Genomic DNA, 110,605 nt, shown 5'->3' with positions numbered 1-110,605 from the left:
ATCGACGGTTTTGTCCGGGCGTTCCGCGAGGCGGGTCTCGATGCGCCGGTGGAACTGATCGCCGAGGGCGACCTCTCGACCCATTTCGGCCGGAAGACGGTGATCGACTTCCTGCAGCTCGACGATGCCCCGACCGCTTTTGTCTGCATCAACGAATCCACAACGCTCGGCGTGCTCTCGGGACTTGGCAGCCTTGGCCGCCAGGTCGGCGTCGATGTCGACGTCATCGCCTATGACGACATCAATGTCAGCGCCTACTTCACGCCGCCGATCACCACCTTCTACCAGCCGATCGAGGTGCTCGGCCGCACGCTCGGACAGTTCCTGCTGCGCCGCATGGAGGGGGAGGACCCTGGGGCGTTGCGGCAGGTCTTCAGGCCGACGTTGATCGCGCGGCAGCCTGACAATCTCGGCGGCCGCCTGAGCCAAAGCTAATTATCCAAGGAGGAGAACCATGAAAAAACTGATGATTGCCCTGGCTGTAGCAGCCCTTGCTTCGAGCGTGTCTCACGCCGCCGATCTCGGCGGCAAACTGCTGAAGGTCGGCTCCGACACGACCTCGCCACCGATGGAGAGCATCGATCCGGCGACCGGACAGGTCGTCGGCTTCGATGTCGATGTGGTCAACGCCGTCTGCGCCAAGATCAACTGCCAGGCCGAATTCGTCACGACTGGCTGGGACGGCATCTTCGCAGCCCTCGACCAGGGCAGCTTCGACCTCGTCGCGTCGGGCGTCTCGATCACCGAGGAGCGCAAGAAGGCGATGGATTTCTCGGATCCCTACATCGTCAACAGCCAGGCGGTGCTGATGCGCGTTGAAGACCAGGGCATCACGCTCGACCGCTTCAAGGACGCCGGCAGAAAGCTTTCCGCCCAGGCGAACACGACAGATGCCCAGGTTGCCGAGGGTGTCGTCGGCAAGGAGAACGTCGCCGCCTACGATACCTTCAGCGCCGCGATCATCGCGCTCAAGAACAAGGACGTCGACGGCGTCGTCATCAACGGCGCCAATGCGGCCGCCTACGAACGCGAATTCGCCGGGGAGCTCGTCGTTGCGATCAAGGACCTTGAATCCGATCCGCTCGGTCTCGTCTTCCGCAAGGGCGACGAAAACGTTGCGGCCTTCAACGAGGGCCTGAAGATGATCAAGGACGACGGCACGCTCGACCAGCTCGTCAACAAATACTGGGGCCTCAAGTAAGCTCACAATGCCGATCGGACCCGGAGCGCGTGCTCGCACTCCGGGTCTTCCGTCTGTCTACTATGCCCCGGAGGAATGAATGTCGTTCCTGAGAAGCGTGCGTCCGAGCAATCTCATCATCCTGACCGCGCTGCCCTTCATCATCTATCTCTTCATTTCCTCCGGCGACTACCAACGCTCGCTGAGAGCGATCCTCGGTGTCGAAAACGGCTCGTCGGCCTTCGTGCCGGGCTTTCTGGCGCTGGCGATCGCGTTTGCGTCAGGGATCACTTTGCTCGTTTTCTCGCGCGCCAAGGCGCCGCGTCCGCGACTGGCCAATGTCGCAGCCGTGCTCAATCTTGCCGCGGCGGCCGTCCTCGTCATCGGCCACAACATCCATCCCTTCGTCGCATCCGTCGTTGCCAACGGTGTCGATCCGTTCAAGTCGACACTGATCGCCAAGGGCGTGACGCCACGGCAATTGACCGAGGCGGCCGATCTGATGGTGCGTGGCGTCGAAGCGTGGCTGTTCCCACTTTATTTCGCGGTTACCGTGATCGGCCTCGGCCTTTTCTTCCTGAGCAAACGTTCAGGCTCAGCGCCTGACGACCGGGTGCGGCGCCTTGCCCGCTGGATCCTCGGTATTGTCAACGGTGCGGGTCTGGTCTTCGTCTTCTTCTTCGCCCACATCGCATTTGCCGCGGGCGTCGCGACCACCATCCGTGCGGCGATAGCGGCCTACATCCTGGCAGCGCTGATGGGCCTTGTCTGGGTCGGGTTGCTGCAACTCAGATCGACGGTCAGGACCAGCCTCTACTTCGCCATTGCTACGCTGGTGCTGGCGCTGGCCGCCGGCTGGTTCCTGCTGCAGCCGCGCGATACCTACGTGCTCGCCGGCACGCTTGGGGGCAAGGTCGGCATCGTCACCAACACACCGGCGGGCCTGATCGGCGCCGTGCGTTTCGGCCAGTATGACGGCGCGCCGCAAGCGGAGACCCCGGTGCGCACCTTTGTCGGCCCAACCGAGGCGCTGGCCTCGATCGCCAAGGGCGAGGGCGTTTCGGCAGCACTGCTGCCGGCAGCCTCCGCGCCAGCCGACATGCCCGTGCTCTGGAAGACCGAAGCACTGAACGACCGCGATCGGGCAGCGGGTGTCACCGTTGCCGTGCTTGCCATCATTCTTGGCCTGCTGACCTTCGGCGGCTACCTGCATCAGCGCCACCCGCTGGCGATCGGTTCGGAATTCATCGTCGATACGATCCGCGGCATCCCCATGCTTGTGATCGTGCTCTATGTCGGCCTGCCCTTGAGCGGCGCGCTCAAGGATGCGACCCAAGGCGTGCTCGACCCGCCGAACCTGATGCGCGGCATCGTCGCGATGGCGCTTGCCTACTCGGCCTATCTCGCCGAAATCTTCCGCTCGGGCATCAACGCCATTCCGGTCGGCCAGGTCGAGGCGGCGCGCAGCATCGGCCTCAACCGCTGGCAGACGGCACGCCTCGTCGTTCTGCCGCAGGCCTTCCGCATCATCATTCCGCCGCTCGGCAATGAACTGATCGCGATCCTCAAGGACACGTCGCTGCTGTCGATCCTGTCGATCCGCGACATCACCCAGCGCATGCGCGAGTTCCAGTCGGCAAGCTTCCTGCCGTTCGCGCCCTATAACTCGGCGGCGATCTTCTACATCTTCCTGACGCTGGCTGCCGCCAGCCTCGTCAACATGATCGAGCGGAAATATGACATCAAGCACCGCTAGACATCGCACCGTGCTGATTACAGGCGCTTCCCGCGGGCTCGGGGCAGAACTGGCGCGGATCTATGCCGAGGACGGCTGGCGCGTTCTCGGCTGTGCGCGGGGGTCCATTCCGCGCACGGACGAAACGGATCGGTTTCACCTGGATGTCGCCGACCCCGCCTCGATCGAGGCTGTTGGACGGGCGCTTCAGGGCGTGGCGATCGACGTGCTGATCAACAATGCCGCCGCGCGCGGCGACACGGGCGGCCTTCCAACGCTTGAGACGGACGACTTTCTCACTGTCATGCGCGTCAACGCGCTGGCGCCGCTTCTGGTGACGCGGGCGCTTCTTGCCAGCCTTAAGGATGGAGAGCGTCGGGTCGTCGCCAACATCAGCAGCCGCGCCGGCTCACTCGCCGAGGGCACGCTCGACGACGACGACGGCGACTACGCTTATCGCTGCTCGAAGGCGGCGCTGAACATGGCGACGGTCAAGCTCGCCCAGGATCTGAAGGGCGACGGGATTTCGGTGCTGTCGCTGCATCCCGGCTGGGTGCAGACGGATATGGGTGGCAGCGATGCCGTCGTTTCGGTGGCAGCGAGCGCTGCCGGGCTGAAGGCGATCATCGACAGGGCAGATATGGCCGATAGCGGCAGTTTCCGCGCCTATGACGGGCGGCGGGTTTCGTGGTGACAGGACGGGCAGAGACAATGGCAGAGAGAGATTTGAGAACCGAGCAGGAATTGGCGACGATCCGCGCCTGGCTCAGCGACACCTACGGCATCGAGGCGAGCCTCTCGCCGCTGCCGGGCGAGCACGATCTCAACTACCGGGTCTCGGACGTTGACGGACAGGAATACCTGCTGAAGCTGCACGCGACCTGCGACGCCGACGAGCTCGACATGCAGGTGGCGGTGCTGGAACATCTTGCCGCCAAGGCATCCGATCTGTCGGTCTCACGCGCGTTTCGCGATCGCTCCGGCGCCGTCACCAGCAAGATCGAGCTTCGCGGCCCGCGCACGGCGCGGCTACTCTCATGGCTGCCGGGCGACATCTGGGCGAAGGCGCCGCTGCGCGACGCGGCGAGCGCCGAAAGCCTCGGACGGTTGCTGGCTGGTCTTGATCGCAGCCTCGAAGGCTTCACGCACGCTGGCACCAAGCGGCTCTATGCTTGGGACATCGGCCGGGCCGACATGCATCGCAAACACTTGGAACTGATCGACGGCCCGGACAAGCGCGCGGCGGTCGACGCGATCCTTGATCATTTCGCTTTGGCTGTCCTGCCTCGCCTTGCGACCTGCCCGATGCAGGTCATTCACAACGACGCCAACGACTACAATGTGCTGCTCGACGGCCAGGGCCAGGTCAGCGGCCTGCTCGACTTCGGCGACATGGTCGAGACCTGGCGCGTGATCGAAATCGCCGTCGCGTCGGCCTACGCGCTGATTGGATCCGCGGATCCGGTCGGGACCATTGCGGCACTCGCGGGAGCCTATCATCACGTCAATCCGCTGAGTGAAACCGAAGTCGAACTGGTCTTCGATCTCGTGCTCACACGCTACGCCGTCAGCATGTGCATGGCGGCCAAGCAGATCCGCGAGAACCCCGAGAATACCTACCTGCTCGTCAGCCAGGAGGATGTCTGGCGCGAACTGAAACGTCTCCGGAGCGAGAACCGGGCGATCGCCATTGCCCGCATCCGCGATGCCTGCGGTTTGGCGCCGCTTCCGCATGCGGCCGCGGTCGTCCGTTGGCTCGAGAAGAACGCGCACGATTTTGCGCCGATGGTACGTCCTGACGTCGCTAAGCCGAAGGTCGCTGTGTTCGACTTCTCCGCATCCGCCCCGGAGGCCGCGCGATGGGCGAGCCTCGATGCCGCAGAAGCCGAGGCGCGCATAGCCGCGCAGATCGGCAGCGAGCGTGCGGCCTTTGGCATCGGTCTTTATGGCGAAGACCGGGGCATCTATCAGGGTGAGGCTTACGAAACATCGGTGGAAGGCGCGCGTCGCTCGGTACATCTCGGCGTCGACATCTTCGCGCCGGCGCACGAGCCGGTTTCGGCACCCTTCTCCGGCAAGGTCGCCTTCATTCACGATGACGCCGTCCCCTACGGTTTCGGCCCGACCGTGCTGCTCGAGCATGAGATCGATGGTGGTGTCTGCTTCTGGACGCTCTACGGCCACCTGTCACGCGAAAGCGTCGCCAAGCTCTCCGTGGGGCAGGCGATCGCCAAGGGCGAGGTCTTCGCCGCCTTGGGCGCGGCCGAGGAAAATGGCAACTGGGCGCCGCATCTGCATTTCCAGATCGTCACCGATCACCTCGGCCTCGGCGGTCAGATGCATGGCGTCGGCGTGCGCGACCAGTGGCAGGTATGGCGCGAAGTGAGCCCGGATCCGAGCGTGGTGCTCGGTCTCTCCGTGCCAGTTTCGGTGATCGTGCCGCGCGGCAAGGAATTCCTTGTGCGTGAGCGCCATCGTCGCATCGGCCGGTCGCTCAGCATCGCCTATAGCGCTGCACCCCTGAAAATTGTCGGCGGCGAGGGCGCGCGCCTGATCGACGAGGAGGGCACACGCTGGCTCGACATGGTCAACAATGTCTGCCACGTCGGCCATTGCCATCCGCGCGTCGTTAGGGCGGCGCAAGCGCAGATGCAGCGGCTCAACACCAATTCGCGCTATCTGCACGATTCTCTGGTCGAGTACTCACGCCGGCTTGCCGAGCAGTTCCCGGAGCCCTTGAACGTCTGCTTCTTCGTCAATTCCGGCAGCGAAGCAAACGACCTCGCCATCCGCTTGGCGCGTGCCTATACCGGCAACCGCGACATCATCACCGTTGACCACGCCTATCACGGCCATCTGTCGAGCCTGATCGACGTCAGCCCCTACAAGTTCGCCGGCAAGGGCGGGGAAGGGCAGCAGGCGCATGTGAAGGTCGCCGAGATGCCCGACCTTTATCGCGGGCGTTACCGCTACGGTGATGAGCACGCGGGCAGGAAATATGCCGAGGACGTGCGTAACCAGGTGGCAGCACTTGCGGCCGATGGTCGTCGCCCTGCACTGTTCTTCAGCGAGGGCATTCTCGGAACCGGCGGGCAGTTGACACTGCCGGAAGGCTATCTCCGGGAAGCCTATGCACATGTGCGCGCGGCCGGTGGCCTCTGCCTTGCCGACGAGGTGCAGGTCGGTTTCGGCCGCGTCGGCAGTCATATGTGGGCGCACGAGCTGCAGGGCGTGGTGCCCGACATCGTCACCATGGGCAAGCCGATCGGTAACGGCCACCCGATGGCCGCCGTCGTCACCACAGAGGCGATCGCCGCCTCGTTTGCCAACGGCATGGAGTATTTCAACACCTTCGGCGGCAACCCGGTTTCGGCCGAAATCGGCCTTGCCGTGCTCGATGTCATCCGCGACGAGCGGCTGATGCATCATTGCCGGGTCGTCGGCGACCGGCTGATGGATGGCGCGCGGGCGCTCGCCAGCAAGCATGCGATCATTGGCGACGTCCGCGGCCACGGTCTCTTCAACGGCATCGAACTGGTGCGCGATCGCGAGACATTGGAGCCGGCAGCACGCGAACTCGATTTCGTCATCGCCGAGATGAAGCGGAAATATCGGATCCTGCTCAGCAGCGAGGGGCCGCACCACAATGTGCTGAAGGTTAAGCCTCCGGCGCCCTTCAGCGCCGAGGATTGCGACCGCTTCCTCAACGCGCTCGATGAAACGCTCGGACGTCTAAGCGTCTGAGACAAAAGACTAAAAACGGCCGCCCCGAGCGGCCGCTTTTTATTGCTTACGGCCCTCAACAGCAAAATCGGATCGACGCAATTTTCTGCTTTACAAGAAAGTTAAACGTTTTTATCGTGCATATAAACGTTTAACTAAGCGCATAGCTCGTGCCGGTGGCCTCTGCTAAGCGCTTGCCGGCAGGGAGGGCCCGTTGGCAGCGATCCGTATCGAAAATTTGCGCAAAGGCTTTGGTTCGCTCGAAGTCTTGAAGGGTATCAACCTCGATATCGCCGACGGCGAGTTCGTGTGCTTCCTCGGCCCGTCGGGTTGCGGCAAGAGCACGCTGCTTCGCTCCATTGCCGGGCTTGAGGATCTGGATGGCGGCTCCATCCGCCTCGGCGAGCGCGACATCACCGACGTCTCCTCGGCCAAGCGCGACATCGCCATGGTCTTCCAGAACTACGCACTCTATCCGCACATGAACGTGCGCAAGAACTTGTCCTTCGGCCTGGCGCTGAACGGCATGAAGCGCGACGAGATCGACCGCCGCGTCGACAATGCCGCCGACATCCTGCGCATCAAGGAGCTGCTTGCCCGCAAGCCGCGCCAGCTTTCCGGCGGTCAGCGCCAGCGCGTGGCGATCGGCCGCGCCATCGTGCGCGAGCCGAAGCTGTTCCTGCTCGACGAGCCGTTGTCGAACCTCGATGCCGGCTTGCGCGTCACCATGCGCGTCGAGCTTGCGGCACTGCATGAACGTCTCGGCGTGACGATGATCTACGTGACCCACGACCAGGTCGAGGCGATGACGCTGTCTGATCGTGTCGTGGTGCTCGACAAGGGCAAGGTCAGCCAGTTCGGTACGCCGCTCGAACTCTTCTACCAGCCGGCCAATCTGTTCGTTGCCGGCTTCATCGGTTCGCCGCGCATGAACTTCGTCACGACCGAAGTGACCGGGCAGGTCGATACATCGGTGACGCTCAACGGCGGCGGTCTCGCCCATCCGCTCAAGCTCGAGATGCTGGCCGCAGCCCCGATTGCCAAAGCCAAATCCGTCACGCTCGGCATTCGCCCCGACAAGATCGAGCTGGTCTCGGCCGAAGAAAGCCATCTCGTCGGCGACGTGCGCCTGGTCGAGCGGCTAGGCACCGAAAGCCACGTCCATATCAGCCTTGAGAACGGCGGCGACATGACCGCTGTCGTCCGCGGCACGCATCCGGTTTCCGCCCGCGAGCGCGTGCACCTGCGCCTGCCGGCAGAACATTGCCATCTGTTCGACGGCGACGGCCAGGCGGTCGCGCGCAGGCTCGATGCCGAGACGCAGGCGCTGATCAATCAGGAAAAGGCGCAGCGGGTCGCGTAACCCGAATGAGGAGGAGAAGCATGCTCAACAGGAAGTCCATCATCGGCTCGCTGATGGTTCTGGCAATGGCCGGAGCCGCCACGGCCCGCGCGGAAGAAGTGCTGCGTTTTGCAACCTGGGACACGGACGAAAGCCTGGCGATCCAGCAGGAAATCGCCAAGAAGTTCGAAGAAAAGCACCCGGGCGTGAAGGTCCAGGTCGAGCCCTATGCGGATGGTTACGATCAGAAGCTGATCGCCGCGTTCGGCGCCGGCAACCCGCCTGACGTTATGTATATGTGGAACTTCCCGCAATACTACACGTCGCTGAAGCCGCTGGACGATCTGATCGCCAAGGATGCGGCCGAGCTCAAGCCGGACGACTTTCCGAAGGGCCTGATGAACACTGTTCGTGTCGAGGGCAAGACCTACGGCATGCCGTCGGGCTTCACCACCCAGGTGGTGTTCTACAACAAGGACATGTTCGCCAAGGCCGGCGTCGAGGAGCCGAAGGACGGCTGGACCTGGGACGACCTGCGCGCCAAGGCGGCCAAGTTCCGCGACGAGCCGAACAAGGTCTATGGCTTCGCCGTCGACGCCAAGCCGGACCCCTATGACTTCGAACAGTTCCTCTGGTCGAACGGTACCAAATACATCTCCGACGACGGCAAAAAGATCGACGGCTACATGAACAGCGATGCGGCAGCGCAAGTGCTCGACATGTTCGCCGACATGGCCAAGAAGCAGGAAGCGATCACGCTGAACCTCGGCGACGACACAACCGGCAGCACGCTCTTTAAGGGCGGCAAGATCGCCATGTTCCAGAGCGCCATGTGGTCGAAGTCCGGCATCGATGCTTCAGGCATCAAGTATGGCGTCGCGTCGCTGCCGAAGTTCGGCGACAAGACCGCCCATTCGGCGCTCGGCGTCTCGGCGATCTCGATCGCCAAGGACGCGACCCATCCGGATCTCGCCTGGGAATTCGTCAAATTCTTCTCCTCACCCGAAGCTGTCGCCATGCGCGTCAACGACCTGCCGGTGCGCACCAGCGTTGCGGAAGAAAAGGGCATGACCAAGGACCCGATCTACAAGCCCTTTTTCGACATTCTCGCGACCTCGAACACCGAGACCCACGCGTTCCTGAAGAACGCCAACTGGGGCAAGGTCCAGGACAATCTCGCTCGCGCAATCGAGGCGACGATGATCGACCAGGGTAACGCCAAGCAGCATCTCGACGATGCGGTCAACCGCTCGAAGCGGCTGATGAAGTAAGAAAAGGGAGTACGGGGAGATGGATATGACCTATGCCGGTGCAGAGCCAAAGGTGGCAAGGCGCAAGCGCTCCGCCATCGCGCGCTATGCAGCGCCCTATCTGTTCATCTCCCCGTGGATCCTCGGGTTCCTGTTCTTCACGCTTGGTCCGCTCGTCTTCTCGCTGACGATGAGCTTCTACGACTGGCCGGTTGTCGGCGAGCGCAGCTTCGTCGGGCTCGAAAACTATCGTTCCATGCTGTTCGAGGACCCGCAGTTCTGGGAAAGCCTGTGGATCACGGTGAAGTTTGCGGCGATCTATGTGCCGTTCAACATCGTCATGTCGTTCCTTTTGGCGCTGATGCTGCATCACATCACCTTTGCCAGCGGCTTCTTCCGCACCGCCTTCTACCTGCCGAGCGTCATTTCCGGCGTCGCCCTGGTGACGATTTGGAGCTGGATCTACAGCAGGGAATACGGTCTTCTGAATTTCATGCTGTCCTTCGTCGGCATCGACGGACCGAACTGGCTCGGCGATCCGAACCTTGCGATCGTCGCAATCATCATCGCCAGCCTCTGGGGCCTCGGCGGCACCATGCTGATCTTGCTCACCGGCCTGAAAGCCATCCCGAAGGAACTCTACGAGGCGGCGACCGTCTCCGGCGTTCCCGGCTGGGCGCAGATGGTGTTCATCACCCTGCCGATGCTCGGTCCGATGCTGCTCTTCACTTTCATTACCTCGATCATCTCGGCCTTCCAGCAGCTGACGATCGCGCTTCTCTTGACCAAGGGCGGACCGCTCGGCTCCACCTATTTCTTCGCCATGTACATCTACGACAACGCCTTCAAGTACTTCGACATGGGCTACGCCGCCGCCGGCTCCTGGGTGATGTTCATCATCGTGCTCATGCTCAGCCTCGGCGTCATGCGCTGGTCGGCCGCCTGGGTCTATTACGAAGGCGAAGTTCGCCAGAACGATGGAGAGAACAATGCGTAAGACGCTGCTCTATTCCACGCTCATCCTGCTCTCGGCGCTGTTCATCGCGCCGTTCTACTGGACCTTCATGACGGCGATCAAAAGCTCCGCCGAGCTTTACCAGTTCCCGCCGGTCTTCTGGCCGTCCGAATGGCATTGGGAGAACTTTGCCGCCGCCTGGAACAAGCAGCCATTCGGCACCTACCTCACCAACTCACTGATCGTGGTGGTGCTGTCGACGATCGGCCAGCTGATCTCCTCGTCGCTGGTTGCCTATGGTTTTGCCCGCTTCCGCTTTCCCGGTCGCGATCCGCTGTTCATCCTGCTGCTGGCGACCATGATGATCCCTTGGGACGTGAAAATGATCCCGCTCTACATGGAGTTCAACCTGCTCGGCTGGATCAACACGCTGAAGCCGCTGATCGTGCCGGCCTACTTTGCCGACGCCTTTTTCGTCTTCCTGCTCCGGCAGTACATCATGACCGTGCCGATGGAGATCGACGAGGCCGCGCGCATGGATGGCGCCAACGCCTTCGACATCTACTGGCGCATCCATCTGCCGCTGATGATGCCGGCGCTGGTGCTGGTCGGCACCTTCCACTTCATGAACGCCTGGAACGACTATCTTGGCCCGTTGATCTTCCTCAACGACCAGTCGAAATACACGCTGACGCTCGGCCTCTCGATGTTCAAGGGATTGCACGAGGTGGACGTGACCTCGATCGCCGCGATCACCGTCATCCTCTGCCTGCCGCCACTCGCGCTGTTCTTCGTCGCCCAGCGCTACATCATGGATGGCGCGGTCGGATCGTCGGTGAAGGGATAACGGCATGCTGTTCGATATCGACTTCGTGCCCTTCAGCCGCAGAGGCCGGTTCCTGACGCTCTCGATGATGCGGGTGCCGGGCCGCGATGGCGAGCGCGCGCTTTATCTGCGCCATGTCGCCGGCGGCGACGAACGGCCGTCGCTCGGGCGTCTCTGCCGCGTCGAGTTTCTCGATGCTGATGGCGAGACCATGGCGCCTGTGCTCGTGCTTTCACCGGAGCGGCTCGACGCCCGCGTCGGCGAAGGAGAAGTCACCTTCGTCATCGGCGAAGGGGAAAGGCTGCACGTCGCCGGCAAGAAGGCGGGCGTCCGCTTCCATCTCGAAGGATCGCGCTACGACTACGTCTACCGCACGCCGAAGGGCGAGGATTGCCTGGTCGCCGCGGTCGAGAACGTCAAGTTCATCCCCCGGGCGATCGCTGGCGAGCTGAAGGTCACCGGTGCCTGGCAGCGCGATCATTCGGAAGACGTCTCCTTCGCCTTCTCCAGCGCGGGAGCCTTCGAGGGCAATGTCGATTTCTTCCGCACCGTGCCGCCAGTCGATCGGCCCGGGCGTTTCGCCGAGGCTCTTTCAGGCGCCGCGGCCGAATTCGCCGAATGGCACACACGCGGTCCCAAGGGCGTCGCAGGCCAGGACGAGGCGCATCGTCTCGCGAGCTATCTGCTCTGGGCTAACGGCGTGCCCGCCGGCGGTGCGCTGACGCGGCCGGCGATCTATATGTCCAAGAACCACATGATCAACATCTGGAGTTGGGATAACGCCTTTTCCGCCCTCGGCGTCGCCGCCTTCGACCCGGATCTCGCCTTCGACCAGTTCGCGGCGATCTTCGATCACCAGGATGCCTCCGGCCTGCTGCCTGACTATATCAACGACCGCGACGTGCTCTTCGCTTTTACCAAGCCGCCTGTGCACGGCTGGGCGGTATCGTTGATTTCGGCTGCCGACCCGTCTTTCCTCACGGCAGAGCGCAAGTCTTACCTGCGCGATGCCATCGGCCGCCAGGTCGACTACTGGCTGACTCATGGCCGCAAGGATGCGGCGAGCCTGCCGTCCTATTTCCACGGCAACGACAGCGGCTGGGACAACGCCACCTTCTTTGCCGAAGGCGGCCCGGTGATCTCGCCGGACCTGCCGGTTTTCCTGGTCCTCGCCTGCGAGACGCTCGCGAACCTGCTGGAGGAAGACGCGGAGCGTCAGGCGATGTGGCGCCGCAAGGCGGATGAGCTGCAGACCCTGCTGTTCGAACGTCTGTGGACCGGCGAGACTTTTGGCGCGCGGCTCGCCGCGGATCCGGAGCGGATCCTGCCGGGAGACAACCTCATCCAGTTCATGCCGCTGCTCTTGGGCGCGCGACTGGTGCCTGAGATGCGCGAGAAGCTCGTTGCAAGACTCGTTGCTGGCGGCTTCATCACCGAATGGGGACCGGCGACGGAGAGCCCGCTCAGTTCCTTCTACGAGGACGACGGCTATTGGCGCGGGCCGATCTGGGCGCCGACCACGCTTCTGCTCTGGGACGGTCTTCGCCGGCAAGGGCAGATTGAACTTGCGCATGAAGTCGCGGAAAAGTTCTGTTCACTTGCCAGCAAAAGCGGTATGGCCGAAAACTTCGATGCGCGCTCGGGGAGGGGGCTTCGCGATCGGGCATTCGCCTGGACATCCGCAGTCTATCTTCAGCTGGCGGCATCGCTCAGCCGACCCAAATCATCGTGATCTAGCAACCCGTGACGAGCCGAGACGCCATGCAGAGACCGACGATCAAGACCATCGCGCAGGAGACGGGGCTTTCCATCGCCACCGTGTCCAAGGCCCTGAAGCATTCGCCTCAGGTTCGCCCGGAAACGCGCGCGATCGTGATCGAGGCGGCGACACGCGTAGGCTACGAACTGAACATGCATGGCGTGCAGCTGCGCACCGGCAAGACCTATCAGGTCGCCGCAATCATGACGGCGCCGGGCCCGAAACAGAACGAATGGGAAGGCGTCGAATACGCCCAGCTCCTGAGCGGCATTTCCTGGGCGCTGGAAGACAGCCCCTATCGCGTTTCGCTCTATGCCGTTCGCAATTTCGAGGAAAGTCAGGCGGTCATCAAGCAGATCGTGTCGCTGAAGAAGGCCGACGGCATCATCATTTCGGGCACTCGCGCCGACGACCCGCGCATCCGCACCATGCAGGCGGCGGACTTTCCTTTCGTCACCTACGGCACCAGCATCCACAACGCGCCGCATGCCTATGTCGATGCCGACAACGAGCAGATGATCCGGGTGTCGATGGCGCGGCTGGTCGAGCGCGGCCATCGCCGTATCGCACTGCTCAACCCGCTCTCGGAATTGAGCTATGGCATCACCCGGCTCGAAGCTTACAAGCGTGCCCTTGAAGTCGCTGGCCTGCCCTACGATCCGGCCCTCGTTGCCCACGGCCGGCTGACGCCCGCCTTCGGCCGCGAAAACGTGCTGACGATGTCGGAGCTCAGCAATGCGCCGACCGCCTATATCTGCGCCAATGAAGCCTCGGCGCTCGGCGCCTTCTCCGGCTTTCACGAGCGCGGGCTAGTGCATGGGCGTGATGCGGTGATCAATGCCACCGACGACCTCAATGTCAGCCAGTATTTCGCGCCGCCGATCACCACCTATTACCTGCCGATCAGCGAACCGAGCAGCCTGCTCGGTGCCTATATCCTGAGGCGCATGGAGGGCGAGCCGCCGGAGGCGCTGCAGACGCTCCTGATGCCAAACCTCATCGAACGCTGCGACGATCGCTTGAACCCGAACCGTTGACGAACTTTTCGCCCGATTAGGGCGCCCTTTCATGTTCTTGAATATAAACGTTTATATTCAAGACGAGACAGACAAAACCCGAGGCTGGAACCAACCGGCCGAATGAAATGACGAAGGACCGGACCCCCGTGCACATGCCCCTGACGAGATCGAACCGCTTCAACGCCAAAGAGCAGCAGACCGACATGCTGGAACTCGGCGTCTGCTACTATCCAGAGCAGTGGCCGCGCGCGAAGTGGGAGGAGGACGCGCGCCGCATGGTCGAGCTCGGGCTTGCCTGGGTGCGCATCGGTGAATTCGCCTGGGCGAAGATCGAGCCGAGGTCGGGTGAGTTCCATTGGGAATGGCTGGACGAGGCGATCGAAGTGCTCGGCAATGCCGGCCTCAAGGTGATCCTCGGCACGCCGACCGCCGCCCCGCCGAAGTGGCTGATCGATCGCTATCCGGATATCCTGCCCGTCGACGTCAAGGGCGTGGTGCGCAAGTTCGGTGCCCGCCGTCACTACTGCTTTTCCAGCCGCCGCTACCGCATCGAAGCGGCGCGCATCTCGCAAGCCATGGCCGAGCGCTACGGCGATAATGCCTTCGTGCACGCCTGGCAGACGGATAACGAATATGGCGACCACGACACGATCTACAGCTATTCCGACGAGGCGCTGCGCGCCTTCCGCGAATGGCTGGCTGAGCGCTACGGCACGGTCGAGGAACTGAACCGGGCTTGGGGCACGGCATTCTGGGCAATGAACTATCTGAGCTTCGACGAGGTCGAACTTCCCAACAATCTTGTGGAAGAGCCGAGCCCGACTCATATCGTCGACTATATCCGCTTCTCCTCCGACCAGGTGAAGAGCTTCAACAAGGCGCAGGTCGATATCATCCGCAAACACTCGCCGGGCCGTCCGGTGACGCACAATTTCATGTCGCAAAATACCGATTTCGATCACTACAAGGTCGGCGAGGACATCGATATCGCGTCGTGGGACGTCTATCCGATGGGTGGACTGCTCAACGGCCGTCTCTCCTCCGAAGACAAGGGCCGTTACCTCCGCGTCGGCGATCCGGATCAGCCGGCCTTCAACCACGATCTCTACCGCGCCGTCGGCAACGGTCGCGTCTGGGTGATGGAGCAGCAGCCGGGTCCGGTGAACTGGGCTTCGCACAACCAGTCGCCGGCCGACGGCATGGTCCGGCTCTGGACCTGGCTCGCCTATGCCCATGGCGTCGACATGGTTTCCTATTTCCGCTGGCGCCAGGTGCCGTTTGCGCAGGAACAGTTCCATGCCGGACTGCTCTTGCCGAACAGCGAGGCGGACCAGGGATATCTCGAAGTTGCGCAGGTCGCCGAGGAGATGAAGCGGCTGCCGAAGGGCGAGCGCCGCGAGAAGGCCAAGCTCGCGATCCTGCTCGACTATAATTCGCGCTGGGCGACCCGGGCGCTGCCGCAGGGCCGCACCTATCTGGCGTCGCAGATCGCGCTCGACTGGTACTCGACCGTCGCTCGCTTCGGCGTCGACGTCGACATCATCGGCCAGCACTCGGATCTCGAGGGCTACCAGTTGGTGCTGGCGCCCGACCTCGTAATTCCGGATCAGGCGTTCGTTCAGAACCTAGCCGCTTCCGGCGCCAAGGTTCTGTTCGGACCGCGCAGTGGAAGCAAGACCGAGGATATGCACATTCCCGAAGGCTTGCCGCCAGGGCCGCTCGCCTCGCTGATCGACGTCAGCGTCGCGCGCGTCGAGTCGCTTCCGGAGTTTCATGCCGAGAGCGTGCTTTACGGCAACGAGACTTACCCGGCTGGCGTCTGGCGCGAGACGGTCAGGACCAGAGAGAGCGTGCTTGCGACCTTCGAGGGTGACTACCGCAATGGTGCCCCGGCGCTAGTCGGCAACGACAAGGCGCGGTATCTGGCAACCGCGGCACGCGGTGAATTCTTGAGCAAGGTGATCGGCGATGCGCTTGGTTGGGCTTCGGTCGAGGCGCTCGCAGATCTCGGCGATCTGCGCATCACCCGTCGCGGCAAGCTTACCTTCGCCTTCAACTACGGCAAGACGGCCGTCGACGTGCCGGCAGCGGCCGGTGCGACCTTCCATGTCGGCGGCCGCAGGCTCGATCCGGTCGACGTCGCGATCTGGACGGAGTGATAGGGAAGCGGGCAACAGACCCGCTTTCCAACCGATCTCGCTCGTCACGCCGTGCATAGATCCGGGTGCGCGGTGTGGCGACGATGGCCTGTTTTGGCGCGAGACTCATGTCCGGGTCGGCTTCGACCTGAGGATGCGATGAGTGGCAGCCAGCGCAGAGGAGAATGCTCGCTCCGACCGGACGTGGGTGGCGCGCCGATATCTGCTGCCTGAAAAACGGTGCCCAGAAAGCGAGCTGACTGCATCCGGATAGGCGAAAGATGAGAACGGATCTCCGGCAAGCCTTTGAAGACGCGGGTATATGAGACTGGCACAGGCTTTGCATTCCTGTCTTGTATGCAAGATAGAGCAGCACCGACGTTCCATAATCCGATCGAGAAGGCCATCGTCTCCGGCATCCTCTCGGGCCGCATAAAGCCCGGCACACGGCTCAGCGAGAACCAACTGGCCTCTCTCTTCGGCGTGTCGCGGACTCGTGTGCGCGAAGCGATGATGCGCCTCGAGACACGCTGCATCGTTCATGTCAGCCCGCGTAGAGGCTGGTTCGTCGCGGAACCGTCTGCCGAAGAGGCGACGATGGTCTACGGCGCGCGACGCGTCATCGAAGCTGGGCTGCTGCGCAGCATGCGGCGGCTGGCGGAGAGCGGCCGCGACAGGCTGCATGCCCACCTTGCCGAAGAGAAAGCGGCGATCGAAGCCGACGATCGCCAGCGCCTCACCTGCCTGATGGGCGATTTCCATATTCGTGTGGCCGAATTGGCGGATAACGCCGTTCTCATCGAGATCCTTCGCGATCTCACGGCCAGAACCATTCTGATCTCGATGCTCTATCAGTCGGATTTTCACGCCGTGCAATCCCACCTCGGGCATTGCCGCATCGTCGAAGCGATGGAGCAAGGGGATTTTTCGAAAGCAGCCGCGCTTTCCGTCGAGCACCTGGACGAGGTGGAGACCGGGCTGGACCTGACGCAACACCCCGATCCCCTGGCCGACCTCCGGCGGTCGCTCGCGCTTCCTCCCCAGACCGTGACCCCGCCGTCAAGGACGTCACGCAGCAAAACACCGCGAACCCAAAAAGGAGAATGACCCAATGCTCGCAAGACGACTGTTCATAGCCATGGCGGCGATGGCCGCCACCATCGGCTTCGGCTCGGTTTCCCACGCCGACGCGCTTGGCGATATCACGTCCCGCGGCACGCTTCGCGTTGCCGTTCCCCAGGATTTTCCGCCTTTTGGTAGCGTTGGCACGGACATGGCGCCAATGGGCTATGACGTCGACATGGCCAATCTGATCGGCGACAAGCTCGGCGTGAAGGTCGAGCTGGTACCGGTCACTAGCGCGAACCGGATTCCCTATCTGCAGACAAACAAGGTCGACCTGGTGATTTCGAGCCTCGGCAAAAATCCAGATCGGGAAAAGGTCATCGATTTCTCCGCCGCCTATGCCCCCTTCTTCAATGGCGTGTTCGCGCCCGCGGAACTCGGGGTCACCAAGCCGGAGGAACTTACAGGCAAGGTCGTAGGCGTCACGCGCGGCGCGGTCGAAGACCTGGAACTGACCAAGATCGTGCCGGCCGATACCGTCATCAAGCGTTATGAAGACAACAACGGCACCATCTCTGCCTTCCTGTCCGGGCAGGTCGAGGCGGTTGCAACCGGCAACGTGGTGGCCGCTGCCATTCTCGCCAAGAACCCACCGAAGCGTCCGGAGCTGAAGTTCCTTATCAAGAACTCGCCCTGCTATATCGGGCTCAGCAAGGAGCAACCCGCCCTTCTCGAAAAGGTCAATGGCATCATCGCCGCCGCCAAGGCCGACGGCTCGCTGAACGCCATTGCGCAGAAGTGGCTCGGCACCGACCTGCCGACAGATCTCTGATCAACCGTCGCCGCGCCGTCTCGCCGCAGTGCGGGACGGCGCCACTGGATGTTCGTCAAACCAGGGGTGCATCTTGAATTACCATTTCGAATTTGGCTGGCTGCTCGAATATTATCCTCAGATTGGCAAAGGGATAGGCATCACCGCTGAACTGATCGCGGTTGGCGCAGTCGCCGGTATTTCGCTCGGAATCTGCTGCGCCTGGGTGAGGGCGCTTGGTCCGGCCTGGCTAAAGCCGGTGGTCGCAGCCTATGTCGAGCTGATCCGCAACACGCCATTCCTGATCCAGCTTTTCTTCGTCTTCTTCGGCCTCCCATCGTTGGGCCTGCAGCTCAGCGAATTGCAAGCCGCCAATATCGCCATGATCGTCAATCTCGGGGCCTATAGTTGCGAGATTATTCGAGCCGGCATTCAGGCGACGCCAAGGGGCCAGTTTGAAGCTGGCGCCAGTCTCGCCATGACTCGCTTCGAGACCTTTCGACATGTCATTCTGGTGCCGTCGCTTCAGCGCATCTGGCCCGCCCTGTCATCCCAAGTGGTCATCGTCATGCTCGGCTCCGCCGTCGTGTCGCAGATCGCTGCCGAAGACCTGACCTTCGCCGCCAACTTCATCCAGTCGAGAACTTTCCGCGCATTCGAGGCTTACATCGTTTCCACGATCATCTACCTCGCGTTGGCGATCTTGCTTCGCCAAGCGCTGGCGATCATCGGCGGGTTCATTTTCCCACGGAGGACCGCGCGATGATCGAGTTCACCCTTTGGGATATATTGCGCAACCTGCTGCTCGCAACTCGCTGGACGGTCGTCCTTTCGCTCGTCTCTTTCCTGGGCGGTGGCATCGTCGGGCTCGCTTTGCTTTTCCTGCGCATCAGCAAACGCAAATCGCTGCGATCGCTCGCCAAATATTACATTGAGCTGTTTCAGGGCACGCCGCTCCTGATGCAGCTCTTCATCGCCTTCTTCGGGCTCGGCCTATTTGGCATCGACGTACCGGCCTGGCTTGCTGCAGGATTGGCGCTGGTCCTCTGGACCGCGGCCTTCCTGGGCGAAATCTGGCGCGGTTGTGTCGAGGCGGTCGCCAAGGGGCAATGGGAGGCCTCCGCCAGCCTCGGCATGGGCTGGCTGCAACAGATGCGTTACGTCATCCTGCCGCAGGCGATGAAAGTCGCCGTTCCGCCGACCGTCGGCTTTTCGGTGCAGGTCATAAAGGGTACCGCGCTGACCTCGATCATCGGCTTTGTCGAACTGTCGAAGGCCGGCACTGTCGTCACCAACGCCACCTTCCAGCCCTTCACCGTCTACGGCCTCGTGGCCCTCATCTATTTCGCGCTCTGCTGGCCCCTGTCGAAGAGCAGCCAGATCCTCGAAAGGAAGCTCAATGTCGCTCATCGAAATCACTGAAGTCCGCAAGAGTTATGGCGCGACGGAAGTGTTGAAAGGCATCAATCTTGATGTCGCGTCAGGCGAAGTCATTGCCATCATTGGCAAGAGCGGTTCGGGTAAATCGACGCTGCTTCGCTGTATCAATGGCCTTGAGACGATCAACAGAGGCTCGATTTCAGTTGCGGGTGCGCAGCTCCTGGACGACGAGGTGCATCTGAAGGCGCTGCGGTTGAAGGTCGGAATGATCTTTCAACAGTTCAATCTTTTTCCTCATCAGACGGTCGGTGGCAACGTTATGCTGTCGCAGACGGTCGTGAAAAAGACGCCGAAGCCAGAGGCGGAGGCGATCGCCCGCAAGATGCTGGAGCGCGTCGGCCTCGCACACAAGTTCGACGCCTATCCCGACGAGCTTTCAGGCGGGCAGCAGCAGCGCGTGGCAATTGCACGCGCGCTTGCCATGCAGCCGATCGCGCTGCTTTGTGACGAGATCACCTCGGCGCTGGACCCGGAGCTGGTCTCGGAAGTCCTGGCGGTTGTGCGCGAACTTGCCGCCGAGGGCATGACGCTGCTAATGGTGACGCATGAGATGAAATTCGCACGCGACGTCTGCTCGCGGGTCGTGTTCATGCATCAGGGCCGTGTCCACGAAGTCGGGCCGCCGGAAGAGGTTTTCGCCCGTCCGCAGACACCGGAACTGAAACAGTTTCTCGGCCTTCATTGAGAGGCCGAGCCAACCGGGGTCCCGCGTCGCAGCTTGGCGCGGCGGCTAGACGCGCTCCAATGCCACCGCGATCCCCTGGCCGACGCCAATGCACATGGTGGACAGCGAATAGCGCCCGCCGGTTTCGTGCAGCTCCAAGGCCGCCGTGCCGGTGATGCGCGCGCCGGACATGCCGAGCGGATGGCCGAGTGCGATGGCGCCGCCGTTGCGGTTGACGCGCGCATCGTCGTCGGCGATGCCGAGGTCGCGCAGCACGGCAAGGCCCTGCGACGCGAAGGCTTCGTTGAGTTCGATGACGTCGAACTGCGACTGCTTGAGGCCGAGGCGCGCCATCAGCTTCTTCGATGCGGGGGCCGGGCCCATGCCCATGATGCGCGGCGGTACGCCAGCGGTCGCGCCGCCCAGAATGCGAGCGATCGGCCGCAGCCCATATTTCTTAACTGCTGCTTCCGACGCGATGATCAGGGCGGTCGCGCCATCGTTGACGCCGGAGGCATTGCCGGCCGTCACCGTACCGCCTTCCTTCTTGAAAGGCGTGCCAAGCTTGGCGAGCGCCTCCATCGTCGTTGCGCGCGGGTGTTCGTCGCGGTCGACGACGACAGGCTCGCCCTTGCGCTGCGGGATCGTCACCGAGACGATCTCCTTTGCCAGCCGGCCATTGCCTTGAGCGGCAGCAGCCTTCGCCTGGCTGCGGACGGCAAAGGCGTCCTGGTCTTCGCGGCTAACGTGAAAATCCGCCGCGACGTTCTCGCCGGTCTCGGGCATGGAGTCGACGCCGTACTGCTTCTTCATGAGCGGGTTGACGAAACGCCAGCCGATCGTCGTGTCGTAGATCTCGGCGTTGCGCGAGAAGGCGGTATCCGCCTTCGGCATGACGAAGGGTGCGCGCGACATGCTCTCGACGCCGCCGGCGATCATCAACTCGGCTTCGCCCGACTTGATCGCCCGCGCTGCAGCGATCACCGCATCCATACCGGAACCGCAGAGCCGGTTGATCGTCGTGCCGGACACGCCGACCGGCAGGCCGGCGAGCAGCAACGACATGCGCGCGACGTTGCGGTTGTCCTCGCCCGCCTGGTTGGCGCAGCCAAAGATCACGTCATCGACCGCGTCCCAGTCGACATCGGTGTTGCGTTCGAGGAGTGCCTTGAGTGGGATCGCGCCGAGGTCGTCGGCTCGCACCGAGGAGAGTGAACCGCCGAAGCGGCCGATCGGGGTGCGGATGTAGTCGCAGATGAATGCCTCGGCCATTACGCAGCCTCCTTGTCGCCCTGATGCGCCTTCTTGGTGCGGGCATTGATGTCGCGAAGGGTTGTCAATTCCAGTTCCGTCGGCTCTGGCGTCTCGATCACATGCGCGGCGAACTTGATCGCCCAGCCGCAGTTCTCGACGATCTGCTCGCGGGTCACGCCCGGGTGGATCGAAACGACCGTCAGTTCTTTCGTCTCTGGATCCGGTTCCAGGATGCAAAGATCGGTGATGACGCGGGTCGGTCCCTTGGTCTTCATGCCCAGCCGCTCGCGCTGATCGCCGCCCTCGCCATGGCCCATGGAGGTGATGAACGGCAGCTTCTCGACGAAGCCGCGCTTCGACAGTGCCATGGTGATGAAGATGCGGCCGCAATTGGAAGCGATCTCCGGAGCGCCGCCGCCGCCGGGCAGCCGCACCTTCGGATGGTCATAGGGGCCGACGACCGTGGTATTGAGGTTGGCGAACCTGTCGATCTGGGCGCCGCCGAGGAAGCCGGTGGTGATGCGGCCGCCCTGCAGCCAGTAGCGGAACATCTCAGGCACCGAGACAGTGAAAAGTGCCGTGTCACAGAGTTCGCCGTCGCCGATCGAAAGCGGCAGCACGTCCGGCTTGGTTCCGACCGTACCGCTCTCGTAGATCAAGGTGATATCCGGCGCATGCGTCAGCCGCGCGACGTTGCAGGCGGCAGAAGGCGCGCCGATGCCGACAAAGCAGACATCGTCATTGGAGAGCGCCCGCGCGGCAGCGATGGTCATCATTTCGGTGGGGGTGAAGTCGCTCATTCTATCCTCCCTTTAGGCCGCTCTTGCCGGCTTGGTGCCGGCATGCTTGGCGAAGTCTTCCGGCTTGGCGTCGAGCACGTTTTCCTTGATCCATGCGGTGAAGCTGTCGCGGTCGCGGGCGATCTCGTCCCAGCCGATGTAGAAGGCGTTGGAACGCGGGTAGTAGCCGTGCGCATAGGATGGGAAGGCGCCGCCCGGGACTTGGGCAACTGATGTAACCGCCCAGCCCGGGAGCACGAGGGAGTTGGGAGATGGCGGGTTGAGTTCGTCGACGATCTCCTCGACCGTGACGATCGAGCGCTTGGCCGCGAGAACGGCTTCCTTCTGCACGCCGACGATGCCTTCGATCAGCACGTTGCCCTTCCTGTCGGCGCGCTGGGCGTGAATGATCGTCACATCAGGGCGGATCGCCGGCACGGCGGCGAGCACCTCGCCGGTGAAGGGGCAGGTGACCGACTTGATGTTGGGGTTCACTTTCGGCAGGTCGGCGCCGATGTAGCCGCGCAGCGTCGCGAAGGGCAGGTTGGCAGCACCCGCCTCATAGGCGTTGGCCATGGCCGCATGGGAATGTTCCTCGATCTCCAGCGGACGCGGCCACTGGTTTTCGACAGCATCACGGAAGCGGTGTAGCGAGCCGACGCCCGGATTGCCGCCCCAGGAGAACTTCATGCCACGCGCAGCACCGACGCCAATCAATTGGTCGTAGAGAATGTCAGGCGTCATGCGCACGAGATAGAGATCCTTGCGGCCCTGGCGGATCACCTCATGGCCCGCGGCATAGGGGATCAGGTGGGTGAAGCCTTCCATGGCGACGGTGTCGCCATCCCTGACATTGTCGCCGACGGCCTCTGCGAGCGAAACGATCTTCGCCATGTTTCCTCTCTTCGCTGCTGTTTGGTGCGCCTGCGGCCTGTCGGGCGGCGGGGCGGCTTGCTCTCTTCCGCATGCCAATAAGCGCCGATCGAACCGAACCGTCAAATATTTTGTGCGATATTTGACTTTTGTTCGTATATCGCACAAAATGCCGGCGGATAGATCGAGGGATGTCAGATGCGAGAAACGGATTTCGTCAGCGGCTTTGCGCGAGGGCTGACGGTGATCGAAGCCTTCGACGAGACCCGTCCGAAGCTGTCGATCGCCGAGGCGTCGAAGATCACGGGCCTTGACCGGGCGACCGTCAGACGGTCGCTTCTGACGCTCTCCGAGCTCGGCTATGCCGACTACGACGGCAAGTTCTTCGCGCTGACGCCAAAGATCCTGAGATTGGGCCATGCCTATCTCTCGGCGACGCCGCTGCCGACAATCATACAGCCCTACCTCGACCAGCTTTCGGATCGCGCCGGGCAGAGCGCGTCGGCCTCAGTGCTTGATGGTACCGAAATCGTCTATATTGCCCGGGCCTCGCAAAAGCGGGTGATGTCGATCAACCTGACGACTGGTTCGCGTCTACCGGCCTATTGCGCGTCGATGGGGCGGGTGTGGCTGGCGGCACTGCCGGAGCACGAGGCGCGCGAGATCCTGGCGCGTTCGAACCTGAAGGCGAACACGCCCCATACGAAAACCGATCCTGACGATTTGATCGCCGAGCTTCGTCGGGTGCGCGATCAGGGCTATGCCCTCATCGATCAGGAACTGGAACTTGGTCTCTGCTCCATCGCCGTTCCGCTCGAGAACGACCGCGGCCGGATCGTTGCGGCGCTGAACATCGGTGCGCCGGCCGCGCATGTGGCCGCAGCGGAGATGGCGGAGCGTTACCTGCCGCTGCTCAAGGAAACGCAAGCCGCGTTGCGCTTGGTCCTAAGATAGCAACTTCGCGCTCCTGCGCTTGACGTTCTGCAGCGGCGCCCTTCTTATTTCCGCTTGGCGAGTGAATTCGGGCCGGGAGTAAAGATTCATGACCGACGACACGCATCCGCCGGAAACCAAACTCACGACGACGAAGCGACGCTGGGCCGCAGACGGCAAGTTCCTGACCGGACGGATCGCCCGGCCGGAAGACGAACGCCTGCCGCCCGGCCAGCACCTGGTCAAGGATTGGCCGGTGCTCGACCTCGGCCAGCAGCCGATCATTCGGACGGAAAGCTGGCGGCTCGATGTTACCGGCCTTGTCGAGCATTCCTTGTCGCTCGGATGGGCGGCCTTCAAGGCGCTGCCACAAAGCGACAGGCTTTCTGACATGCACTGCGTCACCACCTGGTCGCGCTATGACAACCGCTGGCAGGGTGTCGCGACCCGCGACCTGCTGGATCATGTGATGCCGAAGCCCGAGGCCAGCCACGTCATGCTGACGAGCTATGACGGTTACACTGCCAACCTGCCGCTTGAAGACTTCGCCTCCGAGGACGCGATCCTGGCGACGGACTGGGAGGGGCAGCCGATCAGCCGCACCCATGGCGGACCGATGCGGCTCGTTGTTCCGCATCTCTATCTGTGGAAGAGCGCCAAGTGGCTGACGCGGATTGATTTTCGCGCGGGTGATGCCGCTGGGTTCTGGGAGAAGAATGGCTATCACATGCGTGGCGACCCGTGGCGCGAGGAGCGCTATTCGGACGACTGAGAGCCTGGCCCACCCTTACCTCAATGCTTGGGAGCCATGAGCGACTTCAGTCCTGCCAGCTGGTAGCGCCAGACGAGGTCGATCGCCGCCTGAAAGGACGGTCCGTCCTCATATTGGCCGAGCGTGTCGGCAATGGTGTCGATGGTTGGGGTAAGGCGCGCTCCAGCACGAAGGGCATCAGGGGCGACAGCGCTGCCTCGCCCTGTGTTTCGATCATGTATCGCCACGCAAGCCGGGTCATCTCGCGAAGGACGACGAGCCGCTGCTTGATCCAGAACGCCAGCAGGGCGCGCGCGTGCTCCGAGCCCCGGGCATCTGCCGTCAGTCGATGAATTGCTTCGGGACGTGTCAGGTTGCATCCTGCGGCTTCCCGCAATGCTCGTGTAATCCGCTCCCCCCAAAGTTCGGCAATAACGTTTTCAAACAAGGACGGTTGTCGATGCGGTTGGTCGTCTTGCCGATGTGGATGATGCTGTTCGGCGCGGGTTCGGGGCATGCCGACGACAAAGGGCTGTGGATTGCTGACGATCCGCAACGCACAGCACAGCACCTGTACGATCCCTGTCGTGATGGTCGGCTAAGTGACGGAAAGCCGCGCACTTGTGCCGAGATCAGGCGCATGTACGGCGGCACGAGGTGGGGCGATTGGCCGGATCCGGACCTTAGCCTGGATGCATGTTCGGACGGGCGCGTCAGCGATGGCCGCCCGCGCACATGCCGCGAGTTGCTGGAATGGATGGAGCGTAATTGATGATTTCAGAGCGCAGCTGCGCCCTTTCGAAGGCCAGGTATCTGCTAAAGCGAATACTGCGATATCTGTCCTGGCCTTTGGTGTTCTTCTCTGGACTGTTGGGTTCTTATTTTGCCTTCGCAAGCACCCACCCGATGATCGCCTTCGCGACGGTCTATGCCGCCGCGGTCTTTGTCCTGTTCCTTCTCGAACGCTACATCCCCTACGAGCGACGCTGGTTGTTGTCGGATGGCGAGACGGTAAACGACATCGGGCATACGCTGGCGACGAAGGGGTTGCTGCAACTGGCCGGGTTGATCGCCGCCGTCTTCCCCATGTACGCCGCCAACATTCTGCAGCCGCTTGCCGCGCTGAAGTTTGGATTGTGGCCCTCGGATTGGCCAATGGTGGTTCAGGTGGCGTTGGCAGTGGTGACAGCCGAACTGGGACTCTACTGGGCGCACCGCATTGCCCATGAAAAACTGTTCTTCTGGCGGTTCCACGCGCTGCACCACAGTGTCGTCCGGCTCTGGGTCATCAATACCGGCCGCTTCCACGTTGCCGATTCGCTCTTCAAGCTCGCGATGAGCCAGATCCCGCTCTATTGCCTCGGTGCGCCGCTCCACGTTTTCTGGTGGCTTGGGGCCGTTACGGCCTTCATGGGCATCCTCACCCATTGCAACGTCGATATGCGCACCGGCATTTTCGATCTCGTCTTCAGCACGCCGCGCCTTCATCGCTGGCATCATTCGAAAGACCTTCGCGAAGGCAACATGAACTACGGCGAGAACGTCGTGATCTGGGATTTGATCTTCAGGACCTACTACAACCCCAACCGTCCATCCTCGATTGATATCGGCATCAAGGGACAGATCGCACCGGGATTTCTAAAGCAACTGGCTCAGCCCTTCACCAAAGAAGGTGTCCGCCAAATTCTCGGCCGCCCAAGCCGAGGCTCGTGATGGCGAGGATGCCGTACCCGATCATCCGACCGGGTACGGCATTGAACGACTAGGAGGCAAAGGCCGGTTTGCGTGCGCCGATCCTTAAGACGTAGTAGATTGCCCCACCGATCGCGACGCCGAAAAACCAGCCGTAGGTCCCCCACCAGGCCGGCAGGATGTTCGTGAACGTCGGCAGGATCGACGAAAACATCGCCCCAATCGCAAAGGCGATGAAGGCGCTGCCGTGCCAGCCGCCCTGGAAGCGGAATTCGCCATTCTCGTGGTAAAGCGCCTCGACATCGAGCTGGCCCCTGCGGATGAGATAATAATCAACCATCATCACCCCGAAGATCGGCCCCATCGTCGAGCCGATGAAGTTGACGAAATGTGCCGCACCCGTTTCCCACGGCGCGAAGGGATAAAGGATGAGGGCAATCAGGGCGGCGATGTAGCCGCCGCGTTTGAAGTTGATCTGCCGCGGGAAGACATTGGCGAAGTCAAAGGCCGGGGACACGAAGTTTGCCACGACGTTGATGCCGAGGGTCGCGACCGCAAAGGTGAGCGCTGCGAGCAGAGCCAGGAACCAGCTGTCGAACTTCGCCGAAATCTGGTCCGGATGCAGCAGCACTTCGCCATAGACGGCAAAGGCCGCCGTCGTCGTCACGCCGGCGACCAGGCAGAAGGCGAGCAGGTTGATCGGCAGGCCCCAGAGATTGCCCTTGCGCAGCGTCTTGACATCCGTCGCGTAGCGCGAGAAGTCGCAGAAGTTCAGGTAGAGCGCGGCGAAATAGGTGATCCAGGTGGCAGCGACCGCCGCGAGTGCCGGGAAGGTGCCTGGTTCCCAGGGAACGCCCGCGTCCTTGGTCTTCTCGATGAGGACGTCGCGCGGGATTTCCGAGCCGAAGGAGAAGGTTCCCGATTTGACGACGAGATAGACGGCGAGGATCAGCATCATGACCCAGACCGCAGGGCCTGCCCAGTCCTGGAATTTGCGAACGGTCTCCATGCCGCGCTGGATGATCAGCAGCTGCAGCGACCAGACGACGACGTAGCAGATGACCTCAAGCGTCGAATGGCCGAGCATGTGGCTGTTCTGGTGGAAGACCAGCATGCCTTCGTTGCGGATGAGAAGGGCGACGATTGCGCCGGACGCGGCGGCCGTCTGTGCGCCGTACCAGAAGCAGGCGACGACCGCGCGTACGAGTGCCGGGACGTTGGCGCCGAACGTGCCGAAGGAGGCGCGCGCGAGCACGGGGAAGGGCACGCCGGTGCGCACGCCCGCATTTCCGACGAGGCTCATCAGGAAGAAGATCACCAGCGATCCGATGCCGATCGCGATGACGAAGTTCACGAAGCTGCCGCAGAGCAGAAACAGGCTTGCTGCGAGGTAATAGCCCCACAGGCTATGCACGTCGGATGTCCACACATTGAAGATGCTGAAAGCGCCCCACCGGCGTTCCTCGGCCGGTGCCAGATCCTCGTTATACAACGAGGGCGACGGATCGCGTACTGCCATGTCTTCCTCCGTATATCCTCCGGGTCCCCCTCGGACCCGAGTATTGATTCTGCTCCTGTTTTGAGTCGTTGCAAAAATCTTTTTGACCGTGGGAAGGCGAGCGGGCCTATGGCGACCAGCGGTGGGCCACGCGGCCCCTGCCAACGTCGATGAAGACGCTATCGCTGCGAGTGATTTTGTATATCCCGTTGACATATCCCGCAACCGATACCATCTTGGATATACGTAAAGCATATCCCGGAGATAGAGATGTCGGAGCAAGGCGCTGTTTTCCTCAGCAATCGTAGTCAGGCGATCCGGCTGCCGAAGGCCGTCGCGCTTCCAGAGGATGTCAAACGCGTCGATATCGTCGCGGTGGGGCGAACGCGGATCATTGCGCCCGCAGGCGAAGCCTGGGACAGTTGGTTCGATGGCGAGTCCGTAACGACCGATTTCATGACAGAGAGAGAGCAGCCGGCGCCACAGGAGCGCGAGGCTCTCTGATGCTGAAATATATGCTCGACACCAATATCTGTATTTTTACGGTGAAGAACCGGCCACAGCAGGTTCGCGAGGCGTTCAACAGGCACCACGGCCAACTGTGCATCAGCTCGATCAGTCTCATGGAGTTGATCTATGGCGCGGAAAGATCCGCCATGCCCGAGCGCAACCTTTCCGTCATAGAAGGCTTTTCTGCGCGTCTTGAGGTCCTCAACTACGATCAGGCAGCAGCGACCCATACAGGCCAGTTGCGCGCCGAACTCGCGCGCAGTGGGACGCCGATAGGCCCTTACGATCAATTGATTGCCGGTCACGCGCGATCGCAGGGCCTGATACTGGTGACAAACAACAGGCGGGAATTCGATCGTGTGCCCGGTCTCCGGGTCGAGGATTGGACGACCGCTCCTTAATCCCAGCGTCTATTGCGTCGGCGGTGCTTCTATGCGCCGAGCCTTTCCCGCTCAGCCATGCGCCAGGCGCGCGGTGTCATGCCCGTCTGGCGCAGGAAGAAGCGGGAGAAGTAGGCGGGATCGGCAAAGCCGAGGCGGAAGCTGATTTCCTGCACGCTGGCCCTGGTGAAAACGAGTTCGCGCCTCGCTTCGCCGATGAGCTTTCGCGAGATCATCTCGTGGGCGCTGAGCCCCATGATGATACGCGTTATCCGGTTCAGATGCGTCAGCGACAGGCCGAGTTCGCGGGCATAGGCGGCGGCCGGCCGATGCGAGCGGTGGTGCTGCTGCAAAAGAGCCTGGAAGCGCTGGACCCGCTGTTCGTTTTCGCTATCGGCTGTATCGTCTCGGCTGTCGCTTGCCTCGTCGAGACGTGCCGCCAGCGTCAGCACGGAGGTAAGGTAGGCATCCAGCAGGTCGGTGCGATTGCTGCGGTTGGTTTCCCATTCCCCGGCCAGACGCGTGAGGGTTGCTGCGACATAGGCCGCATCCTCGCGGCCATCGAGCCGGGTCAGATGCGGGGTCGCAAGAAAGGAGCCGAGACGACTGCGTTCCCCGGGAGTTGTCTTCAGATGCGACGCCAGGATGGTGAAGACGAAGCCGTCGATGTCGCGCGAGAAGCGGAAGCCGTGGCTGAGGGCTGGCGGAACGGTGATAACCATAGGCGGCTCGATCGTGTGCACCGCGTTGCCAAAGACCGCGTCGCCGGAGCCGCCGGCAATGTACAAGATCTGAAAGAAGCTTTCGTGGCGGTGCAGCCCGATCTCCCAGTGGTAGAGGCTGCTTCGTGACGGAATAGTCTCGCAATGCAGCCAGAAATCCGGCCGTTCGCCGGTCCGTTCGCCGTAAAGCTCATAGGTCGGAACCGTCTTCTTCATATCACGTTCCCTGAAGTCATGTTCGATTTGTGCAATTTCATGGCGGATTTGTCCATTGAGAGCGAAGCCCGCTCGGCGCAGATTTTGTCAAAAGACAATTCTGGAGGAGAGCATGCGAACCAAGGTCGTCATCATCGGGTCAGGCCCATCAGGGCTCTTGCTTGGGCAATTGCTGACGGAAGCCAGCATCGACAACGTCATTCTCGACCGCGTCAGCCAGGATTACATCCTTGGCCGCGTGCGCGCCGGCGTGCTTGAGGAAGGCACGGTCGGATTGATGGATCGCGCCAGGGCCGGCGCGCGGATGCACAAGGAGGGGCTGCCGCATGACGGTTTCTCGCTTGCCTTCGACGGCCGCGACCACCGCATCGATCTGTTGCATCTGACCGGCGGCAAGCGCGTCATGGTCTATGGCCAGACGGAACTGACGCGCGATCTGATGGAGCATCGCGAGCACTCCGGGGCGACGACGATCTATGAAGCTGCCAATGTCGAACCGCATGATTTCGACAGCCATCAACCCTACGTCACCTTTGAGAAGGATGGTGCGACCCGGCGTATCGATTGCGACTTCATCGCCGGCTGCGACGGCTTTCACGGTGTCAGCCGCAAGTCAGTTCCCGAAACGGCCCTGCACACCTTCGAAAAGGTCTATCCTTTCGGCTGGCTCGGCATCCTCGCCGACGTGCCGCCGGTCGATCACGAACTCATCTACGCCAACCATCCGCGTGGTTTCGCACTGTGCTCGATGCGCTCTCAGACGCGCAGCCGCTACTACATTCAATGCTCGCTGAACGAAAAGATCGAGGACTGGTCCGACGAGCGCTTCTGGGACGAGCTGCGCCGGCGGCTGCCGCAGCATCATGCCGAGGCGATGGTGACCGGACCGTCCTTCGAGAAGTCGATCGCGCCGCTCCGATCCTTCGTCGCCGAGCCGATGCGCTTCGGCCGGCTTTTCCTGGTCGGCGATGCCGCCCACATCGTGCCGCCAACCGGGGCGAAAGGGCTGAATCTTGCCGCCAGCGACGTGCACTATCTCTTCGAGGGACTGCTTGAACACTATCAGGATCGCTCGAATGCCGGCGTCGATGCCTATTCGGCACGGGCGCTCGCGCGTGTCTGGAAGGCGGTGCGTTTCTCCTGGTGGATGACGACGATGCTGCATCGTTTCCCGGATACCGGCGATTTCGACCAGCGCATCCAGGAGGCCGAACTCGACTACCTGACCCATTCGGTCGCCGCCGAGACGGCGCTGGCGGAGAACTATGTCGGGCTGCCGTTCTGACGCTTCGCCGCGCGGTCAGTTCCATTCATTCCGGAGCAGGCCGTAGATCGCCGTGTCCCATCTGACGTCACCGACCTTGGCCGACGACCGGCGCACACCTTCCTCGCGAAAGCCGAGGCTGCGGTAGGTGCGGATCGCCGCCTCGTTGAAGGTGTAGACGTTGAGCTCCAGCCGCTCGAAAGCGGGATCGGCGAAGAAGCGCTCGGTCACCTCACGGAGAAACGGCCGGGCGAGGCCGCGGCCGCGCATGCGCGGATTAATGGCAACCCGGCTGAGGCGGCCGACCCCGTTCTGCCAATCGAGCGCCACCTGCGCATGGCCGGCGAACTTGCCGTCGACCAGGCCGGCGAACATGGAGCGCGCGGGCTCGATAGCCGTTGTCTCTGCGAGCATCGCCTCGAGCTGTGCGGCCTCCAGTGGAAACGAGAGGCCGGGGCCGCCCCATTGCACTAGCGCTTCGAGGTTCGAAAACCAGTCGAGCATTTCGGGAATGTGCTTTTGGGAAAAGGCTTCAACGAGGAGGGGAGCGGTTGGCATGGGATCACCAGTCTGTCGGAACCCGCAATCTCGGTCGCTGGCCGGGGCTTGTAAAGCCGCGAATTCCCGGCATGCGCCCTCAGAGTTTGGTGGCGACGATGGTCGCTGCCTCGCGAATGGTCTGCATCAGGATCGAGAGAGCCAGTGACGGTGCCGCGTCGGCGCGCATGGTAAGGCCGACGGGCCCCCTCGTCTCGCTGGTGTCGATCGGCAGGATCGCGATCGTTCCGTCGTCGACGTCGCTGGCGACGACGCCGGCGGAGATGATCCAGATCGCGTCGCTCGCCCGGACGAAGGCGCGGCCGAAGGCATCGGACACGGTTTCGATCTGGTTCGGCAGGCTGGCGATGCCGTTGGTGATCAGGAAACGCTCGACGAAGGGGCGGATAATCGAGGCGCGCGTCGGCATCAGTACAGGGAAATCTGCGAGCCGCGCAAACGTGGAATGCGAGCCCGCAAGCAGCGGATGGCCGGCCCGGACGGCAAAGACAACCTGTTCGGAATAGAGGTGCTCGAAGGAGAAGCCGGCCATCTTCTCCGGTGCCGCAAGCCGCCCGACGACCAGATCGAGATCGCCGACGCGCAGCTGTTCGAGAAGGACAGCGTTTTCGCCGGTGACGATCTTGATGCGCGCGCCGGTATCCTCCTGGAGGAAAAGCGTCATGGCGTGCGGCATGATCCGGGTCGACACTGTCGGCAGCGCTCCGACCCGCACCGGTACACCGTCGCCGGCGCGTTCCTGCGACACGGAATCGAGCCCTTGCCGCAGCGCCGTCAGCGCTGCGCCGGCGTGGCGCAGGAAGACCTCGCCGTAACGTGTTATCTTGATACCGCGCCCATCGCGCTCGAAAACCGCGACGCCAAGTACCTCTTCCAGCTCGCGGATCGTCTTGGTCACGGCCGGCTGGCTGACATGCAGCAGCTCCGCCGCCTTCATCACGCTCTTCTGCCGGGAGACCTCGACAAAAGTCTGCAGATGGCGAAACTTAACCCGGGCGTCGACCATGGAATTCATAACCCTCAAGTTAATGAAATGCCATGAAATATCATTTTACCTAACCAGATTAAATATCCAATTTGGTGATGGAGGACAGAGCCCGTGCAGTTTGCCCGCATCAACGACATCACGATCCACTATCAGGTGATCGGCGCGACCGGCGACCGGCCGGTGCTGGTTTTTGCCAATTCGCTCGGCACGGATTTTCGCATCTGGCGCGACGTCGTCGTCCGGCTCGCCGGCGACTATGCCATCGTCCTCTATGACAAGCGCGGCCATGGCCTTTCCGATATCGGGCCGATCCCTTACGCGATCGAGGATCACGCCAACGACCTGGCCGGTCTGCTCGACATGCTCTCCGTCAAGCAGGCGATCGTCTGCGGCCTATCGGTCGGTGGGTTGATCGCGCAGTCGCTCTATCAGCGGCGGCCCGATCTCGTGCGTGCGCTGGTTCTTTGCGACACGGCGCACAAGATCGGCACCACCGAGATGTGGGCGGCACGTATCGCGGCCATCGAGGAACATGGCATTGAGGGGATCGCCGACGGCGTGCTTGAGCGCTGGTTCACGCCGGCCTTCCGCCGGCCGGAAAACACCGCCTATGCCGGCTATCGCAACATGCTGGTGCGCCAGCCGGTAACCGGCTACGTCGCCACCTGCGCCGCCATCCGCGATGCCGACTATACCGAGGCGGCTGCCCGCATCGCGGTGCCGACACTCTGCGTCGTCGGCGACCAGGACGGTTCGACGCCGCCCGATGTCGTGCTTGCGACCGCTCGTCTCATTCCCGGCGCGCGCTACGAAGTCATCCGCGACGCCGGCCACATTCCTTGCGTCGAAAACCCGGAGGCTTTGACCGCGGTGCTTCGCGCCTTCTTCGAAATCGCAATGCATGGAGACAAGCCGCATGAGTGACGCCTTCACGCCCTCGGACCGTTATCGCCAGGGCATGGCCACGCGCCGGGCCGTTCTGGGCGACAATCATGTGGACCGGACCCAGTCGGCTTCCACCGATTTCGATCGCCCGTTTCAGGATCTGATCACTGAGGCCGCTTGGGGCCACGTCTGGTCGCGGCCGACCTGGACGAAGCGGGAGCGTTCGATTGTGACGATCGCGCTGCTCGCAGCCCTTGGTCAGGATGACGAGGTGGCCATGCATGTGCGCGCGACCGTCAACACGGGCGCCAGCCGCGACGATATCTGCGAGGCGCTGCTGCATGTGGCGATCTATGCCGGCGTGCCGGCGGCCAATCACGCGATCAAGATCGCCAAGCAGGTCTTTGCCGAGATCGATGCCGGCAAGGCTGCCTGACGGGGGAAGATGATGACCGACAGAACGAACGGAAAGCCGGAGACGGGTGCCTTTTTCCCCCGCGACCGGCAATGGCATGCGCCGGCGCTGACGCCGGGCTACAAGACCTCGGTGCTGCGCTCACCACAGAAGGCATTGTTGTCGCTCGACGGCACGATCTCGGAAATCACCGGCCCTGTCTTCGGCCATTCTGTCATCGGCGAACTCGACAACGACCTGATCCACAATTTCGCGCGGGCAGGCGAAAGCGCCATTGGCGAGCGCATCATCGTGCACGGTCGGGTGCTCGACGAGCGCGGCCGCGCCGTGCCGGGCGCGCTGCTCGAATTCTGGCAGGCCAATGCCGGCGGCCGCTACCGCCATAAGAAGGAAAGCTACCTCGCGCCGCTCGACCCGAATTTCGGCGGTTGCGGCCGCACGATCACTGACGACGAGGGGTTCTATGCTTTCCGCACGATCAAGCCCGGCCCCTATCCCTGGCCGAACGGCGTCAACGACTGGCGGCCAGCCCACATCCATTTCTCGGTCTTCGGCCACGGATTTGCACAGCGCCTGATCACCCAGATGTACTTCGAGGGTGATCCGATGATCTGGAAGTGTCCGATCGTCAACACGATCCCGGATCGCCAGGCGATCGAGCAACTGATCGCGCCGCTCGACTGGGCAAACACGATCCCATTTGATGCGCGCGCCTACAAATTCGACATCGTACTGCGCGGTCGCCGCTCGACCCTGTTCGAGAACCGGCTGGAGGGCAACTGATGGTGCAGCAGCTGAACTACCTCAAGGAAACGCCGTCGCAGACGGCCGGCCCTTACGTGCACATCGGACTGACGCCAAACTTCTGCGGGATCGGCGGCGTTTATCAAGCCGACCTCGGATCGCACATGGTGAATGAGCAGACGAAAGGGCAGCGCATTACCATTACTGGCCGCGTGATCGACGGCGCCGGCGCGCCGCTCAGGGACGCGCTCGTCGAGATCTGGCAGGCGGATGCTGCCGGCCTCTACAATTCGCCGACCGAAATTCGTGGCTCCGCCGACGCGAACTTCTCCGGTTGGGGGCGTTGTGCGACCGGTGCCGAGGATGGTGTCTTCACGTTCGAAACGGTGAAGCCCGGGGTTGTACCTTACAGTAGTGACCGGCAGATGGCGCCACATATCAGCTTCTGGATCGTGGCGCGTGGCATCAATGTCGGCCTGCAGACGCGCATGTACTTTCCGGACGAGGCGGAAGCCAACGCCGTCGATCCGCTGCTTGCGCGGATTGAACATCGTCATCGCGTCGCGACGCTTGTCGCGACGGGAGCCGCGCCTAATTATATTTTCGACATTCACCTGCAGGGTGAGAAGGAAACGGTCTTCCTCGACATCTGAACAGGAATGTCACGCCTGGACATGGGGGCGATGATTGATGCCCCCATGCAGCAGGTGGCATTTCGTTCGGCAAGAAGAAACGGGGAAACCATGACCTATTCCGCCTTCGACCATCCTTATCTCTCCGGGCTTCTGGGTGATGAGGCGGTTGCCGCCGAGTTTTCGGCCTCCGCCGATATTCATGCGATGCTCGCCTTCGAGGCGGCGCTTGCGCGGGCGGAAGCCGTGCACGGCATCATCCCGCCGAGCGCTGCCGATCGGATCACCGAAGCCTGCCGCGCCTTTTCGCCCGATGTCATCGCACTGAAGCGCGCCATGGGCGTGGATGGCGTGGTCGTGCCGGAACTCGTCCGGCAATTGCGGGCGGCCGTCGGTGGCGAGGCGGCGGAATACGTACATTACGGTGCCACCAGCCAGGATGTGATCGACACCAGCCTGATGTTGCGGATGAAGGCGGTCGCCGAGCTTTTCGCCGTGCGCCTCGGCAATGTCGTCTCGGTGCTCGAAGAATGCGACAGCGAATGGGGGGATCGCGCGCTGATGGGGCGTACCCGCATGCAGGCGGCAATCCCGATCACCGTCTCCGACCGGTTGCGCAGCTGGATCGAGCCGCTGCTCGATCATATGGATCGGCTGGAGGCGATGGACCGTGATCTGTTCGCCGTGCAGTTCGGCGGCGCCGCGGGCACGCTCGATAAACTTGACGATCGAGCCGACGAAGTGCGCGCCACGCTCGCCGAAGAGCTCGGCCTTGCCGATTTTCCGCAATGGCACAGCCAGCGCTCGGAGGTCGCGGATTTTGCCAGCGCGCTGTCGCTGGTGACCGGCAGCCTCGGCAAATTCGGTCAGGATGTCGCGCTGATGGCGCAGCAAGGCGATGAGATCGAGCTTGCCGGCGGCGGTGGTTCCTCGGCGATGGCGCACAAGCAGAACCCTGTCGCGGCGGAGGTTCTGGTGTCCTTGGCGCGGTTCAACGCAACCCAGCTCTCCGGCATGCACCACGCGCTGGTACACGAGCAGGAGCGCTCCGGTGCCGCCTGGACGCTCGAATGGCTGATCATGCCGCAGATGGCCGGCGCGACGGCGGCCGCACTTCGCCTGGCGGCCGAGCTTGCGAGCAACATACGCCGGCTTGGCCGCGACTGAGCCCGCGGCAGCCGCGCGGTTCTTCAGCGGGCCGCACGCAACATCGAGCGATAGCGCACCTGGCTGTTCTTGAGGTGCTGGCGCATGGCGCTGCGTGCCTGTTCCTCGTCGCCATCCTGGATCGCGATGAGAATGGCCTCGTGTTCCGAGATTAATCGCGACAGTTCCGCCGCCGCCAGCACGGTTTCCTCGCCGCTTTCGGAAACCGCGCGGCGGGGAATGAGCGCGGTGCCCAGCATCTGCAGGAACTCGCAGAACCGCGGATTGTTGGTCGCCTGGGCGATCGCCAGGTGGAAATTGAAGTCGGCTTCCGCCGTGGGGCGGCCCTCGGCAGCACTTGCACAGAAGCTGTCGAAGGCTTCGACGATCTTTTCTTCCTGTGCCGGCGAGCGGCGCAGGGCGGCAAGGGCAGCGGCATCACCTTCGACGGCGGTCCTGAGTTCCAGCATTTCGATCAGCGAAGAGACGCGCGCGAGATCGACACCATGGAAAGGCAGCGGAGCCACTGGCGTGGGTTCCAGCACGAAAACGCCGATACCGTGTCTCGCTTCGACCAGCCCGCCGGAGCGTAGGGCCGCGATCGCTTCGCGCACGACCGTGCGGCTGACGCCGAACTCCTGGGTAAGCTGCGCCTCCGATGGCAGGCGATCGCCCGGCTTATAGTGTCCGCCGGCGATCTGTCCGCCAAGTGCGTCGGTCACCCTGGCCACCAGCGTCTTGCCTTGTGGCGTTGTGTTGTCGGGGGCGGTGACGTTGCTCATGGGCATGGCCGTTTCTGGGACTTGGTGTGAGTTTCTGGATACGCCATTGCCGATCAAGGGCGCAATCCATTGGCAAGGCGTAGGGCCTACTTCTAAAAGATCGGATCATCGACGAAGGCGCCGCCCTGATACCGCACGAGCGAATCGCCCGGGTCCGGCTTCGGGCTGCTTGCGGCAATCTTATCGCGGAAGACTTCGGCATTGTCCTTCGGTCGCCAGCCGAGCCATCCAATGTGCGAATTGTCCCACCAGCCGGCGTCGTTGGCAGACGCGCCCCAGACGACCGGGCAGCCGAGAACCGGGACGCGGAATACGGCTTCGATCAGGGATGCGAAGTCGTCATGCGAAAGCCAGGTGGAGAGCATGCGGTAGTTGATGGGCTCCGGCAGGCACGAGCCTATGCGGACCAGCGCCGTCTCTTGGCCGAACTTCTCGAAGTACATGCGGGCAAGTGCTTCGCCGAAGCACTTCGACACACCGTAGAGCCCGTCCGGCCGGTAGGGGGCATTCGGGCCGAGCCGCTCGTTTTGCGGATAGTAGCCGATCGTGTGGTTGGTGCTGGCGAACAGGATACGCGGCTTGTCGTTGGCGCGTGCAGCTTCGTAGAGGTTGTAGAGGCCGAGAATGTTGCCGTCGAGGATTTCGGAAAAGGTCCGTTCGACGGATATGCCTCCGAGATGCAGGATTGCATCGCAGCCGGCAACAAGGTCATGGACAGCGGCGGCATCGGCGAGGTCGCACTGAACGCATTCTTCGTTCTCGCCGGGTGGGTCGAGCGGCGAACGGTCGGAAAGTCGGATCACCTTTGCCATCGGGGCGAGCTTTTTGCGCATGACGCGGCCCAATTGGCCTGCTGCGCCGGTGATCAGAAGTCGTTCCATCGCCCATCTCCTTCATGTCGGCGGGTAGGGTCCCGTCGACCATCAGTCAATCACATCATACAATACCGGCTAACATATAATACATGTTCTCTGCAACTCGAATGGAGAGCTTGGTGCGTTTGAATACGCAGCTCGCTGGGGTTTGTGCTGCGTGGCAAGATGAAACGAGATTCGGTACCAAAGGCGCGGGGGCATTGAATTCCGAAGGTCATATGATAACTTGTATTATGACATATTGACATGTGTGTGATGACTTGCTTATTAGGGCGCGTCGAGTATTAGGGAGGAACCGCGCGAAATGACACCCGAGCAGATCAAGGCCGCTCTTGGTTCAGGCCTCCTTTCCTTCCCGGTTACGCATTTCGATGCCGAGGGTCGTTTCGCGCCGGAAAGCTACCGGGCGCATGTCGAGTGGCTGGCCGGCTATAAGGCGCCGGTGTTGTTCGCGGCAGGTGGCACCGGCGAATTCTTCTCGCTGAAGCCCGATGAAATTCCCGGCATCGTCGCCGCCGCCAAGGAGGTTGCCGGCGATACGGCGATCGTATCCGGCTGCGGTTATGGCACGGAGATGGCGGTCGATATTGCCCGGTCGGTCGAGCGGGTCGGTGCGGACGGTATTCTGCTTCTGCCGCACTACCTGATCGATGCGCCGCAGGAAGGGCTCTACGCCCATGTGAAGAAGATCTGCCAGTCGGTCGGCATCGGCGTCATGGTCTATAACCGCGATAACTCCGCTGATCGGCTTCAAGGATGGCACCGGTGATATCGGCCTCGTGCGCCAGGTCACCGCCAAGATGGGCGACCGGCTGATGTATCTCGGCGGCATGCCGACCGCCGAACTGTTTGCCGAGGCCTATCTCGGCGCTGGTTTCACCACCTATTCCTCGGCCGTCTTCAACTTCGTGCCGGGGCTTGCCAACGAGTTCTATGCGGCCCTTCGCCGCGGTGACCGCGCCACCTGCGAGCGTATCCTCAAGGATTTCTTCTATCCCTTCATGGCCATCCGCAACCGCGGCAAGGGCTACGCGGTTTCGGCAATCAAGGCGGGCGTGCGCCTGCAGGGGTTTGATGCCGGCCCGGTGCGCAGCCCGCTTACGGACCTCACGGATAAGGAAGTCGCCATGCTCGACGCGCTCATCGGCACCCACAAGCGCAAAGCGTGACGGGGGAGGGAGGAGAGTCATGAAGATCGTTGCCGTCCGCACGCATCTCCTCGAGCACCGGCTGGCCGTGCCCTTTGAAAGCGCCTCTGCGCGCTTCGACCGTCGCGCCCATGTGCTGGTCGAGATCGAATGCGACGACGGGACGGTCGGCTGGGGCGAATGCCTAGGGCCGGCGAGACCCAATGCGGCCGTGGTCGCGACCTATTCCCCCTGGCTTATCGGCCAGGACCCGCGCCAGACCGAAAAACTCTGGGCGATCCTCTACAATGCGCTGCGCGATCAGGGGCAGCGCGGTCTGGCGATCACGGCTCTCTCCGGCATCGACATTGCGCTCTGGGACATCAAGGGCAAACATTACGGTGCCTCGGTCTCCATGCTGCTCGGCGGCCGCTGGCGCGAGAGCGTGCGCGCCTATGCGACCGGCAGCTTCAAGCGCGACGGCGTCGACCGCGTCTCCGACAATGCCATGGAGATGGCAGAACACCGAGCGCAAGGGTTTCACGCCTGCAAGATCAAGATCGGCTTTAGCATCGACGAAGACCTGCGCGTCATCCGTGCCGTGCGCGAAGCGATCGGCGATGAAATGCGGCTGNGGGTTTCACGCCTGCAAGATCAAGATCGGCTTTAGCATCGACGAAGACCTGCGCGTCATCCGTGCCGTGCGCGAAGCGATCGGCGATGAAATGCGGCTGATGATCGATGCCAATCACGGCTACACCGTCACCGAGGCGATCCGCCTCGGCAAGGCGGCGGCGGACTACGATATCGACTGGTTCGAGGAGCCAGTGGTGCCGGAACAGCTTTCGGCCTATCGCGAGGTGMGWGCCGGGCAGCCCATCCCGGTTGCCGGCGGCGAGACCTGGCACACCCGTTACGGCATSTGGCCAGCGATCGAGAGCCGCGCCGTCGACATCCTGCAGCCGGATCTCTGCGGCTGCGGTGGGTTCTCCGAGATGGCGAAGATTGCAAGTCTTGCGACGTTGCATGGCGTTCGCATCGTGCCGCATGTCTGGGGTACCGGCGTGCATCTTGCCGCTGCGCTACAGTTCATGGCGGCGATGACGCCAGATCCGGTGCGGGTAAACCCGATNCGCATCGTGCCGCATGTCTGGGGTACCGGCGTGCATCTTGCCGCTGCGCTACAGTTCATGGCGGCGATGACGCCAGATCCGGTGCGGGTAAACCCGATMGAGCCGATCATGGAGTTCGACCGGACGGAGAATCCCTTCCGCCAGGCGGTGCTGAAGACSCCGATCGAAACCGTGAATGGTGTCGTTGCCATCCCGGACGCGCCCGGTCTCGGCATCGAGATCGATCGCGGTGCGCTCGCCCAGTTCAAGATGCCCGAGGCTTGAGATGATCGAGCGCACCCTCTCCGGCTGTCCTCCTGAACCCCGTCTGCCGAAGGGCACGGTCGATGCCCAAATGCACATGTATCTGCCGGGGTTTCCGTCGCTTCCCGGCGGTCCGCCTTTACCGGCTGAACCGTTGCCAGACGTCACGGCCTATCGCGGGGTCATGGATTGGCTCGGTATCGACAGGGTGATCATCACCCAGGGCAATGCCCACCAGCGGGACAACGCCAACACGCTTGCCTGTGTCGCCGCCATGAGGGATGCAGCACGTGCCGTCGTCGTCATCGACGAAACCACGTCCGATGCGGACATGCACGGGCTGAGCGCATCCGGCGCCGTCGGCGCACGCATCATGGATCTGCCCGGTGGCGCGGTGGGGCTCGACGCGCTGGAAGCGATCGACGCACGGGCACACGCGGCGGATTGGATGATCGCCGTGCAGTTCGATGGCAACAGGATACTTGACCACCTGCCGCGGCTGGAGCGCATCCGTTCGCGCTGGGTGCTCGATCACCACGGCAAATTCTTCGCCGGCGTCGACCCGGATGGGCCGGAGATTGCAGCACTTCTCAAACTGATCGACAGGGGCAATGTCTGGTTCAAGTTCGCGGGCGCCTACGAGAGTTCGCGAGCGGGATGGCCCTATGCAGACGTGGCCGCCTTTTCGCGCAGGATCGCGGACCATGCCCCGGAACGTATCATCTGGGGCTCGAACTGGCCGCACAACATGATCCGGAAAACGGAAGACTATCCCAATGACGCGCGGCTCGCCGAACTGGTCCTCGGCTGGCTTGCCAACGACCGGGCAAAGCATCTGGCCCTCGTTGAGAACCCGGAACACCTGTTCAAGCTGCCGGCCTTCGCGGCGGCGTGACTTCGACCCGCGGCCGGAGCCGGGAGGCTCCCTGTCGGGCCCAAGGACATGAGATTTCGCATGCCGGCCCGGACGGGCAGCAACTCGGCCTTGGGAGAGGCCGAAGCACGATTAGAGGAGGAGGAAAACATGAAGAAAATTGCAGGCATGCTTTGCGTCGCAATGGGGCTGGCGTTTGCCGGCACAGCGGTGCAGGCGCAGGAAATCACCTTGCGTTCGGCGGACATCCACCCGGACGGCTATCCGACGGTTGAGGCCGTGAAGTACATGGGGCAGCTGCTGTCCGAGCGCAGCAACGGCCGGATCAAGATCGAGGTCATGAACAACGGCGTGCTCGGTGGCGAGAAGGACACGATCGAGCAGACCCGCTTCGGCGTCATCGACATGAACCGGGTCAATGCGGCGCCCTTCAACAACCTCGTCAAGGAGACGATGGTCCTTGGCATGCCATTCCTGTTCCGCTCGACCGAGCACATGCACAAGACGGTCGACGGCCCGATCGGCGAGGAGGTTCTCGCCGCTTTCGAGCCGCACGGTCTGATCGGTCTCGCCTTCTACGATTCCGGCGCCCGTTCCTTCTACACGACCAAAAAGCCGATCGAGAAACTGGCCGATCTCAAGGGGCTGAAGATCCGCGTGCAGCAGTCTGATCTCTGGATCGCGATGATGCAGGCCTTCGGCGCCAACCCGACGCCGATGCCGATGGGCGAGGTTTACTCGTCGCTCGAGACCGGTGTCGTCGACGGTGCCGAGAACAATTGGCCGTCCTACGAATCCGCCCGTCATTTCGAGGTGGCCAAGAACTACTCGCTCACCGAACATTCTCTCAATCCGGAAATCCTGGTGATCTCCAAGATGAGCTGGGACAAGCTCTCCGCCGATGACCAGGGCCTGATCCGCCAGGCGGCGAAGGATTCCGTCGGCAAGATGCGCGAATTGTGGAGCGCGCGCGAAAAAGTCTCGGAAGAGAAGGTTCGCGCCGCCGGTGCAAACGTCATCAAGGTCAACAAGGAAGAGTTCGCCGCCGCCATGGGGCCGGTCTACGACCAGTTCGTCAGCGACCCGAAACTCAAGGACCTTCTCGAGCGGGTGAAGGCGGTCAAGTGACAGCAGACGGCGGGCCGGCTCCGAGAGTGGAGCCGGCCTTCGCAACTGTCCATTGGATCGCTTTTGCGGAGGAGGAAGAGACATGCGTCGTTTCATGCGGGCGATGCGCCCGGTTCTCGGAGCGCTAAGCCGCGCGTCGCTCTATATCGCCGGTACCGGCATGGTCGCCATGACGTTGATCGTCGGCTGGCAGGTCTTTGCCCGCTACATCTTGAACGACTCGCCAAGCTGGTCTGAACCCTTGGCCCTCCATCTCATGGCCTGGTTCATCATGCTCGGTGCCGCGGTGGGCGTGCGCGAAAGCGTGCATCTCGGGCTCGATGTCATCCGTCATGTGATGAAGCCTTCGGTGCAAATGGCCATGGACCTGATGAGCCTTGGTCTGATCGTCATCTTCGGCGCTTCCATGGCCTATTATGGCCTGCTTCTTTGCGTCGGCACTTGGACGGCCACCATTCCCGTTCTCGGCTGGCCGGGAGGGGTCGACTTTTTTCCGCTCATTGTCGGCGGTGTGATGATTGCCCTGTTTGCCGCCGAGCGTTTGATCGATCTGGTTCTGGGTGTCGATGTCGCCGCAGATGTCGTCGTGCAGGAGATGGCCTGAATGGCTTACACTATCCTCTTCGGGGTCTTCACCCTCTTGATGTTCATCGGCACGCCGATCGCGTTTTGCCTCGGCATCGCCTCGTTCGCCACCGTTCTCTATCTCGGCCTGCCGCCGGTGGTGGTGTTCCAGCAGTTGAATTCCGGCATGAACATCTTCGCCATGATGGCGATCCCGTTCTTCATCTTTGCCGGCGACCTGATGGTGCGCGGTGGCATTGCCAACCGGCTGATCCAGTTTGCCGCCGGCCTCGTCGGGCACCTTCGCGGTGGTCTCGGCCAGGTCAACATCGTCGCCTCGACACTCTTCGGCGGCATCTCCGGCTCGGCAGTGGCGGATGCCTCGGCGGTCGGCGGCCTGATGATCCCGCAAATGGCAAAGCGCGGCTATGACCGCGACTATGCCGTCAACGTCACGGTCAACGCGGCGATCATCGCGCTGATGGTGCCGCCGTCGCACAACATGATCCTTTATTCGATCGCGGCGGGCGGCAATGTCTCCGTCGCCGATCTCTTTACCGCCGGCATCATTCCCGGCCTGCTGCTTGCGCTTTCGCTGATGGTGACGGCCTATATCGTTGCAAGGCGCAGAGGCTATCCGGCCGAGCCGTTTCCGGGATTTTCCAAGGTCTTCTATTATCTGCTCGCCTCGTTCCCCGGTATCGTGCTGATCGGCATCATTTTCGGCGGCGTACGCTCCGGTGTCTTCACCGCCACCGAGAGCTCTTGCATCGCCGTGCTCTATGCTTTCCTCGTCGCCATGCTGGTTTACCGCGAGCTGGATTGGGCCGGCTTCGTCGAGGCGGTGATGGGGGCGGTGCGCACCACCGCGATGGTGCTTCTGGTCATCGGCATGGCGGCGTCCTTCGGCTGGCTGATGGCGTTCCTGCAGGTGCAGGCGCTGATGATCAGCGCGATCAGCGCGATCTCGGAAAACCCGATCATCGTGCTGCTTGTCATCAACATCATCCTGCTGTTCCTTGGCACCTTCATGGACATGGCGCCGATGGTGATCATCTGCACGCCGGTGCTCCTGCCGGTGGTGAAGGCCTTCGGCATTGATCCGGTGCATTTCGGTGTGGTGATGATCCTCAACGCCGGCATAGGGCTCAACACGCCACCGGTCGGTACGGTGCTCTTCGTCGGCTGTGCGGTCGGCGGGATTTCCATTCGCGAGGCGATGCGCACCATCTGGCCGTTCTTCGGCGCCAGCATCGCGGTGCTGATGGCGGTCACCTACATCCCGGCCCTGTCGCTCTGGCTACCGTCGGTCTTCAAGTGAGTTGACCATTCGTGGTCGTAATCGGGCTCGGCATTCCTGCCGGGCCCGATCCACTCTCACGATGGCTCGGCTAATCGTTCCTGTTGGCAGCGATGCATTGTCGCTCCAAGCGCTTCAGGAAAACGCCGATCTCCTTTGCCGCCTGCAGATCGCCCTTCCGTTCGGCGACCGCTCGGCCCTCGCGCCAGACCTGGATCGCCTCTTCGAACCGGGCGAGCTTGTGCAAGATGGCACCGCGCAGTTTCCACGCTGCCGAGTAATCCGGGTCGAAGGCGATCGCCCGCTCGACATGGGCAAGGGCGGTTTCGAGATCCGCCTCCTGAAGGCAGATACTGCCGAGCGTGAAGCGCAGCAGGGCGTCGTCCTTGCCGTCTTGTAAGAGCTTTTCGAGCACTTGCCGCATTGCTGGCGTTCCTCCTACACGATCGCCGATTCAGGCCGCAGGCTTGGTTGGGGCGAGGACCGCATGTCCTTTGCCCGGCGGCGCCGGCAACGATCTCGCCCTGTCGAGAGACTGATATCGCCGGCGGCTCCAGATCAAGGGGTCGGCATGGGTGGAAGTCTCGGTTGCGACAATTGTTCCGACGAACAGCGTGTGGTCCCCGACCTGCATCGAAGCGCTGAGCAGGCAGTCGAGCGCAGCGGCGGCCCCGAGAAGCCTTGGCCGTCCGCTCGGCCAGTCGGCCCAGATGCCGACGAGGTAACGCTTGGACGCTTCGATCTTGCCGGCGAAGGCATCCGCGATCAGTTCCTGCCCCTCAGCCAGCATGGCGAGCGAAAAGCCCTGTTCGGCGGCAATCAGCGCGGCGAGCGGACTGTCCGCCTTGATCGAAATGACGATCGACGGCGGGCTGGCGGAGAGCGAGAAAGTGGCGGTCACGGTCCGGCCGAGACTATCGGCACCCCTACCGGAGCTTGCCACGCAGACGGTGGCGGCGAGATGCGACAGGGTGTCGGCGAACTCCGGTTTCGACACGGCCAGGTCGGCGTGGGCGTCGATATCGACGGAGAGCGAATATATCTGGCGCATGGGTCTTGTTCCAACTGAGGTAGCCCGTGGCGGCGGGGAGACGCCACGGGGGTTTGCGAAAGCCCAGGCGCAGGCGGGGGCGAGAGGGCCGTCGCAAATTCTCTGACCATCCGATCCGCGAGCCGGTTCCGGCTCGCGGTGCTCATCGGCTGGTCAGGCGGACTTCAATTCCGCTTCGGCAAACTCGTAGTTGGCGAGCTTGTCGAGGAAGTTCGAGGTGTAGTCCGGTCGGCGGTTGCGGTAGTCGATGTAATAGGCATGTTCCCAGACATCGAGGCCAAGCAGGGCCTTGCCTTCGTTGGTTGCGACCGGATTGGAGCCGTTGGCGGTCTTCGTCACCTTGAGCTTGCCGTCAGGGCCGAGTACGAGCCAGGCCCAGCCGGAGCCGAACTGGCCGGTGGCGGCGGCCTTGAAGGCATCCTTGAAGCCTTGAACGCTGCCGAAGTCTTCGGTGATCACCGGAGGGCCCGCTCGAGACCCGCGAAGTCGTCGTGGCGCTCGGTCCTTGGGCCGACACGGTTACCCGCAAGCTCGGCTATCATTTCCCGCTCGCGGTCAAGCGCGGCTACCACATGCACTATGGCATGCAGGAGGGTGCTCAGCTCAACAACTGGGTGCTCGACGCCGAGAGGGGATACTTCCTGGCGCCGATGCTGCGCGGTGTGCGCCTCACCACCGGCGCTGAATTTGCCTGGCGCGACGCGCCGAAGACACCGGTGCAATTGACGCGCGCCGAGCGGGTGGCGCGCGAATTCTTCCCGCTCGCCGAACGCCGCGACGAAGAGCCGTGGATGGGTGCGCGCCCCTGCACACCGGACATGATGCCCGTCATCGGCAAGGCGCCGCGCCACGAGGGCCTGTGGTTGGCCTTCGGCCATGCGCATCACGGCATGACGCTTGGGCCGGTGACCGGACGGGCACTGGCGGAAGCGATGACCGGAGAAAAGACGGTCATCGATATCGCGCCATACCGCCCGGAGCGTTTCCTCGTCTAAAGCAAGTCCAGGAAAAGTGCGAAGCGGGTTTCTCCCGGAATTGCACCATTTCAAAGAAAACAAGCCAGGTGCGGGAGGCTGCCTGGCAATGTTTGAACAAGGCCGGAGTCATGCTTCCGGCCTTGTTTGTTTCTGACAAATCCGGCTCAGGCGTTGGTACCACCGTCAATGGTGAATTCGGCGCCGGTGACACTGCGGCCGTCGGGGCCTGCAAGCCAGGCGACGACACCTGCCACATCGCTTGCCTCGTTGAAGCGCGGGATCGCCATCAGCCCGCGTTGCGGACCGGCGAGCTCGCCATCGGCAGGGTTCATGTCCGTATCCGTCGAGCCGGGATGGACGATGTTGACGGTAATGCCCTTGGGTCCAAGGTCGCGCGCCACTGCCTTGGTGAAGCCGACGAGCGCACTCTTGCTCAGCACGTAAAGGCTCATGCCGGGCCATGGAACGCGTTGGGCGAGGTTGCTGCCGATCGAGATGACGCGTCCACCCTCGGGCATGTGCGCTGCTGCAGCACGCGTCGCAAGGAACACCGCCTTTACATTGACGTCCATCGTCCGGTCAAAGTCGTCCGCAGTCACCTCCGTCACCGTTCCGGCATCGAACACGCCGGCATTGTTGACGAGGATGTCGATGCGGCCGTGCTTCTCGGCAACCGCGCCGACAGCAGCCTCGACCGCGTCCGGATCGCGGTTGTCCGCCTGGATCGCCAGCGCCCTGCCGCCGCCCTTGGTGATCTCCGCTACCAGTGCCTCAGCCTTTGCCTTGGACTGGCTGTAGGTCACCGCGACGGCTGCGCCTTCATCCGCCAGGCGTTTTGCGATCGCCGCGCCGATGCCGCGGCTACCACCCGTCACCAGAGCCACCTTGTTTTTCAAACTCGTCACTGGTTTCTCCATATCTGTAGTGATCGATACATATATAAAGGGACGACTTGCCAGCCGCTGTCAAGCGATTTATGTATTGATCGATACAGAAAGGAATTACTCCCATGTCGAGCCGCGGCCGTCCACGCAATTTTTCCCGAGAGGAGGCGCTCGCCAGCGCCATGCGGCTCTTCTGGGACAAGGGCTACGACAACACGTCGCTAACCGATCTGACCCAGGCGATGGGGCTGAAACCGCCGAGCCTCTACGCGGCCTTCGGCAGCAAGGCACAGCTCTTCATCGAGGCGGTCGATCTCTATGGCCGGACGGACGGTGCCGGCATCTGGGATGAGCTGGAAACGGCTCCAACGGCCAAGGCGGCGGTACATGACCTTCTGAGGCGCACCGCCGAGAACTTCACCCGCGGCGGCGAACCGCGCGGCTGCATGGTCGTGCTTTCGGCGCCGCAGATGGCGGGCGGGGATCCGGAGGTCTGTGACGCGTTGAAGGTGCACCGGCTTGAAAAGCAGGTCGCACTGGAGCGGCGGTTCGAGCGTGGTGTCGCGGACGGCGATCTGCCTGAGGGCACGCCGTGCGCAGCAATCGCGGCCTATGTCGCCTCGCTCCAGCATGGAATGTCGATCGAGGCGCGCGATGGGGCAACACGGGAAACCTTGATGGCGATCGCCGACTGCGCCGCCGCCGGCTGGGACGCCATGGTCGCGGCATCGATCAAGCCGAACTGAGCGGCCGAACTGAGCGCTTGTCTTAAAGCGTCAATGGCCGGAGGGAGAGCCCTCCAGCCAAGGCCGTCGGTCAGCCGTTACTGTGCCGGCTGGGTCATGCCGGGAGTTGTGCCCGGCGTCGAGTTCGGGGTCGAACCCTGCGTTTCGGGCGTCGGGGTGCCTTGCTGCGGCGTCGCTTCGGGCGCCGGCTGGGTCGTCGTTTCACCAGAGGGCGCCGTGCTGCTATCGGCCGGCGGAGTAACCCGACCCGTCGTGCCTGGTGTCGCGGTACCCGGTGCCGTCGTGTCCGGAGTTGCCTGACCCGTTGCCGGCTGGTCCGTAGTCGGCGGCGGTGCCGCGGTATCGGCGGTATCCCGGCTCAGTTCAGCCGGCAGCCAGGCGATCAGCGCCAACACCAGACCGGCGAGCAGGATGATGACGATCGGCCAGTTGCTGCGCCCCGACCGGGCCGGAGGCACATCGCTCATCTGCGCTTGCGTCTGCGGCAGAGGCTGCCCTGTCACCGGATCGATCACCGGCTTTTCCTTGAACTCTTCGTGCTGGTTCATTGCGTTCATCCTTTTCTTGGCGTCCTCCTGGCCTCAGGCGACTGCTCCTGAACCTTCCGGGCAGCCGTAGGCAGCGGATTTCGCGCCGTCGCGAAGCGACAAGGGCGCCCGGAGGGCGCGTGGCGTAACCGTAAACGCGTGAAAATATGCAATGTTCCGGACGCTACAACCCAAGGGACGCTTGCGCGCTGCCGTCGGCTTTACATCTCCCTTCTCGGCTGCAAGAAATAGAGTGCGCACGGAGGATGGGCGGCATGACCGATACAGCGTTTGGCAAGGGCACTTTTGTCGGCCGCGTCTGGCGTCCCGATCTCGGCGGGCCGTCGCTTGTCACGATCCGCGACGGCGCTCTGTTCGACATCACCTCGAAGGCAACGCCGACGATGCGCGACCTGCTTGAGCTCCCGGATCCGGTCGCGCATGTGCGCTCCGTAGCCGGCGAGCGGCTTGCCTCGCTTGAAGAGTGTCTCGCGCGGAAAGCGGATGCATCGACCCTCCATCTCATCGCGCCCTCGGACCTGCAGGCAGTGAAGGCCTGTGGCGTCACCTTCGCGCGCTCGATGATCGAGCGCGTCATCGAGGAGAGGGCGGCGGGCGATGCGTCCCGCGCCGAAGCGATCCGCAGCCGCGTCACCGCCGTCATCGGTGACAGCCTGCGCAACCTGAAGCCCGGCTCGGCGGAAGCAGCCCGCGTCAAGGCAGCGCTCCAGGAGGAGGGCGTCTGGTCGCAATATCTGGAAGTGGGCATCGGCCCGGATGCCGAAGTCTTCACCAAGGCCCAGGTGCTCTCGGCGGTCGGCCCTGGTGCCGCTGTCGGTCTGCACCCTGCGTTTTCGAGCGCGCCTGGGATCTGGCCACCCTTGGGCGAAAGGCTTTTCCAGAAGAGGATATGGTTCCAGTGTTGGCCGGCATTGTTGAAGACCGGCGCCAGTTCCGCCTTGCCGTGGCTGAGACGAATGATCTCCTCGAGCGACAGGCCGGCAAGCGATGCGTCCTTCTCGACGAAGCCGTTCAGCGCCGTGACATAGGCTTGGTGGTGCTTGCCGTGGTGGAATTCGATCGTCTCGGCGCTCATGCCGTTTTCAGCGAGTGCTGCGGGTGCATAGGGAAGGGCGGGAAGTTCGAAGGCCATGATCAAACCTTTGCGGGCGGGACACTCTCGACGGATCACTTGTCTGCGAATGGATGAGAGTGTATTTAGCAAGACAATTCTTTGTAAATCTGCGCGCGGGAATATGTCAAGCGATCACTTGTTAAATCCGGAGCAAAGCAGCGGCCGCACGCCGGGAGAGCGCATTATGCTGGCGCTGAAGCTGCATGGCCCGCAAACGGCGGCGGCACTGGGCAAGCGTCTGACGATTACCGGCGAGGCCGTCCGGCAGCAGCTCGTCCGCCTTGCCGAGGATGGCTTCGTCCTATCGTGGTCGGAGGCGAAAGGCGTCGGTCGTCCGTCGCAATTCTGGGGGCTGACCGCACTTGGACACGCTGAGTTTCCCGACACGCATGCGGAGCTGACCGTCCAGCTGTTGAGGACGATCCGGCAGACGCTCGGCGAGGCGGCGATCGATCGGCTGATCGCGGCACGGGAGAACGAGACGCGGGAGAACTACAGCGCGGCGATGAGTGACAAGAAGAGCCTGCGCGAGCGGGTGGACGAACTGGTGCGGTTGCGATCTCAGGAAGGCTATATGGCGGCTTACGAGGATCCCGGTGACGGCACGCTGCTGTTCGTCGAGAACCATTGTCCGATTTGCGCCGCCGCGACGAGCTGCCAGGGGTTCTGTCGGGCGGAGTTGAGCGTGTTCCGCGCAGTGCTTGGCCCCGGGGTCGAGGTCGAGCGCGCCGAGCACATCCTCGCCGGCGCCCGCCGCTGCGCCTATGTCGTCAGGATGGTCGATCAAGCCGCCTGATCTGCCTTGGTAAAGGCTTGGCGCCGCGCCCGATTGAGTGCGAGCGAGGCGCCGGTGCTGATCCTGTCAGCGCGCGCCCATGCGCAGTGCGCCGTCGAGGCGGATGACTTCGCCATTTAGCATGCGGTTCTCGCAGATGTGCTGCACGAGGGCCGCAAACTCCTCGGGTTTGCCGAGGCGCTGCGGGAAGGGCACGCTCTTGCCGAGCGAATCCTGCACTTCCTGCGGCATGCCCGCCATCATCGGCGTTTCGAAGATGCCCGGTGCAATGGCGACGACACGGATGCCATAGCGTGCAAGCTCACGGGCGATCGGCAACGTCATCGAGACGACGCCGCCTTTGGATGCGGCATAGGCCGCCTGGCCGATCTGGCCGTCGAAGGCGGCAACCGATGCGGTGTTGACGATCACGCCCCGTTCGCCGTCCTCGCCGGGCTCTTCCCGCTGGATTGCTTCGGAGGCGAGCCGCAGCATGTTGAACGTACCGATGAGGTTGATGCCGACCGCGCGCGAAAAGCTTTCGAGGCGATGCGGGCCGTCGCGGCCGAGCACCTTTTCGCCCGGCGCGATGCCCGCACAGTTCACCAGTCCTTGGAGATGGCCGAAGCGATCCAGAGCTGCTGCAACGGCGGCGGCGCCATCCGCTTCGTTGGTGACATCCGTCTTCTGGAAGAGGGCGTTGCTGCCAAGTTCCTCGGCCATCTTCTGTCCGGCCTCGGCGTTGACGTCGGCAAGAACCACACGGGCACCCTCGCCATGCAGCCGCCGCGCGACGGCTGCGCCGAGGCCCGAACCGCCACCGGTCACGATAAAGACTTTTCCATCGATCAGCATCTGAGGCTCCTCCCGTACCGGATCGTGTCGTTCGTGCATGTTTCCTTTAATCGTGCCCGATCAAAGGGCAAAAACATGCAGCACGTCAAAGTGCTACAGCGACCTTAGCGCGTCTAACGAGACGCGCGGCGCTGTAGGACATGGACATAGCCTTGCCGAGGCATGAAGCCAAGGGTGGTGGGTGCGGCGATGCGTCCATTCCCGATCCGCGTCACCGCCTTCTTTCCGTAAACCGCTTTAGAAGTCCGCCACCAGATGCGGTTCGCGCTCGGGTCCAAAGCGGGGCTGGACGCCGAGGAAGGAACCGGCGCGACTGATGATCTCTCTGACGACGGGCGCCGCCGTGTGCGCTGCCTGACGGCCGCCTCTCTCGCCCGTCAGCGGCGCATCGACGATCGAAAGGACGATGTAGCGCGGGTTGTCCATGGGAAAGCCGGCGAGAAACGCGTTGAAATTGAGGTTTGTGGCGTATCGGCCGTTGATGACCTTGTCCGCTGTGCCCGTCTTTCCTCCGACATGGAAGCCGGGCACCTGGGCGTGGCGGCCGGAGCCCAGCTGGCCGTTGCGGTTGTAAAGGTAGCGCATGTCGGCGCTCGTCGTCGGCTGCAGGACTTGCTGAGCCTGTGCCTTCGCCGTCTCGGGGGATCGCGGAAGGAACGTCGGAGAGATCAGGGTGCCGCCGTTCAGCAGAGCGGCCGCGGCGACCGCGGTTTGCAGCGGCGTGGTCGCAACGCCGTGTCCGAAGGATATGGTCACCGAATTGATCTTCTTCCAGCTCCGGGGCTGCGTGGGCGTTGCGACACCCGGCAGCTCGGTCTCCATCCTGGAAAGAAGCCAAAGCCTGGTGAGAAAGGTCTGATGTCCCTCGATGCCAACCATATCGGCGACCGCGGCGGTTCCGATATTGGATGAATACTGAAAGACCTCGGGAATGGTGAGGGGGCGATACTTGCCGCGAAAATCCTTGATGGTGAAGCCGCCCATGCGGATGGGGCGCGATGCATCGACCACGGAGTTGAGGCTGATCTTGCCGGCGTCCAGTCCCATTGCCAGGGTGAAGCTTTTGAACGTCGAGCCCATCTCGAACGTCGCATTGCTCATCCGGTTGAACCAGCCCTTTTCGTATTCCTTGTCGATATTGCCATCCGGCAGCGTGCGCGAAGGCTGGTTCGGATCGTAGTCGGGCACCGAAGCCATCGCGATAACTTCTCCCGTCTCCACATCTAAGACCACGGCACCGGCGGCTTCCGCCTGGTAGTCGATCATGGCGCGCGCAACCGCTTCCCGAACGATGCTCTGAACGCGAAGGTCGATCGAGAGCTTGACCGGCTCGAGCGGGGTGTTGCCGGTCAATCCCGCCGCCCGGAGATCGGCAAGTCCTTGCTGATCGATGTAGCGCTCCATGCCCTGCAGGCCCTGATTGTCGACGTTGACATGCCCGAGGATATGCGAGGCCGTCGATCCGCCCGGATAAAAGCGCCGCTTTTCCGGCCGGAAGCCGATGCCGGGAATGCCGAGTGCCAATATGTCTGCCTGCTGGCGCGGCGTGAGCTGTCGCCGCAACCACTGGAAGGCGGTGCCGGATCGCAGCTTCCGGTGCGTATCGCGCCAGTCGAGATTGGGAATGACGGTCGCGAGCTTCTCGACGACTTCGTCCGCATCGACGATCGTTCGTGGTTCGGCATAGAGCGACACCATGTTGACGTCGGTCGCCAGCAGTTCTCCATGCCGATCGACGATGTCAGGGCGGGAGGCCACAGCGTGGTTGGTGTAGTTGATCCACGCCGTCTCGACAGGTCTTTCCAGTCCGTACTGGACCAGTCGCCCCATGATCACCAGAAAGATCACGGCAAAGCCGGCGATGATGATGCCAAGCCGTTGCCTTGCCTGCGTTCTCCGGCCCAAGGTGATGCCGACGACCGCTCCGCTTTTGCCACTGACGTTTCGTTTCAGGGAAAAATGTGCCCGGCTTTTCAGCCGGACGGCGAGAGAGATCAATGTCATTCCGAACGCATCCAGATCTAAGCCACCCGAAGCTATGGGATCGGTCTGCCAGCCGGCACACCGAAGAAGGCTCTCGGACGCGAATTAAAAGAGGATAGGCTTTGCCTGTGCGGCTAAAATTGTTCGGTATGTCCTAACAACCTATTAACTCTTGCGCGTTCTGGTTGTTGATCCACAGGCAATCGACGGAACCGCGTGGAGACCGGATCAATGCCGGAAGAAAAGGGCCTGCGCGTCTCTCCGGCGCGGAAGGCGCGAACTTGAAACTAGCGCTGCGCGATCGGCGATATATCGATGATCCTGATGCCGACGGCGTTGCTGGATTCGTCATAGACGATTTCCCCTCGGCCGATGACCATGCCGTTGACCTTGAGTTCGACCGGATCGCCGAAATCGCGGTCGAGATGGATCGTATCATCAGGGTGGAGTTTCGAAATCTGAGAGACCGTCAGCCTGGCGCGACCGATGACCGCCTCGATCGCGAGCGGGATGCCCTGGACCGCCCGTTCGCTCATCACCGAGCGGCTCTCGAGCGCAGGTCTCTCATCGAGCTCGACCAGTTCATCCTGTAGCTTCTTGTTAATCATTCTGCACCATCCAAAGCACTGATTCACGACTCTTTAACAAAGAGTTGCGCCAGTTCGCCCTGGGTGGCAACCGTGGCTAAATGGGGGTTCCTCCTGCCTCGCAAGCGAGCGTTAACAAACAGTTAACATCCACAACGCGCGGCCAGCAGAAGGCCTCAAAGCGTCACCGCGTTCCAGTTTCCGTCCCGTTTTTGGAAACCGATCATGCGACGGCCGTTCGGCAACTTGTCGCCGAGTCGCACGACATAGACGTAGCCCTCGTAAACCATCAGACCCTGATCACCGTTGCTGTAAAGGATCTCGAAGCTCGGCTGGTTCGGGGAAGCGCCTGCTCCTGTCGGAGCCCCTGACGGATCGATCGCCGCCACTTCCGAGGAAATGTTTTGGGGACCAACCAGATAGTATAGCGACGACGCAAGGGCGGCGGCGCAGAGGAGGGCGCCGACCAGCGATGGCACCAGGCGCAGCTTGAAACGTGTTGGCGTCGGCTGAGGTGTTGCAACACTCAAGTTCGTTATCCCGATTCGATCAAATACTGCTATCGGAACCGTTTTCGCGCGGCATTAAGCGGCAGCCATTACAGACAATGCTGTTGGTGGGCGGCCGGATCTGCTTTGCGGAAGCCGTTCCCCGCTTCAATCCAAAGAGGTCACGACCTCTCAGAATCAACAGCATGCCCATTCGCCGATATCAGGGACATATGGTCCCGGTCGTTTCCACACCTTTTGAGTGTCTGCAACATTGGCCCCACTTCGCCTTCAAGTAGGGCCGATGAGATGCCTTGTCCGGGGGATATGTCGACCGGCCTCCTCTAGGCTGCTTCGCGCTTGCCGGTTTGGAGAAGCCGTAACCATGGGGTCAGGTGGAAGACGCTCATGAAGATGTACATCACGGTCATCCCGCCGAACTGCAGTCCCTGCTCGCCGGCACATAACATCTGCCCGACGTCGGCGCCCCATGCGCCGGTCGAAATCGCCATGAGCGCGAAGGTCGGCGACGCTGCGAGGGCGAGCCCATCGGCCGCCCTCCGTGCTGCCGTCCGGTGGACCTCCCGCGCGCTCGCAGAGAGGCTCGCGCTCATCGCACCGAGCCCGCGTCCTGGTTTCGCATCGCTGCCTCGCCCGCGTCCGAGACCTCGACCCAGCGCCGATCGGGAGCGGCGCCTTCGACATAGCTGTCGTTCCAGTTCCACCACTTGTAGGTCGGCGTCTGGGGATAGCCTTCGGGAGAGTCCTCCCAGACTTCCTGTCGGCCGAGCGGGGTGATGTCGAGATAGTTCCAGGTGCCGCCCATCTGCTCGTCACCGCGGTTGTTGATGAAGTAGGTACGAAACAGCCGATCGCCGTCGCGGAAGAACACGTTGTGGCCGTGCCACTCGTCGACGCCGAAATCGAGGTCGAAGCTGTCGGTGATGGTATACCAGGGCATCGTCCAGCCCATGCGCGCCTTCAGCCTGGCAATATCGGCCTGCGGCGCCCGCGACGCGAAGACCAGAGTGGTGTCACGGGCGTTGAGATGGGCAAGGTGGGCAACCTGGTCGGCGACCATGGAGCAGCCGCGGCAGGCATGCTCGGGCCAGCCATAGACGCCCGGCTCGTAGAAGGCGCGGTAGACGATCAACTGATGCCGGCCGGCAAAGAGGTCAAGCAAGCTTTCCTTGCCCTCGGGGCCCTCGAAGACATATTCCTTCGTGACCGCCATCCACGGCATGCGCCGGCGCTCCGCAGCAAGCGCATCGCGAGCATGCGTGTGTGCTTTCTCCCTGACGAGCAGGTTCTGGCGTGCCTCTTCCCAGGCCTGTTGCGAGACCACCTGCGGCTTCTGCATGGCTGGCTGGTCGGTTGCCTGCCCATTCTCGACTGTCTTGGTCATGGCTTTCAATCTCCTCGTTTTAGACGAAGCCTGCGTCGCGCGGGCCGGAGCGCCGGGATGCAGGTTATCGTGCCGTCATCGAGGGTAGTTTGGCACCGCGGATCAAATGGCGGGAGTAACAACTGTGACGGTATTCATTCGGGCGGCGCGATGGGGGCGTGTGGGCCGGCGACCTTCCGCCCTAGAACCCGGCCAGCCGGATCTCGCCGGCGAAGAAATCGGCAAACGCCCTTACCTTCGGCAGCAGCAATCGATTGGTTGGATAGACGATATAGATGCCGCGCTCAGCAAGTTTGTGTTGCGGCAGAATCCGCACGAGCTTGCCTTGGGCGAGCAGCGGGTTGGCGATGAAGGATGGCAAGGCGCCGATACCGATGCCGGCCTGGACCATCTCGCTCAGCATCAGGCTGTTGTCGACGACGAAGCGTGCTGGCAGTTCGATGCTCGACCCGCCGTCGGGACCTTCCACGATCCAGCTTCCCGGCTGGTCGGCGAGCCGGTAGCTGAGGCAATCGTGGTTCTTGAGCTCGCTCACGCTTGCCGGCGTACCCCTGGCCGACAGATAGGCGGGCGCGGCGCAGATGATTTGTTCGACCTCGCCGAGCCGCTTGGCAATCAGTGATGAATCCGCAAGTGCTGCGCGCACGCGGATCGAGACATCGAACCCCTCCGAGACGACGTCGAGTACATGATCGTCGAGCGTCATGTCGACCTTCAACTGCGGATGCAGCGCCATGAAGCGGGCGAGCATCGGCGCAAGGACCGTCAGCCCGAAGGAGAGGGGGGCGTTGATCCGCAGCCGGCTATTGATCTCTCCGGCCTCGCCCGATGTCGAACGCTCCAACTGGTCGAGTTCGTCGAGGAGCCTGCAGCACTCGGCGAAATAACCACGCCCGGTCTCCGAGAGGCTCATGCGCCGGGTGGTGCGCAGAATGAGCACGGTGCCGAGGCGTTGCTCGAGTTGCCGGATCTGCTTGCTGATCGACGCATTCGATTGTCTGAGCTCTTCGGCCGCCCTGTTGAAGCTTTGAAGCTCGACGACGCGCCGAAACGCCCGCATGGCCGCCAGCAGATCCATAATTTCTCCAGAGTAAAATATCTATTCTCCATATCGCTGATTATTCGCGATGCCGCCAGCAATAAAGTGAGCTCAGCTTCCTGATGTTCAGGCAATGCAGAAAAAGGAGTTCACCATGTTCAACACCGCAACGTTCAGCCGCACAGTGGCGGTCTCTCTCGTGGCCGGATTGCTGGGGAGCGCGGCCTTCGCGCAGGAGGTCGGCAAGAGCCCCTGGGGGCCGAAGGACGAGATCGGGCGCCTCAACCTGATTACGCCCACCTCGCGCGCTGCGATCCTGTCGCGTATCGAGGGTGCCAAGTCCTACGACCTCGCGGTGGAGTATTTCATCGGCATGCCAAGCTGGGAGGCGGCCGGCGACCCGCCATACCAGATGTGGATGACACACACGCCGCACGGCACAACGGTTTCTGACCCGATGAAAGTCGGCAAGGAGATGAACCAGCACGTCAGTTACTCCGGTTCGGCCGTTTCGATGTACGCGCATATGGGCACGCATATCGATGCGCTGAACCACTTCGGCCTGAACGGCAAGATATGGAACGGTTATGCGGCAGCCGATCACCTGGGAGACCAGGGCTGGACCGTCACCGGCGCGGAGAAACTGCCGCCGATCGTTGCGCGCGGCGTCCTGATCGATGTCGCGGCGGCGAAGGGCATGCAGATGCTGCCGGAGAACTACCGCATCACCCGCAAGGACCTGCAGGAGGCGCTCGACAGCCAGGGCGTCAAGCTCCAGCAAGGCGACGTGGCGCTGATCCGCACGGGGCGCATGCAGCACTACGAAGACAAGTCCGCCTATATGAGCAACCCGCCCGGGCTGAGCATCGATGCGGCGAAGTTCCTGGTCGAAGACGGCGGCGCCATGGTCGTCGGTGCCGACAACCTGAGCTTCGAAGCGTTTCCGGCAGAAACCGAAAACAACTACATCCCGGTCCACACCTATCTACTGGCCCAACAGGGCGCGCCGATCATCGAGCTCATCAATCTCGAAGAGTTGTCGAAGGACCGGATTTACGAGTTCGCCTTTGTCGGCGCGTCGCTCAAGTTCCGCGGGGCCGATGCCGCACCGATCCGCCCCGTCGCCTTCCCGCTGCGCTAGTCTTTTCCTGAAAGCTCTTGCTTGAGAGGAAGAGCCAGCCGAACGATCAAACGACGAAGGCGCCGCGGCAACTCCGGGGCGCCTTCGCTCTGTCATCGGGCGATCTGAAAACGGGCCCTGTCTCACCGATTGGTAAACGCCCGCGCGCTTTCTGCGGTGCCACTAATCGATGGCGGCGGGTATCTCTGTTTCGGCGCGGCCGCGCAGCGGCTTTTCCGGCATCAGATGGAACATCGCGAGCGACAGCACCATCGCCGCGGTGCAAGCGGCGAAAATATAGGCGAATGGCAGTGCCGAGGCGGTCGTTGCACTGATTGCCTGAATGGCTTCACCACCCAGCGGCAGGCCATTGCCGAGCGCGATCGCCCCGAGGATCGCGACACCAAGGGCGCCGCCGAGCGATCGCACGAAGGTCAGGACGCCGGTTGCAACGCCGAGATGCGCCTGGTCGACGGCGTTTTGCACGGAAATGGTCGCGACCGGAAACGTCATGCCGGAGCCGAAGCCTGCGCCCGAGGTCAATAGCACCAGCACCGATAGGTTTGTTCGCCCGGCGAGAGCGGCGAGCGCCGCCAGGCAGAGGAAGCTGAGGATGCTGCCGACGAGCGCCATTCGCTTGTAGTGGACGAGGCGCGGTATCGTCCGCGCGCTGGTCGTTGCTCCGAATACGGTGCCGAGCAACAGGCCGAGCATGATCAGCCCCGAGCCACCGGCGGAGAGGCCATGGAACGACTGCGCGTAGACCGGCAGATAGACCGAAAGGCCGACATTGGCACCCTGCGCCAGAAACATCGCCAGGGTTCCATAACGCACGATCGGATTGCTGAGCACTTCGAGCGAAATCAGAGGCTCGGTCACGCGCCGGAGGCGCAAGGCGAACGCACCCCAGAGAAGCGCCGAACAGCCGAGCAAACCGGCGATCGCCGGCGAAATCCATGCATAGCGGCTGCCGCCCCAATTCAGCGCCAGCAGCAGAAGCGCAGTTGCGGCGACGAGCAATGTGGCACCTGCTCCATCGATCCGGTGCGCCCTGGTTATAACAGGCAGTTTCTTCAACGGATTGCTGATGATCGCCAGGGCCGCAAGGCCGAGCGGGATGTTGATCCAGAAAATCAATGACCAGTGGAGATGCTCGGCGAAGGTGCCACCCAGCAGCGGCCCGGCGATGCTTGCCACCGCCCATGTTCCGGATATCCAGGCGGCGTAGCGTGCGCGCTCGCGTGGAGGAACGAGGTCGCCGATCACCGTTTGCGAGAGGGCGAAGAGACCGCCGCCGCCCAGGCCCTGAACCGCACGGCCGATGATCAGCGTCAGCATGTTCGGCGCCAGCGCGCTTATCAGCGACCCCGCAAGGAAGATGATTACGGCAGCGAAGATCGTCGGCCGTCGCCCGTGAATATCGGAGATCTTGCCATAAAGAGGCGCCATGGCCGTCGCGGTCAGGAGATAGGCCGTCACGACCCAGGGCAGATAGTCGCTGTGTCCGAGGGCCTTGCCGATCGTAGGCATGGCGGGCGCCACGATCGTCTGGTCGAGTGCGGCCAGAAGCATCGCGAGAAGGACTCCCCCGATGATGACGTTCTTCTCCGGCTCCGAGAGAGAGGCCGCCGTCGCGGTCGTTTCATTCGGGTGACGTATCTCATTCATGCAGGTGGTCCGATGCAGTCATTTCCACTTTGACGAGAGGCATTCAGAAAGGCTGGACGCGCGATAGTCAACCGTCCCGGCGATCGGGACGTCCAAGCCCTTCGCTCCTTCCTGGGCCGGGGCAAGCTGGGCGGAAGCCGCCGAGCCGTGTTGTCGAACAGGTTCTGGTCGCCGGTCTAGGCACTCCGGTGCCGTGCCATCAGCTTGGCCTGAAGCACGACTACGACGAGCAGGAAGGCGCCGCGGATGACCGATTGCCAGTAGGCGGAGAGCGATATCCAGCCGAGACCGTTTTCGAAGTTCAGGATGTTGAACACCATGGCGAGCAGCAAAGCGCCGGCCAGCGTTGCTCCGACCGAGCCCGAACCGCCTGACAGCAGCGTGCCGCCGACGACGACGGAGGCGATGGCGAAGAGCTCCCAGCCCACGCCTTCGGTCGGTTGGCCCGCGCCGAACTGCGAGGCGAGGATGACGCCGGCAAGACCGGCGAGTGTGCCCGAGGCGAGATAGACGCCGGTGAGCGCGCGTTCGACTTTCAGGCCCATCAGGCCGGCCGTCGCCTCACCGTCGCCGATTGCCAGGATATGCCGGCCAATCGGCAGTTTTTCGAGCACGATCCAACCGAGGACATAGGCCGCAAGCGCGATCCAGGCGGGGATCGGGAAGCCGAGGAAGTCGTCCTGGCCGATCACGGTGAAGCCGGTGTCGTAGGAAACGGAAACCGACTGGTTGTTGGCCATCAGCAGGCCGGTGCCGTAGGCGGCCAGCATGGTCGCAAGCGTGGCGATGAAGGGCTGAATGCGCATCTTGGTGATGATGAAGCCGTTGAGCGCGCCGACGGCGAGACCGGCCGCCATGCCGCCCACAAGCCCGGCCGCCCAATGATAGGGCGAGAGCAGCGCCGCCACCACGCTCGCCATCGCCGCGGTGCCGCCGACCGAGAGATCGATGCCGCCGGTGATGATGACGAAGGCCATGCCAAGTGCAATCAGCGCGAACATCGAGTTGTAGCGAAGGAAACTCAGGATGTTGTAGGGCGACAGGAAGTTGTCGTAGCGCAGCGCCCCGAAAAGAATGAGGCCGGCAAGTGCGAGGATGACGCCGAGCCGGGCGAGGTCACTGGTGTTCTTGACCATGAAGAGGCGAAGGATCGGTTGCATCAGGGTCGCCTCTAGTGCCTGCCGGCGCGTTGCTGGATGAAGACGGCCGTGATGATCAGCCCGGCCTTGACGATGAGGGCGGCCGCGTCCGGCACGCCATTCGCAAGCAGCGTGTAGCGCACAAGCTGAATGACGAGGGCGCCGAGCACAGTACCGACGATATTGGCCCGCCCGCCGGTCAGCAGCGTGCCGCCGACGGCGACCGCAGCGATGGCATCGAGCTCCATGCCAAGGCCAACGAGGTTCGCGTCGCTTGCGGAATTGCGCGCAACCACGATCAGGCCGGCCACGCCGGCAAGCGCGCCGCTCAGCATGTAGACGAAGAGCTTGACGCGCTTCACCGGTATGCCGGCCAGGCGGGCTGCCTTCTCGTTGCCGCCGACGGCGATGATCTGCCGGCCGATGACGGTGTAGCGGATCATCGCCCAGGCGGCGGCGACAATGACGATCATCAGTAAGACCTGGGCCGGGATACCGGCGATCCGGCCGAGTGCGATGAACTGGAAGCCCGCGTTCTTGAAGACCTGCAGATTGCCGTTGGTCATCACCTGGGCGATGCCACGGCCGGCGATGAAAAGGACGAGGGTCGCGATGATCGGCTGGATCGAAAAGCGCGTGACGAGGAACCCGTTGAACAGGCCGAACAGGCCGGCGACCACGACCGGCAGAAGGAAGGCCAGCGCCACTGCGAACCCCATGCTTTCGACCTGCCAGAACTGGCCCATGAAGATCATTGGTGCCAGCGCCCCGGCTATCGCCATCAGCGAGCCGACGGAAAGGTCGATGCCGCCGGTGGCGATGACGAGCGTCATGCCGGTCGCGACGATGACGATGGTGGCGACCTGGGTCAGGTTCACGTTCAGCGTCTGCAAGGAGAGGAAGTTCGGCGTGACGGCAACGTTGAAGAGGATCAGCGCAAGGAAGGCGACGAAGGTGCCGTAGCGGCCGGCCAACGTCATTAACCGGCTGCCGGACGAAAGGGCTCCCGATGGCTGTGGGGCAGGGGTCTCGATCGTCGTCATGTCATTCTTCCTGGTGGGCCATGGCGGCAAGCAGCGCCGTCTCGCTCAAATCCTTGCGCGGCAAGGTCGCCACGGACATACCGTCGCTGAGCACCGTCACGCGGTCGGCGGCGGCGAGAAGTTCCTCGAGTTCGGAGGAGATCATCAGCACGCTCAACCCCTCGTCGGCGAGGCTGCGCAAGAGTTTCAGGATTTCCGACTTGGCGCCGATGTCGATGCCGCGCGTCGGTTCGTCGACGATCAGCACCCGCGGATCGGTGGCAAGCCAGCGGGCGAGCAGCACCTTTTGCTGGTTGCCGCCGGAAAGCTCCTTGATCGGCTGATCGGGGGAGGTGCACTTGACACCGAGGGCGCGGATATAGCGGCTGACGATCTCGTCCTGCCGCGCGCGGTCGACGATGCCTGCCTTCTTGAGCTTCGGCAGCAGGGCCAGCGTCATGTTCTCGCGGATGCTCATGTCGGGCACGATGCCGTCGATCTTGCGGTCTTCGGAAACGAGACCGATGCCGTCGGCGATGGCATCCGCCGGTTCGCGGTAGGTGCGATCCTGCCCTTGCATGCGGATCGCGCCGCGGTCCATCTTGTCGGCTCCGAAAATCAGGCGCGCCGTTTCTGTGCGGCCGGAGCCGAGCAGGCCTGCAAGGCCCGAGATCTCGCCCTCACGTACGGCAAGGCTGACGTCGCGCACGCGCACACCCGCGCCGGCCTTGTCGAGTTCGAGGCGGACGGGCCGTTCCAGCGCGATGTCTTCGGGCGCGATCGCCTGGAAGGCGGCAAGCTCCTTGCCGAGCATGTGACGCACCAGCGCCATTTTCGGCATGTCCGCCATCGGGCTTTTGGCCACGGTCTGCCCGTCGCGCATGATCGTCACGCGGTCACAGATTTCATAGAGTTCGTCGAGCCGGTGGCCGATGAAGATGACGGCGACGCCGGAGCGCTTTAGCGTGCGGATCGTCTCGAAGAGGATGGCGACCTCGCGCTCGTCGAGCGAGGAGGTCGGCTCGTCCATGATGACGAGGCGGGCGCTCTGTGTCACAGCACGAGCAATCGCCACCATCTGCCGTGTCGCGGCATCAAAATGTGCGACGGGACGGTCGACATCGATCGCAAGGTTGAAAGTCTTCAGCACGGCCTCGGCACCACGCCGCATGGCCGTATGGTCGATCATCCCGAAACGTTTCGGCTCGCGGGAGAGGTAGATGTTCTCCGCCACAGACCGCTGCGGAGCGAGATTGATTTCCTGGTAGATCGTCGCGATGCCGGCTGCCTGCGCCTTTGCCGGCATTGCGAAGTCGACATCGTGGCCGTCGAAAGTGATGCTGCCTTCGTCCCGGCGATAGACGCCAGTCAGGATCTTGATCAGCGTTGATTTGCCCGCGCCGTTCTGGCCGACGAGCGCCATGACCTCCGCCGCTTCGACTTCAAGCGAGGCGGACTTCAGCGCCGGCACTCCGGCGAATGCTTTGGAAATGCCCTGCATGGACAGAAGCATGGGTCTCCTCCCTATCTTCGCCATCCGCCGCCCCTCTGCATGTTTCCCTTAATCGTAGCCGATTAAGGGATAAAAACATGCAGCAATTCAAAGCGCTACAGCGACCTTTGCGCGTCCGATAAGACGCGCGGCGCTGTAGAGGGTGAGCGCTCTCAGCCTACACGTGAACCGGCCGAAGGTCATGCCTGGCACTGTCGCGGTCAAAAAACCGGCCGATGCGGTTGTTCCGATCGGCCGGCATAGGCTCGGGAGATGGTATCAATAGGCGTTGGCGAGTTCTGCGGCCGCATTGGAGGCGTCGTAGAACTTGTCGTCGTTGATGATCATCGGGTCGATTTTTTCGCCCTTGGCGTAACGCATCATTGTCTCGAAGGCCTTCGGCCCGAAGCGCGGGTTGCACTCGACGACCGCGGCGATCTTGCCATCGACAACCGCCTGCACGGCTTCCTTGCCGCCATCGATCGACAGAACGAGAACGTCCTTCCCGGGCACCTTGCCGGCTGCTTCGAGCGCGGCAATCGCGCCGATCGCCATCTCGTCATTATGGGCGTAGATCACGTCCGCATCGGGATGGGCCTGAAGCAGGGCTTCGGCCACCTGCCTTCCCTTGTCACGGGCGAAGTCGCCGGTCTGCGAAGCAACGATCTCAAAGCCGCCGGCCGCCTTGATCGCCTCGTCAAAGCCCTTCTTGCGGTCGTTGGCGGGCGACGACCCGGTCGTGCCTTCAAGTTCGATGATCTTCGATTTGCCGTTGGCGTTCTTCACCAGCCACTCGGCGACACGTTTGCCTTCCTCGACGAAGTTCGAGCCGATGAAGGTCAGATAGTCTTCGCCGGCCTTGGCAAGCGACGGATCGACGGAACGGTCGAGCAGGATCACAGGGATGCCAGCCTTCTTGGCGGCCATGACGGCGGGGATCAGCGGTTTTTCTTCGCGGGGCGCGAGGAAGATCACGTCGACGCCCTGCGCGATCATCGAGTTGACGTCGGCGACCTGTTTGGCGGCGGAGCCGGCGGCATCCGTGTAGACGAGCTGGAACCCGAGCTTCTCGGCCTCGGCCTTCATGCTGTTCGTCTGGGCGATGCGCCAGGGATTGTTGGATTCGGTCTGCGCGAAGCCGACCTTGTATTTGTCCTTCTGCTCAAGCTTCGGCACTTCGGCGATCGCGACACCCGCAAGGGCGAGCGCGCCGACGGCCGTTGCCGCAAGCATGAAGGTGCGACGGGAAATCGTGGTCATAATCGGGTTCTCCTCCCAGATTGGCCGGTGCTTCTCTACCGGACATGAGCGTTTTTGCGCTTCACATCGTCAAATCTTGCGCTAATAATATTAGCAGTCAAGGCAAAAAATTATGAGCACTTGCAATAGCCCGCGTGCAGTGCGATGCACGCTCGACTGCATGTTTCCTTTGATCGGAACCGAGGACAAAAACATGCAGCAATTCAAAGAGCTACAGCGACCTTTGCGCGTCTCATAGACGCGCGGCGCTGTAGGGTGGAGAGTACGCATGGCCAAGGGAAACGGGCGGAATCTGGATAAAAAGGGCGAAGGGCGCCCAACGATGACGGATGTCGCCAGGATAGCTGGTGTTTCCCAGTCAAGCGTCTCTCTGGTGCTCAATGAGATGTCGGGTTCGCGCATCTCCCAGGAAACGCAGCAGAAGGTGCGCGAGGCTGCTCATAAAATAGGTTATAAATTGCCGGCCACCCGCGGCGCGGTTGCAGCGGCCCCCGCCGTCGAAAAAGACACGATCGCCTTCATCGTCGACGAAATCTCGACCAGTCCGCACCCGGTCGTCAGCCTCGACGGCATCCGCGACTATGCCTTCGAGCAGGGCATGCTGGTGTCGGCGCATGTCACTCGCTCCAACCCGGAGCTCGAAGAGGCGGTGCTGCGCTCGGTGCTGAGAGATCCCTCGATCGCCGGCGTCATCTACGCGACGATCTTCACCCGCAAGGTTGCCGTGCCCAAGGCGCTGGCGCCGCTTCCGACCGTGCTTCTCAATTGCTACTGCGATCCGCGCCAACATGTGGCGGTCGTGCCGGGCGAGGTCGCCGGCGGTTTTGCCGCCACGGCGCATCTGACGGCGCTCGGTCACAAGCGCATCGGCTTCATCAATGGTGAAAGCTGGATGGACGCGGCCATGGACCGCCTGAAAGGCTATAAGCAGGCGCTCGCTTCCGCCGACATCGCCTTCGACGAGACGCTTGTGCGCGATGGCGACTGGCTGCCGCTACGCGGTTACGAGGCTGGGCTGGACCTGCTCTCCATGCCGAACCCGCCGACCGCTATCTTCTGCGGCAACGATCTTATGGCGATCGGCGCGATGGAGGCGGCACAGGAGAAGGGGCTTCGTGTACCCGTTGATCTCTCGGTCATGGGCTACGACGACCAGGAACTGGCGCGCTACACCCATCCGCCGCTCTCGACGCTGGTACTGCCCAACTACGAGATGGGACAGAGGGCCGCCGAGATCCTGATCGACATGGCGATCCACGGAAAACACATGCGTCCGATGACCATAAAGGTCGACGGGCCTTTGGTGGTTCGCGAAACCACCTCCGGTTGGCCCGTCCGGGCCGCGCAGGCAAAGCGATAGAGCGGCGCAACACTTTCGGGAAACAAGGACAGAGCGTCGTTAGTCGTCTGCTTGGTTGGCATAGGCGGCGATGTAGGCTTCCGTTAGCGCCTCTTCCAGCGGGCGACCCAATCGATAGGGAGAAAGCGTCTCGGGCCGCACGACGCCGTGCGGCAAGCGCGAGCAGGGTTCGGGTGCGCCCAGAACGGTGTGCACGGGAAGGCGCTCCGCATAAACAGGCAGATCGTAGTCCTCCTCATCGTCGGCGATACCCTTGGCCCTGATCTTTGCCGAGGCCCGTTCGATTTCCATGACGATGACAGCGGTCGCCTTGATCTCTTGAGCAGTGCTCTGGCGCAGCGTCGCGGTGCGGTCCGGAAAGAGCCGGTCCACCATCATCGTCAGGGCACGCAGTTTCTCCTCCTGGTCCTCGACCAGGCGGGCGGTTCCGAAAGCCATGACCGAGCGGTAATCGGCCGAATGGTTGAAGCCGGAGCGGGCAAGCACGAGGCTGTCGAGGTGTGTGACGGTCAGGCAGGCCGGCTCGCCCGCGGACAGGTTGCGCAGCATGCGGCTGGCGCTGCTGCCGTGCCAGTAGAGGTGCCGCCCTTCACGCCAGAAGAGCGTCGGTGTGCAGAAAGGTTGGCCGTCGATGACATAGGCGACGTGGGCGAGTGCCGCCGCGTCGAGCAGCCTGTGCACCGTCTCGTGGTCGTAGAAACCACGATCATGGCGGCGCTTGACGCGGTTGACCGTATCGACGGGGTAGGCGGGCGTGGAATGTTCGGTCACGGCTGGTTCCTTTCAGGCTTGCATCCTGAAGGTTCGCATGAGCAGACTGGTTTGAAATAGGTCCACTTTCGTTAGCTTCATGCCAACCACTTCTCTTCCAAGACAGGGATCGGCCTTCCCGCCGATCGAACTCGATCGCTCGATTCGCAACCAGGCGCTTCGGGTCCATAGTGGGTTACGTGCCGCCATCGTCGACGGCTTGCTGGCGCCCGGCTCCCGTCTGCCGTCGAGCCGCGAGCTGGCCGCCCAACTTGGCATAGGCCGCAATATGATTGTTGCGGCCTATGAGCATCTCGCGAGCGACGGGCTGATCGAGGCCCGCCACGGCTCGGGCACCTATGTCTCGTCCAGCCTGCCGACACCGCCATCCGTTGCCGCGGCGCCGGATATCCCGCTGGCCTTTGGCGGCCGGCCGCCCTTCGCTCTCGGCCAGACCCATGTGGAGCCGGCTTTTGTTGCACGGCTGGCTGCGGCCACCCGGCGCCATATCGCGGAGGCGAGCGTCGACGACCTTGCCTATGGCGACCCGCGCGGCAGCTTGCACTTGCGCCGACAGATCGCAGACTTCCTGGCCGTCAACCGAGGCATCCGCTGCGATCCAGGCTGTGTGGTGATCGTCAGTGGCACCCAGCACGGGCTGAGGCTCTGCGTCGACGCACTGCTTGCGCCCGGAGATTGGGCTTGGGTCGAAGAGCCCGGCTATGGCGTGTCGCGCTCGACACTCATGGCAGCAGGTGTGCGGCCTGTGCCGGTGCCGGTCGACGGGGCAGGGATCGATGTTGCAGCGGGTCTTGCGCGAAACCCTCTCGCCAGGGCTGCCTATGTCACCCCTTCGCACCAGTTTCCGACCGGCGTGAAAATGGCGATGGACCGACGTGCGGCGCTGATCGAATGGGCTGACGCGACCGGCGCCTGGATCTTCGAGGACGACTACGACAGCGAGTTCCGCTATTCGGGTCCACCACTGACGGCGCTGGCGGGGCTTGCGCCGGACCGTGTCGTCTATCTCGGAACCTTCGCCAAGACGCTGTTTCCGGGGTTGCGGCTGGGTTACCTGGTGCTGCCTCCAGAAGCATTGGAGCGGGTCCTCAAGCGGCGCGCCGCCTTCGACCGGTTCATGCCGGTTTTCCTGCAGAACGCCGTGGCCGATCTCCTGGCGGATGGTTCGGTCGCGTCCCATTTGCGCAAGAGCCAGAGGCGCTATCGTGTCGCCCGTGATCAACTGGCTGAAATTGTCAGCGTCACATCCCGGGCAACACTGTGCCCGGATGTTCCGGAGCAGGGCCTTCACATGATCGTCCGTCCGCGCGACGGGCTCGCGCCGGGCCTGTCGCAATTGATCCGGGCGGAAGCGAAAATCGACGCGGTTCTTCTATCCGAAACCTTCATGCAGCGAAGCGATGCCGAAGGCCTCATCCTCGGGTTCTCAGGATATGAAACCGGTGCGCTGCGGGCGGCAGCCACGCTCCTGGGAACCACCGCGCTCAAACTGGTCGACGGCTCTCGGTGGTGACCACCCCGCGCGACACCGTCAAATAGTGGGCAACACGGCTCTTACGTGGTCCGCAAGCGCCATCACCGCGGATGACGGGCGAGGCTCGGCAAATTCGAGCGCGATGCCGATCGTCGGGAGCTTCGGCAATCCGGCCGAAATGATGTGCAGATCGGAGGGAACGGCGGTTCGCGTCAGGACGCTGATCGCATGGCCGGATCGGGCAAATGCGATGAGACCGGCAAGGCTGTTGCTCGCAAAGGCGACGCGGTACCGGCGATTGACCGCCTCCATAGCGTCACAGGCTGCCCGGTAGTCGAGTGTCGTCGGGGCTGACAAGGCCAGGGGCAGAGCCACACGGTCGAGGATCTCCGGTTCTGCAGCCTTGCCGACCCACACGAAGTCTTCGGTACGAATGACCTCGCCGTTTGAAGCATCGGCTATTGAAACGAGCGCCAGGTCGATTTGCCGCCGCAGCAACATGGGGCGCAGTTCCGTGGTCGGTGCGCAGACCATACGCAATTCGACCTCCGGGTGCTGATCGAGAAAGCGCTCGATGATCCCGGGAAGGAAAGCGATCGAATAGTCTTCCGGACAGCCCAGGGTCACGGAGCCTTTGAGACCTTTGCCTTCCATCTCCGCCAGGATCTCATCGTGCCCGGCGAGAAGATGTTCGGCATGGGCCAGCAGCTTTTCGCCGGCCGCGGTCAGCCGCACGCCGGATCCGGTGCGATGGAAGAGCGCCTGCTCGAGAAAGTCCTCCAGCCGCTGCATTTGCATGCTGAGCGTCGATTGCGTTCGCCCGACCTGCTGGGAAGCAAGGCTGATTGAGCCCGTCCGCGCGATGACGGCGAAATTTCGAAGCAAGGCAAGATCGAGATTTCTCATGATATCAAAATATCCAATATCGGAGCGGAATACTATCAATTTGCCTGAGGAAGAAATGCCCGCTAGCCATTGAGAAAAGCCAACGAGGAGCAATCTGATGTCGCTGAACTCCGACCCTGCCTTCTGGGCCTCCGCCAACAAACACCTCACGCGCTATGGTCCCGGTTTCGAGGCGATCATCGTGGAGCGCGCGGAGGGAAGCTTCGTCTATGATGCGGACGGTCGCGCCGTTCTGGATTTCACCTCCGGACAGATGAGCGGTGTTCTCGGCCACACCCACCCTGACATCGTTGCGACCGTCGACCGGCAAATGCGGACGGTCGCCCATCTCTTCAGCGGCATGCTGTCGCGGCCCGTCGTCGAGCTCGCCACGCGCCTTGCCGCGCTTGCGCCGGGGCTCGACCGGGTTCAGCTTCTGACAACGGGCGCTGAGTCGAACGAGGCGGCCATTCGCATGGCGAAGCTGGTGACCGGCGGCCACGAGGTCGTCGCCTTCGCGCAGAGCTGGCACGGAATGACGGGGGCCGCCGCCTCGGCGACCTACAGCGCCGGCCGAAGGGGATACGGTCCTGCCGCTGCCGGCTCGTTCGTAATCCCGGCGCCGAACGCCTACCGGCCGCGGTTCACCCACCCGGATGGGAGCAATGATTGGCAGACGGAACTCGACGATGCCTTCTCGTTGATCGACCGGCAGTCGACGGGCAGCCTCGCGGCGTTCATCGCAGAACCGATCCTTTCGAGCGGAGGGATCCTCGAACTTCCGCCGGGCTACCTCGCCGCGCTCAAGCGCAAGTGCGAGGAACGGGGCATGCTGCTCATCCTCGATGAGGCCCAGACGGGAGTTGGCCGGACCGGGCATATGTTCGCCTTCCAGCGTGACGGCGTGACGCCCGACATTCTCACCTTGTCGAAGACATTGGGCGCCGGGCTGCCGCTTGCCGCCGTCATGACGACGGCGGAGATCGAGCAAAAGGCCCATGAGAGAGGCTTCCTCTTCTACACTACCCATGTGTCGGATCCGCTGCCAGCGGCAGTCGGCGTAACGGTGCTCGACGTGGTCGAACGTGATGGCTTGGTCGAACAGGCGATCGCGCGCGGCGAGCGGCTGCGCAAGGGTCTCCTGTCGCTACAACAAAGGTTCGAATGTGTCGGCGATATCAGGGGACGCGGCCTTCTCCTTGGGCTCGAAGTTGTCGCTGATCGGCAGACGAAGGCTCCGGGCTTCGATCTGGGTGCCAGGGTCATGGAGGAGGCGATGCGGCGCGGTCTCAGCATGAACATCGTCAAGCTTCCCGGGATGGGCGGCGTCTTTCGCATCGCTCCGCCACTGACGGTGTCGGACGGAGAGATCGATCTTGGGCTGGAGATCCTGTCGGCCTCCATCGACGCTGCCATGCGTGCTGGCTGAATGCGCGCGTGCGCAGATTTTGTTGGTCACCCCAAGATACCGTCTAACCCGCATCGGAAGCCTGGTGCGGGTTGGCCTGTCCCGCTGGCAGGTTGAGGCATGGCGCCAAAGCCATCGTGGATACGATCCTGTGGCCGAAAGGCGCGATCCCGCCATCCCGGTTTCGTTGACGTCGCGCGCATCGCCGTCAAATACGCTCTTGGCGGCTGGATCCGAACTCGCAGGAAACATAACTCCCCGATTATGATTTTGGCCCCATATTTCATTTTTACATCACCGTTTGGCATGGCAAGTTGACGCCTATCAAATCAACGGGGTTTGTGAGGACGATGCGGGTTCGGGAGCGATCGGCGTCGCAGGGAGGAAACATGAAACGGATGATTCTGGCTGCGATCGCGGCTTTGGCAATGAGCGGCGCGGCCTATGCCGACACGATCAAGATCGGTGTTGTCGGGCCATTCTCCGGTCCGTTCGCGCTTCAGGGCAAGAACTTCAAGGCCGGCATCGATGCCTATATGGCGCTGAACGGCAGCAAGGTCGGCGACGACGATATCGAGATCATCTATCGCGACGTGCCGCAGGCCGATCCGGCCCAGGCGAAGGCGCTGGCACAGGAACTGGTGGTCAAGGAAGGCGTGCAATATCTCGCCGGCTTCTACTTCACGCCGGACGCGATGGCGGTAACGCCGCTGCTCACCCAGGCGAATGTGCCGCTCGTCATCATGAATGCGGCAACCTCGGCGATCGTCACGAAGAGCCCGCTCGTCGTGCGCACCTCGTTCACCACATGGCAGACCTCGACGCCGATCGCCAAGGTCGCGAAGGACGCAGGCGTTTCCAAAGTGATCTCCGTCGTCAGCGATTACGGCCCGGGCGTCGATGCCGAGAACGCCTTCAAGGCGGGTTTCGAGGCGGCCGGCGGTCAGGTCGTCGAGGCGATCCGCATGCCGCTCGCGACCAATGATTTCTCGCCGATCATGCAGCGCATCAAGGATTCGGGCGCCGAGGGCGTGTTCGCCTTCCTGCCGTCCGGTCCGACGACGCTCGGTTTCGTCAAGGCCTTCAAGGAGAACGGCCTGAAGGACGGCGGCATCAAGTTCTTCGCCCCCGGCGACCTGACGCAGGAATCCGACCTGCCGGCACTAGGCGAAGCGGCGCTCGGCATCCAGACGACCTTCCACTACGCGGTTTCGCATGACTCGCCTGAGAACAAGGCCTTCGTCGAAGCAGCCGGCAAGGCGATCGGCAACCCGGCCGAACTCTCGTTCCCTTCGGTCGGTGCCTATGACGGCATGCACGTCATCTACAAGATGATCGAGGCGACCGGTGGCGAGCAGGATGCGGCCAAGGCAGTGGAGGCCGTAAAGGGTCTCTCCTGGACGAGCCCGCGCGGCCCCGTGACGATCGATCCGGAATCACGCCACATCACGCAAAACATCTACCTGCGCGAAGTCGCCAAGGCTGATGACGGCACCTACTACAACAAGGAAATCCAGACCTTCGAGAAGCAGGGCGACCCCGGTCTCGCTGCGCTGAAGTAGGCAGGTTGGCGCGGGCGCACAGCGCCCGCCGACACCGATGATGCGCTGATCGGCGGCGCCCATGAACGAAGCCATGTGCCCGCCCCGCGACGTCACAGTGCTGGCGCAGGAGTAGCGCTCCGCGCATATAATGCGCCCCGAATCCGGCGCAGCAAAAACTGGAAGAAAGGGCACGGATAGCCCCATGCAAACCGTCCTCAGCATTGCGATCGATGCCCTTGCCTATGGCATGGTGCTCTTCGTCATCTCCATCGGCCTTTCGGTGACCATGGGCCTGATGCGCGTGGTCAATCTTGCGCACGGCGCCTTTGCCATGATCGGTGGCTACATCGCCTCCTATGCGGCGCGCGATCTTGGCCTTGCCTATGGCTTTGCCGTGCTGCTTGCGATCTTCGGCACCATCGTCATTGCCGTGCCCATCGAACGACTGCTCTACCGGCGCATCTATGGCGCGCCGGAACTGACCCAGGTGCTGATGACCATCGGCATCACCTTCTGCATCATCGGCATCGCCAACTACGTCTTCGGCCCGACGTTGAAGACGGTGCCATTGCCGAGCGAATTGCAGGGATCGGTGGATCTCGGTTTCCGGGCGATCGCCACGCACCGCATCTTCGCAATCGTCTGCGGCCTCGCGGTTGCCGCCGGCCTCTGGTACGCGATCGAAAAGACCGCCTTTGGCGTGAAGCTGCGTGCCTCGGTCGACAATGCGGCGATGGCTGCCGCCCTCGGGGTGCGCACGGAGATCGTCTATGCCGTGAGCTTTGCGGTTGCCGTCGGGCTCGCCGCCTTCGGCGGCGTCGTCGGCGCCGAGTTGCTTCCGGTCGAGCCCTATTATGCGCTGCGCTACATGGTGACCTTCCTGGTCGTCGTCTCCGTCGGCGGTGCCGGGTCGATCCCGGGTGCGCTCGTCGCCTGCCTGCTGCTCGGCGCGATCGATACGACCGGTCGCTATCTCATGCCGGAATTCGGCGAGTTCTTCTTCTATCTGGCCGTGATCGCGATCATCTGCGTCTTTCCGCGCGGGCTCGCCGGGAGGGCCAAGGGATGACCATGACGACGACGAACGACATGATTGCCGCATCCCCAGCGCGCCGGCGTTTCGGCGGTGGAGACCTCATCGGCTTGGCGATCATCCTGCTGGTCGCGGTGATCGGCTATTTCCTCTTTCCCAACAATCTGGCGCTTCTGACCCGGATCATCGCCGCAGCACTTCTGGTGCTGTCGCTGGATCTCGTCACCGGCTATTGCGGCGTCGCGACGCTCGGGCACGCTGCCCTCTTCGGCGCCGGCGCCTATGCAGCGGGTATCGCTTCGGCGCATTACGGCATCAACGATCCGCTGGCGATGCTGGCCTTCGGCATCGTGGCCGGCGCGGTGGCTGGGCTCGTCTGCGGCGTCGTCATCCTGCGCGCTCACGGTCTTCCGCAATTGGTTTTGTCGATCGCGCTTATCCACCTTTTCCACGAGTTCGCCAACAAGGCATCGTCCTGGACCGGCGGTAGCGACGGCCTTTCCGGGATCGCGCCGACGGCGCTCCTCGGCCTCTATGAGTTCGACCTCTGGGGCCGCACGGCCTACGTCTTCGGCGTCGTGTTGCTCGCCATCGTCTTCTTGCTGTTGCGGCTGATCGTGCGTTCGCCCTTCGGCATGCTGTGCCGTGGCATCAAGGAAGATCCGGTCCGCATCCGCTCCATGGGCGCGTCGCCGAAGATCGCGCTGACGAAAATGTATGTCATATCCGGCGCCGTTGCCGGCGTCGGCGGCGCGCTGAACGCGATCTCAACCCAGGTCGTCGGCCTCGACAGCCTCTCCTTCAACATGTCGGCGGAGAGCCTCGTCATGCTCGTTCTCGGCGGCACCGGTTCGCTGTTCGGCGCACTCACCGGCACGGTCGTCTTCATGTTCTTCGAAGATGTTGTCTCGGCTGCCAATCCGTTCCATTGGCTGACGATGGTCGGGGCGCTGTTGATCGCCGTCGTGCTGTTCGCGCCGAAGGGCCTCTATGGCACCGCCGCCGCTCTCGTTGCCCGCCGCCGGGAGGCCAAATGATGCAGCCGATCTTCGAAGTCCGCAACTTGAAGCGCGCCTTCGGCGGGCTTGCAGTCACCAATGATGTCAGCCTCAGCATGGCGCCGGGAGACCGGGTGGCGCTGATCGGGCCGAACGGCGCCGGCAAGACGACGTTCGTCAATCTCGTTACCGGTAATCTTCGGCCTGACTCCGGCGAAGTGCGCATTGCCGGCGAGCCCGTGACCGGCGTCGACGCCATCGGCCGCGTGCGGCGAGGCCTTGTCCGCTCATTCCAGGTGACGCGGCTTTTTGCCGACATGACGCCAGCTGAGCACGTTGCGCTTGCCGTGCTTCAGCGCGACGGTCGTGCCGGCCGCCTCTTCGGCAATTTTCTCGGCATGCCCGATGTCATGGTCGAGGTCCAGGAACTTCTCGGCAAGCTCGGTCTCAAGGAACTGATGCACCGCAAGGTGAGCGAGATTGCCTACGGGCAGCAGCGTCTCCTGGAGCTTGCCGTTGCGCTGGCACTGAAGCCCAAGGTGTTGCTGCTCGATGAGCCCGCCGCCGGCGTGCCGCAAAGCGATACCGGCCGTATCGAGCAGGCCCTGGCCGATCTGCCAGCCGATCTCGCCGTGCTGATGATCGAGCACGACATGGATCTCGTCTTCCGCTTTGCCAAGCGCGTGATTGTTCTGGCTGCGGGCGCGATCATCTTTGACGGTTCGCCGTCCGACGTGACGAAGGATCCACGTGTGCGGGAAGCCTATCTGGGGAGCTATGCCAATGCCAGCCACGCCGCTTGAGGTGGAAAACCTGTCCGCGGGCTACGGTCCGACGCGCGTGCTCGAAGGCGTGTCCTTTGCCGTTCCGGCGGGCGCCCGCCTTGCCGTTCTTGGCCGCAATGGCATGGGCAAGACGACCCTGCTTGCGACGCTTGCCGGCCAGACGCGGCGCTATGACGGACGCATCCGCATGGGCGGTACCGATGTGACCGCGCTGCCGAGCGCCTCGCGCGCCATGCAGGGTCTTGGTTTCGTGCCGCAGGCGCGCTGCGTCTTCCCGACGCTGACCGTCGAGGAGAACCTGTTCGTCGGGCTCAAGAACCGTCCGAAGAGCGCCATCCAGGAAGCCTACGACATGTTTCCGCGGCTTCACGAGCGGCGAAGAAACCTCGGCAGCCAGCTTTCCGGCGGCGAGCAGCAGATGTTGTCGACGGCGCGCTCGATCCTCGGGCGGCCCTCGATCCTTCTGCTCGATGAACCGCTGGAGGGGCTGGCACCCGTCATCTGCGAGGAACTGATGAAGGCCTTTGCCGAACTGGCGAAGACCGGCGGCATGACCATCCTGCTGGTCGAACAACGGATCCAGAGCGCCCTCGACTTTGCCGATCAGGTGATCGTGCTCGAGCGCGGGCGCATCGCCTGGAGCGGAACGCCGGATGCGCTCGCCAAGGATCATGGCGCGGTTGAGCGGCTATTGGGGGTCGGCGGCCTTCATTGATCGTCCGACGCGAATCTTTCCTGGTTGAGCTTGTCCACGCCGCGGTGGTGCGGGCAGGCAAAAGCGATGTCGAAAACTTAACTAAAGTACCAGTTCCGGAAAGGTGAATTTAGCAACGACTCCTCTTGTAAAGGTTGTGCGCGCAATGGTTGCGAATTGCCCAAATGCGCTACGCCGGGCTGGACTTTACAAGGAGGGAAGTATGTTTGGTGGCATAGGTAAGGCGGTCAGCTCGATCGCAGTGACGAAGAAGATCCCGTTGCAGAGCATCAGCATGGCGCAGTTGAACGCCGTGAAGAATCTGCCAAGCGCCCTGACCGGCCGGAGCGGACTGCCGGGATTGGGTGGTCTCCTCTCCACGTTCTCAAGTGCGGATTTGTTGGCAAACAGGAACATCACGGCGAACCCTGCGCTGCGAGACGCTCTTCTGGCCCTGCAGAAGCAGGCAGGGAACGGAAACGCAAAGGCCGTTGCCAACGCATACTCGAAATTCTGACCGGCGCAAGGCAGCGCCGACGGGGCTCTCATGCGTCGGCGGCGTTGCCTGCTACACGGCGTCGCGCACCCTTTCCCAAGCGTTCATCAGGTGGCGGCCGAGCACCTCGGAAAGCTTTGCCTTGTTACGGGCTTCGAGCGCCACGACCATCTCCTCATGTTCTGAGACGGCCGCGGCCCATTTTTCCGGCCCCTCGTGGCCGATGAAGCGGATGCGCTTCAGCCGCGTCTGCAGAACGGCATGCATATCGGCCAGCGCAGCATTTGCTGCGAGCTGAACGATCGCCGAATGGATCTGCTGGTTGAGCTTGTAATACTGCAGCCGGTCGCCGGCCTTGTAGCGCTGGACCATCTCATCGTGCAGCGCGCGCACCTCGGCGATGCCGGCATCGCTTGCCGCCTCGCAGGCGAGCTTGCCGGCGAGTTCTTCCAGCGTCTGCAGGACCGTCAACATGTCGTGCACGTCCTTGGCGCTGAAGCGCTTGACGACGGCACCGCGGCTCGGAACGAGCTCCACCAGCCCTTCGCTTGCCAGATACTTGATGGCCTCGCGTAGCGGCGTGCGCGACACGCCCAGCTGTTCGCCAAGCTGACCTTCGTGCAGGCGGGTTCCGGGCAATAGATCGCCTTCAATGATCATATCGCGCAGGTGGCTGACCAGCGTGTCGTGCAGCGCCGTGCGCCTGATCGGACCAGGGCCGCCATCCGGCCGTCTCTCCAGAGATGTGATTTCGTTCATTGTTTTTCTTCTGCGTCTGGCGACAGGGCGTCGACCGTCTGTTCCCGTTCGCGCCGATTGAATCAGCGCTGTCTCATTAAAGCATGGAGATCGGCTCTTCCGTCGTCAACAGAAAATGCTGCATACAGAATACAAAAGACTTGATGCAGAATTTTGAATAACGTATGACAGCGATCGGAAGTATGAAGCGGAGGACATCTCACATGACGACCAACGGTGTTGCCGGTAACGGCGCGCGTCCTGTCATCGCGCTCGCCATGGGCGATCCGGCGGGTATCAGCCCGGAACTCACGGCAAAGCTGCTGGGGCTTTCCGATATCCGCGAAGCCGCGCACATCATCACCATCGGCGATCGCCGGATTCTGGATGAGGGCGCAAAGGCTGCAGGCGTTACGCTCGACCTCGAGCCTTCGACCCTCGAAGACCTCGACAAATCAGGAACGTCGCGTCACGTTTTCGTCGATCTCGCACACCTCGATCCTGCTGACGTGGTTCGCGGCGAGGCGACGCTCGCCGGCGGGACTTTCGCCACCCGGAACTTCCGCACGGCGCTCGAGTTGGCGCAGACGGGCAAGGCCGACGCCGTCTGCTTCACGCCGTTCAACAAGAAGGCCATGCGCTTTGCCTATCCGGGCTATGACGACGAGATCCGTTTCGTCGCAGACGTTCTCGGCTTCACCGGCAAGGTTCGCGAGTTCAACGTCCTCGAGAAGGTCTGGAATGCCCGCGTCACCTCGCACATTCCACTCAAGGACGTGGCTGACAACCTCTCGGTCGACGGTATCATCGCCGAGCTGGAGCTGACCCGGGCCTGCCTCACGGAGGCGGGTTATGAAGAGGCGAAGATCGCGGTTGCCGGTCTCAACCCGCACGCCGGCGACGGCGGCAGCTTCGGCATGGAAGAGATCGACATCATCGAACCGGCGGTCGAAAAGGCGAAGGCACTCGGCTTCAACGTCGAGGGACCTTTCCCGGCCGATACCGTTTTCGGTCGCGCGCTGAAGGAAGGCTACAACGCCGTCCTCACCATGTATCACGACCAGGGCCAGATCGCGATGAAGCTGATGGGCTTCGACAAGGGCGTGACCATGATGGGCGGCTTGCCTTTCGCGCTCTGCACGCCGGCCCACGGCACGGCCTACGACATCGCCGGCAAGGGCATTGCCGACGTCGGCGCCAGCCGCGAAGCGCTGCTGCTCGCCGTGCGCATGGCGAAGAAAAAGGCGGCTCTCAAGGCTGCCGCCTGATTTCGCACGCTTTCACGCAATAACGGCGCAGGAGGAGGTCTTGCGCCACAGAACCACAAAACGGGAGGACCCGACTTGAAGAATACCGTCTCCATCGCATGCATCATGGCAGCCGTCTTCGGCGTTGCTGCTCCGGCCGCAGCCTTCGAACCCGATCGCCCGGTTGAATTCGTCGTCACGGCAGGTCCCGGTGGCGGCACCGACATCTTCGCCCGCACGATCCAGGCGATCATCGGCAAGTACGAGCTGATGAAGGCTCCGGTCGTCGTTACCAACAAGGGCAGCGCCGGCGGCGCCGAAGGTTTCGTCTACACGGCGACCAACAAGGGCGACGCTTACAAACTCGCTTTCGGCACGAACAATGCCTACCTGCTGCCGGTTCGCGCCAAGGTGCCGTACAAGGCTGAAGACCTGACCCCGGTCGCGGCGCTCGCTTCCGACGAATTCGTTCTCTGGGTCAACGGCAAGGCCACCTACAACACGGCGGCCGACTTTGCGGCCAAGGCGAAGGAAGGCGGCCTGAAGATCGGCGGCAGTCAGTCCAAGGACGTCGACCAGATCCTCACCTCGATGATCAACGAGGTGACTGGTGCTACGATCAACTACATCCCGTTCAAGAGCGGCGGTGAAGCGGCCGTCCAGCTTGCCGGCGAACATCTCGACGCCAACGTCAACAACCCGAGCGAAAACCTCGGCCAGTGGCAGGCCGGCATGGTCAAGCCGCTCTGCGTCTTCAAGAGCGTCAAGCTTTCGAACGACGCCAAGGTCGCCGGTGACAAGGGCTGGAGCGATATTCCGACCTGCAAGGAATCGGGCATCGCCATCGACAACTACTCGATGCCGCGCACCGTCTGGCTGCCGGCCGGCGTTGACCAGGATGTGGTCAAGTTCTATGCGGACCTGATGCGCAAGGTTTCGGAAACGCCGGAATGGGCGAAGTACCTCGCCGACACCTCGCAGTCCCCCTCCTACATCGCTGGCGACGATTTCAAGGCCGCCATCGAGATGGACGGCGCTGCTGTCGGCGAAGTGCTGAAGCGCGAAGGCTGGCTCGCCAACTAAGGGCAGGACATTGAGGCGGGTGCCTTCGGGCACCCGTCATTCGCTTTGAAAGGTCACGATCATGAGCGAGAACGGTGCGAATGGGGTCTCCCGCTTCGCGGTTGAGCTTGGCGTTGCTGCGCTGACCGGCGCCTTTGGCGCGGCGGTCTGCTACGGGTCCCTCGATATCGGTGCGGGATGGACCGAATTCGGGCCGGAAGCCGGTTATTTTCCCTTCTATGTCGGCCTTCTGATCCTTCTCGGAAGCGCCGTGAATGCGATCCACGCTTTCGTCAAGCATCGCGGCACGGGTGAGATCTTCATCGACGGTCACCGTGCCAAGGTGGTCTCGTCGTTTCTGTTGCCGCTGATCGCCTTTGCCGGCGTTTCCGCCTGGCTCGGCCTCTATGTCGGCACGGCGCTCTACATCGCCGGCACGATGCTCTTCCAGGGGCGCTACAAATGGTGGATCGCGTTGCCGTCCGGCGTCGCCGTTTCGCTGTTCTTCTTCATCGTATTCGAGATCGGCTTCAAGGTTCCCCTGCTCAAGGGACCGGTCGAGGCCTGGTTCGGGATCTACTGATCCCGACCGCCCACGCTTTCCCGGGAGGAATGACATGGAAAATATCGGTCTTCTGATCGATGGCTTCGGCCACATCCTCAGCTGGAACCATATCCTGCTGATGATGGTCGGCGTCACGCTCGGCATTCTCGTCGGCGTGCTGCCGGGCCTCGGCGCGCCGAACGGCGTGTCGCTGCTGTTGCCGCTGACCTTCTCGATGGATCCGATCTCCGCCATCATCCTGCTCTCCTGCATGTACTGGGGCGCACTCTTCGGCGGGTCGACCACATCGATCCTCTTCAACATTCCCGGCGAACCTTCGTCGGTCGCGACGACCTTCGACGGCTATCCGATGGCGAAAGCCGGGCAGGCAAGCCGGGCGCTGACGCTCGCCTTCGTGTCTGCCGGCATCGGCGCGCTCGCCGGCGTCGTCATGATCACGCTGCTCTCCGGCTGGGTCGCGAACTTCGCGCTTCGCTTTTCGTCCCCGGAATATTTCGCGGTCTATTTCCTGGCCTTCGCCAGCTTCATTTCCATGGGTGCGCAATCGCCGTTCAAGACGCTCGTGTCGATGATGCTCGGCTTTGCGCTTGCCTCCGTCGGCATGGACACGATCTCCGGTGACCTGCGGCTTACCTTCGATATCCCGACCCTGATCAAGGGCGTCAGCTTCCTGATCGCCGTCATGGGCCTCTTCGGCATCGGCGAACTCTTGCTGACCACGGAAGAAGGCCTGCGATTCGAGGGCATCAAGGCGCGCGTCAAGCTCGTCGAGATCGGCCGCACGTTGATCGAGATCCCACGCTACTGGTTCACGATCCTGCGCTCGACGATCATCGGCATCTGGATGGGCATCACGCCTGCCGGCCCGACGGCGGCCTCTTTCATGAGCTACGGCGTTGCCCGTCGCTCGGCGCGCGACAAGTCGAAGTTCGGCAAGGGCGATCCGCGTGGCGTCGTGGCACCGGAAACCGCCGACCACTCCGCCGGTACCTCGGCGCTGCTGCCGATGCTGGCGCTCGGCGTTCCCGGCTCGGCAACGGCCGCCGTCATGATGGGCGGCCTGATGATCTGGGGTCTGACGCCCGGCCCGATGCTCTTTACCGAGCGGCCGGACTTCGTCTGGGGCCTGATTGCCTCGATGTATCTCGGCAACGTCGTCGCCGTGTTCCTGGTGATCGCCACCGTGCCGCTCTACGCCTCGATCCTGCGCGTGCCCTTTGCGATCATTGGCCCGATTATCGTCGCCGTCATCTTCTCCGGCGCCTACCAGGTGGCAAACTCGGTCTCCGACATCTTCCTGGTCATCGGCTTCGGCGTGCTCGGCTATGTCTTCAAGAAGCTCGAGTACCCGCTGGCGCCGCTGGTGCTTGCCATGGTGCTCGGCGACAAGGCCGAGGATGCCTTCCGCCAGTCGATGCTGCTTTCAGGCGGCACCCTCGATATCTTCTGGTCGAACCCGCTGGTTTCCTCTCTGATGGCGCTCGCTCTTGCACTCCTGCTGTCGCCGCTTGTCTTCGGGCTGATCGGCCTGGTTCGCAAGCGCAAGCATAATGCGGATGCCCCGCATGGTGACGGCAGCGCGGCGGCTTGACGGAGCCGCCGCACCCCCAACATCCAGAGACGACGAGGAAGGTCATGGCGAACACATCGCGCAAATGGACCCGTGAAACCTGGCCGATCGCGGCCGCCATGATCCAATATCCAAACGTGCTGGCCGACGGCAGTTCGGTGCAGGAGCAATCGGTCGAGCAATGGGCAGAAACGCTCGCCGATGTGGTCGATGCCGGCTTCACCGAACTCGACCCCACCGACAGCTGGATCCGGCTTGCTGACCTTTCGCCGGATCGGCTCGACAGCTTCGTCAAGCTCGCCCATGACCTCGGCCTCACCATGCCGGCGATCTCGACTGCGCGGCGCAGCGTGATCGACCCGGAGCATGGCGACGAGTATCTTGCCTACGGCCACCGGGTCATTGAAACAGCGGCCGCCATCGGTGCGGGCTCCGTTTCCTTCGGCTTTTTTGGCCCGCTGACTGACGCGCAGAAGAAGGCGCTGTGGTTCTGGACCGTCGATGGCGTCAAGAACCCCGACGAGCCCGCCACCTGGCAGAAGGCCGTTCAGCGTATTCGTGATCTTGGCCGTCATGCCGAGGAACTCGGCATCGAGCTGGCGCTCGAAATGTACGAGGATACCTATATCGGCTCGGCCGACAGTGCCGTGCGCTTCGTCACCGATGTCGGCTTGCCGAACGTCGGCATCAATGCCGATCTGGGCAACCTCGTTCGCCTGCACCGTCCGGTCGAGCACTGGCAGCAGATGATGGCCAAGGTTGCTCCCTTCGCGAAGTATTGGCACGTCAAGAACTACTACCGCACCGAGGACGAAACGTCGGGCCTGATCGTTACCCATCCTGCGCCGCTGGAGTTCGGTGTGATCAACTACCGCGCCGCGATCCGAATGGCGCTTGCCCACGGCTTCAACAGCCCGTTCCTCTGCGAACATTACGGCGGCGACGGCCTCTCCGTCAGCGCTGCCAACCGGGACTATCTGAGGCGCATTCTGCCTCGCGAATAAGGGAAGAGACGCGATGACCACAATCTTTGACGCACCGGAAGAGTTCGCCACGACCGCGCTTGCCGGCTTCAGTTCGATTTACGCGCGCAACGTCCGTCTCGTGAAGGGCGGTGTCGTTCGCTCGACCCAGGTGCCGAAGGGCAAGGTCGCTGTCGTCATCGGCGGCGGCTCCGGGCACTACCCCGCTTTTGCCGGCTATGTCGGCCCGGGCATGGCGGATGCCGCCGTTGCCGGCGATGTCTTCGCTTCTCCCTCGACCGCGGCCGTTGCCCGCGTCTGCCGCCAGGCCGATCAGGGCGGTGGCGTGCTGCTCGGTTTCGGCAACTACGCCGGTGACGTCCTGAACTTCGGCGTCGCTGCCGAGCGCCTGCGCGCTGAAGGCATCGACGTGCGCATCGTGCCGGTGACGGACGACGTTGCCAGCGCTTCCGCTGAAACGCCTTCCAAGCGCCGCGGTATTGCCGGCGACCTCGTGGTCTTCAAGATCGCGGGCGCTGCTGCCGAAGCCGGCCTTAACCTGGATCAGGTCGAGCGCGTCACTCGCCTTGCCAACGACCGCACCGTTTCTTTCGGCGTGGCCTTTGGCGGCTGTACGCTTCCGGGCGCCAAGGCACCGCTCTTTGCCGTGCCGAAGGGCGAGATGGCGCTTGGCCTCGGCATCCACGGCGAGCCGGGCATCTGCGAAGAAAAGATGGTTTCGGCGAGCGAGTTCGCCAAGCTTCTGGTCGGCAAGCTGCTGGCCGAACGCCCGGCGGATGTCCGCAAAGTTGCGCCTGTCCTGAACGGTCTCGGCTCGACGAAATACGAGGAACTCTTCGTGCTTTGGGTCGCGGTCGAGAAGGAACTGAAGGCGGCCGGCCTCGAGATCGTCGATCCCGAATGCGGCGAATTCGTCACCAGCCTGGACATGCAGGGCTGCTCGCTAACGCTGATGTGGCTGAACGATGAGCTTGAGACCTATTGGCGCGCGCCGTGCGATGCGCCGGTGCTGCGCAAGGGCGCGATCATCGCGGCCGAGCCCGCGACCGAAGAGATCAAGGTCGAGGACGGCCCGCAGATGTTTGCCCCCGCATCCGATGCTTCGAAGGAGAGCGGCAAGTGCATTGCCCGACTGATTGGCGAGATTGCCGAAGCGTTGAAGGAGGCGGAAGACGAACTCGGCCGTATCGACGCCTTCGCCGGTGATGGCGACCACGGTCAGGGCATGCGCCGCGGTTCCGCCGCAGCCGACGAGGCGGCAAAGACGGCGGTCGCGGCCGGCGCCGGCGCTGCAAGCGTCCTGGCAGCGGCGGGCGATGCCTGGGCGGATCGCGCCGGCGGCACGTCGGGTGCGATCTGGGGTCTGTTGCTGCGTTCGTGGAGCAATGCTTTCGACGACGAGACGGCGCCCTCGGACGCCACCATCGTCGATGGCGCACGCCGCGCCCTCGATGGCGTCACGCGCCTCGGCCGTGCACGCGTCGGCGACAAGACTCTCGTCGATGCGCTGGTGCCCTTTGTCGAAACCCTGGAGCGTGAGTTTGCCGCCGGCAAGCGTCTGATCGAGGCGTGGCAGGCTGCCGCCAAGGCCGCGACCGCCGCCGCAGAGGCGACTTCCAGCCTGACGCCGAAGCTTGGCCGCGCCCGTCCGCTCGCCGAAAAGAGCATCGGTCACCCCGACGCCGGCGCCGTCTCGCTGGCGTTGACGGCGCGAATTGCCGGCGGGTTCCTGCTGCAATCGGCGAAGGCCTGAGGCGCTCAACCTTCCGATCGGGTGGCCGCAGTGCCGCCCGTTCGTCTCTCTCTCTCTCTCTCTCTCTCTCTCTCTCTCTCTCTCTCTCTCTTTCCTTTCGCGCGCGCGAACCGCCCGTTTCTCGCCGAATTGCTCCCGTCGGTGCGGTTCTGGCTTCCGGGAGGGCGTGCCGATACCGTCGGCCGTGGCTTTTTCAACACAATCTCCGGTCATTGTTGGGAAAACCCCATCAATTTTCTCGGCTAACGAATATCTGCCACGGAATTGCCGGATCGCGGGCTATGGCTCGTCTTTCCTGCAGCGTGCGCTAAGTGCTTGAGTTCGTGTGCCGCCGGTTAACTGCCAATGATTTCTGAAGTTCCGAGAAGGAGACAAGAATGAAAAAGAGTTTTGCCGTGAAGGTGTCCGCAGCGTCTCTGGTTCTCGCTGGCGCGATGGCCGCAAACGCAGCCGATCTCGCGACAGTACAACCGCAACCGGAGCCGGACACCAGCAACGGCGTCAAGATCGGCTACCTCGATTGCAACATCGCCGGCGGCGTCGGCTATGTGCTCGGTTCTGCCAAGGAAGTCGATTGCGTCTTCCGCTCGACGATGGGGGCTGAGGCTTCTGACCATTACGCCGGCGCCATCCGCAAGATGGGCGTCGATGTCGGCTTCACGACTCAAAGCCGCCTGATCTGGGCCGTATTCGCGCCTACCGCTGGCTACCACCGCGGCTCGCTCGGTGGCCTCTATCAGGGTGCAACCGCCGAAGCGACTGTCGGCGCCGGCATTGGCGCCAACATCCTCGTTGGCGGCACTTCCGGTTCGATCCATCTGCAGACGGTCAGCGTGACCGGGCAGATCGGCCTCAACCTTGCGGCCACCGGCACATCGATGACGCTGACTGCCGTCAACTAAGGTCGTTATCGTCGGCCTGTTGACCCCTCCCGCAACTGGCTCGACACGATCGGATAAACGACAAGGGCACCGCGGCTCAGATTGGGCTGCGGTGCCTTTGCACTTGAACTGTTGCCATCCGCCGATTCCCGTTTAAGGAAGGCTGGTAGAGTTGTGCGCCGTAAGGGGCGAACGTCGAGGTTTGGATTGAACAAAAGCCTTTGTCTGGGCGTGGTTGCCCTTTGCCTCGCGTCCACGCCGCGCAGTGCGTTTGCCGAGTGGCTGGCGGTCGAGAAGGAAGCGCCCTATGTCATCGAAGGGCAGACGGGCGCGGGCCTTTATGCTTCGATCGGCGAGCGCGGGCCGAAGGCCGGAATTGGCCGGGCGATCGCCCATACCAATTTCAAGCTGACCTGGACGCGGAAGTACGAAGAACAGGCAGGCGCCTGCGTGCTGACGACGGCAAAGCCGAAGCTGATCATCACCTATACCCTGCCGAAGCCCGCGAAGCCTCTGCCTGCGGGCACACGCGAAAATTGGGACATCTTCATCGACGGGGTGCGCAAGCACGAACTCGTGCACGGGGATTTCATCAAGGAAATGGTGCGCGCGATCGAAGGCGCGACCTTGGGGCTCACCGTCCCCGATGATCCGAAGTGCCGCAAGATCAGGACCGAAATGACCAAGCGCCTCGGCGCGCTCTCGCAGGCACAACGCCAGCGCAGCCGCGACTTCGACCAGGTTGAGCTCACCGACGGCGGCAATATCCACCAGTTGATTCTGAGACTGGTGAACGGGCCGTAGATCGCCTCGTTCTCAGCTCGAGAGGGCGCCGAACCTGCGCTCGGCGCCTGATCACTTATGCGTAGCGCACCAGAAATTCCTCGGCCGTCAGTTCGCGGAAATCGTCAAGCGCGCGGCGCAGGCGCTGGTGGTCCCAGTCCCACCAGGCGAGCGTGTCCAACCGCTCGCCAATACCTTCGTTGAAACGGCTGCGGATGAGCTTCGCGGGGACGCCGCCGACGATGGTGTAGGGCTCGACATCCTTGGAGACGACGGCGCCGGCGCCGATCACCGCGCCATTGCCGACGGTGACGCCAGGCAGGATGGTGGCGCCGTGGCCGATCCAGACGTCGTGACCGATCGTCACCCGGTTCGATCGTCGCCAGGCGAAGAGGTCGTGGTCGAGTTCGGTATCATCCCAATAGTTCGGTGCGCGGTAGGTGAAGTGGTGCAGCGTCGCGCGCCAGGTCGGATGATTGGTGGCGTTGATGCGCACGGCGGCGGCGATGTTGACGAACTTGCCGATCGTCGCGCACCAGATCGAGCCGTCCTGCATGATGTAGGAATAGTCGCCGAACTCGACCTCGTCGAGCCGCGAACGCTCCTGCACTTCAGTATAGCGGCCGAACGTCGAATTGTTGACGCTCGCCGTCGGATGGATGAAGGGCTCGAGCCCAAGCTTCTGGCTCATGCGGCAGCCTTTCGCGGCGAGAAGGCCGAGACGTCGAGAATGCGGTCGGCAACGGCGTCGCGGACCTCCTCATCGTGGAAGATGCCGATCAGCGCCGTACCCTTCGCCTTCTTCTCAGCGATCAGTTCGACGACGACGGCCCTGTTCTTGGCGTCGAGCGATGCGGTCGGCTCGTCGAGCAGCAGGATCCTGTGGTCGGTGATGAAGCCGCGGGCGATGTTGACGCGCTGCTGCTCGCCGCCGGAGAAGGTGGCTGGTGGCAGGCTCCAGAGTTCGCGCGGCAGGTTGAGCTTGCTTAAGAGTTCCGCCGCGTGCGCACGCGCCTCTTCGATCGGGGTGCCGCGGGCCTGCAAGGGTTCCGCGACGATGTCGAGAGCGGAGACACGGGGCACGACACGCAGGAACTGGCTGACATAACCGAGCGTCGTGCGCCGGACCTCAAGCACGGTGCGCGGCTCGGCCGTTGCCAGGTTTACCAGCTTGCCGTCGTGATCCATCAGGATCTGGCCTTCGTCCACGCCGTAATTGCCGTAGAGCATTTTCAGGATCGAGCTCTTGCCGACGCCGGAGGGGCCGCCGAGAACAACGCACTCGCCTGCCTTGACCGAGAAGGAGACGTTGGCGACGACGGGCCGGCGGACGCCGTCGCGCAGGTGCATGGTGAAGCTTTTTGCGACTTCGGAAACAACGAGGGGCGTAGCCATGATTTACACCTGCAAGATCGAGGAGACGAGGAGCTGGGTATAGGGCTCGCGCGGATCGTCGAGCACCCGGTCGGTCAGTCCCTGTTCGATGACTGCGCCATCCTTCATCACCATCATGCGGTGTGAAAGCAGGCGGGCGACGGCAAGGTCGTGGGTGACGATAACAGCGGCAAGGCCGAGGTCATGCACGAGCCCGCGCACCAGGTCGAGCAAGCGTGCCTGCACCGACACGTCGAGACCGCCGGTCGGCTCGTCCATGAAGACGAGGCGTGGGGAGGTGACGAGGTTGCGGGCGATCTGCAGGCGCTGGCGCATGCCGCCGGAGAAGGCGCGCGGCTGGTCGTCGATGCGATCGACGCCGATTTCCACCCGCTCCAGCCAGTCGCTGGCGGTGGCGCGAATGTTGCCATAGTGACGATCGCCGACGGCCATCAGTCGTTCGCCGACATTGGCGCCGGCCGAGACCGTCATGCGCAGGCCATCGGCCGGGTTCTGATGAACGAAGCCCCAGTCGGTGCGCATCAGGAAGCGGCGTTCCGATTCGCCCATGCGGGCAAGATCACGGTACTGACCGTCGCGCATATGGTACTCGACGATACCCGAGGTCGGCATCAGCCGGGTCGAGAGGCACGAGAGCAACGTCGTCTTGCCGGAGCCGGATTCGCCGACGATGGCGAGCACTTCGCCCGCGTAAAGCTCGAAGGAGACGTTGCGGCAGCCGATGCGGCTTCCGTAGAACTTCGAGACGTCGTTCACTTTCAGAAGCGGGAGGGTACTCATTCTGCGGCCTCCTTTCGGGCGAGCATGTGACCTGCATGGCCGCAGGCGCGGCGGTCTTCGCAATGATCGGTGTCGGAGCAGACGAACATGCGCCCGCCCTTGTCGTCGAGGATGACCTCGTCGAGATAGACGTCCTCGGCACCACAGAGTGCGCAGGGCTTGTCGAAGCTCTGGATCTCGAACGGATGGTCGTCGAAGTCGAGGCTGACGACGTCGGTGTAGGGTGGCACCGCATAGATGCGTTTTTCGCGGCCGGCGCCGAACAACTGCAGCGCCTCCGACATGTGCATCTTCGGATTGTCGAACTTCGGTGTCGGCGAAGGGTCCATGACGTAACGGCCCTCGACCTTGACCGGATAGGCATAGGTCGTGGCGATATGGCCGTTGCGGGCGATGTCCTCGTAGAGCTTCACATGCATCAGCCCGTATTCCTCAAGCGCGTGCATCTTGCGTGTTTCGGTCTCGCGCGGTTCGAGGAAGCGCAAGGGTTCCGGGATCGGCACCTGGTAGACGAGCGTCTGGCCTTCCGAGAGCTTTTCCTCGGGAATACGGTGGCGCGTCTGGATGATCGTCGCCTCCTTTGTCCGGGTGGTGACGGCGACATTGGCGACCTTCTGGAAGAAGGCGCGGATCGAGACGGCGTTGGTGGTGTCGTCGGCGCCCTGGTCGATGACCTTCAGCACGTCTTCCGGCCCGAGGATCGAAGCGGTGACCTGGACGCCGCCGGTGCCCCAGCCATAGGGCATCGGCATTTCGCGTGAGGCGAAGGGGACCTGGTACCCGGGGATCGCGATCGCCTTCAGGATGGCGCGGCGGATCATGCGTTTCGTCTGTTCGTCCAGATAGGCGAAATTATAAGTAGCAAGGTCGTTCATCGCCGATTACCCTTGAGTGTGTCGACCGCGGATGGGGTCAGGATTTGAGCGAGATAGTTTTCTGGGTGGTTGTGATCGTCGCGGTGGTGGTGGCCGCCCTGTTCTGGGCCGCCCGCAATGCCCGGCGCGAGCCGGACGCCAAGGCGCGCAAGGACGATGGTTCCGGCGATGCCGGCGTCGTCTTTGCCGGTGACAGTGGCGGCGATTGCGGCGGTGGAGATGGCGGCGGCGACTGAACGGTCACCGTGCGTCCATGCGGTTTGCCCGATCATTCGGCCGCCTCCCGTTGTTCCTTCGCCGTGTCGCCGGCGTTGGCCGCCTCGTAGTCGCGGCGCATGCGCCGGACGAGGTCCAGTTCGGCCTGGAAGTCGACATAGTGCGGCAGCTTCAGGTGCTCGACGAAGCCGGTCGCCTGAACGTTGTCGGCGTGCGAGATGACGAATTCCTGATCCTGGGCCGGCGCAACGATGTCCTCGCTGAACTCGTCGGTTCTCAGCGCCCGGTCGACCAGCGACATCGACATCGCCTTACGTTCACTCTGGCCGAAAACGAGGCCGTAGCCGCGGGTGAACTGAGGCGGCTGCTTGGCCGAACCCATGAACTGGTTGACCATCTGGCATTCGGTGACGCGGATCGTGCCGAGCGAGACGGCAAAGCCGAGTTCCGGAAGATCGAGCTCGACCTCCACTTCGCCGATGCGCACTTCGCCGACGAAGGGATGGGTGCGGCCATAGCCGCGCTGGGTCGAATAGGCGAGCGCCAGCAGGAAGCCTTCGTCGCCGCGGGCGAGCGCCTGCAGGCGCAGGTCGCGGGCCATCGGAAACTCCATCGGCTCGCGGGTAAGGTCGCCCATGACATGACCTTCGGGCATCTGGCCGTCGCCCTCGATCAGGCCTTCGCCGTCGAGAATGTCGGAGACGCGCATGACGTGTTCGCCGGGTTCCTTGACCGCCGGCTCTGCGACGGTCTCGTCGGCGATCAGCGAAGGATCGAGCAGGCGGTGGGTGTAGTCGAAGGTCGGCCCCAGCAATTGTCCACCGGGCAGATCCTTGTAGGTCGCCGATACGCGGCGCTCGATCTTCATGTTGGCGGTGTCGACCGGCTCGGAGTAGCCAAAGCGCGGCAGCGTCGTGCGGTAGGCGCGGAGGATGAAGATCGCTTCGATCATATCGCCGCGTGCCTGGCGAACTGCTAGAGCCGCAAGCGCGCGATCGTAGAGCGAGGCTTCCGCCATCACCCGGTCGACGGCAAGTCCGAGTTGCTCGACTATCTGTTCGATGGTGATTGAGGGCAGGTTTCGGTCACCGCGGCGGCGGTCGGCGAGAAGGCGGTGCGCATTGGCAATGGCGGCTTCCCCGCCCTTGACGGCTACATACATGGGTCACGCCTCCTTCAGCGAAAGACGGGTTGTGCGCGGCAGGCAGAGCAGTTCCTCTCCGGCCGTCAGCACGAGATCGACGCCGCGCGGAAAGATTGCGCGGTTGGCGGTCCAGAATTCGAGGAAGACTTCCGGCAGCCCCTTCACGGCGACTTCCGTCTCGTCCTTGATGCCGGGCCCCTTGGCGGTGAGTGCCCGGCCGCCGGTCAGCGCCTCGACTTCAATGACGAGCGTCGTCGAACGATCCGGGTATTCCTGGGTGCCGAGCGAGAACTGGTCGAAACCTGGGAAGGCGGCGCTTTTTTCGACGAAGGCGAAGCGGGCTTCGGTCTTGCTGGCGGTCACTGCGGCGCCCGTATGGAAAGCGATCCATTGCGGAACGCCCGATTTCCCGAGCGACGGCGTCAGCCAGACGGGCGTGTCATGGTCACAAAGCGTCAATGCCACGGCGCCGGCCGCGGCGCCGAGCGGCGCGGGCGGCGTGCTCTTGGCCGAAAGCTGCTTGATCGCGCCTGGGCGGGCAAAACCCTCCATCAGGTCGCGGAAGACGGATTGGGCGGCAAAGACTGGATCTGCGAAGGCGCCGGCGTAAATCTGCGATTGGCTGGCCATCAGTCGTCTCCCCGGACCATGGTGAAAAAGTCGACGCGGGTTGCTGCAGTCTCTTCGGCGTTGCGGCGTTCTTCCAGCGCCAGCCGGTCCGCCACTTGTTGAAGCAGAGCATCGACGTTCGCGCGATCGTCCTCGCGCTGGGCGAGTGCGTCGAAGATCGCTGCAAGCCGCGCGCGCTGCCGGTCCGCACCGAGCAGCTGCCCGTGGCCGATCTCGCCGCTCGAAAGGCGGATGGTCGCGCGCGAGACCGTCGCCTCGCCGAGGTTGAAGGGATCGCCACCGCCACCGATGCGGCCACGCACCATGACGAGGCCGGTCTCCGGACCGCGAACCGGATGAACGTCCGGCTTGTCGGCGAGCGCTTCCCAGGCAGCATTCAGCTCGTCGAGGGTCGCGCGAGCGAGCAGTCCCATGGCTTTCTTGCGCGCCGGATCCGGCGGGCTTTCCTGTTTCAGCTTCGCATCCATCATTTTCACCTCAAATGTCTATTGATCTAGACAACTGTACATCTTATACTTTTCCATAACGTCCGCAAATGACAGGCTTGTGACATGCCAATGCGAAAAGACACGGCAATGCGAAAAGTGGTGGAGCGCCAGACCGGCGTCGCTCTGTGGCGGCAGATCGCCGACCGGATCCGCCTGGCAATCAGCAATGGCGACTACGATGCGGCCGGCATGGTGCCGCCTGAGACGGTGCTTGCGGGCGAATTCGGCGTCAACCGGCACACGGTCAGAAGCGCGCTTGCGGCGCTTGCCGAAGAGGGACTGGTGCGCGCGGTCCAGGGACGCGGCACGATGATCGAGCGCAAGGAAAGGGTGAGCTACCCGATCTCGAAGCGCACGCGGTTCTCGCAGGGGCTCGGTCGCCAAGTGAAGGAGATCGGCACGAGGCTGCTCGGCCACGGCGAATTGCCGGCAAACGGCGAGATCGCAAAGGCACTCGGCATTGCGCCGGGCGATACGGTGATCGAGCTCAGGACCGTCAGCAGCGGCGATGGCCGACCGCTGTCGGTATCCTCGAGCTATTATCCTGCGCATCGTTTTCCGCGCATGGCCGAAGAATTCGAACGGTTGCATTCCGTCACCAAGGCCTTCGCCGCCCACGGCTTGGATGACTATGTCCGCGCCTCGACCGAGATTGTCGCCCGGCATGCCGACGCGGAGGAGCTTTCGATGCTGAAGCTCTCGCCGGGCGCGATCGTGCTCGAGGCGCAATCGCTGAATGCCGATCTCGACGGCTCTCCAGTGGAGTATTCCCGTACCCGATTTGCCGCTGACCGAATGAAACTGCGGATTGAGACATAGAACGCCGCCGGCTGCCCACGGCGACAGGATCCGCACCCGGCCTCAAGCACTCCATCGGGGAAATGTGGCGGATAGGCCGCATTTCCGACGCGTTTTTGCCGCATGACCGGAACCTGCATCAGGAACCGCGCATTTAGAATTCTCGTAGGGGAGAATGGCAATGGCGACGTGGCGACCCGATCCTTCCTTCTATCCATCACCGCGCATGGCGGCCAAGGCTCCCAAGGAAACGCTCGCCTATGTGGCGGCGTTCGATCCCGAGCGGAAGCGGCCGGATGCGATTGCGGTCGTCGACGTCGATCCGGCGTCGCCAAGCTATTCGCAGATCGTCGGCCAGGTCGACATGCCGAACGTCGGCGACGAACTGCACCATTTCGGCTGGAATGCTTGCTCTTCCTGTCTTTGCCCCAATGCGCCGCATCCGCATGTCGAGCGCCGCTATCTGGTAGTGCCGGGGTTGAGGTCCTCCCGTCTGCACATCATCGACACCAAGCCGGACCCGCGCAATCCGAAGATCGTGCGGGTGATCGAGCCTTCGGAAATTGCCGAGAAGGCAAATTATTCGCGGCTGCACACCACCCATTGCGGTCCCGAAGGCATCTACATCAACGCGCTCGCGGATCGTGACGGCAAGGCGCCCGGCGGCATCTTCCTGCTGGACCACCAGAGTTTCGATGTGCTCGGCCAATGGGAAATGGATCGTGGGCCGCAGAAGCTTGCCTATGATTTCTGGTGGCATCTCGGCCATGACACGCTGATCACCAGCGAATGGGGCACGCCGGATACGTTCGAAAACGGGCTGGTTCCCGAGGTGCTGCTCGGTTCGAAATATGGCCGCCGGCTGCACTTCTGGGACCTACACAAGCGCAAGCACCTGCAGGAGATCGATTTCGGCGAGGAGCACCAGCTCGTCTTCGAGCTGCGGCCTGCGCATGATCCGACCAAGGCCTATGGCTTCGTCGGCTGCGTCATCAGCCTCAAGGACCTCTCGGCGTCGATCTGGACCTGGTATCGCGACGGCGACCGATGGGCGGTGAAGAAGGTGATCGAGATACCGGCGGAGCCGGCCGATCCGGATTTGCTGCCCCCCGTGCTCAAGGGCTTCAGCGCTGTCGCGCCGCTCGTCACCGATATCGACCTGTCGATGGACGACCGGTTCCTCTACGTTTCCTGCTGGGGCACCGGCGACATGATCCAGTACGACGTTTCTGACCCCTTTGCGCCGAAGGAGACGGGCCGTGTGCGGATCGGCGGCATCGTTTCGCGTGCATCCCATCCGAAGGCCAAGAACGGAGCGCTGAATGGCGGGCCGCAGATGGTGGAGATCAGCCGGGACGGCAAGCGGGTCTATTTCACCAATTCGCTCTATGGTGCCATCGATCCGCAGTTCTACCCCGAAGGTATCGACGGGTGGATGGTCAAACTGGACGTCGCCGACGGTGGCGGCATCACCTTCGACGAAAACTTCTTCGTCGACTGGCCGAAGGGCCATCGCCCGCATCAGGTCCGTCTCGAAGGCGGTGACTGCTCGTCCGACTCCTATTGCTACCCGTAGGGAGGGGACGATCGTGCAGTCCTGTCGGGGCGAATGACGACGTTCTGGCCGTGGCTTTCGATTGCCGCCCTCGGTGCCTTTCACGGCATCAATCCGGCGATGGGCTGGCTCTTTGCCGTGGCGCTCGGACTTCACCGCCAGGACCGTCGGATCGTGTGGTTGTCACTTGCTCCGATTGCTGCCGGTCATGCCGTCTCCGCCGCGCTGACGCTGGCAGTGGTCGTCACATTCGGCGCGGCGCTGGAGCCGCACAGTTTCAGGCTTGTCGCGGCGCTGCTCATACTCAGCGTCGCCGCCTACGGCGCGCTTTACGGACACCGCCATCGGGTGAGAGTTGGCATGCGCGCCAGCATGGCCGGCCTTGGCCTCTGGTCCTTCCTGATGGCGACGAGCCACGGGGCGGGCCTGATGCTGCTGCCGGCGGTCCTCAGCCTCTGCGTGGCGGATAGTCCCGGGGATCTCGCAATCGCAGGTTCGCTTCCCGTCGCGCTCGCCGCCGTTGCGGTTCATGGCGCAGCAATGCTGGCCGTCGTCGCCGCGGTCGCGCTCGCCGTCTTCGAATGGCTCGGCCTTGCGGCACTCCGCTCGGCGTGGATCAACTTCGATCGCCTCTGGACGCTGGCGCTGGGTGCAACCGGTATCGTGCTTCTCGTTCAATGAGCCTGCTACGTGGCAGCCGGCGGAGCGTCTACCTTTGGGCCTTCACGTAACTGATGTAGCCGCGCACATCGGTCGCCGGTTCGGTGTAGGCATTGCCGAGCGTCTTTTCCATGTTGGCGACGTAGGTCTTCGCCCAGTCCGGCAGCGAGTAGTCGATTGCCGCCAGGAATTCGAGGGTCGCCGCAAGCCTGATGTCAGCGATCGAGGGGGTGGAACCACCGATGAAGGGTTTGTCGCCGATATAGAACGCCCGAAAGACGTCGAGCGGCTCGGCAAGCGCTTCGACTGCTGCGCGGCGCGCCTTCTCCTTGGTCTCCGCATCCGCATCGCTGCAACCAACTTCGCCCGGATAGAGCGGGAAGTTCAGTGCCGGATAGGTGGCCCGGGCGAGATAGGGGTAGAAGGTGCCGATCAGATAGAACATCGCGCTATCGATCATGGCGCGGGCCTCGGGGTCCCTCGGATAGAATTCGTCGAGCCCGTGCTTGTTGCAGAGATACTGCATGATCGCGCAACTCTCCCATAGGGCTCCCTTGGGCAGGTCCGCAGTCTCCACCATCGGTGTCAGATGCGACGGTGCCTTCGCCAGGTATTCGGCCGTCCGGGTCTGGCCGTAGACATCCTGTTCGCTGAAGTCGAGCTTGGCTGCCCTCAGGAAGACGCGCGCCGTCATGTTGTTGACGCTGGGCTTGATCACGTTGAGCTTGATTGCAGGCATGTCACTCCTCCCTTTGCTCGCGATCCCGCAGTTCCGGCTCGCTCGCCGGCGCGGTCGCGTGCGTTGAACGACAGGCGTGGACCACGACGCGCTTTATCGCGGCCGATAAGGATCCTTCGGCTCCCGGTCGGACGACAGCGTTGGCCGTGCGCGCTCGATCAGTGTCTCGATCGCATCGGCCAGGTGCACCTCGGCGATATTGTAGTCGCCGCGTGCGACCCTGACCTTGTGTGCTTCCATCAGCACCTCGGCGTGGCTGTGGCCCGGTGGTGGCTCGAAGCGATAGGAGGCAAGCTCGACCAGCAGCCCAAGCGGGTCCTCGAAATAGATCGAGTCCATGAAGCCGCGGTCCTTGACGCCGCTGTGCCGGATACTTCGCTCGTCGAGCCGCTCCACCGCTTGGGTGAAGGTCGCGCGCGAAACGGCAAAGGCGATGTGGTGCACACAGCCGATGTCCGTCGGGGTTCGCTCGGGATCGGGCTTGCGGTTCTCGTCGGTGAAGATGGTGATCAGGCGGCCATCGCCCGGGTCGAAATAGAGATGGCTTTCGCTCGCCCGGTCGAGATTCGGCTGCTCGAAAATGAAGGGCATGCCGAGAAGACCCTCCCAGAAATCGATCGACGTCTGTCGGTCGGCGCCGACGAGCGTGATGTGATGAACCCCTTGCGACTGCAGTTTTCGCATCGAAGGCCTCCCAGGTGAAGCGGAGGACACAGGACGAAACGGGATCTGGTTTCACCCTTTTCCGCTCCACTCGATTGTCGTCCGTCGCGGCAAGAAGGCAAGCGCCAATGCGGGGGCAAGCTGCCCGCAAAGCGGTCGGAAAGCATCCGACATCTCAACTATTTTCTTCTGGGTTGCTGTGTGTGTATTATGCAATCAGTGAATGTGTCGGCAACGCTCCAAACGGCCTGATGGCTGGGAACAATCAGGGAGTTGAAGTGTGAAGTTTCTCCGGGGAGTCGGTGTTGTCTGCCTGTTGTCTTTTTCGCTTGCAGGCGCGGCGCGGGCGGACGGCTCTGCGTTTGCGGGGCAATGGCGGCAACTGACTTCGACGGCCGGCCGTTGCGATCAGTGCTACATCGGCATCGTAAGACATGGCGACCTGCTGACGGTCACGAGCAACAACGGCTGGCAAGCCGTCATGAACGTCGAGAACTTTTTGGACCTCGAGCTTGCCGCAGGGACCGGGCAGTGGAAGTCCACAGTCGCTGGCGCCTATGGCGGCAAGCATTTCGGTATTCAGTTCGTTCGGCGTGGCCCTGAATTGCAGATGTTCATGGTGGTTTCGCACGCAACAGGCAGGCCATTGTCCATTCGCGCGACCTTCGAAAGAGGGCTGCCTGCTACGAACTGGCGTCATCAGCCGGCGCCGATCGAGATGCAACGGATCTAGGTGCTGATGTCCTGACGCGGGCCGACAAAGACGCTTGCCCCGATACGCGTGTTTTGATTTTCCGTGCGAACCTCCCTATCTTCCGGTTGCAACATCCGAAGGGGCGGACGGAGGACAAATGCCGGTCGTGCAACGATCGAAAATCAGGCAGCGTCTTTTGATCATGCTGGTCACCGGTATCGGCGGAATGGCTGCGGCTGCGGTCTCCTTTGCGACCGCAGTCTATGATGCGGCGAATCCGGTGCCTGCCGTCACCGCAGCCAAGGGTGAGGCGATCGATACCGGCCGGTGGCGGGTGACGATCAACGACGCCACCATGGCTTCCGTGCCGCCGACCGGAACCAAGCCGTTCGAGCCGAAGCGATTCCTGATGGTGGATATCGAACTCGACAACCGATCGGTCACCACCAGCAATGCCTTTATGAACCTGATCGCGATCAAGGACGAGCGAGTCATCGCATCGCCGAAGCCGGTCTATTATCTCGCCAGGGACAAATGGATCGCGAGTGCCATCAACCCAAACATGCCGGAAAAGCTCATCGCGGTCTGGGAATGGCCGGCGGATCGCCCGGAGCCGGAGAAGGTTTCTCTGTCCATCGGCAAACAGATCTACAAGCCGCGTGACAACCTCTACGGCGCGCCCAACTGGTTCGATGATGGCGAGGCCGCGGTGGTCGAATTGGCAGTCACGCAAGATACGGGATCGTCGGAGCAATGATGTCGGCTCTTCGCGCGCTGCTGCTCTCAGTGTCTGCAATCGCAGCGCTGTACGCGATGCGAAGCAGCACGCCTGGCTACGGCGATATCACGGCACCGATTGCCGTTCGTGGTGCAGTCGGCGAGCGGGTCGAGAGCCGGGACTTCGCCTTCGGCGCGGCCAATGTGCACCTGGCACGCCAGGTCAGGGTCGAGAGCTTCGGGCGGATCAAGGAATACTCGACATCCGGCATCTGGCTCATCATCGAAGGCGCGGCCGTCGCGAAAACCGAAACGATGACGCTGACCTCGGCGGAGTGGCTGGCAGGCAACGGTTTGCGCTACGAGCTCAGCCAGCGGTTCTCGACCGTGCCCGGCTATCTGCCGACGGAAAGGCTCGAACCAGGCCTGCCGAGGCCGGTACTTCTTGCCTTCGAACTTCCCGAAGCGGCCGTTGACAAAGGCACGCTGCTCGTCGCCCGCAGCCTGGTGATGCCGCTTGCTGAGGAGCTTTGGATTACGCTCGGCGACAAGCAGCCGACCGATATCAAGCCGTCCGTCACCATTGCGCGCGGCAGCAGCGGCACGCCCTGGACGTTGGCGGCGCGCTGAGGAGACACCGGCATGAGCGAGAAGCGCACGTTCTGGATCTGCCTGCTGGCGCTGGTCGTCGCACTGCCGCTCGCCTTCGTCGTCCGTGCGTGGGAGAGCCTGCGAGAGGGGCATTGGCTTGCCACCCAAAAGGCCGAGATCGTCGTCGAGGATGGAGCGGGGCAGGCCTTTGCCGGTGGACAGTGGAAGCTTCTGGACATGAGGCGGCTACCGCGCACCAATGACGCGCGCGTCATTCTCGCCGAATTCGAGGCGTCGCCGACCGATCCGGCCGTTCTGTCGCAAGGAGCCTGCCGCGTCCGGCTGATCGACAGTGAGGGGCGCCGTTTTGAGCCCGTCACCCTGACCGAGCCGATCGTCCGGGAGATGTATCCGGAGGTGGCCGAACGCCCGCGCTGCGGTGTGCTCGCCTTTACCGACGCCAAGACTGGCGCCACGGTCCGTATGGCCGAGAGCTTCATCGTTCCCGCGGAGGCGCGGGATCTTTCGCTCAGGATTGAGTTTCCGGGCGCAAGCGATGAAACGCTGATCTTCAAGTAGACGCGTAGCTGATTTCGCTCTTCTCAGCCTGGCCGGAAACCGCATGTTCGAGCATCGCCGCCAACAAGGTGATGCGCACGGCGTCGAGCACGATGCCACCGTCGAGATCGCTAGGGCTGCCGATGAAAAGGCTGAGTGCATCGAAGACAAGCTGCCAACTCGCGAGGTCGCCCATGCCGAGGGTTCGCGTCGCCGCATACCAGATCCAGGCACCAAGCCAGGCGATGGCGCGGTAGGCAATGATGAAGGCAAATAGCGTCGCAAGCCCTGAACCGAGCGTCAGCTTCAGGCAGGTCCATATCGGAGCGTAGCGGGAGCGGTAGTCGCTGACGAAGTGGTCGAGGAAATCGGCAATCCACTTGCGAAAGGTTCTGGCCCGCCGCGGCCGCGGCGAGGATGGCCTGGCGCGCGATTCCGGGCTCGAAAGCTCGTAACCATTGATGATCGCCGCCATGACCAGCCAGATGATCGGTAGAAGCGCATAGAAGAACAGACCCTCGGCCTCAGTGTTCCAATCGGGTCTTCTCAGTTCCACCGGCACGAAGGTCTCGGCGGCATGCGCTACGGCGGTGAAGGTGAAACCGTTCATGCTGAGAAGCCTGCCGGCGCCGAGCCAGGTGATGACCTGGTCTTTCCAGACCGACAGGCCATAAAGCCCGATGAAGATCCAGCTCGCGTCCGCCGCGACGACCAGCAGTCGCCAGAAGGGTGTTTCGCTGCGCTTGCTCATGCGCTTTGCGCCCCACCGCACCAGCCAGCACAACGCGATCGAAATAAAGACGCCGCGCGATTTCAGGATATCGAAGAAGTCACCCTTCTCGCCGAAGGCGACGGCGTCGAGTGCCAAACGCGAATATTCCCGCACCGCCTCGCCGAGGAAACCCCAGGCGGCGTAATAGGCGAAGAACGGCAGGATGGCGGCTGAGGTGACGGCGAGCAGCCTGCGATCGGTTTTCGGCACCGTGGTCTCGACATGCGTGGCCACCGGTTGTTGGCGGAGCGCTTCGAGTGCCGGCAAACCGGGGCGAAGCGCCATGAACATCAAGACGATAACGACGAGCTTCGCCAGCACGACAAAGGAGAGCGTCACCATGCCACCGAGCGGATGCTGCAGCCCGATCCAGACTGCCGCACGCATCAGGAGATCATGCACGATGTAGCCGCAGGTCCCGATCAAGAGGAGCTGCGGCCAGAAGCGAGCGATGAGGCGCCCCATCAGGACAAAGGGTCCGAACACTTCGGCGATCGACGTCATGGCCACAACATAGTTGCGCCAATCGGCGACGACAACCGCACGGGGCAGGTGAAGAGCCAAACACCCTCCGCCTTGCCGTGTCAGATATTGCGGCGTTTGCCTTCGATCAGGTCGAGCACGGCGCGTGCGGCGTCGAGCACATTGGTGCCCGGACCGAAGACGGCCGACACGCCGTTGTCCATCAGGTAGTCATAGTCCTGACGCGGAATGACGCCGCCGCAGATGACGATGACATCCTCGCCGCCGCGCTTCTTCAGGGCTTCTGCAAGCTGCGGCATCAACGTCTTGTGGCCGGCGGCAAGCGAGGAGACGCCGATGACATTGACCTTACTGGCCAGCGCCATGTCGGCGGCCTCTTCCGGGGTCTGGAAAAGAGGGCCGGCAAGCACGTCGAAACCGATATCGCCGAAGGCCGAGGCGATAACTTTGGCGCCGCGGTCGTGGCCGTCCTGGCCGAGCTTTGCGACCATTATTTTTGGTTTGCGGCCGAGCTTTGCTGAGACCTCGTCGAGGCGCCCCGAGAGCACCTCGAGCTCCGGCTCACCTTCATAGGCCTTGCCGTAGATCTTGCTGACGACCTTGGGCGTCGCGGCGTGGTCGCCGAAGGCGCCACGCATCGCATCGGAAATTTCGCCGACGGTGGCGCGGGCACGCGCTGCCTCGACGGCGGCGGCCAGCAGGTTGCCTTCGCCTGTCAATGCGATCTCAGCAAGCGCCGTAAGGGTCTTCTTGACCTCGACGCTGTCGCGCCGACGCTTGGTTTCCTCGATCCGGCGGATCTGCGCGGCGCGCACGGCGCTGTTGTCGATCTCCAGAATGTCGATCGGCTCCTCGTTGTCGAGGCGGTACTTGTTGACCCCAACGATGATCTCCTCGCCCTTGTCGACGGCGGCCTGGCGACGGGTCGCCGCCTCTTCGATCAATCGCTTCGGCAGCCCGGCATTGACCGCACGGGTCATGCCGCCCATCGCCTCGACCTCCTCGATCAGTAGCCAGGCTTTGTCCGCGAGCTCGTTGGTCAGGCTTTCGACATAGTAGGACCCGGCGAGCGGATCGACGACCTTGGTCACGCCGGTCTCGTGCTGCAGGATCAGTTGCGTGTTGCGGGCGATGCGGGCGGAAAACTCCGTCGGCAGCGCGATCGCCTCGTCGAACGAATTGGTGTGCAGCGACTGGGTGCCACCGAGAGCGGCGGACATCGCCTCGAAGGCCGTGCGGACGATGTTGTTGTAGGGATCCTGCTCCTGCAGCGAGACGCCCGAGGTCTGGCAATGGGTGCGCAGCATCAGCGACGACGGCTTCTTCGGCTCGAACTCCTTCATGATCCGGGTCCAGAGCAGGCGCGCAGCGCGAAGCTTCGCGGCTTCCATGAAGAAGTTCATGCCGATGGCAAAGAAGAAGGAAAGCCGCCCGGCGAATTCGTCGACATTCAGCCCCTTGGCAAGCGCCGCCCGTACATATTCGCGCCCGTCGGCGAGCGTGAAGGCAAGCTCCTGCACCAGCGTCGCGCCGGCCTCCTGCATGTGATAGCCGGAGATCGAGATCGAGTTGAATTTCGGCATCTCCCTGGCCGTGTACTCGATGATATCGGCGACGATGCGCATCGAGGGTTCCGGCGGGTAGATATAGGTGTTGCGGACCATGAACTCCTTGAGGATGTCGTTCTGGATAGTGCCTGAAAGCTTGTCGCGCGAAACACCCTGCTCCTCGCCAGCGACGATGAAGGAGGCGAGGATCGGGATGACGGCGCCATTCATGGTCATCGACACCGACATCTCGTCGAGCGGGATGCCGTCGAACAGGATCTTCATGTCCTCAACCGAGTCGATCGCCACACCGGCCTTGCCGACGTCGCCCTCGACGCGCGGGTGGTCGCTGTCATAGCCGCGATGGGTTGCGAGGTCGAAGGCGACCGAGAGCCCCTTCTGTCCGGCAGCAAGGTTCTTCCGGTAGAAGGCGTTGGAGGCCTCCGCCGTCGAGAAGCCGGCATATTGCCGGATCGTCCAGGGACGGCCGGCATACATGGTGGCGCGCGGGCCGCGCACGAAAGGCTCGAAACCGGGCAACGACGTGAGATAATCGATGCCGTCGAGATCTCCCGCCGTGTAGAGGGGCTTCACGGCGATTCCTTCGGGCGTCTGCCAGGTGAGGCTTTCGGGCGCCGCCTTGAGTTCTCTCTCGGCGAGCGCTTCCCAGTCCTTGATGGTTTTCTCGGTCATCGACGTGCTCCGCATTCTGCTTGTCTCAATCAGCCCCTCATCCCCTGCCGGGACCTTCTCCCAGTCACAACGGGAGAAGGGGGCCGTCGCACTCTCGGCGCTTAACTTCCCTCTCCCCGCCTGCGGGGAGAGGGTCAGGGTGAGGGGCAAAGCCTGGATGGCTTTGCGGCTTTCACTATTCGAATTCCATGATCAGCTCGTCGACGGCGAGGCTGGCGCCGGCGGCGACCGCCACGCGCTTCACCACGGCCCGTTTCTCGGCGCGCAGGATGTTCTCCATCTTCATCGCCTCGACGACCGCGAGCGCCTGTCCTGCTTCGACCGTGTCGCCGGCTTTTACCGTGACCGAGGTGATCACCCCGGGCATCGGGCAAAGCAGCATGCGCGACGTGTCCGGCGGCAGCTTCTTCGGCATCAGCCGTGCTAGTTCCGCAACCCGCGGGCTTCTGACATGGGCAACGACATCAATGCCGCGCCAGCGAAGCCGGAGGGCGGTGCCGACCAGATCGACTTTGACGCTCAAGGGCTCATTGTCGATGTTGAACGTGGCAAGCGTACGACCGGGCGTCCAGTCGCCGGCGATGGTGACTGTCGAGCCATCGGCGAAGCTCACATAGGAGCCGTCAGCGGACGAACCGGCAGTCACCGCAATATCGTGATCGCCGAGACCGACCACCCAATCATGGCCGATGATGCGGCGATGATTGCCGATCGTGCCGGAAATCTGGCTGGCCCGTTCCTGCAGGATCTGATTGACCGAGACCGCGACGGCGGCGAGCTTGCGAAGCGACCGCTCATCGGCCGCAACGCCGTGAAAACCGTCGACAAATTCCTCGGCGATATAGGCAGTCGTCAACCGGCCGTCGCGGAAGCGCTGCTGTTGCATGACCGCGGCCAGGAACGGCAGGTTATGGCCAATGCCTTCCACTTCGAACTGATCGAGCGCGTCGGCCATAGCCTCGACCGCCGCCTGCCGGTCCGGTGCCCAGGTGCAGAGCTTGGCGATCATCGGGTCGTAGAACATCGAGATCTCGCCGCCCTCGAAGACGCCGGTGTCGTTGCGCGTCACCGTGCCGTTGTCGCGCGTGCCCTCGACAGGCGGACGGTAGCGCGTCAGCCGGCCGATCGACGGCAGGAAGTTGCGATAGGGATCTTCCGCATAAAGCCGGCTTTCAATCGCCCAGCCATTGAGCTTTACATCGTCCTGGCCGAAGGCGAGCTTTTCGCCGCTAGCAACTCGGATCATCTGCTCGACGAGGTCGAGCCCGGTGATGAGTTCGGTCACTGGATGCTCCACCTGCAGGCGGGTGTTCATCTCGAGGAAGTAGAAGTTGCGCTTGGCATCGACGATGAATTCGACGGTGCCGGCCGAGTGGTAGCCGACGGCCTTGGCAAGTGCGACCGCCTGTTCGCCCATGGCCTTGCGGGTCTCGGGGTCGAGGAAAGGCGAGGGTGCCTCCTCGATGACCTTCTGATTGCGGCGCTGGATCGAGCATTCGCGCTCGCCGAGATAGAGCGTGTTGCCGTGCTTGTCGCCAAGCACCTGGATCTCGATGTGACGCGGCTCCGTCACGAATTTTTCGATGAAGATGCGATCGTCGCCGAAGGCGTTCTTTGCCTCGTTCTTTGAGGACTGGAAGCCTTCACGCGCCTCCTGGTCGTTCCAGGCGATGCGCATGCCCTTGCCGCCGCCGCCGGCAGACGCCTTGATCATCACCGGATAGCCGATCGACGCGGCGATCCGGACCGCTTCGTCTGCATCGTCGATCAGGCCCATATGGCCCGGAACCGTCGAGACGCCGGCCTCGGCCGCGAGCTTCTTGGAGGTGATCTTGTCGCCCATCGCCTGGATCGCCCCGACCGGCGGGCCGATGAAGGCCACGCCTTCTTTTTCGAGCGCTTGGGCAAAGGCGGCGTTTTCCGAGAGGAAACCATAGCCCGGATGAACGGCATCGGCGCCGGTCTTGCGGATCGCGTCGATGATCTTGTCGATGACGATATAGGACTGGGCCGACGGCGAGGGGCCGATATGCACCGCCTCGTCCGCCATGCGCACATGCATGGCCTCGCGGTCGGCGTCGGAGTAGACCGCGACGGTGGCGATGCCGAGCTTCTTTGCGGTCTTGATGACGCGGCAGGCGATTTCACCACGGTTGGCGATGAGGATTTTCTTGAACATTTGTTTCTCTTTCAAATCCTTGGGGCGGCGCGTCAGCGTTTGAACTTGCGGCGATAGGGAAGAAGCGCGATCGACGATGCCGCGGCGGCCCCACCGAAAAGCAATGCGAAGGGCAGGACAACCATGAGGGTGGCGAGAACCGGGCTCGTCGAACGGACGATGTGGGTGCCGACGGCGCCGATATTGAGCCAGATCAGCACGCCAGCCGTGAGCGCGCCAATCGCCACGCCGATCAGCGCATTGACGGCCATATAGCGCAGCATCGACCAGTGGTCGCGCCTGGCTTCTTCCGGCGTCATGATGCGCTCTGGCTCCCGTTCCATCGTCGCCTCCATCAGAGTGGGATCGTGTCGTGCTTGCGCCAGCGGACATCGACCTGCTTGTTGCGCAGAGACGCAAAAGCACGCGCGATGCGTCGGCGCGACGAATGTGGCATGATCACCTCGTCGATGAAGCCACGCTCTGCCGCCACGAACGGGTTGGCGAAGCGCTCCTCGTACTCCTTCGTGCGCGCGGCGATCTTCTCGACGTCGCCGAGTTCCGAGCGGTAGAGGATTTCGGTGGCGCCCTTGGCACCCATGACGGCGATCTCGGCGGTCGGCCAGGCATAATTGACGTCGGCGCCGATATGTTTCGAGGCCATGACGTCATAGGCGCCGCCATAGGCTTTGCGGGTAATCAGCGTCACCATCGGCACGGTCGCCTGGCTATAGGCAAAGAGCAGCTTGGCGCCATGCTTGATGACGCCGCCATATTCCTGCGCGGTGCCGGGCAGGAAGCCGGGCACGTCGACCAGCGTCAGGATCGGGATCGAGAAGGCATCGCAGAAGCGCACGAACCGGGCGGCCTTGCGCGAACTGTCGATGTCGAGGCAGCCGGCAAGCACCATCGGCTGGTTGGCGACGACGCCGACCGTCTGGCCTTCCATGCGGATGAAGCCGGTGATGATGTTCCTGGCGAAGCTCTGCTGCAATTCGAAGAAGTCGCCTTCATCCGCAAGCGCCAGGATCAGTTCCTTCATGTCGTAGGGTTTGGCGGCGCTGTCTGGGATCAGGCTGTCAAGGCGCATTTCGAGCCGCGACGGGTCGTCGTGGAAGGGACGGACCGGCGGCTTTTCGCGGTTGTTGAGCGGCAGGAAATCGAAAAGCAGGCGGGTCGCTTCCAGTGCCTCGATGTCGTTTTCATACGCACCGTCGGCGACCGAAGACTTTGACGTATGCGTGCGCGCGCCGCCGAGCTCTTCCGCAGTGACGATCTCGTTCGTCACTGTCTTCACGACATCCGGCCCGGTCACGAACATGTAGGATGAATCGCGAACCATGAAGATGAAGTCGGTCATGGCCGGCGAATAGACCGCGCCGCCGGCGCAGGGACCCATGATGACCGAGATCTGCGGAATGACGCCGGAGGCTTCGGCATTGCGGCGGAAGACCTCGGCGTAACCGGCAAGCGAGGCCACGCCTTCCTGGATGCGGGCGCCGCCACTGTCGTTGAGGCCGATGACTGGTGCCCCGTTGCGTACCGCCATATCCATGATCTTGCAGATCTTCTGCGCGTGGGTTTCCGACAGGGAGCCGCCGAGAACGGTGAAGTCCTGAGAAAAGACATAGACCTGCCGGCCGTTGATCGTGCCCCAACCGGTGACGACGCCATCGCCCGCGACCTTTTGGCTCTCCATGCCGAAATCGACGCAGCGATGCGTGACGTACATGTCGTATTCTTCGAACGAGCCTTCATCGAGCAGCACCTCGATGCGTTCGCGCGCCGTCAGCTTACCCTTGCCGTGCTGGGCGTCGATCCGTCGTTGGCCGCCGCCGGCTCTTGCTTCTGCCCGGCGGGCTTCGACCTGTTCTAGTATGGCGCGCATGGTGCCCTCCCGGTTTTTTCAGTGCCTGTTTTTTCAGCGATTGTGCAGAGGCGCTTCGAGCTTCGCAATAGCGTCGAAGACGGCATGGAAAAACGTCTCTTCATGTGCAAATGTGAAATAGAGAAATTTGTGAAACGTAAATTGCAAAGTTGCAAACATGGCGATCGGCAAACTCTATATCGGCCGCAAGGTCAGGGAACTGCGGGAGGCGAACAAGGCGACGCAAGGCCAATTTGCAGAACGCATCGGCATCTCGACCAGCTACCTCAACCAGATCGAGAACAACCAGCGGCCGGTCTCAGCCGCAGTGCTTTTAGCGCTCGCCGAAAAATTCCAGATCGATATCGCCGAGCTTTCGACCGGGGAGGGCGATCGTCTGCTCTCGGCGCTCTCGGAAGCCCTCAGCGATCCCTTGTTTGAAACCTATTCCGCAAGCCTGCAGGAACTGAAGCTCGTCGCGCAGAATGCCCCGGGACTGGCACATGCGCTGATCACCTGCCACCAGGCCTATCGCCGCAACAGCGAGCAGCTCGCAAGCATTGACGACACCATCGGCCGCGGGGCCTCATTTGTCGAAACCACGCCGTATGAAGAGGTGCGCGACTTCTTTCATTTCGTCGACAACTACATTCACGAGATCGACATGCTTGCCGAGCGGCTGGCGGGCGAGCTCGGGCTTGGCGAAGGCGACAATCATGCGGCGCTGGCAAGCTATCTGGAACAGCGTCACGGCGTTCGGGTCGTGCGCGGAGCGGCCGGCGACGAGGCGATCCGCCGCTTCGATCCGCGCGCCCGCATCCTGACCCTCAATCCCTATGCGCCCGCAGCAACGCGCGACTTCCAGATCGCCCTGCAGATCGCCCAGCTTCATGCCCGCGAAGAGATCGATCGGGTGGCCGGTAGTGCCGGCTTCCGCACCGAAGAGGCCTATGAGATCTGTCGCATCGGCCTGCAGAACTATTTTGCCGGCGCGCTGATCCTGCCCTACCAGGCCTTCTCGAAGGCCGCTCGCGACTTGAGGCACGACATCGAATTGCTCGCCGCCCGCTTCGGCGCGTCTCTGGAGCAGGTCTGCCACCGCCTCTCGACCCTGCAGCGGCCGGGACAGAAAGGCATACCGATCTTCTTTGCCCGCATCGACCGGGCGGGCAATATCACCAAGCGCCACAGCGCCGCGAAGCTGCAATTCGCCCGGTTCGGTGCAGCCTGTCCGCTCTGGAACGTGCACCAGGCCTTCGAGACGCCGGGCCGGATCATCCGGCAACTGGCCGAGACGCCTGACGGCGTGCGCTACCTCTGCCTCGCCACCCAGATCACTAAGGGCGGTGGCGGCTTTCGCGCCGCGCAGCCGCGCTACGCGCTGGCGCTTGGCTGCGAGGTCTCCTATGCCGATGCCTTCGTCTACGCCGACGACATGGACCTCGGCAACCGCGCCGCCTTCGATCCGATCGGCATTTCCTGCCGGATCTGCGAACGCACGAAATGCGCGAGCCGTGCGGTACCGCCATTGAAACGCCGCCTGATCGTGGACCATGACTTACGCGGCGCTCTGCCGTATCGTCTAAGCGAGAGCTGATTGCGACGGTCTGTTCATTTTTGAACAGCCCCTGTGAGAAGTTGCATCTGGGCCTGGACAAAGTTTGGTGTAACTAGGCCTCCATCGCCTACAGCGCCGCGCGTCTTGTGAAACGCGCAAAGGTCGCTGTGGCACGTTTGGTTGCTGCAGGTTTTTGCCCTTTTATCGGTTACGATTAAAGGAAACCTGCAGAGGTATGCGGTCAGGGAGGACATGCATATGGATTTTCGCCTGTCGGAGGAGCAGGAGGCCATTCGTCAGATGGCGCTCGATTTCGCCCGCGACGAGATCGCCCCTCACGCGATCGACTGGGATCAGCAGAAGCATTTTCCGGTTGACACGTTGCGCGGTGCCGCAGCGCTCGGAATGGCCGGCATTTATGTCCGCGACGATGTCGGCGGCACGGGACTGACGCGGCTCGATGCCGCGATCATCATCGAGGCGCTCGCGACCGGCTGCCCGGCCGTCGCCTCCTTCGTCTCGATCCACAACATGTGCGCCGGCATGATCGACCGCTACGGCACGGACGAACAGCGCCAGCGGCTGCTGCCGAGGCTGCTGACCATGGAGGTGCTGGCGAGTTACTGCCTGACCGAGCCAGGCTCGGGCTCGGATGCAGCGGCGCTGAAGACCAAGGCGGTGAGGGACGGCAACGATTATGTCCTGACCGGCCAGAAGCAGTTCATCTCGGGCGCCGGCGAGTCCGGCCTTTACGTGATCATGGCGCGAACCGGCGAGGACGGCCCCAAAGGCATCTCCACCTTCGTGGTCGAGAAGGACGCACCTGGCCTCACATTCGGCGCCAATGAGAAAAAGATGGGCTGGCACGTCCAGCCCACCCGCGCCGTCATGCTCGATGGTGTCCGCGTGCCGGCGGAAAACCGCCTCGGCGCGGAAGGCGACGGCTTCAAGATCGCCATGGGCGGGCTCGATGGCGGGCGATTGAACATTGCCGCCGCGTCTCTCGGTGGCGCCCAGTCCGCCTTCGAAAAGGCGCTGGCTTATGTCCAGGAGCGCCGGGCCTTTGGCAAGGCGATCGGCGAGTTCCAGGCGCTGCAGTTCCGTCTCGCCGACATGGCGACCGACCTCGAAATCGCCCGCACCTTCCTCTGGCGCGCCGCATCCGCGCTTGATGCCGGCGACCCTGAAGCGACAAAACTCTGCGCCATGGCCAAGCGCTTCGTCACCGACCGCTGCTTTACCGTCGCCAATGACGCCCTGCAGCTCCACGGCGGCTACGGCTATCTCGCCGATTATGGCGTCGAAAAGATTGTCAGGGACCTTAGGGTGCACCAGATCCTCGAGGGCACCAACGAAATCATGCGCCTGATCGTTGCGCGTTCGCTTATCGGCCGGAAATAGGCCAGAGACAGGAAAGATCGTTCATGGACATGCAGGCGCCTGAAGTCATCGTCGAGCGGCGGGGAGCGATCGGCAGAATCCGGCTGAACCGCACCCGGGCATTGAACAGCCTCAACGTGCCGATGATCCGGCTGATCGCCGCGGCTTTGACCGAGTTCGAAAATGATCCGGCCGTTGCCGCCGTGTTGGTGACCGGCGAGGGCGAGCGCGGGCTTTGCGCCGGTGGCGATATCCGCATGATTTACGAGAGTGGACGCGAACGGCCGGAGGAAGGTGCGCAGTTTTGGCGCGAGGAATTCGTCGTCAACAGCCGCATTTCCAGCTACCGCAAACCCTATATCGCGATCATGGACGGCATCGTCATGGGCGGCGGCGTCGGGATTTCCGCCCATGGCAGCCACCGCATCGTCACCGAGCGGACCCGGCTTGCAATGCCGGAGACCGGGATCGGCTACTTCCCTGACGTTGGCGCCACCTGGCTTCTTCCCAGGACGCCCGGCGAATTCGGCACCTATCTCGGTCTCACCGGTCGGGACATCGTCGCAGCCGATGCCATCCATGCGCGGCTTGCAGATAGTTTCGTCGCCTCGGATAAGCTGGAAGCGCTCGCCGCTGATCTTGCCACGCTGCCGCCGACGGCACGCAGCGCCGATGTCAGCGCGGTGATTGCAAAGCACGCTTCGGAAGCGCCGGCAACGCCGCTTCAAAACCACTTTGCGCTGATCGACCGCTGCTTCGCCTTTGATACGGTTGAAGAGATCGTGGCGGCGCTCGAGGCTGATGGTTCCGATTTCGCCAAGGAAACGCTGGCGCTGCTCAACTCGCGTTCGGCGCTGAGCATGAAGCTGACGCTCGAACTCTTGCGCGCCGGTCGCCGCAGCGCGTCGCTGAACGAATGTCTCGAACGGGAATATTCCGCGACGCTCGGAATGCTTGGTAACCCCGACTTCTACGAAGGTGTGCGTGCTGCGGTGATCGACAAGGACCGCAATCCAAAATGGTCGGTGGCGCTGGCCGGTGTCACACCTGCCTTGCTGTCGCGTTTCGGCAGGAAGGATCACCCGCCACTGTTTTAGCGCCTGAGGATGGGGCGCTGTTCGGTTTTGGCCGAGTTTCAATGCGAGGAGGAATGACATGACGAAGATCGCCTTTATCGGGCTCGGCAATATGGGCGGGCCGATGGCCGCCAATCTGGTGAAGGCGGGCCATGCGGTCAGCGGTTTCGACCTGTCGGAAGCCTCGCGCAACGCCGCGGCGAAAACCGGGGTCTCCGTCGCGGGCTCGATTGCGCACGCGGTGCGCGGCGCCGAATGCGTGATCACCATGCTGCCCGCCGGCGCCCATGTCCTCTATGTCTGGGACGAACTCCTCGGCTTCGTCGATCCGGGCACGCTCCTGATCGACAGTTCGACGATCGACGTCGATAGCGCCCGCAAGGCGCATGCGCTCTCGGAAAAGATCGGCTGCCCCTCTCTCGATGCCCCCGTCTCCGGTGGAACCGGCGGTGCTGCGGCCGGCACGCTGACTTTCATGGTCGGCGGCAGCGACGAGGCATTCGCCCGCGGCAAGCCATTGCTCGACGCCATGGGCAAGAAGATCGTCCATTGCGGCGGAGTCGGCGCCGGCCAGGCGGCAAAGATCTGCAACAACATGATCCTCGGCATTTCCATGGCCGGCGTTTGTGAAGCCTTTGTGCTGGCGGAACGGCTGGGTCTTTCGCACCAGGCCCTGTTCGACGTGGCGTCGACCTCATCGGGCCAATGCTGGTCTCTGACGACGTATTGCCCGGTGCCGGGTCCGGTCCCGACCTCGCCCGCCAACAACGACTACAAGCCGGGCTTTGCCGCGAGCCTGATGCTGAAGGACCTGAAGCTGTCGCAGCAGGCCGCAAGTGCAGCGGGTGCGACGACGCCGATGGGTGCACAGGCAGCCCAGCTCTATTCGATGTTCGAGAAGCTCGGTCATGGTGGCGAGGACTTTTCTGCCCTGATCCGGTTGCTGCGCGGCAACGATGAGGCAAAGGCCGGCTGATCCGCCTGTGTCGATGGATTTTCGCCCGCTTAACCGGGCGAAAATTTGCCTCCTATGCCTGTGAATAGAAATTTCTTTTTGTTTTCAACGTGTTGTGAGATTTCTATCGGGGCCCTGAAAAAGCCTGTTGACGTCTTGGAGGCTGGGGGTCTATAAGCCCGATCACTGACGAGGGCGGCGGCGCTGCTGGCGACGACGACCTTCGCTCTAGAGTTTCCCTGGTTGGCTGAGGCTGA

Annotated in this window: 108 protein-coding genes and 8 pseudogenes (1 of these 116 cut by a window edge); 71 read left to right on the top strand and 45 right to left on the bottom strand. The window is 62.8% G+C overall.

Annotated features, from left to right (window positions below):
• From ASE60_RS17005 to ASE60_RS16925, 17 genes and pseudogenes are all read left to right on the top strand, one after another.
• On the top strand, nucleotides 1–435 hold the end of the coding sequence (locus tag ASE60_RS17005; RefSeq protein WP_057251727.1) for a LacI family DNA-binding transcriptional regulator. Its footprint begins 639 nt before the window's first position; the window shows 435 of its 1,074 coding nt (coding positions 640–1,074); its start codon lies off the left edge, out of view; it ends in the stop codon at nucleotides 433–435.
• 19 nt (nucleotides 436–454) lie between these two features.
• Entirely contained in the window at nucleotides 455–1,201 is a 747-nt protein-coding gene (locus tag ASE60_RS17000) for a transporter substrate-binding domain-containing protein (RefSeq protein WP_057251726.1), read from the top strand.
• A 79-nt stretch (nucleotides 1,202–1,280) separates the two neighbouring features.
• Nucleotides 1,281–2,936, top strand: a complete 1,656-nt coding sequence (locus tag ASE60_RS16995; protein ID WP_057251725.1) for an amino acid ABC transporter permease — start codon at nucleotides 1,281–1,283, stop codon at nucleotides 2,934–2,936.
• Between the two features lie 10 nt (nucleotides 2,937–2,946).
• Nucleotides 2,947–3,609 carry an SDR family oxidoreductase gene (locus ASE60_RS16990; protein WP_057251724.1) on the top strand — a complete coding sequence of 221 codons (663 nt, stop codon included), beginning with the start codon at nucleotides 2,947–2,949 and terminating at the stop codon, nucleotides 3,607–3,609.
• Nucleotides 3,610–3,626: 17 nt separating this feature from the next.
• The gene (locus ASE60_RS16985) at nucleotides 3,627–6,659 is read left to right on the top strand and encodes an aminotransferase class III-fold pyridoxal phosphate-dependent enzyme (protein ID WP_057251723.1); all 3,033 of its coding nucleotides are present in this window, start codon (nucleotides 3,627–3,629) and stop codon (nucleotides 6,657–6,659) included.
• A 193-nt stretch (nucleotides 6,660–6,852) separates the two neighbouring features.
• A pseudogene (gene ugpC, locus ASE60_RS16980) lies at nucleotides 6,853–8,026 on the top strand (sn-glycerol-3-phosphate ABC transporter ATP-binding protein UgpC); the annotation flags it as partial.
• The gene (locus ASE60_RS16975) at nucleotides 8,022–9,251 is read left to right on the top strand and encodes a sugar ABC transporter substrate-binding protein (RefSeq protein ID WP_057251721.1); all 1,230 of its coding nucleotides are present in this window, start codon (nucleotides 8,022–8,024) and stop codon (nucleotides 9,249–9,251) included. The pseudogene ugpC and the gene ASE60_RS16975, both read left to right, overlap by 5 nt.
• 19 nt (nucleotides 9,252–9,270) lie before the next feature.
• Nucleotides 9,271–10,227, top strand: coding sequence for a sugar ABC transporter permease (locus ASE60_RS16970; protein ID WP_057251720.1), 957 nt, complete (start codon nucleotides 9,271–9,273; stop codon nucleotides 10,225–10,227).
• The gene (locus ASE60_RS16965; RefSeq protein ID WP_057251719.1) at nucleotides 10,220–11,032 is read left to right on the top strand and encodes a carbohydrate ABC transporter permease; all 813 of its coding nucleotides are present in this window, start codon (nucleotides 10,220–10,222) and stop codon (nucleotides 11,030–11,032) included. The genes ASE60_RS16970 and ASE60_RS16965 overlap by 8 nt, the downstream gene beginning before the upstream one ends.
• Nucleotides 11,033–11,036: 4 nt before the next feature.
• Nucleotides 11,037–12,743 (top strand): trehalase family glycosidase, encoded by a 1,707-nt coding sequence (locus ASE60_RS16960; RefSeq protein ID WP_057251718.1) that lies wholly within the window; start codon nucleotides 11,037–11,039, stop codon nucleotides 12,741–12,743.
• Between the two features lie 29 nt (nucleotides 12,744–12,772).
• Nucleotides 12,773–13,807, top strand: a complete 1,035-nt coding sequence (locus ASE60_RS16955; RefSeq protein ID WP_057251717.1) for a LacI family DNA-binding transcriptional regulator — start codon at nucleotides 12,773–12,775, stop codon at nucleotides 13,805–13,807.
• A gap of 128 nt (nucleotides 13,808–13,935) precedes the next feature.
• Entirely contained in the window at nucleotides 13,936–15,948 is a 2,013-nt protein-coding gene (locus tag ASE60_RS16950) for a beta-galactosidase (protein WP_057252092.1), read from the top strand.
• Between the two features lie 336 nt (nucleotides 15,949–16,284).
• Complete coding sequence (locus ASE60_RS16945; RefSeq protein ID WP_057251716.1) at nucleotides 16,285–17,034, top strand: GntR family transcriptional regulator; 750 nt, start codon at nucleotides 16,285–16,287, stop codon at nucleotides 17,032–17,034.
• A 4-nt stretch (nucleotides 17,035–17,038) separates the two neighbouring features.
• Nucleotides 17,039–17,824, top strand: coding sequence for a transporter substrate-binding domain-containing protein (locus tag ASE60_RS16940; RefSeq protein ID WP_057251715.1), 786 nt, complete (start codon nucleotides 17,039–17,041; stop codon nucleotides 17,822–17,824).
• A gap of 73 nt (nucleotides 17,825–17,897) precedes the next feature.
• Entirely contained in the window at nucleotides 17,898–18,569 is a 672-nt protein-coding gene (locus ASE60_RS16935) for an amino acid ABC transporter permease (protein ID WP_057251714.1), read from the top strand.
• Complete coding sequence (locus ASE60_RS16930; protein ID WP_057251713.1) at nucleotides 18,566–19,225, top strand: amino acid ABC transporter permease; 660 nt, start codon at nucleotides 18,566–18,568, stop codon at nucleotides 19,223–19,225. The genes ASE60_RS16935 and ASE60_RS16930 overlap by 4 nt, the downstream gene beginning before the upstream one ends.
• On the top strand, nucleotides 19,203–19,928 hold the full coding sequence (locus tag ASE60_RS16925; protein WP_057251712.1) for an amino acid ABC transporter ATP-binding protein: 726 nt from the start codon (nucleotides 19,203–19,205) through the stop codon (nucleotides 19,926–19,928). Before ASE60_RS16930 ends, ASE60_RS16925 begins: the two co-directional genes overlap by 23 nt.
• A 45-nt stretch (nucleotides 19,929–19,973) precedes the next feature.
• Here the strand turns inward: ASE60_RS16925 and pcaF are convergent, their stop codons facing one another.
• From pcaF to ASE60_RS16910, 3 genes are read right to left on the bottom strand one after another with little or no spacing between them, the layout of a single operon-like run.
• On the bottom strand, nucleotides 19,974–21,179 hold the full coding sequence (gene pcaF / locus ASE60_RS16920) for a 3-oxoadipyl-CoA thiolase (RefSeq protein ID WP_057251711.1): 1,206 nt from the start codon (nucleotides 21,177–21,179) through the stop codon (nucleotides 19,974–19,976).
• Nucleotides 21,179–21,961: a CoA-transferase subunit beta gene (locus ASE60_RS16915; protein ID WP_057251710.1), complete on the bottom strand. Its 783-nt coding sequence runs from the start codon at nucleotides 21,959–21,961 to the stop codon at nucleotides 21,179–21,181. The genes pcaF and ASE60_RS16915 overlap by 1 nt, the downstream gene beginning before the upstream one ends.
• A gap of 12 nt (nucleotides 21,962–21,973) precedes the next feature.
• Entirely contained in the window at nucleotides 21,974–22,834 is an 861-nt protein-coding gene (locus tag ASE60_RS16910) for a CoA transferase subunit A (RefSeq protein ID WP_057251709.1), read from the bottom strand.
• A 177-nt stretch (nucleotides 22,835–23,011) separates the two neighbouring features.
• Here ASE60_RS16910 and ASE60_RS16905 point away from each other — a divergent pair, with 177 nt between their 5' ends.
• Both ASE60_RS16905 and ASE60_RS16900 read left to right on the top strand, forming a co-directional pair.
• A complete protein-coding gene (locus ASE60_RS16905) occupies nucleotides 23,012–23,767 on the top strand; it encodes an IclR family transcriptional regulator (RefSeq protein WP_057251708.1) in 756 nt (251 codons plus the stop codon).
• 88 nt (nucleotides 23,768–23,855) lie between these two features.
• A complete protein-coding gene (locus ASE60_RS16900) occupies nucleotides 23,856–24,518 on the top strand; it encodes a sulfite oxidase-like oxidoreductase (RefSeq protein WP_057251707.1) in 663 nt (220 codons plus the stop codon).
• Between the two features lie 20 nt (nucleotides 24,519–24,538).
• On the opposite strand, the gene ASE60_RS34645 is transcribed toward ASE60_RS16900, so the two are convergent.
• Nucleotides 24,539–24,745, bottom strand: coding sequence for a hypothetical protein (locus tag ASE60_RS34645; RefSeq protein ID WP_156414669.1), 207 nt, complete (start codon nucleotides 24,743–24,745; stop codon nucleotides 24,539–24,541).
• Nucleotides 24,746–24,957: 212 nt separating this feature from the next.
• Here ASE60_RS34645 and ASE60_RS16895 point away from each other — a divergent pair, with 212 nt between their 5' ends.
• On the top strand, nucleotides 24,958–25,269 hold the full coding sequence (locus ASE60_RS16895; protein ID WP_057251706.1) for a hypothetical protein: 312 nt from the start codon (nucleotides 24,958–24,960) through the stop codon (nucleotides 25,267–25,269).
• The gene (locus tag ASE60_RS16890) at nucleotides 25,269–26,210 is read left to right on the top strand and encodes a sterol desaturase family protein (RefSeq protein WP_057251705.1); all 942 of its coding nucleotides are present in this window, start codon (nucleotides 25,269–25,271) and stop codon (nucleotides 26,208–26,210) included. Before ASE60_RS16895 ends, ASE60_RS16890 begins: the two co-directional genes overlap by 1 nt.
• Nucleotides 26,211–26,259: 49 nt before the next feature.
• Here the strand turns inward: ASE60_RS16890 and ASE60_RS16885 are convergent, their stop codons facing one another.
• The gene (locus ASE60_RS16885) at nucleotides 26,260–27,708 is read right to left on the bottom strand and encodes an NCS1 family nucleobase:cation symporter-1 (protein WP_057251704.1); all 1,449 of its coding nucleotides are present in this window, start codon (nucleotides 27,706–27,708) and stop codon (nucleotides 26,260–26,262) included.
• Between the two features lie 249 nt (nucleotides 27,709–27,957).
• On the opposite strand from ASE60_RS16885, the gene vapB reads away from it, so the two are divergent.
• The gene (gene vapB, locus ASE60_RS16880; protein WP_057251703.1) at nucleotides 27,958–28,191 is read left to right on the top strand and encodes a type II toxin-antitoxin system VapB family antitoxin; all 234 of its coding nucleotides are present in this window, start codon (nucleotides 27,958–27,960) and stop codon (nucleotides 28,189–28,191) included.
• Entirely contained in the window at nucleotides 28,191–28,598 is a 408-nt protein-coding gene (gene vapC / locus ASE60_RS16875; RefSeq protein ID WP_057251702.1) for a tRNA(fMet)-specific endonuclease VapC, read from the top strand. The genes vapB and vapC overlap by 1 nt, the downstream gene beginning before the upstream one ends.
• A gap of 29 nt (nucleotides 28,599–28,627) precedes the next feature.
• On the opposite strand, the gene ASE60_RS16870 is transcribed toward vapC, so the two are convergent.
• Nucleotides 28,628–29,515, bottom strand: a complete 888-nt coding sequence (locus ASE60_RS16870; protein WP_057251701.1) for a helix-turn-helix domain-containing protein — start codon at nucleotides 29,513–29,515, stop codon at nucleotides 28,628–28,630.
• 112 nt (nucleotides 29,516–29,627) lie between these two features.
• On the opposite strand from ASE60_RS16870, the gene pobA reads away from it, so the two are divergent.
• A complete protein-coding gene (pobA, locus tag ASE60_RS16865) occupies nucleotides 29,628–30,800 on the top strand; it encodes a 4-hydroxybenzoate 3-monooxygenase (RefSeq protein WP_057251700.1) in 1,173 nt (390 codons plus the stop codon).
• Nucleotides 30,801–30,815: 15 nt separating this feature from the next.
• Here pobA and ASE60_RS16860 read toward each other — a convergent pair whose 3' ends face one another.
• A complete protein-coding gene (locus ASE60_RS16860) occupies nucleotides 30,816–31,337 on the bottom strand; it encodes a GNAT family protein (RefSeq protein WP_057251699.1) in 522 nt (173 codons plus the stop codon).
• Nucleotides 31,338–31,416: 79 nt separating this feature from the next.
• Nucleotides 31,417–32,343, bottom strand: a complete 927-nt coding sequence (gene pcaQ, locus ASE60_RS16855) for a pca operon transcription factor PcaQ (protein WP_057252091.1) — start codon at nucleotides 32,341–32,343, stop codon at nucleotides 31,417–31,419.
• 93 nt (nucleotides 32,344–32,436) lie between these two features.
• Between pcaQ and pcaD the strand changes: the two genes are divergently transcribed.
• The 5 genes from pcaD to ASE60_RS16830 all read left to right on the top strand — a co-directional run bounded on the left by pcaD (nucleotide 32,437) and on the right by ASE60_RS16830 (nucleotide 36,168).
• Nucleotides 32,437–33,249, top strand: coding sequence for a 3-oxoadipate enol-lactonase (gene pcaD, locus ASE60_RS16850; RefSeq protein ID WP_057251698.1), 813 nt, complete (start codon nucleotides 32,437–32,439; stop codon nucleotides 33,247–33,249).
• A complete protein-coding gene (gene pcaC / locus ASE60_RS16845) occupies nucleotides 33,242–33,646 on the top strand; it encodes a 4-carboxymuconolactone decarboxylase (RefSeq protein WP_057251697.1) in 405 nt (134 codons plus the stop codon). Before pcaD ends, pcaC begins: the two co-directional genes overlap by 8 nt.
• Before the next feature lie 12 nt (nucleotides 33,647–33,658).
• Nucleotides 33,659–34,408, top strand: coding sequence for a protocatechuate 3,4-dioxygenase subunit beta (pcaH, locus tag ASE60_RS16840; protein ID WP_057251696.1), 750 nt, complete (start codon nucleotides 33,659–33,661; stop codon nucleotides 34,406–34,408).
• Nucleotides 34,408–35,022 carry a protocatechuate 3,4-dioxygenase subunit alpha gene (pcaG, locus tag ASE60_RS16835; protein WP_057251695.1) on the top strand — a complete coding sequence of 205 codons (615 nt, stop codon included), beginning with the start codon at nucleotides 34,408–34,410 and terminating at the stop codon, nucleotides 35,020–35,022. Before pcaH ends, pcaG begins: the two co-directional genes overlap by 1 nt.
• Nucleotides 35,023–35,112: 90 nt before the next feature.
• Entirely contained in the window at nucleotides 35,113–36,168 is a 1,056-nt protein-coding gene (locus ASE60_RS16830; protein ID WP_057252090.1) for a 3-carboxy-cis,cis-muconate cycloisomerase, read from the top strand.
• A gap of 23 nt (nucleotides 36,169–36,191) precedes the next feature.
• On the opposite strand, the gene ASE60_RS16825 is transcribed toward ASE60_RS16830, so the two are convergent.
• Both ASE60_RS16825 and ASE60_RS16820 read right to left on the bottom strand, forming a co-directional pair.
• A complete protein-coding gene (locus ASE60_RS16825) occupies nucleotides 36,192–36,929 on the bottom strand; it encodes a FadR/GntR family transcriptional regulator (RefSeq protein ID WP_057252089.1) in 738 nt (245 codons plus the stop codon).
• 92 nt (nucleotides 36,930–37,021) lie between these two features.
• A complete protein-coding gene (locus ASE60_RS16820; RefSeq protein ID WP_057251694.1) occupies nucleotides 37,022–37,810 on the bottom strand; it encodes an NAD(P)-dependent oxidoreductase in 789 nt (262 codons plus the stop codon).
• A 298-nt stretch (nucleotides 37,811–38,108) separates the two neighbouring features.
• Here ASE60_RS16820 and ASE60_RS16815 point away from each other — a divergent pair.
• The 8 genes and pseudogenes from ASE60_RS16815 (at nucleotide 38,109) to ASE60_RS16790 (ending at nucleotide 44,194) form a co-directional block, all read left to right on the top strand.
• Nucleotides 38,109–38,973, top strand: a pseudogene (locus ASE60_RS16815) (dihydrodipicolinate synthase family protein).
• A gap of 19 nt (nucleotides 38,974–38,992) precedes the next feature.
• Nucleotides 38,993–39,565: pseudogene (locus ASE60_RS35730) on the top strand (mandelate racemase/muconate lactonizing enzyme family protein); the annotation flags it as partial.
• 1 nt (nucleotide 39,566) lies between these two features.
• A pseudogene (locus ASE60_RS35725) lies at nucleotides 39,567–40,063 on the top strand (mandelate racemase/muconate lactonizing enzyme family protein); the annotation flags it as partial.
• 1 nt (nucleotide 40,064) lies between these two features.
• Nucleotides 40,065–40,328: enolase C-terminal domain-like protein (locus ASE60_RS35720; protein WP_280137713.1), on the top strand; the 264-nt coding region annotated here is incomplete at its 5' end.
• Between the two features lies 1 nt (nucleotide 40,329).
• On the top strand, nucleotides 40,330–41,202 hold the full coding sequence (locus ASE60_RS16805) for an amidohydrolase family protein (RefSeq protein ID WP_244495650.1): 873 nt from the start codon (nucleotides 40,330–40,332) through the stop codon (nucleotides 41,200–41,202).
• A gap of 129 nt (nucleotides 41,203–41,331) precedes the next feature.
• Nucleotides 41,332–42,309 (top strand): TRAP transporter substrate-binding protein, encoded by a 978-nt coding sequence (locus tag ASE60_RS16800; RefSeq protein ID WP_057251693.1) that lies wholly within the window; start codon nucleotides 41,332–41,334, stop codon nucleotides 42,307–42,309.
• A gap of 82 nt (nucleotides 42,310–42,391) precedes the next feature.
• Nucleotides 42,392–42,913, top strand: a complete 522-nt coding sequence (locus ASE60_RS16795) for a TRAP transporter small permease (protein ID WP_057251692.1) — start codon at nucleotides 42,392–42,394, stop codon at nucleotides 42,911–42,913.
• Nucleotides 42,914–44,194 carry a TRAP transporter large permease gene (locus ASE60_RS16790; RefSeq protein WP_057251691.1) on the top strand — a complete coding sequence of 427 codons (1,281 nt, stop codon included), beginning with the start codon at nucleotides 42,914–42,916 and terminating at the stop codon, nucleotides 44,192–44,194.
• 70 nt (nucleotides 44,195–44,264) lie between these two features.
• Here ASE60_RS16790 and ASE60_RS16785 read toward each other — a convergent pair whose 3' ends face one another.
• The 3 genes and pseudogenes from ASE60_RS16785 to ASE60_RS16775 all read right to left on the bottom strand — a co-directional run.
• Nucleotides 44,265–44,597, bottom strand: coding sequence for a tetratricopeptide repeat protein (locus ASE60_RS16785; RefSeq protein ID WP_057251690.1), 333 nt, complete (start codon nucleotides 44,595–44,597; stop codon nucleotides 44,265–44,267).
• Nucleotides 44,598–44,627: 30 nt separating this feature from the next.
• Nucleotides 44,628–45,224 carry a flavin reductase family protein gene (locus ASE60_RS16780; protein WP_082615901.1) on the bottom strand — a complete coding sequence of 199 codons (597 nt, stop codon included), beginning with the start codon at nucleotides 45,222–45,224 and terminating at the stop codon, nucleotides 44,628–44,630.
• 153 nt (nucleotides 45,225–45,377) lie between these two features.
• Nucleotides 45,378–45,680, bottom strand: a pseudogene (locus tag ASE60_RS16775) (Fe-Mn family superoxide dismutase); the annotation flags it as partial.
• Between ASE60_RS16775 and ASE60_RS16770 the strand changes: the two are divergent.
• Nucleotides 45,680–46,219 (top strand): annotated as a pseudogene (locus tag ASE60_RS16770) (FAD-binding oxidoreductase); the annotation flags it as partial. The pseudogenes ASE60_RS16775 and ASE60_RS16770 sit on opposite strands and share 1 nt — an antisense overlap.
• Nucleotides 46,220–46,365: 146 nt before the next feature.
• Here ASE60_RS16770 and ASE60_RS16765 read toward each other — a convergent pair.
• Nucleotides 46,366–47,118, bottom strand: coding sequence for a 3-oxoacyl-ACP reductase family protein (locus ASE60_RS16765; RefSeq protein ID WP_057251689.1), 753 nt, complete (start codon nucleotides 47,116–47,118; stop codon nucleotides 46,366–46,368).
• Nucleotides 47,119–47,210: 92 nt separating this feature from the next.
• Between ASE60_RS16765 and ASE60_RS16760 the strand changes: the two genes are divergently transcribed.
• On the top strand, nucleotides 47,211–47,831 hold the full coding sequence (locus ASE60_RS16760; RefSeq protein ID WP_057251688.1) for a TetR/AcrR family transcriptional regulator: 621 nt from the start codon (nucleotides 47,211–47,213) through the stop codon (nucleotides 47,829–47,831).
• A 77-nt stretch (nucleotides 47,832–47,908) separates the two neighbouring features.
• Here ASE60_RS16760 and ASE60_RS16755 read toward each other — a convergent pair whose 3' ends face one another.
• Nucleotides 47,909–48,379, bottom strand: a complete 471-nt coding sequence (locus ASE60_RS16755; RefSeq protein ID WP_057251687.1) for a hypothetical protein — start codon at nucleotides 48,377–48,379, stop codon at nucleotides 47,909–47,911.
• Between the two features lie 254 nt (nucleotides 48,380–48,633).
• Here ASE60_RS16755 and ASE60_RS34640 point away from each other — a divergent pair.
• Nucleotides 48,634–49,206 (top strand): annotated as a pseudogene (locus ASE60_RS34640) (fumarylacetoacetate hydrolase); the annotation flags it as partial.
• 98 nt (nucleotides 49,207–49,304) lie between these two features.
• Here the strand turns inward: ASE60_RS34640 and ASE60_RS35715 are convergent.
• Nucleotides 49,305–49,454, bottom strand: a pseudogene (locus ASE60_RS35715) (superoxide dismutase); the annotation flags it as partial.
• A 223-nt stretch (nucleotides 49,455–49,677) separates the two neighbouring features.
• Between ASE60_RS35715 and ASE60_RS16745 the strand changes: the two are divergent.
• On the top strand, nucleotides 49,678–50,289 hold the full coding sequence (locus ASE60_RS16745; RefSeq protein WP_082615899.1) for a metalloregulator ArsR/SmtB family transcription factor: 612 nt from the start codon (nucleotides 49,678–49,680) through the stop codon (nucleotides 50,287–50,289).
• A gap of 66 nt (nucleotides 50,290–50,355) precedes the next feature.
• Here the strand turns inward: ASE60_RS16745 and ASE60_RS16740 are convergent, their stop codons facing one another.
• From ASE60_RS16740 to ASE60_RS16710, 7 genes are all read right to left on the bottom strand, one after another.
• Complete coding sequence (locus tag ASE60_RS16740) at nucleotides 50,356–51,123, bottom strand: 3-hydroxyacyl-CoA dehydrogenase (RefSeq protein ID WP_057251685.1); 768 nt, start codon at nucleotides 51,121–51,123, stop codon at nucleotides 50,356–50,358.
• A gap of 237 nt (nucleotides 51,124–51,360) precedes the next feature.
• Nucleotides 51,361–53,127 carry a penicillin-binding protein 2 gene (locus tag ASE60_RS16735; protein WP_057251684.1) on the bottom strand — a complete coding sequence of 589 codons (1,767 nt, stop codon included), beginning with the start codon at nucleotides 53,125–53,127 and terminating at the stop codon, nucleotides 51,361–51,363.
• Nucleotides 53,128–53,393: 266 nt separating this feature from the next.
• On the bottom strand, nucleotides 53,394–53,714 hold the full coding sequence (locus ASE60_RS16730) for a FliM/FliN family flagellar motor C-terminal domain-containing protein (RefSeq protein ID WP_057251683.1): 321 nt from the start codon (nucleotides 53,712–53,714) through the stop codon (nucleotides 53,394–53,396).
• Nucleotides 53,715–53,869: 155 nt separating this feature from the next.
• The gene (locus tag ASE60_RS16725; RefSeq protein WP_057251682.1) at nucleotides 53,870–54,223 is read right to left on the bottom strand and encodes a hypothetical protein; all 354 of its coding nucleotides are present in this window, start codon (nucleotides 54,221–54,223) and stop codon (nucleotides 53,870–53,872) included.
• A gap of 302 nt (nucleotides 54,224–54,525) precedes the next feature.
• Complete coding sequence (locus ASE60_RS16720) at nucleotides 54,526–54,795, bottom strand: hypothetical protein (protein WP_057251681.1); 270 nt, start codon at nucleotides 54,793–54,795, stop codon at nucleotides 54,526–54,528.
• The gene (locus tag ASE60_RS16715) at nucleotides 54,792–55,586 is read right to left on the bottom strand and encodes a DUF899 domain-containing protein (RefSeq protein ID WP_057251680.1); all 795 of its coding nucleotides are present in this window, start codon (nucleotides 55,584–55,586) and stop codon (nucleotides 54,792–54,794) included. The genes ASE60_RS16720 and ASE60_RS16715 overlap by 4 nt, the downstream gene beginning before the upstream one ends.
• 181 nt (nucleotides 55,587–55,767) lie before the next feature.
• Complete coding sequence (locus ASE60_RS16710) at nucleotides 55,768–56,664, bottom strand: LysR family transcriptional regulator (RefSeq protein ID WP_057251679.1); 897 nt, start codon at nucleotides 56,662–56,664, stop codon at nucleotides 55,768–55,770.
• Nucleotides 56,665–56,779: 115 nt separating this feature from the next.
• Here ASE60_RS16710 and ASE60_RS16705 point away from each other — a divergent pair, with 115 nt between their 5' ends.
• Nucleotides 56,780–57,766, top strand: coding sequence for a cyclase family protein (locus ASE60_RS16705; protein ID WP_082615916.1), 987 nt, complete (start codon nucleotides 56,780–56,782; stop codon nucleotides 57,764–57,766).
• Between the two features lie 162 nt (nucleotides 57,767–57,928).
• Here the strand turns inward: ASE60_RS16705 and ASE60_RS16700 are convergent, their stop codons facing one another.
• From ASE60_RS16700 to ASE60_RS16680, 5 genes are all read right to left on the bottom strand, one after another.
• The gene (locus ASE60_RS16700; RefSeq protein ID WP_057251678.1) at nucleotides 57,929–59,413 is read right to left on the bottom strand and encodes an MDR family MFS transporter; all 1,485 of its coding nucleotides are present in this window, start codon (nucleotides 59,411–59,413) and stop codon (nucleotides 57,929–57,931) included.
• A gap of 176 nt (nucleotides 59,414–59,589) precedes the next feature.
• Nucleotides 59,590–60,573 (bottom strand): ABC transporter permease, encoded by a 984-nt coding sequence (locus tag ASE60_RS16695; protein WP_057251677.1) that lies wholly within the window; start codon nucleotides 60,571–60,573, stop codon nucleotides 59,590–59,592.
• 11 nt (nucleotides 60,574–60,584) lie between these two features.
• A complete protein-coding gene (locus ASE60_RS16690) occupies nucleotides 60,585–61,595 on the bottom strand; it encodes an ABC transporter permease (protein WP_057251676.1) in 1,011 nt (336 codons plus the stop codon).
• A gap of 1 nt (nucleotide 61,596) precedes the next feature.
• Nucleotides 61,597–63,087 carry a sugar ABC transporter ATP-binding protein gene (locus ASE60_RS16685; protein WP_057251675.1) on the bottom strand — a complete coding sequence of 497 codons (1,491 nt, stop codon included), beginning with the start codon at nucleotides 63,085–63,087 and terminating at the stop codon, nucleotides 61,597–61,599.
• Nucleotides 63,088–63,345: 258 nt separating this feature from the next.
• On the bottom strand, nucleotides 63,346–64,326 hold the full coding sequence (locus ASE60_RS16680; RefSeq protein WP_057251674.1) for an ABC transporter substrate-binding protein: 981 nt from the start codon (nucleotides 64,324–64,326) through the stop codon (nucleotides 63,346–63,348).
• 268 nt (nucleotides 64,327–64,594) lie between these two features.
• Here ASE60_RS16680 and ASE60_RS16675 point away from each other — a divergent pair, with 268 nt between their 5' ends.
• Nucleotides 64,595–65,686, top strand: a complete 1,092-nt coding sequence (locus ASE60_RS16675) for a LacI family DNA-binding transcriptional regulator (protein WP_057251673.1) — start codon at nucleotides 64,595–64,597, stop codon at nucleotides 65,684–65,686.
• 39 nt (nucleotides 65,687–65,725) lie between these two features.
• On the opposite strand, the gene ASE60_RS16670 is transcribed toward ASE60_RS16675, so the two are convergent.
• A complete protein-coding gene (locus tag ASE60_RS16670) occupies nucleotides 65,726–66,457 on the bottom strand; it encodes a pyridoxamine 5'-phosphate oxidase family protein (protein ID WP_057251672.1) in 732 nt (243 codons plus the stop codon).
• 79 nt (nucleotides 66,458–66,536) lie between these two features.
• Between ASE60_RS16670 and ASE60_RS16665 the strand changes: the two genes are divergently transcribed.
• Nucleotides 66,537–67,970, top strand: coding sequence for a PLP-dependent aminotransferase family protein (locus ASE60_RS16665; RefSeq protein WP_057251671.1), 1,434 nt, complete (start codon nucleotides 66,537–66,539; stop codon nucleotides 67,968–67,970).
• Between the two features lie 18 nt (nucleotides 67,971–67,988).
• Here ASE60_RS16665 and ASE60_RS16660 read toward each other — a convergent pair whose 3' ends face one another.
• Complete coding sequence (locus tag ASE60_RS16660; protein ID WP_057251670.1) at nucleotides 67,989–68,837, bottom strand: LysR family transcriptional regulator; 849 nt, start codon at nucleotides 68,835–68,837, stop codon at nucleotides 67,989–67,991.
• 97 nt (nucleotides 68,838–68,934) lie between these two features.
• On the opposite strand from ASE60_RS16660, the gene ASE60_RS16655 reads away from it, so the two are divergent.
• The 7 genes from ASE60_RS16655 to ASE60_RS16625 all read left to right on the top strand — a co-directional run bounded on the left by ASE60_RS16655 (nucleotide 68,935) and on the right by ASE60_RS16625 (nucleotide 75,795).
• Entirely contained in the window at nucleotides 68,935–70,245 is a 1,311-nt protein-coding gene (locus tag ASE60_RS16655; protein ID WP_057251669.1) for an aspartate aminotransferase family protein, read from the top strand.
• A gap of 368 nt (nucleotides 70,246–70,613) precedes the next feature.
• On the top strand, nucleotides 70,614–71,786 hold the full coding sequence (locus ASE60_RS16650) for an ABC transporter substrate-binding protein (RefSeq protein ID WP_057251668.1): 1,173 nt from the start codon (nucleotides 70,614–70,616) through the stop codon (nucleotides 71,784–71,786).
• Between the two features lie 184 nt (nucleotides 71,787–71,970).
• The gene (locus tag ASE60_RS16645) at nucleotides 71,971–72,837 is read left to right on the top strand and encodes a branched-chain amino acid ABC transporter permease (RefSeq protein ID WP_057251667.1); all 867 of its coding nucleotides are present in this window, start codon (nucleotides 71,971–71,973) and stop codon (nucleotides 72,835–72,837) included.
• A 2-nt stretch (nucleotides 72,838–72,839) separates the two neighbouring features.
• Nucleotides 72,840–73,838, top strand: coding sequence for a branched-chain amino acid ABC transporter permease (locus tag ASE60_RS16640; protein WP_057252086.1), 999 nt, complete (start codon nucleotides 72,840–72,842; stop codon nucleotides 73,836–73,838).
• Entirely contained in the window at nucleotides 73,838–74,602 is a 765-nt protein-coding gene (locus tag ASE60_RS16635) for an ABC transporter ATP-binding protein (RefSeq protein WP_057252085.1), read from the top strand. The genes ASE60_RS16640 and ASE60_RS16635 overlap by 1 nt, the downstream gene beginning before the upstream one ends.
• Nucleotides 74,583–75,299, top strand: coding sequence for an ABC transporter ATP-binding protein (locus tag ASE60_RS16630; protein ID WP_057251666.1), 717 nt, complete (start codon nucleotides 74,583–74,585; stop codon nucleotides 75,297–75,299). The genes ASE60_RS16635 and ASE60_RS16630 overlap by 20 nt, the downstream gene beginning before the upstream one ends.
• Nucleotides 75,300–75,501: 202 nt before the next feature.
• On the top strand, nucleotides 75,502–75,795 hold the full coding sequence (locus ASE60_RS16625) for a hypothetical protein (RefSeq protein ID WP_057251665.1): 294 nt from the start codon (nucleotides 75,502–75,504) through the stop codon (nucleotides 75,793–75,795).
• A gap of 51 nt (nucleotides 75,796–75,846) precedes the next feature.
• Here ASE60_RS16625 and ASE60_RS16620 read toward each other — a convergent pair whose 3' ends face one another.
• The gene (locus ASE60_RS16620) at nucleotides 75,847–76,533 is read right to left on the bottom strand and encodes a GntR family transcriptional regulator (RefSeq protein WP_057251664.1); all 687 of its coding nucleotides are present in this window, start codon (nucleotides 76,531–76,533) and stop codon (nucleotides 75,847–75,849) included.
• Nucleotides 76,534–76,736: 203 nt separating this feature from the next.
• On the opposite strand from ASE60_RS16620, the gene ASE60_RS16615 reads away from it, so the two are divergent.
• From ASE60_RS16615 to ASE60_RS16580, 8 genes are all read left to right on the top strand, one after another.
• Entirely contained in the window at nucleotides 76,737–77,780 is a 1,044-nt protein-coding gene (locus ASE60_RS16615) for a 4-hydroxythreonine-4-phosphate dehydrogenase PdxA (protein WP_057251663.1), read from the top strand.
• Between the two features lie 75 nt (nucleotides 77,781–77,855).
• Nucleotides 77,856–78,842 carry a tripartite tricarboxylate transporter substrate binding protein gene (locus ASE60_RS16610; protein WP_057251662.1) on the top strand — a complete coding sequence of 329 codons (987 nt, stop codon included), beginning with the start codon at nucleotides 77,856–77,858 and terminating at the stop codon, nucleotides 78,840–78,842.
• A gap of 61 nt (nucleotides 78,843–78,903) precedes the next feature.
• The gene (locus tag ASE60_RS16605; protein WP_057251661.1) at nucleotides 78,904–79,404 is read left to right on the top strand and encodes a tripartite tricarboxylate transporter TctB family protein; all 501 of its coding nucleotides are present in this window, start codon (nucleotides 78,904–78,906) and stop codon (nucleotides 79,402–79,404) included.
• A gap of 34 nt (nucleotides 79,405–79,438) precedes the next feature.
• Nucleotides 79,439–80,977 (top strand): tripartite tricarboxylate transporter permease, encoded by a 1,539-nt coding sequence (locus ASE60_RS16600; protein WP_057251660.1) that lies wholly within the window; start codon nucleotides 79,439–79,441, stop codon nucleotides 80,975–80,977.
• Between the two features lie 44 nt (nucleotides 80,978–81,021).
• Complete coding sequence (locus tag ASE60_RS16595) at nucleotides 81,022–81,960, top strand: sugar phosphate isomerase/epimerase family protein (RefSeq protein ID WP_057251659.1); 939 nt, start codon at nucleotides 81,022–81,024, stop codon at nucleotides 81,958–81,960.
• Between the two features lie 13 nt (nucleotides 81,961–81,973).
• The gene (locus tag ASE60_RS16590; RefSeq protein WP_057251658.1) at nucleotides 81,974–83,692 is read left to right on the top strand and encodes a dihydroxyacetone kinase family protein; all 1,719 of its coding nucleotides are present in this window, start codon (nucleotides 81,974–81,976) and stop codon (nucleotides 83,690–83,692) included.
• A 377-nt stretch (nucleotides 83,693–84,069) separates the two neighbouring features.
• Nucleotides 84,070–84,594, top strand: coding sequence for a DUF992 domain-containing protein (locus ASE60_RS16585; protein WP_057251657.1), 525 nt, complete (start codon nucleotides 84,070–84,072; stop codon nucleotides 84,592–84,594).
• A gap of 186 nt (nucleotides 84,595–84,780) precedes the next feature.
• Nucleotides 84,781–85,377: a DUF922 domain-containing Zn-dependent protease gene (locus ASE60_RS16580; protein WP_057251656.1), complete on the top strand. Its 597-nt coding sequence runs from the start codon at nucleotides 84,781–84,783 to the stop codon at nucleotides 85,375–85,377.
• A 55-nt stretch (nucleotides 85,378–85,432) separates the two neighbouring features.
• Here ASE60_RS16580 and ASE60_RS16575 read toward each other — a convergent pair whose 3' ends face one another.
• The 4 genes from ASE60_RS16575 to ASE60_RS16560 are packed head-to-tail and all read right to left on the bottom strand — an operon-like array spanning nucleotide 85,433 to nucleotide 88,406.
• Nucleotides 85,433–86,047 (bottom strand): DapH/DapD/GlmU-related protein, encoded by a 615-nt coding sequence (locus tag ASE60_RS16575; RefSeq protein ID WP_057251655.1) that lies wholly within the window; start codon nucleotides 86,045–86,047, stop codon nucleotides 85,433–85,435.
• Nucleotides 86,044–86,751 carry a phosphonate C-P lyase system protein PhnL gene (phnL, locus tag ASE60_RS16570; RefSeq protein ID WP_057251654.1) on the bottom strand — a complete coding sequence of 236 codons (708 nt, stop codon included), beginning with the start codon at nucleotides 86,749–86,751 and terminating at the stop codon, nucleotides 86,044–86,046. The genes ASE60_RS16575 and phnL overlap by 4 nt, the downstream gene beginning before the upstream one ends.
• Before the next feature lie 3 nt (nucleotides 86,752–86,754).
• Nucleotides 86,755–87,531: a phosphonate C-P lyase system protein PhnK gene (gene phnK / locus ASE60_RS16565; RefSeq protein ID WP_057251653.1), complete on the bottom strand. Its 777-nt coding sequence runs from the start codon at nucleotides 87,529–87,531 to the stop codon at nucleotides 86,755–86,757.
• Complete coding sequence (locus ASE60_RS16560) at nucleotides 87,528–88,406, bottom strand: alpha-D-ribose 1-methylphosphonate 5-phosphate C-P-lyase PhnJ (RefSeq protein WP_057251652.1); 879 nt, start codon at nucleotides 88,404–88,406, stop codon at nucleotides 87,528–87,530. The genes phnK and ASE60_RS16560 overlap by 4 nt, the downstream gene beginning before the upstream one ends.
• Before the next feature lie 44 nt (nucleotides 88,407–88,450).
• Between ASE60_RS16560 and ASE60_RS34620 the strand changes: the two genes are divergently transcribed.
• Nucleotides 88,451–88,642: a hypothetical protein gene (locus ASE60_RS34620; RefSeq protein ID WP_112997346.1), complete on the top strand. Its 192-nt coding sequence runs from the start codon at nucleotides 88,451–88,453 to the stop codon at nucleotides 88,640–88,642.
• 32 nt (nucleotides 88,643–88,674) lie between these two features.
• Here ASE60_RS34620 and ASE60_RS16555 read toward each other — a convergent pair whose 3' ends face one another.
• From ASE60_RS16555 to phnG, 3 genes are read right to left on the bottom strand one after another with little or no spacing between them, the layout of a single operon-like run.
• Nucleotides 88,675–89,784 carry a carbon-phosphorus lyase complex subunit PhnI gene (locus tag ASE60_RS16555; RefSeq protein ID WP_057251651.1) on the bottom strand — a complete coding sequence of 370 codons (1,110 nt, stop codon included), beginning with the start codon at nucleotides 89,782–89,784 and terminating at the stop codon, nucleotides 88,675–88,677.
• Nucleotides 89,785–89,787: 3 nt separating this feature from the next.
• Nucleotides 89,788–90,396 (bottom strand): phosphonate C-P lyase system protein PhnH, encoded by a 609-nt coding sequence (phnH, locus tag ASE60_RS16550; protein WP_057251650.1) that lies wholly within the window; start codon nucleotides 90,394–90,396, stop codon nucleotides 89,788–89,790.
• A complete protein-coding gene (gene phnG / locus ASE60_RS16545) occupies nucleotides 90,396–90,863 on the bottom strand; it encodes a phosphonate C-P lyase system protein PhnG (RefSeq protein ID WP_057251649.1) in 468 nt (155 codons plus the stop codon). The genes phnH and phnG overlap by 1 nt, the downstream gene beginning before the upstream one ends.
• Before the next feature lie 108 nt (nucleotides 90,864–90,971).
• Here phnG and phnF point away from each other — a divergent pair, with 108 nt between their 5' ends.
• From phnF to ASE60_RS16530, 3 genes are all read left to right on the top strand, one after another.
• Nucleotides 90,972–91,703 (top strand): phosphonate metabolism transcriptional regulator PhnF, encoded by a 732-nt coding sequence (phnF, locus tag ASE60_RS16540; protein ID WP_057251648.1) that lies wholly within the window; start codon nucleotides 90,972–90,974, stop codon nucleotides 91,701–91,703.
• 160 nt (nucleotides 91,704–91,863) lie between these two features.
• Complete coding sequence (locus ASE60_RS16535; RefSeq protein ID WP_057251647.1) at nucleotides 91,864–93,258, top strand: selenium-binding family protein; 1,395 nt, start codon at nucleotides 91,864–91,866, stop codon at nucleotides 93,256–93,258.
• A 33-nt stretch (nucleotides 93,259–93,291) separates the two neighbouring features.
• Entirely contained in the window at nucleotides 93,292–93,918 is a 627-nt protein-coding gene (locus tag ASE60_RS16530) for a hypothetical protein (RefSeq protein WP_057251646.1), read from the top strand.
• 28 nt (nucleotides 93,919–93,946) lie between these two features.
• Here the strand turns inward: ASE60_RS16530 and ASE60_RS16525 are convergent, their stop codons facing one another.
• A complete protein-coding gene (locus ASE60_RS16525) occupies nucleotides 93,947–94,636 on the bottom strand; it encodes a glutathione S-transferase family protein (protein ID WP_057251645.1) in 690 nt (229 codons plus the stop codon).
• Between the two features lie 93 nt (nucleotides 94,637–94,729).
• Complete coding sequence (locus ASE60_RS16520; protein ID WP_057251644.1) at nucleotides 94,730–95,320, bottom strand: VOC family protein; 591 nt, start codon at nucleotides 95,318–95,320, stop codon at nucleotides 94,730–94,732.
• 259 nt (nucleotides 95,321–95,579) lie between these two features.
• On the opposite strand from ASE60_RS16520, the gene ASE60_RS16515 reads away from it, so the two are divergent.
• From ASE60_RS16515 to ASE60_RS16500, 4 genes are all read left to right on the top strand, one after another.
• Nucleotides 95,580–96,032, top strand: a complete 453-nt coding sequence (locus ASE60_RS16515) for a hypothetical protein (protein ID WP_156414666.1) — start codon at nucleotides 95,580–95,582, stop codon at nucleotides 96,030–96,032.
• Between the two features lie 118 nt (nucleotides 96,033–96,150).
• Entirely contained in the window at nucleotides 96,151–96,750 is a 600-nt protein-coding gene (locus ASE60_RS16510; RefSeq protein WP_057251642.1) for a hypothetical protein, read from the top strand.
• Nucleotides 96,750–97,340, top strand: a complete 591-nt coding sequence (locus tag ASE60_RS16505; protein WP_057251641.1) for a hypothetical protein — start codon at nucleotides 96,750–96,752, stop codon at nucleotides 97,338–97,340. The genes ASE60_RS16510 and ASE60_RS16505 overlap by 1 nt, the downstream gene beginning before the upstream one ends.
• Nucleotides 97,341–97,352: 12 nt before the next feature.
• Nucleotides 97,353–97,880, top strand: a complete 528-nt coding sequence (locus ASE60_RS16500) for a hypothetical protein (protein WP_057251640.1) — start codon at nucleotides 97,353–97,355, stop codon at nucleotides 97,878–97,880.
• Here the strand turns inward: ASE60_RS16500 and ASE60_RS16495 are convergent.
• From ASE60_RS16495 to ASE60_RS16475, 5 genes are all read right to left on the bottom strand, one after another.
• Entirely contained in the window at nucleotides 97,873–99,195 is a 1,323-nt protein-coding gene (locus ASE60_RS16495; RefSeq protein WP_244495649.1) for a hypothetical protein, read from the bottom strand. The two genes, ASE60_RS16500 and ASE60_RS16495, sit on opposite strands and share 8 nt — an antisense overlap.
• A gap of 20 nt (nucleotides 99,196–99,215) precedes the next feature.
• The gene (scpA, locus tag ASE60_RS16490) at nucleotides 99,216–101,354 is read right to left on the bottom strand and encodes a methylmalonyl-CoA mutase (protein WP_057251639.1); all 2,139 of its coding nucleotides are present in this window, start codon (nucleotides 101,352–101,354) and stop codon (nucleotides 99,216–99,218) included.
• Nucleotides 101,355–101,529: 175 nt separating this feature from the next.
• Entirely contained in the window at nucleotides 101,530–103,533 is a 2,004-nt protein-coding gene (locus ASE60_RS16485) for an acetyl/propionyl/methylcrotonyl-CoA carboxylase subunit alpha (protein ID WP_057251638.1), read from the bottom strand.
• A 32-nt stretch (nucleotides 103,534–103,565) separates the two neighbouring features.
• Nucleotides 103,566–103,856, bottom strand: coding sequence for a hypothetical protein (locus ASE60_RS16480; RefSeq protein ID WP_244495648.1), 291 nt, complete (start codon nucleotides 103,854–103,856; stop codon nucleotides 103,566–103,568).
• 11 nt (nucleotides 103,857–103,867) lie between these two features.
• Nucleotides 103,868–105,400 (bottom strand): acyl-CoA carboxylase subunit beta, encoded by a 1,533-nt coding sequence (locus ASE60_RS16475; RefSeq protein ID WP_057251637.1) that lies wholly within the window; start codon nucleotides 105,398–105,400, stop codon nucleotides 103,868–103,870.
• Between the two features lie 157 nt (nucleotides 105,401–105,557).
• On the opposite strand from ASE60_RS16475, the gene ASE60_RS16470 reads away from it, so the two are divergent.
• From ASE60_RS16470 to mmsB, 4 genes are all read left to right on the top strand, one after another.
• On the top strand, nucleotides 105,558–106,976 hold the full coding sequence (locus tag ASE60_RS16470; RefSeq protein WP_057251636.1) for an XRE family transcriptional regulator: 1,419 nt from the start codon (nucleotides 105,558–105,560) through the stop codon (nucleotides 106,974–106,976).
• A 219-nt stretch (nucleotides 106,977–107,195) separates the two neighbouring features.
• Nucleotides 107,196–108,338 (top strand): isobutyryl-CoA dehydrogenase, encoded by a 1,143-nt coding sequence (locus tag ASE60_RS16465; RefSeq protein WP_057251635.1) that lies wholly within the window; start codon nucleotides 107,196–107,198, stop codon nucleotides 108,336–108,338.
• A 23-nt stretch (nucleotides 108,339–108,361) separates the two neighbouring features.
• On the top strand, nucleotides 108,362–109,414 hold the full coding sequence (locus ASE60_RS16460; protein ID WP_057251634.1) for an enoyl-CoA hydratase/isomerase family protein: 1,053 nt from the start codon (nucleotides 108,362–108,364) through the stop codon (nucleotides 109,412–109,414).
• A gap of 58 nt (nucleotides 109,415–109,472) precedes the next feature.
• Nucleotides 109,473–110,369: a 3-hydroxyisobutyrate dehydrogenase gene (gene mmsB, locus ASE60_RS16455; RefSeq protein ID WP_057251633.1), complete on the top strand. Its 897-nt coding sequence runs from the start codon at nucleotides 109,473–109,475 to the stop codon at nucleotides 110,367–110,369.
• Nucleotides 110,370–110,605 lie beyond the last annotated feature (236 nt).

The sequence above is a fragment of the Ensifer sp. Root278 genome, from assembly GCF_001429285.1.
Lineage (GTDB): Bacteria > Pseudomonadota > Alphaproteobacteria > Rhizobiales > Rhizobiaceae > Ensifer.
This window is presented reverse-complemented; position numbering and strand designations above follow the sequence as displayed.

What these genes read in the sequence shown, in the direction of transcription:
- ASE60_RS16625 (WP_057251665.1), top strand. Translation starts at nt 75,502, where the DNA reads ATGTTTGGTGGCATAGGTAAGGCGGTCAGCTCGATCGCAGTGACGAAG.
- phnK (WP_057251653.1), bottom strand. Translation starts at nt 87,531, where the DNA reads ATGAGTACCCTCCCGCTTCTGAAAGTGAACGACGTCTCGAAGTTCTAC.
- ASE60_RS16525 (WP_057251645.1), bottom strand. Translation starts at nt 94,636, where the DNA reads ATGCCTGCAATCAAGCTCAACGTGATCAAGCCCAGCGTCAACAACATG.
- ASE60_RS16820 (WP_057251694.1), bottom strand. Translation starts at nt 37,810, where the DNA reads ATGGAACGACTTCTGATCACCGGCGCAGCAGGCCAATTGGGCCGCGTC.
- ASE60_RS16485 (WP_057251638.1), bottom strand. Translation starts at nt 103,533, where the DNA reads ATGTTCAAGAAAATCCTCATCGCCAACCGTGGTGAAATCGCCTGCCGC.
- pobA (WP_057251700.1), top strand. Translation starts at nt 29,628, where the DNA reads ATGCGAACCAAGGTCGTCATCATCGGGTCAGGCCCATCAGGGCTCTTG.
- ASE60_RS16460 (WP_057251634.1), top strand. Translation starts at nt 108,362, where the DNA reads ATGGACATGCAGGCGCCTGAAGTCATCGTCGAGCGGCGGGGAGCGATC.
- ASE60_RS16555 (WP_057251651.1), bottom strand. Translation starts at nt 89,784, where the DNA reads ATGTATGTAGCCGTCAAGGGCGGGGAAGCCGCCATTGCCAATGCGCAC.
- ASE60_RS16700 (WP_057251678.1), bottom strand. Translation starts at nt 59,413, where the DNA reads ATGAATGAGATACGTCACCCGAATGAAACGACCGCGACGGCGGCCTCT.
- ASE60_RS16785 (WP_057251690.1), bottom strand. Translation starts at nt 44,597, where the DNA reads ATGCGGCAAGTGCTCGAAAAGCTCTTACAAGACGGCAAGGACGACGCC.
- ASE60_RS16945 (WP_057251716.1), top strand. Translation starts at nt 16,285, where the DNA reads ATGCAAGATAGAGCAGCACCGACGTTCCATAATCCGATCGAGAAGGCC.
- ASE60_RS16965 (WP_057251719.1), top strand. Translation starts at nt 10,220, where the DNA reads ATGCGTAAGACGCTGCTCTATTCCACGCTCATCCTGCTCTCGGCGCTG.
- phnF (WP_057251648.1), top strand. Translation starts at nt 90,972, where the DNA reads ATGCGAAAAGTGGTGGAGCGCCAGACCGGCGTCGCTCTGTGGCGGCAG.
- pcaQ (WP_057252091.1), bottom strand. Translation starts at nt 32,343, where the DNA reads ATGGTCGACGCCCGGGTTAAGTTTCGCCATCTGCAGACTTTTGTCGAG.
- ASE60_RS16900 (WP_057251707.1), top strand. Translation starts at nt 23,856, where the DNA reads ATGACCGACGACACGCATCCGCCGGAAACCAAACTCACGACGACGAAG.
- ASE60_RS16805 (WP_244495650.1), top strand. Translation starts at nt 40,330, where the DNA reads ATGATCGAGCGCACCCTCTCCGGCTGTCCTCCTGAACCCCGTCTGCCG.
- ASE60_RS16940 (WP_057251715.1), top strand. Translation starts at nt 17,039, where the DNA reads ATGCTCGCAAGACGACTGTTCATAGCCATGGCGGCGATGGCCGCCACC.
- ASE60_RS16535 (WP_057251647.1), top strand. Translation starts at nt 91,864, where the DNA reads ATGGCGACGTGGCGACCCGATCCTTCCTTCTATCCATCACCGCGCATG.
- ASE60_RS16575 (WP_057251655.1), bottom strand. Translation starts at nt 86,047, where the DNA reads ATGAGCCAGAAGCTTGGGCTCGAGCCCTTCATCCATCCGACGGCGAGC.
- scpA (WP_057251639.1), bottom strand. Translation starts at nt 101,354, where the DNA reads ATGACCGAGAAAACCATCAAGGACTGGGAAGCGCTCGCCGAGAGAGAA.
- ASE60_RS16955 (WP_057251717.1), top strand. Translation starts at nt 12,773, where the DNA reads ATGCAGAGACCGACGATCAAGACCATCGCGCAGGAGACGGGGCTTTCC.
- ASE60_RS16590 (WP_057251658.1), top strand. Translation starts at nt 81,974, where the DNA reads ATGACCACAATCTTTGACGCACCGGAAGAGTTCGCCACGACCGCGCTT.
- ASE60_RS16480 (WP_244495648.1), bottom strand. Translation starts at nt 103,856, where the DNA reads ATGGAACGGGAGCCAGAGCGCATCATGACGCCGGAAGAAGCCAGGCGC.
- ASE60_RS16720 (WP_057251681.1), bottom strand. Translation starts at nt 54,795, where the DNA reads ATGAGCGCGAGCCTCTCTGCGAGCGCGCGGGAGGTCCACCGGACGGCA.
- ASE60_RS16520 (WP_057251644.1), bottom strand. Translation starts at nt 95,320, where the DNA reads ATGCGAAAACTGCAGTCGCAAGGGGTTCATCACATCACGCTCGTCGGC.
- pcaF (WP_057251711.1), bottom strand. Translation starts at nt 21,179, where the DNA reads ATGGCCGAGGCATTCATCTGCGACTACATCCGCACCCCGATCGGCCGC.
- vapC (WP_057251702.1), top strand. Translation starts at nt 28,191, where the DNA reads ATGCTGAAATATATGCTCGACACCAATATCTGTATTTTTACGGTGAAG.
- ASE60_RS16710 (WP_057251679.1), bottom strand. Translation starts at nt 56,664, where the DNA reads ATGGATCTGCTGGCGGCCATGCGGGCGTTTCGGCGCGTCGTCGAGCTT.
- ASE60_RS16930 (WP_057251713.1), top strand. Translation starts at nt 18,566, where the DNA reads ATGATCGAGTTCACCCTTTGGGATATATTGCGCAACCTGCTGCTCGCA.
- phnG (WP_057251649.1), bottom strand. Translation starts at nt 90,863, where the DNA reads ATGGATGCGAAGCTGAAACAGGAAAGCCCGCCGGATCCGGCGCGCAAG.
- ASE60_RS16695 (WP_057251677.1), bottom strand. Translation starts at nt 60,573, where the DNA reads ATGCAACCGATCCTTCGCCTCTTCATGGTCAAGAACACCAGTGACCTC.
- ASE60_RS16680 (WP_057251674.1), bottom strand. Translation starts at nt 64,326, where the DNA reads ATGACCACGATTTCCCGTCGCACCTTCATGCTTGCGGCAACGGCCGTC.
- ASE60_RS16735 (WP_057251684.1), bottom strand. Translation starts at nt 53,127, where the DNA reads ATGACATTGATCTCTCTCGCCGTCCGGCTGAAAAGCCGGGCACATTTT.
- pcaC (WP_057251697.1), top strand. Translation starts at nt 33,242, where the DNA reads ATGAGTGACGCCTTCACGCCCTCGGACCGTTATCGCCAGGGCATGGCC.
- ASE60_RS16505 (WP_057251641.1), top strand. Translation starts at nt 96,750, where the DNA reads ATGTCGGCTCTTCGCGCGCTGCTGCTCTCAGTGTCTGCAATCGCAGCG.
- ASE60_RS16655 (WP_057251669.1), top strand. Translation starts at nt 68,935, where the DNA reads ATGTCGCTGAACTCCGACCCTGCCTTCTGGGCCTCCGCCAACAAACAC.
- ASE60_RS16740 (WP_057251685.1), bottom strand. Translation starts at nt 51,123, where the DNA reads ATGCTGATCGATGGAAAAGTCTTTATCGTGACCGGTGGCGGTTCGGGC.
- ASE60_RS16620 (WP_057251664.1), bottom strand. Translation starts at nt 76,533, where the DNA reads ATGAACGAAATCACATCTCTGGAGAGACGGCCGGATGGCGGCCCTGGT.
- ASE60_RS16975 (WP_057251721.1), top strand. Translation starts at nt 8,022, where the DNA reads ATGCTCAACAGGAAGTCCATCATCGGCTCGCTGATGGTTCTGGCAATG.
- ASE60_RS16705 (WP_082615916.1), top strand. Translation starts at nt 56,780, where the DNA reads ATGTTCAACACCGCAACGTTCAGCCGCACAGTGGCGGTCTCTCTCGTG.
- ASE60_RS16895 (WP_057251706.1), top strand. Translation starts at nt 24,958, where the DNA reads ATGCGGTTGGTCGTCTTGCCGATGTGGATGATGCTGTTCGGCGCGGGT.
- ASE60_RS16640 (WP_057252086.1), top strand. Translation starts at nt 72,840, where the DNA reads ATGACGACGACGAACGACATGATTGCCGCATCCCCAGCGCGCCGGCGT.
- ASE60_RS16475 (WP_057251637.1), bottom strand. Translation starts at nt 105,400, where the DNA reads ATGCGCGCCATACTAGAACAGGTCGAAGCCCGCCGGGCAGAAGCAAGA.
- ASE60_RS16685 (WP_057251675.1), bottom strand. Translation starts at nt 63,087, where the DNA reads ATGCTTCTGTCCATGCAGGGCATTTCCAAAGCATTCGCCGGAGTGCCG.
- phnL (WP_057251654.1), bottom strand. Translation starts at nt 86,751, where the DNA reads ATGGCTACGCCCCTCGTTGTTTCCGAAGTCGCAAAAAGCTTCACCATG.
- ASE60_RS16960 (WP_057251718.1), top strand. Translation starts at nt 11,037, where the DNA reads ATGCTGTTCGATATCGACTTCGTGCCCTTCAGCCGCAGAGGCCGGTTC.
- ASE60_RS16760 (WP_057251688.1), top strand. Translation starts at nt 47,211, where the DNA reads ATGTCGAGCCGCGGCCGTCCACGCAATTTTTCCCGAGAGGAGGCGCTC.
- ASE60_RS16595 (WP_057251659.1), top strand. Translation starts at nt 81,022, where the DNA reads ATGGCGAACACATCGCGCAAATGGACCCGTGAAACCTGGCCGATCGCG.
- ASE60_RS16830 (WP_057252090.1), top strand. Translation starts at nt 35,113, where the DNA reads ATGACCTATTCCGCCTTCGACCATCCTTATCTCTCCGGGCTTCTGGGT.
- ASE60_RS16890 (WP_057251705.1), top strand. Translation starts at nt 25,269, where the DNA reads ATGATTTCAGAGCGCAGCTGCGCCCTTTCGAAGGCCAGGTATCTGCTA.
- ASE60_RS16905 (WP_057251708.1), top strand. Translation starts at nt 23,012, where the DNA reads ATGCGAGAAACGGATTTCGTCAGCGGCTTTGCGCGAGGGCTGACGGTG.
- ASE60_RS16530 (WP_057251646.1), top strand. Translation starts at nt 93,292, where the DNA reads ATGACGACGTTCTGGCCGTGGCTTTCGATTGCCGCCCTCGGTGCCTTT.
- ASE60_RS16800 (WP_057251693.1), top strand. Translation starts at nt 41,332, where the DNA reads ATGAAGAAAATTGCAGGCATGCTTTGCGTCGCAATGGGGCTGGCGTTT.
- ASE60_RS16870 (WP_057251701.1), bottom strand. Translation starts at nt 29,515, where the DNA reads ATGAAGAAGACGGTTCCGACCTATGAGCTTTACGGCGAACGGACCGGC.
- ASE60_RS16985 (WP_057251723.1), top strand. Translation starts at nt 3,627, where the DNA reads ATGGCAGAGAGAGATTTGAGAACCGAGCAGGAATTGGCGACGATCCGC.
- ASE60_RS16560 (WP_057251652.1), bottom strand. Translation starts at nt 88,406, where the DNA reads ATGAACGACCTTGCTACTTATAATTTCGCCTATCTGGACGAACAGACG.
- ASE60_RS16660 (WP_057251670.1), bottom strand. Translation starts at nt 68,837, where the DNA reads ATGAGAAATCTCGATCTTGCCTTGCTTCGAAATTTCGCCGTCATCGCG.
- ASE60_RS16860 (WP_057251699.1), bottom strand. Translation starts at nt 31,337, where the DNA reads ATGCCAACCGCTCCCCTCCTCGTTGAAGCCTTTTCCCAAAAGCACATT.
- ASE60_RS16585 (WP_057251657.1), top strand. Translation starts at nt 84,070, where the DNA reads ATGAAAAAGAGTTTTGCCGTGAAGGTGTCCGCAGCGTCTCTGGTTCTC.
- ASE60_RS17000 (WP_057251726.1), top strand. Translation starts at nt 455, where the DNA reads ATGAAAAAACTGATGATTGCCCTGGCTGTAGCAGCCCTTGCTTCGAGC.
- ASE60_RS16645 (WP_057251667.1), top strand. Translation starts at nt 71,971, where the DNA reads ATGCAAACCGTCCTCAGCATTGCGATCGATGCCCTTGCCTATGGCATG.
- ASE60_RS16825 (WP_057252089.1), bottom strand. Translation starts at nt 36,929, where the DNA reads ATGAGCAACGTCACCGCCCCCGACAACACAACGCCACAAGGCAAGACG.
- pcaH (WP_057251696.1), top strand. Translation starts at nt 33,659, where the DNA reads ATGACCGACAGAACGAACGGAAAGCCGGAGACGGGTGCCTTTTTCCCC.
- ASE60_RS16915 (WP_057251710.1), bottom strand. Translation starts at nt 21,961, where the DNA reads ATGAGCGACTTCACCCCCACCGAAATGATGACCATCGCTGCCGCGCGG.
- pcaG (WP_057251695.1), top strand. Translation starts at nt 34,408, where the DNA reads ATGGTGCAGCAGCTGAACTACCTCAAGGAAACGCCGTCGCAGACGGCC.
- ASE60_RS16790 (WP_057251691.1), top strand. Translation starts at nt 42,914, where the DNA reads ATGGCTTACACTATCCTCTTCGGGGTCTTCACCCTCTTGATGTTCATC.
- ASE60_RS16910 (WP_057251709.1), bottom strand. Translation starts at nt 22,834, where the DNA reads ATGGCGAAGATCGTTTCGCTCGCAGAGGCCGTCGGCGACAATGTCAGG.
- ASE60_RS16675 (WP_057251673.1), top strand. Translation starts at nt 64,595, where the DNA reads ATGGCCAAGGGAAACGGGCGGAATCTGGATAAAAAGGGCGAAGGGCGC.
- ASE60_RS16755 (WP_057251687.1), bottom strand. Translation starts at nt 48,379, where the DNA reads ATGAACCAGCACGAAGAGTTCAAGGAAAAGCCGGTGATCGATCCGGTG.
- phnH (WP_057251650.1), bottom strand. Translation starts at nt 90,396, where the DNA reads ATGGCCAGCCAATCGCAGATTTACGCCGGCGCCTTCGCAGATCCAGTC.
- ASE60_RS16665 (WP_057251671.1), top strand. Translation starts at nt 66,537, where the DNA reads ATGCCAACCACTTCTCTTCCAAGACAGGGATCGGCCTTCCCGCCGATC.
- ASE60_RS16715 (WP_057251680.1), bottom strand. Translation starts at nt 55,586, where the DNA reads ATGACCAAGACAGTCGAGAATGGGCAGGCAACCGACCAGCCAGCCATG.
- ASE60_RS16630 (WP_057251666.1), top strand. Translation starts at nt 74,583, where the DNA reads ATGCCAGCCACGCCGCTTGAGGTGGAAAACCTGTCCGCGGGCTACGGT.
- ASE60_RS16510 (WP_057251642.1), top strand. Translation starts at nt 96,151, where the DNA reads ATGCCGGTCGTGCAACGATCGAAAATCAGGCAGCGTCTTTTGATCATG.
- ASE60_RS16600 (WP_057251660.1), top strand. Translation starts at nt 79,439, where the DNA reads ATGGAAAATATCGGTCTTCTGATCGATGGCTTCGGCCACATCCTCAGC.
- ASE60_RS16635 (WP_057252085.1), top strand. Translation starts at nt 73,838, where the DNA reads ATGCAGCCGATCTTCGAAGTCCGCAACTTGAAGCGCGCCTTCGGCGGG.
- mmsB (WP_057251633.1), top strand. Translation starts at nt 109,473, where the DNA reads ATGACGAAGATCGCCTTTATCGGGCTCGGCAATATGGGCGGGCCGATG.
- ASE60_RS16650 (WP_057251668.1), top strand. Translation starts at nt 70,614, where the DNA reads ATGAAACGGATGATTCTGGCTGCGATCGCGGCTTTGGCAATGAGCGGC.
- vapB (WP_057251703.1), top strand. Translation starts at nt 27,958, where the DNA reads ATGTCGGAGCAAGGCGCTGTTTTCCTCAGCAATCGTAGTCAGGCGATC.
- ASE60_RS16795 (WP_057251692.1), top strand. Translation starts at nt 42,392, where the DNA reads ATGCGTCGTTTCATGCGGGCGATGCGCCCGGTTCTCGGAGCGCTAAGC.
- ASE60_RS16690 (WP_057251676.1), bottom strand. Translation starts at nt 61,595, where the DNA reads ATGACGACGATCGAGACCCCTGCCCCACAGCCATCGGGAGCCCTTTCG.
- ASE60_RS16925 (WP_057251712.1), top strand. Translation starts at nt 19,203, where the DNA reads ATGTCGCTCATCGAAATCACTGAAGTCCGCAAGAGTTATGGCGCGACG.
- ASE60_RS16730 (WP_057251683.1), bottom strand. Translation starts at nt 53,714, where the DNA reads ATGATTAACAAGAAGCTACAGGATGAACTGGTCGAGCTCGATGAGAGA.
- ASE60_RS16615 (WP_057251663.1), top strand. Translation starts at nt 76,737, where the DNA reads ATGACGACCAACGGTGTTGCCGGTAACGGCGCGCGTCCTGTCATCGCG.
- ASE60_RS16470 (WP_057251636.1), top strand. Translation starts at nt 105,558, where the DNA reads ATGGCGATCGGCAAACTCTATATCGGCCGCAAGGTCAGGGAACTGCGG.
- ASE60_RS16605 (WP_057251661.1), top strand. Translation starts at nt 78,904, where the DNA reads ATGAGCGAGAACGGTGCGAATGGGGTCTCCCGCTTCGCGGTTGAGCTT.
- ASE60_RS16745 (WP_082615899.1), top strand. Translation starts at nt 49,678, where the DNA reads ATGCTGGCGCTGAAGCTGCATGGCCCGCAAACGGCGGCGGCACTGGGC.
- ASE60_RS16885 (WP_057251704.1), bottom strand. Translation starts at nt 27,708, where the DNA reads ATGGCAGTACGCGATCCGTCGCCCTCGTTGTATAACGAGGATCTGGCA.
- ASE60_RS16780 (WP_082615901.1), bottom strand. Translation starts at nt 45,224, where the DNA reads ATGCGCCAGATATATTCGCTCTCCGTCGATATCGACGCCCACGCCGAC.
- ASE60_RS16500 (WP_057251640.1), top strand. Translation starts at nt 97,353, where the DNA reads ATGAGCGAGAAGCGCACGTTCTGGATCTGCCTGCTGGCGCTGGTCGTC.
- ASE60_RS16765 (WP_057251689.1), bottom strand. Translation starts at nt 47,118, where the DNA reads ATGGAGAAACCAGTGACGAGTTTGAAAAACAAGGTGGCTCTGGTGACG.
- ASE60_RS16465 (WP_057251635.1), top strand. Translation starts at nt 107,196, where the DNA reads ATGGATTTTCGCCTGTCGGAGGAGCAGGAGGCCATTCGTCAGATGGCG.
- ASE60_RS16970 (WP_057251720.1), top strand. Translation starts at nt 9,271, where the DNA reads ATGGATATGACCTATGCCGGTGCAGAGCCAAAGGTGGCAAGGCGCAAG.
- ASE60_RS16995 (WP_057251725.1), top strand. Translation starts at nt 1,281, where the DNA reads ATGTCGTTCCTGAGAAGCGTGCGTCCGAGCAATCTCATCATCCTGACC.